The 115,343-nt window shown below is 30.1% G+C and carries 106 protein-coding genes and 3 tRNA genes (1 of these 109 running past the window's edge); 57 read left to right on the top strand and 52 right to left on the bottom strand.

Features of this window, described 5'->3' with window-relative positions; all coding sequences use genetic code 11:
- The 3 genes in view from lon to ABIN17_00535 are tightly spaced (at most 1 nt apart) and all read left to right on the top strand, a layout consistent with a single transcriptional unit that may run on beyond the window.
- A protein-coding gene (gene lon / locus ABIN17_00545) for an endopeptidase La (protein MEO0283549.1) crosses the window boundary here: on the top strand, positions 1-1,120 show its final stretch. The gene continues 1,232 nt to the left of window position 1, outside the view; the window shows 1,120 of its 2,352 coding nt (coding positions 1,233-2,352); its start codon lies beyond the left edge, outside the window; the stop codon is at positions 1,118-1,120.
- Complete coding sequence (gene hflX / locus ABIN17_00540; GenBank protein ID MEO0283548.1) at positions 1,117-2,208, top strand: GTPase HflX; 1,092 nt, start codon at positions 1,117-1,119, stop codon at positions 2,206-2,208. Before lon ends, hflX begins: the two co-directional genes overlap by 4 nt.
- 1 nt (position 2,209) lies before the next feature.
- Entirely contained in the window at positions 2,210-2,908 is a 699-nt protein-coding gene (locus ABIN17_00535; protein MEO0283547.1) for a hypothetical protein, read from the top strand.
- A 10-nt stretch (positions 2,909-2,918) separates the two neighbouring features.
- On the opposite strand, the gene cdaA is transcribed toward ABIN17_00535, so the two are convergent.
- From cdaA to hutI, 11 genes are read right to left on the bottom strand one after another with little or no spacing between them, the layout of a single operon-like run.
- Positions 2,919-3,677 carry a diadenylate cyclase CdaA gene (gene cdaA / locus ABIN17_00530; protein MEO0283546.1) on the bottom strand — a complete coding sequence of 253 codons (759 nt, stop codon included), beginning with the start codon at positions 3,675-3,677 and terminating at the stop codon, positions 2,919-2,921.
- 1 nt (position 3,678) lies between these two features.
- Positions 3,679-4,587, bottom strand: a complete 909-nt coding sequence (locus ABIN17_00525; GenBank protein ID MEO0283545.1) for a DUF6569 family protein — start codon at positions 4,585-4,587, stop codon at positions 3,679-3,681.
- A gap of 19 nt (positions 4,588-4,606) precedes the next feature.
- On the bottom strand, positions 4,607-5,044 hold the full coding sequence (locus ABIN17_00520) for a divergent PAP2 family protein (protein MEO0283544.1): 438 nt from the start codon (positions 5,042-5,044) through the stop codon (positions 4,607-4,609).
- Complete coding sequence (locus ABIN17_00515; GenBank protein ID MEO0283543.1) at positions 5,041-6,507, bottom strand: biotin carboxylase N-terminal domain-containing protein; 1,467 nt, start codon at positions 6,505-6,507, stop codon at positions 5,041-5,043. Before ABIN17_00515 ends, ABIN17_00520 begins: the two co-directional genes overlap by 4 nt.
- Positions 6,485-7,315 carry a PHP domain-containing protein gene (locus ABIN17_00510; GenBank protein ID MEO0283542.1) on the bottom strand — a complete coding sequence of 277 codons (831 nt, stop codon included), beginning with the start codon at positions 7,313-7,315 and terminating at the stop codon, positions 6,485-6,487. The genes ABIN17_00515 and ABIN17_00510 overlap by 23 nt, the downstream gene beginning before the upstream one ends.
- Positions 7,312-8,133, bottom strand: coding sequence for an AAA family ATPase (locus ABIN17_00505; GenBank protein ID MEO0283541.1), 822 nt, complete (start codon positions 8,131-8,133; stop codon positions 7,312-7,314). The genes ABIN17_00510 and ABIN17_00505 overlap by 4 nt, the downstream gene beginning before the upstream one ends.
- 41 nt (positions 8,134-8,174) lie before the next feature.
- Positions 8,175-10,103 (bottom strand): tetratricopeptide repeat protein, encoded by a 1,929-nt coding sequence (locus ABIN17_00500; GenBank protein ID MEO0283540.1) that lies wholly within the window; start codon positions 10,101-10,103, stop codon positions 8,175-8,177.
- Complete coding sequence (locus ABIN17_00495) at positions 10,100-10,909, bottom strand: AAA family ATPase (GenBank protein ID MEO0283539.1); 810 nt, start codon at positions 10,907-10,909, stop codon at positions 10,100-10,102. Before ABIN17_00495 ends, ABIN17_00500 begins: the two co-directional genes overlap by 4 nt.
- A gap of 12 nt (positions 10,910-10,921) precedes the next feature.
- Positions 10,922-12,430, bottom strand: coding sequence for a tetratricopeptide repeat protein (locus tag ABIN17_00490; protein ID MEO0283538.1), 1,509 nt, complete (start codon positions 12,428-12,430; stop codon positions 10,922-10,924).
- Positions 12,427-14,235: a glutamate formimidoyltransferase gene (ftcD, locus tag ABIN17_00485; GenBank protein ID MEO0283537.1), complete on the bottom strand. Its 1,809-nt coding sequence runs from the start codon at positions 14,233-14,235 to the stop codon at positions 12,427-12,429. The genes ABIN17_00490 and ftcD overlap by 4 nt, the downstream gene beginning before the upstream one ends.
- Positions 14,222-15,439 (bottom strand): imidazolonepropionase, encoded by a 1,218-nt coding sequence (gene hutI / locus ABIN17_00480; protein ID MEO0283536.1) that lies wholly within the window; start codon positions 15,437-15,439, stop codon positions 14,222-14,224. The genes ftcD and hutI overlap by 14 nt, the downstream gene beginning before the upstream one ends.
- Positions 15,440-15,541: 102 nt before the next feature.
- On the opposite strand from hutI, the gene ABIN17_00475 reads away from it, so the two are divergent.
- Genes ABIN17_00475 through ABIN17_00455 form a run of 5 tightly spaced genes read left to right on the top strand, consistent with a single transcriptional unit; the run spans position 15,542 to position 20,190 of the window.
- Positions 15,542-16,849 (top strand): UDP-glucose/GDP-mannose dehydrogenase family protein, encoded by a 1,308-nt coding sequence (locus ABIN17_00475; GenBank protein MEO0283535.1) that lies wholly within the window; start codon positions 15,542-15,544, stop codon positions 16,847-16,849.
- Entirely contained in the window at positions 16,837-17,784 is a 948-nt protein-coding gene (locus ABIN17_00470; GenBank protein MEO0283534.1) for a UDP-glucuronic acid decarboxylase family protein, read from the top strand. The genes ABIN17_00475 and ABIN17_00470 overlap by 13 nt, the downstream gene beginning before the upstream one ends.
- A complete protein-coding gene (locus tag ABIN17_00465; protein ID MEO0283533.1) occupies positions 17,771-18,478 on the top strand; it encodes a glycosyltransferase family 2 protein in 708 nt (235 codons plus the stop codon). The genes ABIN17_00470 and ABIN17_00465 overlap by 14 nt, the downstream gene beginning before the upstream one ends.
- Before the next feature lie 11 nt (positions 18,479-18,489).
- Complete coding sequence (locus ABIN17_00460; protein MEO0283532.1) at positions 18,490-19,149, top strand: hypothetical protein; 660 nt, start codon at positions 18,490-18,492, stop codon at positions 19,147-19,149.
- Positions 19,150-20,190, top strand: a complete 1,041-nt coding sequence (locus tag ABIN17_00455; protein ID MEO0283531.1) for a putative glycoside hydrolase — start codon at positions 19,150-19,152, stop codon at positions 20,188-20,190.
- Positions 20,191-20,244: 54 nt separating this feature from the next.
- Here ABIN17_00455 and ABIN17_00450 read toward each other — a convergent pair whose 3' ends face one another.
- The 3 genes from ABIN17_00450 to tgt are packed head-to-tail and all read right to left on the bottom strand — an operon-like array spanning position 20,245 to position 26,773.
- Positions 20,245-20,865, bottom strand: a complete 621-nt coding sequence (locus ABIN17_00450) for a hypothetical protein (GenBank protein MEO0283530.1) — start codon at positions 20,863-20,865, stop codon at positions 20,245-20,247.
- Positions 20,866-20,918: 53 nt separating this feature from the next.
- Positions 20,919-25,601: a T9SS type A sorting domain-containing protein gene (locus ABIN17_00445; protein MEO0283529.1), complete on the bottom strand. Its 4,683-nt coding sequence runs from the start codon at positions 25,599-25,601 to the stop codon at positions 20,919-20,921.
- A gap of 50 nt (positions 25,602-25,651) precedes the next feature.
- Positions 25,652-26,773: a tRNA guanosine(34) transglycosylase Tgt gene (tgt, locus tag ABIN17_00440; GenBank protein MEO0283528.1), complete on the bottom strand. Its 1,122-nt coding sequence runs from the start codon at positions 26,771-26,773 to the stop codon at positions 25,652-25,654.
- Positions 26,774-26,787: 14 nt separating this feature from the next.
- On the opposite strand from tgt, the gene ABIN17_00435 reads away from it, so the two are divergent.
- Entirely contained in the window at positions 26,788-27,795 is a 1,008-nt protein-coding gene (locus ABIN17_00435; GenBank protein MEO0283527.1) for a metal-dependent hydrolase, read from the top strand.
- Between the two features lie 3 nt (positions 27,796-27,798).
- Here the strand turns inward: ABIN17_00435 and rocD are convergent, their stop codons facing one another.
- Positions 27,799-29,049 (bottom strand): ornithine--oxo-acid transaminase, encoded by a 1,251-nt coding sequence (rocD, locus tag ABIN17_00430; GenBank protein ID MEO0283526.1) that lies wholly within the window; start codon positions 29,047-29,049, stop codon positions 27,799-27,801.
- An 84-nt stretch (positions 29,050-29,133) separates the two neighbouring features.
- Here rocD and ABIN17_00425 point away from each other — a divergent pair, with 84 nt between their 5' ends.
- The 7 genes from ABIN17_00425 to ABIN17_00395 are packed head-to-tail and all read left to right on the top strand — an operon-like array spanning position 29,134 to position 38,749.
- Entirely contained in the window at positions 29,134-32,805 is a 3,672-nt protein-coding gene (locus ABIN17_00425) for a GGDEF domain-containing protein (GenBank protein MEO0283525.1), read from the top strand.
- A complete protein-coding gene (locus ABIN17_00420; GenBank protein ID MEO0283524.1) occupies positions 32,781-33,197 on the top strand; it encodes an archease in 417 nt (138 codons plus the stop codon). The genes ABIN17_00425 and ABIN17_00420 overlap by 25 nt, the downstream gene beginning before the upstream one ends.
- A gap of 18 nt (positions 33,198-33,215) precedes the next feature.
- Positions 33,216-34,202, top strand: coding sequence for an AAA family ATPase (locus ABIN17_00415; protein ID MEO0283523.1), 987 nt, complete (start codon positions 33,216-33,218; stop codon positions 34,200-34,202).
- A complete protein-coding gene (locus tag ABIN17_00410; protein MEO0283522.1) occupies positions 34,195-35,436 on the top strand; it encodes a nodulation protein NfeD in 1,242 nt (413 codons plus the stop codon). The genes ABIN17_00415 and ABIN17_00410 overlap by 8 nt, the downstream gene beginning before the upstream one ends.
- A gap of 52 nt (positions 35,437-35,488) precedes the next feature.
- Positions 35,489-36,226 carry a slipin family protein gene (locus tag ABIN17_00405; protein ID MEO0283521.1) on the top strand — a complete coding sequence of 246 codons (738 nt, stop codon included), beginning with the start codon at positions 35,489-35,491 and terminating at the stop codon, positions 36,224-36,226.
- A 10-nt stretch (positions 36,227-36,236) separates the two neighbouring features.
- Complete coding sequence (locus ABIN17_00400; protein MEO0283520.1) at positions 36,237-37,370, top strand: hypothetical protein; 1,134 nt, start codon at positions 36,237-36,239, stop codon at positions 37,368-37,370.
- Positions 37,367-38,749 carry an amidohydrolase family protein gene (locus tag ABIN17_00395; GenBank protein MEO0283519.1) on the top strand — a complete coding sequence of 461 codons (1,383 nt, stop codon included), beginning with the start codon at positions 37,367-37,369 and terminating at the stop codon, positions 38,747-38,749. Before ABIN17_00400 ends, ABIN17_00395 begins: the two co-directional genes overlap by 4 nt.
- A gap of 4 nt (positions 38,750-38,753) precedes the next feature.
- Here the strand turns inward: ABIN17_00395 and ABIN17_00390 are convergent, their stop codons facing one another.
- Genes ABIN17_00390 through ABIN17_00370 form a run of 5 tightly spaced genes read right to left on the bottom strand, consistent with a single transcriptional unit; the run spans position 38,754 to position 44,080 of the window.
- Entirely contained in the window at positions 38,754-40,541 is a 1,788-nt protein-coding gene (locus ABIN17_00390; protein ID MEO0283518.1) for an ABC transporter ATP-binding protein, read from the bottom strand.
- Entirely contained in the window at positions 40,542-41,855 is a 1,314-nt protein-coding gene (locus ABIN17_00385; protein ID MEO0283517.1) for a sigma-54 dependent transcriptional regulator, read from the bottom strand. It lies immediately after the preceding gene.
- The gene (locus ABIN17_00380) at positions 41,852-42,862 is read right to left on the bottom strand and encodes a PfkB family carbohydrate kinase (protein MEO0283516.1); all 1,011 of its coding nucleotides are present in this window, start codon (positions 42,860-42,862) and stop codon (positions 41,852-41,854) included. Before ABIN17_00380 ends, ABIN17_00385 begins: the two co-directional genes overlap by 4 nt.
- Entirely contained in the window at positions 42,843-43,337 is a 495-nt protein-coding gene (locus ABIN17_00375) for an HIT domain-containing protein (GenBank protein MEO0283515.1), read from the bottom strand. Before ABIN17_00375 ends, ABIN17_00380 begins: the two co-directional genes overlap by 20 nt.
- Positions 43,334-44,080 carry a hypothetical protein gene (locus ABIN17_00370; GenBank protein ID MEO0283514.1) on the bottom strand — a complete coding sequence of 249 codons (747 nt, stop codon included), beginning with the start codon at positions 44,078-44,080 and terminating at the stop codon, positions 43,334-43,336. The genes ABIN17_00375 and ABIN17_00370 overlap by 4 nt, the downstream gene beginning before the upstream one ends.
- A gap of 121 nt (positions 44,081-44,201) precedes the next feature.
- On the opposite strand from ABIN17_00370, the gene ABIN17_00365 reads away from it, so the two are divergent.
- The 20 genes from ABIN17_00365 (at position 44,202) to ABIN17_00270 (ending at position 61,340) form a co-directional block, all read left to right on the top strand.
- On the top strand, positions 44,202-44,768 hold the full coding sequence (locus tag ABIN17_00365) for a LemA family protein (protein ID MEO0283513.1): 567 nt from the start codon (positions 44,202-44,204) through the stop codon (positions 44,766-44,768).
- A 5-nt stretch (positions 44,769-44,773) separates the two neighbouring features.
- Positions 44,774-45,757, top strand: coding sequence for a M48 family metallopeptidase (locus ABIN17_00360; protein ID MEO0283512.1), 984 nt, complete (start codon positions 44,774-44,776; stop codon positions 45,755-45,757).
- A 107-nt stretch (positions 45,758-45,864) separates the two neighbouring features.
- A complete protein-coding gene (gene hutU, locus ABIN17_00355) occupies positions 45,865-47,526 on the top strand; it encodes a urocanate hydratase (GenBank protein ID MEO0283511.1) in 1,662 nt (553 codons plus the stop codon).
- A complete protein-coding gene (locus tag ABIN17_00350; protein ID MEO0283510.1) occupies positions 47,523-48,281 on the top strand; it encodes a ParA family protein in 759 nt (252 codons plus the stop codon). The genes hutU and ABIN17_00350 overlap by 4 nt, the downstream gene beginning before the upstream one ends.
- Positions 48,241-49,035, top strand: a complete 795-nt coding sequence (locus ABIN17_00345; protein MEO0283509.1) for a ParB/RepB/Spo0J family partition protein — start codon at positions 48,241-48,243, stop codon at positions 49,033-49,035. The genes ABIN17_00350 and ABIN17_00345 overlap by 41 nt, the downstream gene beginning before the upstream one ends.
- Complete coding sequence (locus tag ABIN17_00340) at positions 49,032-50,027, top strand: M20/M25/M40 family metallo-hydrolase (GenBank protein MEO0283508.1); 996 nt, start codon at positions 49,032-49,034, stop codon at positions 50,025-50,027. Before ABIN17_00345 ends, ABIN17_00340 begins: the two co-directional genes overlap by 4 nt.
- Positions 50,024-50,890, top strand: a complete 867-nt coding sequence (locus ABIN17_00335; GenBank protein ID MEO0283507.1) for a hypothetical protein — start codon at positions 50,024-50,026, stop codon at positions 50,888-50,890. Before ABIN17_00340 ends, ABIN17_00335 begins: the two co-directional genes overlap by 4 nt.
- Before the next feature lies 1 nt (position 50,891).
- Positions 50,892-51,836: an acetyl-CoA carboxylase carboxyltransferase subunit alpha gene (locus ABIN17_00330; GenBank protein ID MEO0283506.1), complete on the top strand. Its 945-nt coding sequence runs from the start codon at positions 50,892-50,894 to the stop codon at positions 51,834-51,836.
- Position 51,837: 1 nt separating this feature from the next.
- Entirely contained in the window at positions 51,838-52,473 is a 636-nt protein-coding gene (locus ABIN17_00325; GenBank protein ID MEO0283505.1) for a DUF4388 domain-containing protein, read from the top strand.
- A 163-nt stretch (positions 52,474-52,636) separates the two neighbouring features.
- Positions 52,637-52,709, top strand: a tRNA-Lys gene (locus ABIN17_00320).
- A gap of 16 nt (positions 52,710-52,725) precedes the next feature.
- On the top strand, positions 52,726-53,034 hold the full coding sequence (cutA, locus tag ABIN17_00315) for a divalent-cation tolerance protein CutA (protein MEO0283504.1): 309 nt from the start codon (positions 52,726-52,728) through the stop codon (positions 53,032-53,034).
- Between the two features lie 30 nt (positions 53,035-53,064).
- Positions 53,065-54,777, top strand: a complete 1,713-nt coding sequence (locus ABIN17_00310; protein MEO0283503.1) for a hypothetical protein — start codon at positions 53,065-53,067, stop codon at positions 54,775-54,777.
- A 14-nt stretch (positions 54,778-54,791) separates the two neighbouring features.
- Positions 54,792-56,066, top strand: coding sequence for an Ig-like domain-containing protein (locus ABIN17_00305; protein MEO0283502.1), 1,275 nt, complete (start codon positions 54,792-54,794; stop codon positions 56,064-56,066).
- Positions 56,067-56,118: 52 nt separating this feature from the next.
- Positions 56,119-56,253: a 50S ribosomal protein L34 gene (gene rpmH / locus ABIN17_00300; protein MEO0283501.1), complete on the top strand. Its 135-nt coding sequence runs from the start codon at positions 56,119-56,121 to the stop codon at positions 56,251-56,253.
- The gene (gene rnpA, locus ABIN17_00295) at positions 56,235-56,561 is read left to right on the top strand and encodes a ribonuclease P protein component (protein ID MEO0283500.1); all 327 of its coding nucleotides are present in this window, start codon (positions 56,235-56,237) and stop codon (positions 56,559-56,561) included. The genes rpmH and rnpA overlap by 19 nt, the downstream gene beginning before the upstream one ends.
- The gene (yidD, locus tag ABIN17_00290; protein ID MEO0283499.1) at positions 56,558-56,791 is read left to right on the top strand and encodes a membrane protein insertion efficiency factor YidD; all 234 of its coding nucleotides are present in this window, start codon (positions 56,558-56,560) and stop codon (positions 56,789-56,791) included. Before rnpA ends, yidD begins: the two co-directional genes overlap by 4 nt.
- 26 nt (positions 56,792-56,817) lie before the next feature.
- Positions 56,818-58,188 carry a membrane protein insertase YidC gene (gene yidC, locus ABIN17_00285; GenBank protein MEO0283498.1) on the top strand — a complete coding sequence of 457 codons (1,371 nt, stop codon included), beginning with the start codon at positions 56,818-56,820 and terminating at the stop codon, positions 58,186-58,188.
- On the top strand, positions 58,185-58,778 hold the full coding sequence (locus ABIN17_00280) for a Jag N-terminal domain-containing protein (GenBank protein MEO0283497.1): 594 nt from the start codon (positions 58,185-58,187) through the stop codon (positions 58,776-58,778). The genes yidC and ABIN17_00280 overlap by 4 nt, the downstream gene beginning before the upstream one ends.
- Before the next feature lies 1 nt (position 58,779).
- Positions 58,780-60,144, top strand: a complete 1,365-nt coding sequence (mnmE, locus tag ABIN17_00275; GenBank protein MEO0283496.1) for a tRNA uridine-5-carboxymethylaminomethyl(34) synthesis GTPase MnmE — start codon at positions 58,780-58,782, stop codon at positions 60,142-60,144.
- A 38-nt stretch (positions 60,145-60,182) separates the two neighbouring features.
- Positions 60,183-61,340, top strand: coding sequence for an acyl-CoA dehydrogenase family protein (locus tag ABIN17_00270; protein ID MEO0283495.1), 1,158 nt, complete (start codon positions 60,183-60,185; stop codon positions 61,338-61,340).
- A 2-nt stretch (positions 61,341-61,342) separates the two neighbouring features.
- On the opposite strand, the gene ABIN17_00265 is transcribed toward ABIN17_00270, so the two are convergent.
- From ABIN17_00265 to ABIN17_00240, 6 genes are all read right to left on the bottom strand, one after another.
- The gene (locus tag ABIN17_00265; GenBank protein MEO0283494.1) at positions 61,343-62,122 is read right to left on the bottom strand and encodes an SDR family oxidoreductase; all 780 of its coding nucleotides are present in this window, start codon (positions 62,120-62,122) and stop codon (positions 61,343-61,345) included.
- A gap of 84 nt (positions 62,123-62,206) precedes the next feature.
- Positions 62,207-63,607, bottom strand: coding sequence for an Asp-tRNA(Asn)/Glu-tRNA(Gln) amidotransferase subunit GatB (gene gatB / locus ABIN17_00260; protein MEO0283493.1), 1,401 nt, complete (start codon positions 63,605-63,607; stop codon positions 62,207-62,209).
- Entirely contained in the window at positions 63,600-65,003 is a 1,404-nt protein-coding gene (gene gatA / locus ABIN17_00255; GenBank protein MEO0283492.1) for an Asp-tRNA(Asn)/Glu-tRNA(Gln) amidotransferase subunit GatA, read from the bottom strand. The genes gatB and gatA overlap by 8 nt, the downstream gene beginning before the upstream one ends.
- Positions 64,996-65,268, bottom strand: coding sequence for an Asp-tRNA(Asn)/Glu-tRNA(Gln) amidotransferase subunit GatC (locus tag ABIN17_00250; GenBank protein MEO0283491.1), 273 nt, complete (start codon positions 65,266-65,268; stop codon positions 64,996-64,998). The genes gatA and ABIN17_00250 overlap by 8 nt, the downstream gene beginning before the upstream one ends.
- Before the next feature lie 2 nt (positions 65,269-65,270).
- Positions 65,271-65,591, bottom strand: coding sequence for a thioredoxin (gene trxA, locus ABIN17_00245; GenBank protein ID MEO0283490.1), 321 nt, complete (start codon positions 65,589-65,591; stop codon positions 65,271-65,273).
- Between the two features lie 15 nt (positions 65,592-65,606).
- A tRNA-Met gene (locus tag ABIN17_00240) sits at positions 65,607-65,678 on the bottom strand.
- A gap of 93 nt (positions 65,679-65,771) precedes the next feature.
- Here ABIN17_00240 and ABIN17_00235 point away from each other — a divergent pair.
- Entirely contained in the window at positions 65,772-66,104 is a 333-nt protein-coding gene (locus ABIN17_00235) for a hypothetical protein (GenBank protein ID MEO0283489.1), read from the top strand.
- Between the two features lie 5 nt (positions 66,105-66,109).
- Here ABIN17_00235 and ABIN17_00230 read toward each other — a convergent pair whose 3' ends face one another.
- From ABIN17_00230 to ABIN17_00185, 10 genes are read right to left on the bottom strand one after another with little or no spacing between them, the layout of a single operon-like run.
- A complete protein-coding gene (locus ABIN17_00230; GenBank protein ID MEO0283488.1) occupies positions 66,110-68,077 on the bottom strand; it encodes an acetoacetate--CoA ligase in 1,968 nt (655 codons plus the stop codon).
- 5 nt (positions 68,078-68,082) lie between these two features.
- Entirely contained in the window at positions 68,083-69,147 is a 1,065-nt protein-coding gene (locus tag ABIN17_00225) for a site-2 protease family protein (GenBank protein ID MEO0283487.1), read from the bottom strand.
- Positions 69,131-69,997 carry a bifunctional 5,10-methylenetetrahydrofolate dehydrogenase/5,10-methenyltetrahydrofolate cyclohydrolase gene (locus ABIN17_00220; GenBank protein ID MEO0283486.1) on the bottom strand — a complete coding sequence of 289 codons (867 nt, stop codon included), beginning with the start codon at positions 69,995-69,997 and terminating at the stop codon, positions 69,131-69,133. The genes ABIN17_00225 and ABIN17_00220 overlap by 17 nt, the downstream gene beginning before the upstream one ends.
- A 19-nt stretch (positions 69,998-70,016) precedes the next feature.
- A complete protein-coding gene (locus ABIN17_00215; protein ID MEO0283485.1) occupies positions 70,017-70,202 on the bottom strand; it encodes a hypothetical protein in 186 nt (61 codons plus the stop codon).
- A gap of 32 nt (positions 70,203-70,234) precedes the next feature.
- On the bottom strand, positions 70,235-71,500 hold the full coding sequence (eno, locus tag ABIN17_00210; protein ID MEO0283484.1) for a phosphopyruvate hydratase: 1,266 nt from the start codon (positions 71,498-71,500) through the stop codon (positions 70,235-70,237).
- A 26-nt stretch (positions 71,501-71,526) separates the two neighbouring features.
- Positions 71,527-72,207: an ABC transporter ATP-binding protein gene (locus ABIN17_00205; protein ID MEO0283483.1), complete on the bottom strand. Its 681-nt coding sequence runs from the start codon at positions 72,205-72,207 to the stop codon at positions 71,527-71,529.
- Positions 72,204-73,379, bottom strand: a complete 1,176-nt coding sequence (locus ABIN17_00200; protein ID MEO0283482.1) for an efflux RND transporter periplasmic adaptor subunit — start codon at positions 73,377-73,379, stop codon at positions 72,204-72,206. The genes ABIN17_00205 and ABIN17_00200 overlap by 4 nt, the downstream gene beginning before the upstream one ends.
- The gene (locus tag ABIN17_00195; protein ID MEO0283481.1) at positions 73,376-74,635 is read right to left on the bottom strand and encodes a TolC family protein; all 1,260 of its coding nucleotides are present in this window, start codon (positions 74,633-74,635) and stop codon (positions 73,376-73,378) included. The genes ABIN17_00200 and ABIN17_00195 overlap by 4 nt, the downstream gene beginning before the upstream one ends.
- Before the next feature lie 9 nt (positions 74,636-74,644).
- On the bottom strand, positions 74,645-75,904 hold the full coding sequence (locus tag ABIN17_00190) for an ABC transporter permease (protein MEO0283480.1): 1,260 nt from the start codon (positions 75,902-75,904) through the stop codon (positions 74,645-74,647).
- A gap of 1 nt (position 75,905) precedes the next feature.
- Entirely contained in the window at positions 75,906-76,697 is a 792-nt protein-coding gene (locus ABIN17_00185; protein MEO0283479.1) for a ZIP family metal transporter, read from the bottom strand.
- A 317-nt stretch (positions 76,698-77,014) separates the two neighbouring features.
- Between ABIN17_00185 and ABIN17_00180 the strand changes: the two genes are divergently transcribed.
- The 7 genes from ABIN17_00180 to recO all read left to right on the top strand — a co-directional run bounded on the left by ABIN17_00180 (position 77,015) and on the right by recO (position 82,871).
- Positions 77,015-77,230 carry a hypothetical protein gene (locus ABIN17_00180; GenBank protein ID MEO0283478.1) on the top strand — a complete coding sequence of 72 codons (216 nt, stop codon included), beginning with the start codon at positions 77,015-77,017 and terminating at the stop codon, positions 77,228-77,230.
- A gap of 79 nt (positions 77,231-77,309) precedes the next feature.
- On the top strand, positions 77,310-78,086 hold the full coding sequence (locus tag ABIN17_00175; GenBank protein MEO0283477.1) for a GGDEF domain-containing protein: 777 nt from the start codon (positions 77,310-77,312) through the stop codon (positions 78,084-78,086).
- Positions 78,087-78,121: 35 nt separating this feature from the next.
- A tRNA-Ser gene (locus ABIN17_00170) sits at positions 78,122-78,213 on the top strand.
- Between the two features lie 12 nt (positions 78,214-78,225).
- Positions 78,226-79,713 carry a hypothetical protein gene (locus ABIN17_00165; GenBank protein MEO0283476.1) on the top strand — a complete coding sequence of 496 codons (1,488 nt, stop codon included), beginning with the start codon at positions 78,226-78,228 and terminating at the stop codon, positions 79,711-79,713.
- The gene (locus ABIN17_00160; GenBank protein MEO0283475.1) at positions 79,713-80,588 is read left to right on the top strand and encodes a polyprenyl synthetase family protein; all 876 of its coding nucleotides are present in this window, start codon (positions 79,713-79,715) and stop codon (positions 80,586-80,588) included. The genes ABIN17_00165 and ABIN17_00160 overlap by 1 nt, the downstream gene beginning before the upstream one ends.
- On the top strand, positions 80,558-82,120 hold the full coding sequence (locus tag ABIN17_00155) for a helix-hairpin-helix domain-containing protein (GenBank protein MEO0283474.1): 1,563 nt from the start codon (positions 80,558-80,560) through the stop codon (positions 82,118-82,120). Before ABIN17_00160 ends, ABIN17_00155 begins: the two co-directional genes overlap by 31 nt.
- Positions 82,116-82,871 carry a DNA repair protein RecO gene (recO, locus tag ABIN17_00150; GenBank protein MEO0283473.1) on the top strand — a complete coding sequence of 252 codons (756 nt, stop codon included), beginning with the start codon at positions 82,116-82,118 and terminating at the stop codon, positions 82,869-82,871. Before ABIN17_00155 ends, recO begins: the two co-directional genes overlap by 5 nt.
- On the opposite strand, the gene ABIN17_00145 is transcribed toward recO, so the two are convergent.
- Positions 82,868-83,836, bottom strand: coding sequence for a hypothetical protein (locus tag ABIN17_00145; protein MEO0283472.1), 969 nt, complete (start codon positions 83,834-83,836; stop codon positions 82,868-82,870). The genes recO and ABIN17_00145 overlap by 4 nt on opposite strands.
- Positions 83,837-83,883: 47 nt before the next feature.
- Here ABIN17_00145 and rsmD point away from each other — a divergent pair, with 47 nt between their 5' ends.
- Genes rsmD through dprA form a run of 5 tightly spaced genes read left to right on the top strand, consistent with a single transcriptional unit; the run spans position 83,884 to position 87,294 of the window.
- The gene (gene rsmD / locus ABIN17_00140; protein ID MEO0283471.1) at positions 83,884-84,444 is read left to right on the top strand and encodes a 16S rRNA (guanine(966)-N(2))-methyltransferase RsmD; all 561 of its coding nucleotides are present in this window, start codon (positions 83,884-83,886) and stop codon (positions 84,442-84,444) included.
- Complete coding sequence (gene coaD, locus ABIN17_00135; GenBank protein MEO0283470.1) at positions 84,401-84,898, top strand: pantetheine-phosphate adenylyltransferase; 498 nt, start codon at positions 84,401-84,403, stop codon at positions 84,896-84,898. Before rsmD ends, coaD begins: the two co-directional genes overlap by 44 nt.
- Positions 84,895-85,863 carry a GTPase ObgE gene (gene obgE / locus ABIN17_00130; GenBank protein MEO0283469.1) on the top strand — a complete coding sequence of 323 codons (969 nt, stop codon included), beginning with the start codon at positions 84,895-84,897 and terminating at the stop codon, positions 85,861-85,863. Before coaD ends, obgE begins: the two co-directional genes overlap by 4 nt.
- Entirely contained in the window at positions 85,856-86,308 is a 453-nt protein-coding gene (locus ABIN17_00125; GenBank protein ID MEO0283468.1) for a hypothetical protein, read from the top strand. Before obgE ends, ABIN17_00125 begins: the two co-directional genes overlap by 8 nt.
- A complete protein-coding gene (gene dprA, locus ABIN17_00120) occupies positions 86,308-87,294 on the top strand; it encodes a DNA-processing protein DprA (protein ID MEO0283467.1) in 987 nt (328 codons plus the stop codon). Before ABIN17_00125 ends, dprA begins: the two co-directional genes overlap by 1 nt.
- Before the next feature lie 5 nt (positions 87,295-87,299).
- Here the strand turns inward: dprA and ABIN17_00115 are convergent, their stop codons facing one another.
- Genes ABIN17_00115 through rsmI form a run of 10 tightly spaced genes read right to left on the bottom strand, consistent with a single transcriptional unit; the run spans position 87,300 to position 97,217 of the window.
- A complete protein-coding gene (locus ABIN17_00115) occupies positions 87,300-88,694 on the bottom strand; it encodes a serine/threonine-protein kinase (GenBank protein MEO0283466.1) in 1,395 nt (464 codons plus the stop codon).
- Positions 88,694-89,293, bottom strand: a complete 600-nt coding sequence (locus tag ABIN17_00110; GenBank protein MEO0283465.1) for a sugar transferase — start codon at positions 89,291-89,293, stop codon at positions 88,694-88,696. The genes ABIN17_00115 and ABIN17_00110 overlap by 1 nt, the downstream gene beginning before the upstream one ends.
- Complete coding sequence (locus ABIN17_00105) at positions 89,280-90,767, bottom strand: hypothetical protein (protein ID MEO0283464.1); 1,488 nt, start codon at positions 90,765-90,767, stop codon at positions 89,280-89,282. Before ABIN17_00105 ends, ABIN17_00110 begins: the two co-directional genes overlap by 14 nt.
- On the bottom strand, positions 90,764-92,338 hold the full coding sequence (locus tag ABIN17_00100) for an NAD(P)H-hydrate dehydratase (GenBank protein MEO0283463.1): 1,575 nt from the start codon (positions 92,336-92,338) through the stop codon (positions 90,764-90,766). The genes ABIN17_00105 and ABIN17_00100 overlap by 4 nt, the downstream gene beginning before the upstream one ends.
- A 31-nt stretch (positions 92,339-92,369) precedes the next feature.
- Complete coding sequence (locus ABIN17_00095) at positions 92,370-92,633, bottom strand: hypothetical protein (protein ID MEO0283462.1); 264 nt, start codon at positions 92,631-92,633, stop codon at positions 92,370-92,372.
- Positions 92,620-94,158: a S41 family peptidase gene (locus ABIN17_00090; GenBank protein MEO0283461.1), complete on the bottom strand. Its 1,539-nt coding sequence runs from the start codon at positions 94,156-94,158 to the stop codon at positions 92,620-92,622. Before ABIN17_00090 ends, ABIN17_00095 begins: the two co-directional genes overlap by 14 nt.
- Before the next feature lie 30 nt (positions 94,159-94,188).
- Positions 94,189-94,836 (bottom strand): dTMP kinase, encoded by a 648-nt coding sequence (gene tmk, locus ABIN17_00085; GenBank protein MEO0283460.1) that lies wholly within the window; start codon positions 94,834-94,836, stop codon positions 94,189-94,191.
- 1 nt (position 94,837) lies between these two features.
- On the bottom strand, positions 94,838-95,929 hold the full coding sequence (locus ABIN17_00080; GenBank protein ID MEO0283459.1) for an inositol-3-phosphate synthase: 1,092 nt from the start codon (positions 95,927-95,929) through the stop codon (positions 94,838-94,840).
- A gap of 38 nt (positions 95,930-95,967) precedes the next feature.
- On the bottom strand, positions 95,968-96,543 hold the full coding sequence (locus ABIN17_00075) for a CDP-alcohol phosphatidyltransferase family protein (GenBank protein ID MEO0283458.1): 576 nt from the start codon (positions 96,541-96,543) through the stop codon (positions 95,968-95,970).
- Positions 96,540-97,217 carry a 16S rRNA (cytidine(1402)-2'-O)-methyltransferase gene (rsmI, locus tag ABIN17_00070; protein MEO0283457.1) on the bottom strand — a complete coding sequence of 226 codons (678 nt, stop codon included), beginning with the start codon at positions 97,215-97,217 and terminating at the stop codon, positions 96,540-96,542. The genes ABIN17_00075 and rsmI overlap by 4 nt, the downstream gene beginning before the upstream one ends.
- Before the next feature lie 110 nt (positions 97,218-97,327).
- Here rsmI and speD point away from each other — a divergent pair, with 110 nt between their 5' ends.
- From speD to ABIN17_00035, 7 genes are read left to right on the top strand one after another with little or no spacing between them, the layout of a single operon-like run.
- Positions 97,328-98,113 carry an adenosylmethionine decarboxylase gene (gene speD, locus ABIN17_00065; GenBank protein MEO0283456.1) on the top strand — a complete coding sequence of 262 codons (786 nt, stop codon included), beginning with the start codon at positions 97,328-97,330 and terminating at the stop codon, positions 98,111-98,113.
- Positions 98,100-98,576 (top strand): TlpA disulfide reductase family protein, encoded by a 477-nt coding sequence (locus tag ABIN17_00060; GenBank protein ID MEO0283455.1) that lies wholly within the window; start codon positions 98,100-98,102, stop codon positions 98,574-98,576. Before speD ends, ABIN17_00060 begins: the two co-directional genes overlap by 14 nt.
- A 3-nt stretch (positions 98,577-98,579) precedes the next feature.
- Positions 98,580-99,515 carry a ribose-phosphate pyrophosphokinase gene (locus tag ABIN17_00055; protein ID MEO0283454.1) on the top strand — a complete coding sequence of 312 codons (936 nt, stop codon included), beginning with the start codon at positions 98,580-98,582 and terminating at the stop codon, positions 99,513-99,515.
- Between the two features lie 15 nt (positions 99,516-99,530).
- Entirely contained in the window at positions 99,531-100,178 is a 648-nt protein-coding gene (locus tag ABIN17_00050) for a 50S ribosomal protein L25 (GenBank protein ID MEO0283453.1), read from the top strand.
- Complete coding sequence (gene pth, locus ABIN17_00045; GenBank protein MEO0283452.1) at positions 100,175-100,777, top strand: aminoacyl-tRNA hydrolase; 603 nt, start codon at positions 100,175-100,177, stop codon at positions 100,775-100,777. Before ABIN17_00050 ends, pth begins: the two co-directional genes overlap by 4 nt.
- Complete coding sequence (locus ABIN17_00040) at positions 100,774-102,825, top strand: sodium-translocating pyrophosphatase (GenBank protein ID MEO0283451.1); 2,052 nt, start codon at positions 100,774-100,776, stop codon at positions 102,823-102,825. The genes pth and ABIN17_00040 overlap by 4 nt, the downstream gene beginning before the upstream one ends.
- On the top strand, positions 102,822-103,751 hold the full coding sequence (locus tag ABIN17_00035) for an aspartate carbamoyltransferase catalytic subunit (GenBank protein MEO0283450.1): 930 nt from the start codon (positions 102,822-102,824) through the stop codon (positions 103,749-103,751). Before ABIN17_00040 ends, ABIN17_00035 begins: the two co-directional genes overlap by 4 nt.
- Positions 103,752-103,771: 20 nt before the next feature.
- Here ABIN17_00035 and thiI read toward each other — a convergent pair whose 3' ends face one another.
- The 5 genes from thiI to ABIN17_00010 form a co-directional block, all read right to left on the bottom strand.
- On the bottom strand, positions 103,772-105,196 hold the full coding sequence (gene thiI, locus ABIN17_00030) for a tRNA uracil 4-sulfurtransferase ThiI (protein MEO0283449.1): 1,425 nt from the start codon (positions 105,194-105,196) through the stop codon (positions 103,772-103,774).
- The gene (locus ABIN17_00025; GenBank protein ID MEO0283448.1) at positions 105,196-106,182 is read right to left on the bottom strand and encodes a GTPase; all 987 of its coding nucleotides are present in this window, start codon (positions 106,180-106,182) and stop codon (positions 105,196-105,198) included. The genes thiI and ABIN17_00025 overlap by 1 nt, the downstream gene beginning before the upstream one ends.
- Positions 106,183-106,302: 120 nt before the next feature.
- Positions 106,303-108,120 (bottom strand): T9SS type A sorting domain-containing protein, encoded by a 1,818-nt coding sequence (locus tag ABIN17_00020; protein MEO0283447.1) that lies wholly within the window; start codon positions 108,118-108,120, stop codon positions 106,303-106,305.
- 69 nt (positions 108,121-108,189) lie between these two features.
- On the bottom strand, positions 108,190-112,305 hold the full coding sequence (locus ABIN17_00015; protein MEO0283446.1) for a M36 family metallopeptidase: 4,116 nt from the start codon (positions 112,303-112,305) through the stop codon (positions 108,190-108,192).
- 3 nt (positions 112,306-112,308) lie between these two features.
- Entirely contained in the window at positions 112,309-114,135 is a 1,827-nt protein-coding gene (locus ABIN17_00010; protein ID MEO0283445.1) for a hypothetical protein, read from the bottom strand.
- Between the two features lie 667 nt (positions 114,136-114,802).
- Between ABIN17_00010 and ABIN17_00005 the strand changes: the two genes are divergently transcribed.
- On the top strand, positions 114,803-115,343 hold a 541-nt coding region (locus ABIN17_00005; GenBank protein ID MEO0283444.1), incomplete at its 3' end, for an S-adenosylmethionine:tRNA ribosyltransferase-isomerase.

Below are 115,343 nucleotides of genomic sequence, written 5' to 3'. Positions count from 1 at the left end.
CTTTCTCTTAGATGAAATTGATAAAGTGGGAATGGACTACAGGGGTGATCCTTATGCTGCCCTTATGGAAGTTCTCGATCCAGATGTAAACAAACATTTTGTTGATCATTATCTTGAAGTTGAATTTGATTTATCAGAAGTACTCTTTATAACAACAGCAAACTCCTTATACAAAATTCCTCTTGCCTTAAGGGATAGAATGGAAATTATAAATTTACCCGGTTACTCTGAATTTGAAAAATTGATGATTGCCAAAAAACATCTTATTAAAAGAATACTTGAAGAAGTAAATTTAAATCCCAAGTATTTTTCCATAGAAGATAGTGCTATACTTGAAATAATCAGAAAATACACAAGAGAAGCTGGTGTGAGAGAATTAGAAAGAAAACTCTCCAAAGTAATAAGATATGCTGCTAAAAATTTTGTAGAGAAAGGTGAAGCTACCTCTGTGGATAAAAAAGACCTATCCAAAATTCTTGGACCTGCAATATATACAACAATTGAAAGTGAAAGAAAATTAAAACCAGGTGTAGCTTATGGACTTGCATGGACAGAGTATGGTGGAGATATAATGAGAATTGAAGTTTTACTTATGGAAGGAAAGGGAGAATTAACATTAACAGGGCAACTGGGGGATGTTCTAAAGGAATCAGTTTATGCTTCTGTCAGTTATTTAAGGTCAATGAGTAAAATTTACAATTTACCAAAAGATTTTCACAAGAAATATGATATTCATTTACACATACCTGAAGGAGCAATACCAAAGGATGGACCTTCAGCCGGGTTAGCAATTGTTCTTGCTATATTATCTGCACTTATTAAAAAAGAATTACCCTCTGATACAGCCTTTACAGGTGAAATCACTCTAACTGGTGAGGTTTTAAGAATAGGCGGACTTGAAGAAAAAATAAATGCTGCTAAAAGAGGTGGAATAAAAAGAATTCTTCTTCCTGAGGATTCAAAACCTGATGTTAAAAAAGCGAGAAGAGAATTAAAAGAAGGTATTGATTTTTGTTATATTAAAACTATAAATGAAGCAATCAATATAGTTTTTCCAGATTTAATTAAGAATAAAATAAAATCAGGAGAATTTTCCCATATTGTTTCCTTTAAATCTTGAAAGAAGAAAAAACAGTTTTAGTTGCAGTATTTAGTCCCAAGGAAAAGGAAACATCAAGTTATAAATTACAAGAGCTTGAAAGTCTTGTAAAATCAGCAGGAGCAATAATTACTTCCGAAGTTATACAATTTAGAGATAAAATTGATCCAGAATTTTATATTGGTAAAGGGAAATTAATGGAAATTAAAGAAAAAATTGAAAAAAATGGCGCTCTAAGTGTGATTTTTGGTTGTGATCTCTTACCAAGACAGACAAGAAATCTTGAAAATTTTCTAAAAATTAAAGTCATAGATAGAACAGAGTTAATAATGGATATTTTTGCAAAACATGCTAAGACAAGCGAATCAAAAATTCAGGTTGAACTGGCTCAACTTACATACAGATTAAGTAAATTAAGGGGAATGGGACAATGGCTTTCAAGACTTGGTGGTGGTATAGGTACAAGGGGACCAGGTGAAAAAATTCTTGAAGTGAAAAGAAGAAACATAATGCTTAGAATAAAATATTTAAAGGAAAAATTAAAAGATATTGAAAAACAAAGAAATGTTCAGAGCAAAAAAAGAAAAAATTTTTTTAAAATATGTTTAGTTGGTTATACCAATGCAGGTAAAACCTCAATCCTAAACTTAATTGCAAAGGAAAAAGCAGAAACAAGAGATGCACTCTTTGTTACTTTAGATGCGCTTACAAGGAAATTTTACATTGATAGTGTTCCTGTCATTATAAGTGATACAGTCGGTTTTATAGAAGATATACCTTTGAGCATTATTCATTCTTTTAAGTCAACACTCAAAGTAATAGAAGATGCAGATTTACTTTTACATGTTGTTGATATTTCGAATCCAAGGAAGGAAGAACATATAAAATCTGTAAATAAAATCCTTGAAGATATGAATGTCTTAAAAAAGGATACTATTTATGTATTCAACAAGTATGATTTATTTTTTGAAGAGGAAGAGAAAGTATATCTGAAGAATAAATATACTCCATGTGTTTTCATCTCGGCAAAAACAGGAGAAAATATAAATTTACTTCTTGACAAAATTAAATTTTATGCTTTAAAATTTAAAAGTAAAATTAAAATTTAAAATGGATGAAATTGTGTTAAAACCTTATATAAATATTGAAAAACTTGAAGAGATATTTAAAAGCAAAGATAAAGTTAAGTTTTTTTATGATGAAATAAGACCAAAACTTCAGGATCTTGTTACACCTATTTTAAACACAATTGAAGAAATTGTTGGGGTTGACATTTTCTGGCATTCAAAACTATCAGTTATACCTTCATTAAATGTTGAAGAGGCTAATTTTGTTGGATACGGTATAGAACCCAGGAAAAATGAAAGTTACCAGATAAATTCTGACTTATTAAAAATATTTTTAAGATTTGAAGTTCATTCACCTTTAGAATCAGGAGTATATTTTGGAATAAATGGTAAATATGAAAAATCAAGATTTGCCTTTCTTTTCCATCAATATCCAGAGGATGTTGTGTCCGTTATTCAGAATGCCTTTGTTTATGTTAAACTCTTAGATAAGCAGATTGATCTAACTTCCACTGAAAAAATTATAAATTTTCTTGATAAATACTTTACAGAAGCTGACGAGGTTGTTTTTTTTGGACCTGTTGAAGTTACAAGACCAAAGGAGGAAGTTAGTGCAGGAAGTATATTGAGATTTCTAACTTTATTTCCTATTTACCAATCTATGATTGAGTATTCCCTATCTAATGAATCAAATTTTAAAAATTACATAAAGAGAGTATTTAATTTTTTACTTTCACCTTAATTTCTTCTATCTATAACCTTCCCTTATAAAAGACTTCAAGATTTCTTTTTAAAGTATCTCTTGTAGCTCTTCTTATTAACTTTCCCTGGTAAGCAAAAGAAACCTCTCTTTTTTCTTCAGAAACAACAATTGCAAAACAATCACTTTGTTCCGTTATACCAATAGCAGCTCTGTGTCTTGTTCCAAGAGAAATATCTATAAGTGGTGAATCAGAAACTGGTAAGATACACCTTACAAATTTTATCCTATCATCCTTTATAACACATGCACCGTCATGCACAGGTGAAATTGGATTGAAAATAGCAAGAAACAAGGGTTCAGAAATTTTTGCATCTACAAATAAAGCCTTATCAGTATATTCGCTTAAAACCATCTTCCCCTCTATTACAATTATTGCACCATAGCCTTTATCTCTTAGAGAAAAACTAGCCTTAACAAGGATATTTATTATTTCCTCAATTTTTTCCTCCTTAATTTTTTCTCCTTTTAAAAGCGGCAAACGACCGAAACTTGTTAGGAGTCTTCTTATCTCTGGTTGGAATATTATTATAAAAGCAATTAAACCGATTGTTTTCAAACCATTAAAAAATAACTTTGTTCCAGCTAAATCAAATATGAAAGAAATAAAAGCAAGCAATAATAGAATAAAAACACCCAGAAACATAAAACCAGCCCTTGTACCCCTGAATAGTCTTATAATAAAATACGAGAAAAAGGACAAAATTAAAATATCTATAAGATCAAAGATTCTTATATTTAAAAAATCCAATTTATAATTTTATATCTGGGAAAACTGCCAAATGTAAAAAATCCTCTTCTTCTCTTTTCTTAAATCCCCTTACTATTAAACTCTCACCTTCACCCCTATATTCAAGACCCTTTCCAACTCCATTAAATTTTTTCATTTTTATTTTTATGACTTTCTCAATTATCTCTTTAACCTTATCCTTATTTATAAAATCAGTAGGACGGTCCCTTAAGAGTATTGCATCAAGAGCATAGCCTCTTAAAATTTTTATCTTAAACTTTTCAAAAATATAAGAAGAAATAAAAAGATCCATACATATAAATTTATCACCCGCAAAAGCAACTAAACCACTTACATTACTTAAATCAAGATTTTCTAAGTACCACTCAATCTGGGATTCATATCCTTTAAAAGCATCATGAATGGATAAAGTTCCGGAAGAAATCTTAAGAGAATTAAGAACATTTTTAACACTTTTCCACACTATACTCTGATCTGAATAATAGGTCTTATTCAAAGATAAGCTCTTATTTGTGGTTTTTAAAAGGATAGCCCTTAAGCTGGGATATAAAGCAACTCCTGAAGAGCTAAAACTTCTTTCACCTTCCCACCTTCTCTCTTCAACACAAGAAACAGGAACTTCTATTACAGTATTTGGTTCAGAAAAAAAGGCAGTATTAATTACCCTGTTTTGAAATGCACCTATTACTTCTTCTCCATCAATAGCAAAAACAGGGAAACTTCCGCTATTCTTAAAAATTATTCTATTCACAGAAGGCTCTTTTAGTTCCTCAAATTTCCCAAAACCTTCTTTATATGCCTCATCAATTGTTTTTATATTTTCTTTAAAATCTCCATTATCTTTTCTATATAAGGGGTACATTAGTAGATTTCTCTGAAATAAAGGTTCTCCAATTTCTATTTTTTTCATAATAAATTATAAAATAAAACTAAACAAAAATCAATCCCAAAAAAATACCAAGAATTGCTCCCACGATTACTTCAAAGGGAGTATGACCTAAAAGTTCTCTTAACCTTTCTTCTTTAATTTTACCTGTATGAGAAAATTCATCCATTATTTTATTTAAGATCTGTGCTTGTCTACCTGCAGCTCTTCTTAAACCAGCAGCATCATACATAACAATAAAAGTAAAAAAAGCAGTTACAGCAAATAAAGGTGATCTGAAACCTTCCCTAATTCCAACCATTGTGGTTAAAGCAAAGGTGGATGCTGTATGAGAAGAAGGCATACCACCTGTTTCTGTTAGCCATTTCCAGTTCCATCTTTTAAATTTAAATGAATAGAGAATTGATTTTATTATCTGTGCAATTAACCCTACAAGAAGAGTTTTTAGGAGTATATCATTTGAGATTACTTCTCTTATCATAATTCAAAATTATTATAAAAAAATCTAAAGTTTTTCCAAGGACTTATTGTGCTTTGTCTTTTTTCCTCTATTAAACTCCGTGTTTCAATAAGTGAAGATAACTCTTCTTCAAAAATAAAAGAAGTTAAATTTTCAGGTTTCCATCTCTCAAGTAAAAAGGTATCAAATTCTCCTTTTTCAAAAAATTCACTTGAAATAACATTCAAGCAGAATTCTTTTGTTGTTTTAATACCAGCAATAAACAGCTCATTAAGAGCTCTTTTCATCCTTTGAATTCCCTCTTTTTTATCCTTACCCCATACAATTATCTTCATTATTAAAGGATCATATTCTTCTGGAACATAAAAACCCTGGTATACCCCTGAATCAACTCTTACAAATGGACCTGAAGGATAAGTAAGCCACTTTATTTCTCCAGGTGAAGGAATAAAATTTTCATAAGGATCCTCAGCACATATACGAACTTCAAGAGAATAACCTTTTAAAGGATACGGTTTTTCAAGTTTAAGTTCTTCTCCCCTTGCAACCTTTAACTGAAGATAAACAAGATCAAGCATGCTTCTCATCTCAGTTACAGGATGCTCTACCTGCAATCTTGTATTCATCTCAATAAAGTAAAAATTTTTATTTTCATCAAAAATAAATTCGACTGTTCCAGCATTATAATAGTTACAAGCCTTAGCAATCTCTATTGCAGCTTCCTCAATATCCCTTCTTATTTTATCATCAATGAAAGATGAGGGACTTTCTTCAATAAGTTTCTGGTATCTTCTCTGTATAGAGCATTCTCTTTCACCAAGTGCATAGTAATTACCCTTTTTATCGGCTATTATCTGAACTTCAATATGTTTTGGTTTTTCAATAAATTTTTCAATATAAAGGGAACCTTCACCAAAAGCACTTTCTGCTTCTCTGTAAGCTAAATTAAATAGAGAAACAAATTCTTCCTTATTCCTTACAATCCTCATACCCTTTCCACCGCCACCTAAACTTGCTTTCAAAAATAATGGAAACCCAATTTTTTCTGCTATTTTCAATGCTTCTTCAGAATTCTCCAATTTACCTGAATAACCTGGAACAACAGGAACATAACACCTTTCCGCAATTTTCCTTGCAAGAGCCTTATCACCCATAAGCCTCATAGATTCTGGAGATGGTCCTACAAAATTTACACCCCTTTTTTCAACTTCAAGTGCAAAAAGATAATTCTCTGATAAAAAACCGTAACCCGGATGTAAAAACTGAGGTTTTTCTTTATCAATAATCCATAATATTTTATCAATATTTAAATATGTTTCATAACTTGATTTACCATTTAAAGGGTAAGAAAAATCCATAAAAAAGTTATGAAGTGAAAATTTATCAGGGTCAGAGTATATTCCTATCGGCGATATTCCCATTTCTCTTAAAGTTCTTGCTATTCTTACAGCTATTTCTCCTCTATTTGCTATGAGGCATTTCATTTTTAAATTTTTTAAGTTTTAGATAATATTCATAAGGACATGTTTTATTTGCAATTATATTTTTACCCTCATGGTTATCACCATGATAATCAGAACCACCTGTTATTAATAAGTTATTTTTAATTGCATATTCAAGATAATATTCCTCCTTTTCTTTATCATGATCCGGATAAAAAACTTCTACACCTTTCATTCCGAGTTTTTTTAGATAATCAAGATAATCATAATCAATATTTTCAACTCCAGGGTGAGCTATAACAGGAATTCCTCCTGATTTTATTGCAAGCTCTATTCCATCTTTCGGTGTTAACTTGAATTTCGGAACATAAGCTGGTCTATCCTTTCCAAGATAAAGTTCAAAAGCTTCATCAATAGAGGATACATAACCCTTTTTAACAAGAATTCGTGCTATATGAGGTCTTCCGAAAGATTGAATATTTTTTTCCTCAATTACTTCTTCAAGGTCAATTTTGATTCCCAGGTTTTTTAATTTTTCTATTATTTTTTTTATTCTATCAAATCTTACTCTTCTAATATTTATTAAAACTTTCTCAAGTTCTGACTCCGGTTCAGGAAAATAGATAAGTAAATGTATATCTCTCTCTCCATCACTTAAAGAAAGCTCAGTTCCAATTATAACTTCCAAATCTGTTTCTGGAATAAAATTTCTTACCTCTAATGTATCGTGATCACATATACCAAGAACTTTTACACCTTCTCTTTTTGCTTTCAAAATTAAGTCCTTAGGTGATAATTCTCCATCTGAAAAAATAGTGTGTGTATGCAAATCTATTTTAAAATTTTTCATAAACCAAGTTCCTTTACAACTTTGTTAAAAATCTCACTATTAATTAATTTTGTTTTTCTTAAAAAGCCCTCAAGGAGTGCATTGTCACAAATTGTATTAATAAGTCTTGGTTTACCCTTGGAATATTTATAAATTATTTCATAAACATCATCTGAAAAAATTTTATATTCAGCTCCAGCTAATTTCAATCTGTGGTTTATATATTCCTTCGTGGAATCAAAGTCAAGGGGCTTAAGATTAATTTTTAAAGCAACTCTCTCATAAAGTGGCATATCCATTTTAAGATTTTCTTCTAATTGTGGCAAACCAAAAAGTATAAAGTTTAAAAGACGTTTTCCTGGAATCTCAATATTTAAAAGACCCCTTATCTCTTCCATAATTTCTTTGTTTTTAAGCATATTGGCTTCATCAATTAATATAACAGGAATTTTAGAATTTTTGTACATTTCAATCAATTTTTTTAAAAGATTTGAAACAAGAGATACAGGATCATTATCATTAACCTGAATTTTTAAATTACTGGCAATTTTTTTTAAAAACCATATTTTACTGATATCAGAATGAACAATAACTATTAAAGAAGGTTCAAAGTTTTCATATTTTATAAGCTCACTCAAAAGTTTTCGAGCCAAAGTTGTTTTTCCAAGACCAATGTCACCTGTTACTGTAATCAAACCTCTATAGTTTTTTATACCATGAATAATTTTTAAAAGTGCCTCCCTATGTTGTGAAGAATTAAACCAGAAATTTTCATCAGGTGCTGCTGAAAAGGGTTCTTTTTTAAAGTTATAAAAATCAAGATAGGAAATACTTTGCATTTAAGATATTATAAATAAAAATCAGAAACTTTTACAATCTTTTATAAAAAAGAAATTTTATCCTCGTCCACTACTCTTCTTCTATTACTTTCAAGTTCTTCAATTTTATCTTTTAAACCCATTATTTCAGGGTCTTTTTCATAGGCTCTTTTATAATATGTTAAAGCATTGACAGAGTCTCCTAAGTTTTCATAGCATTCTCCAAGGTGATACTCAATTGAAATAACTCTTCTCTCCTCTAAATTTTTTTCCTGTAAAGCCCTTTCAAAATACTCTAATGCAATGTTAAATTTCCTTAACTCCATAAAAATTTCACCAAGAAGCTCAAGAGATTTTGCCCTTGTTTCTTCTGAATTTAAGGCTTCTTTAAGGTTTATTATAGCCTCTTCATAAAGCCCCATTTCCCTCATTGCAATACCAAGTTCCAGCTTGCCTTTATAATCTATTTCCTTTGAAAATTTATGAAGGGTTTCCCTCACTTCACTGAATATATCCTTTTTAATCTTTTTCTCATCCTCTTCCAATTCTTCAACAATCTGACTTTTTAGATCTATAAATTCTTCCTCCTTTTTTTTCTCCTCAAGAGTTTTTTTCTTTTCTATCTTAACAAATTCCATCTCAGGTGTTTTTGGTTCTTCCACTTTTATAGTTTTTTCCTTTTTTAAAGGGACCTCTTCTTTTCTTTTCTTTAATTTTTCCAAGGATTCAGGACTTATCATTGTTACATATTCAATAGCCTTTTTATTATCTGGCTCAATATCAAGGACCTTTAAAAACCACTTTAAAGCATCATCCTTTGCTCCTCTTTTGTATAAACACTCAGCCAGTGATAATATGCTATCAACAAGAAGGTCTTTATTTTTCAACATATGGGAAATTTTTACCATTTCTTTTCTTGCTTTTATTTCCTCCGGCCATTTACTCGCAATTTCCTTGAGTATATTATAAGCCTCTATCAATAAATTTTCCTGTAAATAAAGTTCAAAAGCTTTATAAAAAGTATCAAGAGCTCCTGTATAATCACCCATCATAAGAAGTGTTTCAGCAAGAGTTTTAACTTTTAAGGGATTTTTTATCTCACTTTCTGAAACCTCTTCTTCACTTACAGCAGCTTCTGACCCAAATTCCGTATCAGAAACTTCCTGACTAAATTCCTCTTCAACTTCTTTTTGAATTTCCTTCTCTATTTCTTTCATTTCGATCATTTCTTCTTTTTCAGCTTTTTCTTCTTTTTCTTCTTTTTCAGCTTCTTTTACCTGTTTAAGAGTTCTTGTTGCTTTAAGTCTATCACCTTTTAAGAGTTCATCCAATGTTACAAAAACACTTTCTTTTTTCTCTGATTCGCTATCCGAACTTATTCTCTCTTCAATTTCTTTTTCAGAAACACCGAGAGATAAGAGTTTATTTCTGATTTCTTTTTCTTTTTCCTTATTTCTGTTAAAAAAATAATACAAAAGCTCAAAATAAATTTCAATAGCCCTCTTGTTTTTTTTGAAATCAAGATAAAGTTCAGCAACTCTCTCTTTTAAGGCAAAATTCTCAGGTTGCCATTTTAAAAGAAGTTCATAATTTTCAAAACCTTTTTCATATTCACCATTCTTAAAAAGAAATTCAATATAAAATTCAAGAGTTTTACCAGCTTCTCCATAATCTCCTACATGATAATATGCCTCTGCTAATTTTCTATAGAGATCTTTTTTATCAGGATAAAGTTGAATTAATTTTTTCAATAAAGCTATAGTTCTTTTGTCATATATTCCTTGTTTTTCAAAAATTTCAAAAGATTTTAATAAAAATTCCCCTGCCTTTTTTTCCTGTTTGAATTTTATTAAAATTTGCCCTATTCTAAATAGAGTTTCTGGATCATTATTTTCATATTTCAAAACAGTTTGGTAAGTTTCTAAAGCTTTTTTGTAATCTCCTCTTAACTCATATTCCCTTGCTTTCTTCTTTAATTCTGAAATATTCATAATCCCATACCGGTAATCACCTTTTCAACATCATTTACCCCCACCCTGTTTTTACTCTTCATATAACATTCAAGCAAAGAGGCATCACATATAGCATTTATAACCCTCGGTATACCATTTGAAACTTCCCTTATTTTGTCCTTTGCCTCTTGTGTAAAAATTTCCTCTTCTCCTCCAGCCTTTTTTAGTCTGAAATTGATATAATCTATTACTTCTGAATCATCAAGCTTTTCAAGAGAAATCCAAATAGGTATTCTCTGGCTGAAATTAGGATCTTCTCTGAAATTTTTTATTATTTCTGAAAGACCTACAAAAACAAAGGAGATTGGTTTCTCATCTATAGTTTCTATTGAAAGAATATCTCTAAAGAAGTTCTTAAGTTCCGGTGATTTTATTTTATGAGCTTCGTCAAGCAAAAATATAAATTTTTTCCCTTTTTCAAAAGAATCTAAAATTGAAGATATAAATTCTTCTTTTAAGCTTGAAATATTTTCTGTATCATTTAAACCAAAAAATCTTGAAACTTTCTTTAAAAACCATTTTACATCTACTTCTTGATGAGCAAAGAGAACAAAAAGAGGGATATAGTTTTCATGTTGATAAAAATCAAGAAGTAATTTTCTTAAAATCATACTCTTCCCAGTACCCACTTCACCTGTTAATACACAACCTCCCCTGTTTTTTGTTATACAGTATTTAATTTTTTCAAGTGCTTCTCTATGTATTCTGGAAGGATAGAAAAGTTCAGGATCAGGAATCATTGTGAAAGGGTCTTTTTTAAAACCAAAAAATTCAAATAATTCCATTTTTTACCTCCTTCAAAGAATAATAAAATGTTCTTTAATTACCTTTTTTGATAATTTAACCTGCTCCATTTCTGGTATCTCTTTTTCCTCGTAAACTTCTCCAATTTCTTCTATTACAGCCTCTTTTTCTTCAACTTCAGGTGTCAATATCTCAGGAATCTCAATAGTTTTTTCATGAGCGGTTAATTCTTTCTCTTCTTCTAAAACAGACTCACTTACCAGAGCTTCTTCTGGTCTTTTTATTTCTAAATATTCCTTAACATCTAAAAAACCAGGGTCCTGCTCATAAATAGAACCAAAAATTTCAAGTGCCTCTTTTCTATTATTTAGATTGTATAAAGATAGTGCTTTAAAATACTTTATAAACTTAAGTATCTCCTCACTTTCTGTAGCTTCTATAAATTTATCAGATTTTGAAATTACTTCTTCATATTCTCCTGTTAGATACAAAGTATAAAGATAATAGGGAGCAAAGAGATCAACTGAAACACTATCTTCTATTTCTTTATAATCATTAATAACATCCTCATGCATATTCCACTCAGCCATTAGATTCAAAAAGGTGATATAATTTTCAAAACTATTTTCAGGGAGTAAAAATTCCTCATATATTTTAAGTAAAATTTCATGTGTGATTTCAGGAAGTTTCCCTGTTTCCACCTTTGTGCTCTCAAACTTATCTAAAAATTCCTCAACTTTTGTAAGCCTTTCCTCCTGAGGAGAAATTTCTTTTATCTTATTCAGCACTTCCCTTGCCTTTTCTATGTTAGATTCAGATTTCAAATAACCATAAATTGAACTGTAATATTCAAGAATTGCCTCCTCAAGAGAACCTATACTTTTCAAGAGGTCAGCAAGCTCAACTGTACCTGAAGGTTCTAATTTTTTTTCAGATAACCCTTCTATTTTAAGAATGTCCTCAAGCTCACTTAAAGAAGGTTTAGTCTCAACATAAATAAATTTTTTTATTAACTCTTTATAATTTCTTAACCTCTCATCAAAATCAATGTTTTCAAAAGCACTATTTAATAATTTTAAACCTTCATCATTTTTAAGATAAATATTAAGAACTCCTAAAAGAAAAGCCTGTGTGGGGGTATTGTTAAAAAGCTCTTTTATTATTCTTTCAAGATACTTTTTTGAATCATCAATTACTTCTTCTCTTAAGAGTTTATAAAGTGAATCCTTACATAACTTCAAAATACCAAGATAATATGCAGATATGAATATTCTTGAATTTAATTCATTAGTTTCACCCTGAATTCTTTTCAATTTCATCAAACTTAATAACCTCTTGAAATGATTTTTTTCCTTATTAGCCTTTTCAAGAGCAGAAATATAATAATTTTGAGCAGATTCTATTTCCTCTTTTTCAAATAGAATATCACCTTTAAAAAGAAGGAGATTAAAATTATCCTTATCTTCTTCTAATAATCTATCCAGAAGTCTTAAAGCTTTATCAAATTCACGGTTACTGTAATATTTGAATGCGAGGTTTTGAAATCGTTCATTTAAAATCATTCTTTACCTCCTTTTAATTTTTTTAAAATAATATTTTCAACTTTTTTAAACAAGGGTTCAAACTCCTCTATCATTTTTTCCATTTCTGCCCTGTATTTAATTTTAAACTCATTTTCTAAATTTTTCAAGTTAATTAATACATTAAACATAGCTCCTTTGAAAGAAGAATTAAACATCTCAAGCCCTGTCCCTAAATCTGAAATAACATTTTCATCAATAAATTCTATAATACCATCAATAAGTTTCAAAGCAAATAAAGATTTCTCTGCAACTTCAAAAGGAACATTTATTGTTTCAAGAAGAGTATTAAAAACTTCCTCTTTACTTTTACCACTTTTTAAACTATCCATATACTTCTGAAAACTTTCACTATCCTTATCCATTGCAAGGAGAAAATAATCCTTCAATTCCTGAAATTTTAAAGAGGTATTTGAAAGCAATTCAAAATTTTCTTCAGTTTTCAATTTAGAAATTGTAATATTTAAAGCCATACTGCAGAGGGATGAAGCAATAGCACCAGCCATAGCACTGGATGAACCTCCACCTGGAACAGGAGAAGTCCTTGAGAGTTCATCTGCAAAATCCCATATAGACATCTTTGGTAAATTTGATTCAAAGATAAGAGGTAATCCAAGAACTTTCTTTTCTATTTCAAAATCAGTTACATCCCTTAATCCCAAAGACTGGACTGCTGTTTCAAGAACATCTCTTACAGGAAGACCTTTTGAAACTTTCTGTCTCTCAAGATAAAATAGACCTGATTCATAAATAGCATTAAAAGGAACTAAACCAACCAATTCGCTTCCAGTAACAGATAGCCCTCTTTCCTCGGCGAGCTCCTTTACTTTTTCAAAAACATGATGCATATTTGTAACTTTATAATCAGTCAAATTTATACTTATCTGTGCTCTTTTATACTCGTCTATGTACCAGCCTATTGCTTTAACTTTTTTAAATAACCCCTTTTTCTTTACTGGTTTACCAATAATTTTTTTTATGTCAATTCCGTTCATCTTTAAAAGTTCATAGAGATCATAACCATGATTATCCTTCACATGATTATAAGTTTCTTCTAAAGTTTTCCCTATAAATTCACATTCACCGCAGGGATATTCATTTTCCTTATATCTAACAATATCGCCTTTAAAGTAAAAGGGAGAAATTTTACCTTTTCTTTTTGTTCTTCCTTTCTCTCTAATTTCAAAGGCAATATCTTCAGCATATCTTTTATCCCTTGTATTTAAATTAATGTTATAAGCAATAAGAAATTCTCTCACACCTATCACAGTGGCACCTGATTTGGGATTAAATTCCTGCGGGCCAAAATCAGGTTTCCATTCAGGTTTATAAATCTTTTCAGCTAATCCCTCATATTCACCTTCTCTTATATAGGAAAGATCCCTTCTTTCTGGTTTTTTAGCTGATTTTTCATATAAATAAACAGGAATTTTTAATTCTTCTCCAACCCTTTTTGCAACTTCTATAGCTATCTCATTACATTCTTCAAAGGTTACATTCCTAAGTGGAATAAAGGGACAGACATCTGTGGCACCTATTCTCGGATGGGCACCTTTATGTTTTCTCATATCAATGAGTTCTGCTGCTTTTTTTATAGCACTAAAGGCTGCTTCTTTAACTTTATCCGGTTCTCCAATAAAAGTAACAACTGTTCTATTTGTATCATATCCCATATCCACATCAAGAACCTTTATTCCTTCAACTTCTTTTATAGCATTAACTATTTCATCTATTATTTTTTTATTCCTTCCTTCAGAAAAATTAGGAACACACTCAATCAATTTCATTTATAAACTCCTTTCCATTTTTTATTACAAGCACAGGTTTTTTTACATTATAAAAATCATAAAATAAATAGGATAGTCTTTTTATATCAAAAACAACAAGGTCAGCATCTTTACCTATTTCAAGCGAACCTTTTCTATCATCCATTAATAAAGATTTTGCTGAATTTATAGTAATTGCCTTCATTGCTTCTTCAATTTTAAAACCCATTAAAAATATTGCAAGTCCAGCAACAAAAATCTGGGAAAAAGTAAAAGATGTTCCTGGATTATGGTCAGTTGCAAGAGAAACTGAAAGACCAAGATCAAGCATTTTTCTTCCCTTTGCAAAAGGTAATCGCATAAAAAAAGAGGTAGCAGGAAGTAACACACATGAAATCCTTTTATTTTTCATTTTCTTCAAAACATTTAAAGGAGTATATTCAAGATGATCACATGAAATAGCATCTATTTCTAAAGCAATTTCTCCTCCTCCTGAATTAGAGAGTTCATCTGCATGAATTCTTGGTAACATACCATATTTTTTTGCCTCAAGAAGTATTCTTTTTCCTTCTTCTTTTGTATAAACTCCTTTTTCAACAAAAACATCACAGAAGTCTGCATATTTTGAAGCCTCTTTAAGACCATAATTTAAAATCTCTTCAATATATTCTTCCTTACTTTTTTCTTTTGGTACTGCATGAGCAAAAAGCGCAGTAATTTTAATATCTAAGGGAAATTCCTTTTTCAGCTCATATAAAATTTCAAGGTGTTTAATTTCCTCTTCAACAGATAATCCATAACCTGTTTTTGCTTCAATTGTTAAAGTTCCATGTTCTAAAAATTTCCTTAACCTTTCCTTTACTATTTTTTTTAAACTCTCTTTACTTTTTTCCCTTGTTCTCTTAACAGTGTATAAAATTCCTCTTTCTTCCTTTAAAAGTTCAAGGTACTTCTTACCCAATAATCTCTCTTCAAACTCTAGAATTCTATCATCTGAGTAAACTGGATGGGTGTGAGGGTCAATAAATCCAGGTAAAATTATTTTACCTTTTAAATTATAAAACCTTGTTGAATCACCAATTTTATTTTTACCTTCTTTATAATCACCTATAAAACTAATTTTTCCTCCCTTTATTCCTATATCTTTTTTGTAATAAATATCAAAACTTTCATTGCATATATAAATAAATTCAGGTGAATGTAGATAAATATCAAATTTTTCCATTTCAAAGTTATAGTTTAAGAATTATAATGATTTTTTTGCAAGAAAATATAATATTATCTTAAACTTCATTTTTAAAATTAAATTTTAAAGGGAGAAAATTAAATGAACCTGGGTGTCATAGGTCTTGGACATGTTGGTCTTGTTACAGCAGTTTGTTTTGCTGAAAAAGGCTTTAGAGTATTTGGAATGGATAAGGATAGTAATAAAGTAAATGCTTTAAAAAATAAAAATTTACCCTTCTTTGAACCAGGTTTAAAAGAGTTGCTTAATAAAAACTTTAATAGACTTGAATTCACTGATAAGATAAATGTTATTCTGGAAAACTGTGAGGTTATATTTTTATGTGTTGGAACTCCTCCTCTTCCAGATGGAAAAGCAGATTTATCTCAGGTAGAAGATGCTTCAAGGGAAATTGCAAAAAATTTAGAAAGATTTACTCTTATTGTTGAAAAGAGTACGGTCCCAGTAAAAACTGCAGAATGGATTAAAAAAATTATGTCCCTTTATGTTAAGAAAAATGTTTCCTATGAAGTTGCTTCAAATCCTGAATTTTTAAGAGAAGGATCAGCAATCAAGGACTTTTTAGAGCCTGACAGAATTGTTGTTGGAGTTGAATCAGAAAAAGCTAAAAAAATTTTTGAAAAAATATATGAAAATTTTAATGCTCCAGTTATCTTTACAGATATTGAGACAGCCGAAATTATAAAACATGCTTCCAATGCTTTTCTTGCAACAAAAATATCCTTTATAAACATGATAGCAGATTTGTGTGAAAAAACTGGTGCTGATATTTTGAAAGTATCTGAGGCTATGGGACTGGATAAGAGAATAGGAAGAAAATTTTTAAATGCTGGAATAGGTTATGGTGGTTCATGTTTTCCTAAGGATGTAAAGGCTTTCTATAAAATAGGTGAAGAACTGGGCTTAGATTTTGAACTTTTAAAGTGTGTTGATAGAATAAATGAAAAAAGAATAGAAAAATTTATAGAAAAAATTAAAAAAGTTTTATGGATAATAAAGGATAAAACTTTTGCAATTTATGGACTTGCTTATAAGCCTGGGACAGATGATATTAGAGAAGCTCCAAGTATAAAGATAGTAAAAAAACTTTTAGAAGAAGGAGCCTACTTAAGAGTTTATGATCCTTATGCTATGGAAAATTTTAAAAGGGAATTCAAAAATAATGAGAGGATTTATTATTCAAAAGATTCTTACGACGCTGCAAAAAATGCAAACGCGATTTTAATATTAACAGAATGGGAAATTTTTAAAAATCTTGATTATAAAAAAATTAAAAAATTGATGGAAACACCAATTATTGTTGATGGGAGAAACTGTTTGGATATGGAAGAAATATGTAAACTTAACTATATCTATATCCCGATAGGGAGAAAGGGATGCGGATATTGATTACAGGGTGTGCAGGTTTTATAGGATCTCATCTATGCGAAAAATTTTTAGTTAAGGGTGATGAAGTAACAGGAATTGATAATTTTATTACAGGTAGTAAAAAAAATGTAGAAATTTTAAAAAAATATAAAAATTTTAAATTTTTAGAATTAGATGTATGTAATGAGTTAAAGATTAAAGAAAGGTTTGATATAATTTATCACATTGCTTCTCCAGCTTCACCGAAACACTACTATGAATTTCAACTTGAAACAATGCTTGTAAATTCAATAGGAACAAAGAATCTCCTTGACAAAGCAAAAATAGATAATTCAGTCTTTGTCTTTGCTTCCACCTCTGAAGTTTACGGAGACCCTCTAATTCATCCTCAAAGAGAAGATTATAATGGCAATGTAAACCCTGTTGGTGAAAGGAGTATGTATGATGAATCTAAAAGGTTTGGAGAAGCTTTATGTATGGTTTATTTTAGAAAATTCAATGTGGATGTGAGGATAGTAAGAATATTTAATACCTTCGGTCCAAGAATGAAAAAAGAAGATGGAAGAGTAATTCCTAATTTTATCATGCAAGCACTTAGAAATAAGCCCCTTACTATTTATGGTGATGGAAGTCAAACAAGAAGTTTTTGTTACATAGATGATATGGTGGAAGGTTTAATAAAAGTAGGGATTAAAGAAAATTTAAAAGGAGAGGTTATAAATCTCGGTAATCCTCATGAAATAAAAATTATTGAACTTTCTGAGATAATTGAGAAATTATTAAATAAAAATTTAAAGAAAAAATTTTTGCCTTTACCAAAGGATGACCCTAAAAGAAGATGTCCAGATATTGAAAAGGCAAAAAAACTTTTAGAATGGGAACCTAAAGTTAGTTTTAAAGAAGGTTTACTTAAAACTATTGAATATTTTAAAGAACATTTAAATGAAGGAATTTAAAAAACTTTCAATTGTTGTCCCTTGTTATAATGAAAAAAATTATATTGAGGGTGTTCTTAAAAAAATTAAAGAAGTAAAACTTTATGGAAATTTAGAAAAGGAAATTATTGTGGTCGATGATGGTTCAACAGATGGAACAAGAGAAATACTTAAAAAAATAAATGATCAGGAAATAAAAATTTTTTTTCAAGAAAAAAATATGGGAAAAGGAGCTGCTTTAAGAAGGGGATTTAAAGAAGCAAAAGGTGATATAATTGTTATTCATGATGCAGACTTTGAATATGACCCCGAAGAGTGGAATAAAATGTTACCTCTTATATTAGAAAATAAAGCAGATATTGTATATGGTTCAAGGTTTTATGGGGAACCTCACAGGGTTTTGTATTTTCACCATTATCTTGGAAATAAAATAATCTGTTTTTTAATTAACTTATTATGTGATATGAACTTTTCAGACATCGAAGTTTGCACAAAAATGTTCAGGCGTGAAGTTCTTGATGAAATTAATTTAAAAAGCAAGGATTTTGGGTTTGAAGTAGAATTTACAGTAAAAGTATCAAAACCTAAAAAATGGAGAATTTATGAAGTAGGAATAAAATATTTTGGTAGAACTTATGAAGAAGGTAAAAAAATAAACTGGAAGGATGGAATAAAAGCTATTTTTTATATATTTAAGTACAGATTTTTTAAATAGGAGGTTAAATTATGTGGATTTTTATTTTAATAGCACAAATAAACCTAACTATAAAAAATCCAAGTTTTGAGAACTGGATAGATACAACAACACCTGAGGATTGGAGTGTAAATCATCCTGTTGCTTTACCTGTTTATAAGGAAAGGAATATTGTTAATGAGGGAATTTATTCTATAAAAGTTGAAAGAAAAAGTAAAACAACAAATTATACTGATGCTTTAGAGCAATTTGTTCCTGTTGATTATCAAGGATTAAACTACAAAATAAAATTTTTTGTATTTGACAATGACCCTGATGTAAGAGGGAGAATTTACTGTACCTGGTGTGCTCAGGATTCAAGTTCACTAAATGATTACTTTTTTTCATCTTATTCAACAGATTCTCCTTTCTGGCAGGAGTTAATAGCTGAAGAGGTTGCTCCATCTGGTGCATTTTGGATTAAACTTACTTTAAGAATTTATCTTCAAACAGGTTCTACTGATTCACTTGGATTTATTTTTTACGATAACGGTATAGGACTTGAAATAAATGAAAAAACAAAAATATATTTCACTAAAAGTTACGAAAAAAAAGATAAAATTTTCTATGATATTTTAGGAAGAAGAAATGAAAAAGCAAGAATAATTTTCTTAAAAGGGAAAGAAAACAAAAAAGTATTAAAAATAAAATAATTGGTTGATTCTCTTTTTTTTGCTCTCTATTTAAATGCCTATTTAGCTTCAAAGAAACAAATTCTTGAAAAAACATTTGAATATGCAAAAGAGAACATAATAAATGGGATAGTTGTAGATGTTAAAGAATCAGGATACATTTTTTATGATACTAAAAATAAAATTGTTAAAGATTTTCACATTGTTAGACCACTTTTAAAAGACTTAAAAGAATATGTTAGAAAAATAGAAGAAAATAATTTAAAACCAATTGCAAGATTTGTATGTTTTGTTGAATATAGTTTAGCACAGGAAAAGCCAGATTGGTTTATACTGGATAAAAATACAGGAAAGCCATGGAAAGATAAACATGGTGCATATTGGTTAAATCCTTATAAAAAAGAAGTAAGAAATTATCTAATAAGCATTTTAAAAGAATTAAAAGAGTGCGGATTTAAGGAAATACACCTTGATTATGTTAGATTTCCCTCTGATGGTGATTTAGATTTAATTTTTTATGAAGGTATGGGAAAAATAAGTAAGGAAAAGATAATAGAAGATTTTTTAAAAGAAGTTAAAGATAGTTTAAAGGATGTTACATTAACAGCATGCACCTATGGATTCGTTTGCTTCTGGGGAAAGGTAAAAAGGGAAGGTCAGGATTTAGAGTTAATGGGTAAACATCTTGATAAATTTGCTTTTATGTTATACCCTTCCCATTTTGGGAAAAACTTTTTATTCATTGAAAGAAATAATGAAAATTTCTATGGTAGAGAATTTCTAATATATGCTCTTGCACCATTAAGGGCAAAGGGTATAATAAATACAAAAATTTCTGTTTATGTCCAGGCATTTGACTTAAGAGCTCCTTCTTTCGGAAAAGATTATATAAAGGCTCAATTAGAAGGAGCCTATCTTTCAGGTGTCAGAGAATTTTATTTTTGGAATGCAAGGGGAAGTTATGAAGAAGCAATAAAGGCAATAAAAGAATTTAAAGAAGAAATAAAAAAGAAAAATAAAATTTTAATTAAAAAAGAAAAAAAAGTGATAACTTTATATTAAAATTTTTCCTAACAGCATTTAAAAAATTTTATATTTTTTTAAAAAAGTTCTTTTTTAATCCTTATATTCAACAAGTTTTAATTCATAAAAACCTTCATCTTTTTTACCCATCCTTATATAAAGGGGTAAAGCTACATCTTCCGCCCATACTATAACCCATACTTCTTTTCCATTTTCTTTAACAATCATCTTCTTCCCTTTTTTACCAGCATAAGTTTCAGAACCTTTCACTTCTACTTCAGTTAAATTACCAGATTCATCCTTTTGTTTCCAGTAAGAACCTTCTTCAGTACTGATTCCAATTACTCCAAAATAATAAGCCCAAGCTGGAGAAAATAGAGCCACTGCAAGAGGTGCAAGATAAGGGTTAAAAATAGATTGAGATATTATTGCTCCAGCTATATCATCTTTATTTTCAACAGTAGTGGTAAATGAACCCTCACTTTCTCCATATTTACCTTCAATTTTAATTTTATATTTTTCTCCAGATTTTGAAATTTGTATAATTTCATATCCTGTTTTTGTTTCTTTATCTTCTACTCCCCTTACTTCGTATTTAAAAAATTCAGAACCTTTAAAACTATATGGAATCCATTCAGAAGTTTCAGTTTTAACCTTTGGTAAAGCTGGGTATGGTATCTGAGAAATAAAAAAAACCAAAAATATTTTTAACATTTTTTTATAAGGTTTAAAAAGGGATTCGAACCCTTTTAAAAAGAACTATATTTTTACTTAACAAAAATAAATTTCCTTATTTTTTCCTTTTCCTTTGTTTTAATTTTAACAAAGTAAGTACCCTGTCCTATTTTTTTACCTCTTTCATCAACTGCATTCCAGAGAACATAGTAAACACCAGGTTCTTTTTCCTCTTTTAAGAGTGTCTTTATCTTTCTTCCTGTAATATTATATACACTTATTTCAACCTCTGTTTTTGAAGGTATTCCGTAAACAAATTTAACATAATTATCCTTTGAAATAGAACTGAGAACATTAAAGAAGAACTTTTTGGGTATTTCCCTTACCTTTTCTAAAACTCCTGTGAATTGATAATAGCCTGTGTCAGGATCTCTACCAGGATTTTTCCACCAGGAAGAGTCACGGGAAAAGAGATAAAATTCAATAAGATTAACCCCTTGAGAAACAGGTATTGAATAATAATATTTTGTATTTTTAACACTGTCATGGGTTATGAAATTAAAGGAAGAACCATCAAATCTATATCCAAGGGAATCGTAAAGAAGGCCTGTCCAGTCAGTTATATCTGAAGAAACATAAAGAGTGTTATTCATTATATCAAAACTTGTATTCTGATATAAAGGTCCTTCAAAATCTACATTTATCTTAGCTTCATTGGAATATTCTGAAAAAGTATCGGGATTTACATAATTTGTTTTTACTACGTAGTAGTAAGTTGTGTTTGTATTCACATCTAAATCTGTAAAGAAAGTCTGTGTTGTAGTACCAATTGATGTATAAGGACCTCCAGGTGTCAAACTCCTCAAAATTTCAAAATTACCTATCCCAAGAAGCTGGTAATATAAATTAGGTTTTTTGAAAGTTTCTCTTCCTTCAATTAAATATTTCCTCAGCTGTGAAGTTAAAATTATATTTTTTTCATTATCAGAAAATAGTTCTTCTTCAACTTTGATATTTTTCTCTTTTATTCTTTTAACTGAAGACAAAATTTGCGGTGAATATGAAACAAAGGAGGAAATGACAAAATCATATGGGAAAATAAACCATCCTGAACCAGCATTATACTTATTCCTTGTTGTTCTTGATGTGTCATCTGAAACAATAAAAGGAGTATTAACACCTAACCATCTTATTCCCACATGAAAATCTCCTGAATTTATAACAATATTCTGTGAAGATAGATTAAAAATTTCAAAATTGGGATACAAATTTGTAATAATAACTGTGTCTGAGTAAATAACATTACCCGGGTTACCATAACCATCATCTTGCCAAACAATTAGTTCAGCAGTATCAGTAAATAAATAAAACATCATAGCAATTGCCTCTATTTTGCAAGGATGATATTGGGGCGTAAATCTTGTAGCAATCATACTTCCATCTGCAAATCCCCAAGCATAAGTAGGTATGCCATAGTAATAAATTTCTTCATAAGGAGCATTCCATTTGAGTTTTACATCATTCTGTCCTTGAATTCCATAAGCAATTAAATTTGATGAGGGAAGCGGATAAAGAACATAGAAAGAATAAGTTTGAGTTATTGCTGTATTGTTTGCGTAATCTTTTGCTTTTAAATAAAAATCAACAAGTTTCCCGGGTGATTGATCCGGTATCTGAAATGTAAAGGTGTCTCCAGAAATTGAAATGTGCCCTATTTGATAAACAATGTCATCCACGATATAATAAAGGGAATCATTAGCAATACCCGAAATATCCCTTATTATTGCTTTTACAGTAAATGGACCATGATAAGCATTTTGCGGAACCTTAATTAGAGAAATTGTTGGTCCCTCATTATCAGGAACAAAATTTATCGAAAAATTGTCAATATACCACCACCATTCATTATAAGCAACATAATGAAAGGCTATTTTTACATTGTCCATTCCATTTACATATGGAGTAATATCAAAATATTTGGTTCCAGAGTCATCCTGATTAGAATACATTGCAATTTTTATCCAGGTATTTCCTCCATCAGTGGATAACAAAACTCTTCCTGAATCAAGTCTTGAAGTTGTAAAATCATTATAATAATGCCAAAAAGAAAGGGTATATGTTCCATACTGTGAACAATTGAATCTCGGAGATATGAGCCAGTCATCACTCCATTCAACAGGAGAAAAGTATATTCTTGCTACAGTCCTTTGAGGATTTGTAGAGACATATCTGTGCCAGTCATTGTTGTTAAGAACCTGAGGTGATTCACTCCCCCCATCAACAATTACCCATCCACAGAAAGGAGGTTCACTTGAATTTAGCCAGTTCTCATCAAAATTCTTAGTATAAGGAGGAATATGATATAAAGGACATACTCTAAAAGTGATACTTGATACATCATTTGAAGAATTTTGATCACCTTGAAGTTTTGTTCCAACATAAAGAGTAATAATGCCTGTATCCTGTGGAACAAAAGGAACAGAAAATGTAAATGTATCTATTTCATTTAATTCAAGAGAACCTGTCCAGTCTTCCCAGACTGTATCTGTCCCTCCTGTTGTATAAAATAAAAGAGTGTTAGTTAATGTTGCAAGACCAAAATTTTTAAGAATAGCCTTAACACTCATACTGCTTCCATAAATAAAGGGCTTTGGAGGAGGAAAAACATAAGTAATTCCAGCATCATTAACAGGGGCAGTTGGGGTTGTTGCGAATATTCTTACAGAATCAATAAACATATTGTTACCATATCCACTCCTTGCAAGAAATGAAACATATAATGTTTTATTTGCTTGAAAATCTCCAATTTCAACATCATGCCTAACCCATGAAGCAGTAGGTGAATATCTTGCAAATCCAGCTACTCTCTGAAATGTGACAGCATCATAAGAATACTCAATAATTATTGAATCTGGATTTGTAGGATATCCAGGGTCATGATACATATAAAATCTCAATTTTATTTTTTTCGGTGTGCTTCCAACATTAAAAGGATGTGTAATAAGCCTTGCTTTTGAACCTGAAGAAGCATAGTAAGACCTGTATCCAGCCACTGCATATCCTTCAAAAACCGGAGCAGAAGGATATGTAGGTGATGTGATCCTTTCCCAGTTATAAGATCCTGTAACAATTAATCGTTGCCATGAAGTTGGTGGAACTGTTGAGTTTGAAGGTGGAAAAAGTGTTGAATTAAATCCAGAGGCAGATCTTGTAGAATCATTATATACCTCTAAATGTAAAGATGTTCTATCATTAACCGTATTCTGGTCTCCTGTCAAGTCTGTTTTTACATAGAGTGTATCCATTCCAAGAAAATTGATTGTTACAGGAATTTTAACAATATCAGTCCCGAAAGGAGGAAGTGTTCCTGTATATAAATAACTGCCTGTTAAGGGGTTTGTCTTGAAATTATAATTAATATAAAAGTTTGATTGAGAAGAATAACCTGCATTAAAAATTCCAACAATAATTGTATCAGGCTGATTTACTATGGCAGTATAGTTTTTCATTCTTATCCAGTATGTTCCTATATCATCAGAGTAAACTATCTGCTCACCCTCCACAAGAGAACCACCTCCACTTAGAACAAATTCCTGATTATAAGATCTATGTCTATTAACATCACCGACTGCAACACCATAATCAGCATAGCCTCCTCTTGTCTTTGGTAGAGCCCTTACCCAGCCTGATCCACCTGGACCAATCCAGAAAACTACAGGAACTCCTGTTGTAGCGCTTCCTGGAGTAATTATAAGTTCATTTCCATAGTTGTCAGTTATAACATCACCAAAAGCAATATCATTATCTGAAGTTCCCCATGTGCTTGTCCAAGCCCAAGCCCTTCCTCTCCATGAAGAACCAGTCCAGTTCCAAACAGAAACCTGGTATGTTGTTGAACTATGAACTACAGCAAACTCATTCCCTGGAAGAGATAAATCTATATCTCCTACTACAACATCCCATGAAGCAGCAGCAGTTCCAGTTATAGTTGAAACCTGCCAAGATGAACCATTCCAATATATCATCCATATATAAGAAGAACCTACTACATATATTTCATTACCAAAAAGATCAGGTCTTACATCACCAATTGCTACTCCTCTTGAAGGTGCTCCTGATAAGGGAATGGTGGTTATATCCCATGAGCTTCCTGTCCATATAACTCTTAATACATGAGGGGTAGTAGTTGAACTTACAGCTAAAACAATTTCATTTGCAATACCATCATTATCAGCATCCCCTATAACTATATCATATACAGCAGCAGAAGCATTAAAAGAATTAACAAGAACCCATGAGGAAGCAAGTGCATCCCATTCAAACCAGTAAACAGTATAAGGAGAAGCAGCGAGTCCTACAATTATATCAGTATATTCATCACCATCTATATTTCCCACTGCAACTGAATATGCACTACCACCTGAAGGGAACTGGTAAGGTGTTTCAATTCTGAATTTACCTTTTCCAAAACCTGTTTTTGAGGTATCAGTTGCAATCACAAGATACCTTGTTCCGCCAGACTGAACAGTGATAATTCTCAAAGTATCATCAGATTGACCTTTAAAATACCTCCCTATGGCAACCTCTCTTGTTAGATTGGCTGTATTTCCGCTCCATATTCTGTTTGTATCAAAAACTGGAGCAGGTAATTTAAAATCCTGTATATTTGGTTTTAGAATGAACAATTCAGGTTCAGCTATTTCTTTTGCCTGGACAGGAGAATTCAAAAGAAATAAGCTTACTACAATTAAGACACTTTTTATTTTTTTGTACATATAAAACCTCCTTTTTAAAAAAAAATTATAAAATACTTAAACAAAATAATTCAATCTGAGTTATAATTTTCAAAAAATTTTTTTTTAAATTCATAAAATCTATCCTCCTTTATGCTTTCTCTTATTTTTCTCATCAAATTTATGTAAAAATAGACAGAATGATAGGAAGCAAGGTAAAGTCCGAGATACTCTTCAGCATTAAAAAGATGTCTTATATAGGCTCTTGAAAAATTTCTGCAAACAAAACAATCACACTCTGGATCCAAAGGTCTATCATCATCTGAATAAATTGAATTTTTAATTCTTATTTTCCCTTCAGAAGTGAATACAAGACCTGTTCTTGCATTTCTTGTTGGAAGAACACAATCAAAAAGATCTATACCATTTTCAACGCAGAAAAAAATATCTTCGGGATAGCCAACCCCCATAATGTATCTTGGCTTTTCTTCAGGAAACATATCAATTATTTCTTTTATTACTTCTTCCCTAATTTCTTGTGGCTCCCCAACTGCAAGACCTCCAATAGCATAACCATCAAAATCAAATTCAAGAAGTTTCTCAATCCCCCTTTTTCTCAAATCAATGTATGTGGAACCTTGAGAAATTCCAAATATATAAGGTCTATTTAATAAATCCTTTGTCTTGTTTTTAAAATATTCTAAACTTTTTTCAGCCCATTTAAGCGTGAGATTCAATGATTTCTCAGCATAGGATTTTTCAGCAGGATAAGAAGGACATTCATCAAGAACCATTATAATATCTGAACCAAGTTTTAACTCAATATCAATTACTTTGTAAGGAGTAAAGAAAACCCTTTTACCATCAATATGAGATTTAAACTCAACTCCTTCTTCATTAATCCTTCTTAAATCCGATAAAGAAAAAACCTGAAAACCGCCAGAATCAGTTAAAATTGAACCATGAAAACCCATAAACTTATGAAGACCTCCAAATTTTTCAATCAAATCTTCACCAGGTCTTAAGTGAAGATGATATGTATTTGAAACTATTATTTCAACCCCTATTTCCTTTAAATCCCTTGGAGAAAGAGTTTTAACTGTTCCCTGCGAAGCAACTGGCATAAAATTTGGCAAATTAACTTCACCATGAATAGTTTTTAAAACCGAAACTCTTGCTTTGTTTTCTTTTGATTTCTTTATTATTTTAAACATTATAATTAAATTTTATGAAAGGAATAACCCATTTTACATTCGGACTTGCCCTATCCACCTTTTTCCCTGATCTTCTTAAATCAGCAGCAGATAGAGGTACTCTTGACCTTGTCTGGGGAGGGATAGGTGGATATTTACCTGATTTTTTAGATTTTAAAATATATAGATTTTTAGAAAAATGGGATTTTGAATTTGAGCCAGATCCTGAAGGAAAGGATCCAGAAGAAATTATAAACATTTTTGAAAAGGCATTAAAAAAAGCATGGGAAGAAAAAAGGGAAGTAAGAATAAAACTTCATACCCTTTTAATAGGCCCTGATTTATGGAGAAGATACGGAATAATTCTTGATGAGGAAAATAAAAGAATAACAGCCTATTATGGTCCAAAGGTAAATACATCACAGATCCCTGTGCCCTTAGAGCAGGAAGAAAGAAGAGAAAAATCAAAAGAATTTGAAATTCCATTTGAATATAAATATAGAGAAATAACCGTTGATATCTTTTCTGGACCCTCAATTGCTTTTATACCAGAAGAGGATAAAATAAAAATAGTATTTATACCCTGGCACAGGGAATGGACTCACGGGTTTTTACCAGCTACTCTTTTTTCTTTTTTACTCGGTTTCTTTTTATATCTTATTAAAAGCCCTTTTTACATTCAAAACTCCTTGATTTTTTTTATAGGATTTATGTCTCATGGATTTCTCGATCAATTGGGTTATATGGGAGTTAATTTTTTCTGGCCTTTAACAAAAAAAAGAATACCCGGTTTTGGTTTGGCAGAATCAATCAATCCCATGATAAATTTCATAACAATCTGGTTTTCTGTTTCTCTTATTATTTTTAACATTATAAGATTTACACCTTCAGAAAGTTATAGTGTAAACCCTTACATTTTCTTTTTAATTTCAGGAGTTTTAATTCCTTTTTCTCTTTTATTGTTATCAAAACTTTATGCTCAGAGAAAGGGTATAATCTTTAATGAAGAAGAGGAGGACGAAAACCCCTTTAAAAACTTTTAATTTTTAAAGTTCTTCCAAACCCTTTTTTAATCTTTCAATACCTTCATCAATTTCCTCATAGGTTATAGTAAGGGGAGGTGTTATTCTGACTGTCATTAGATGAGTTTCCTTTGTTATTATTCCATGTTTTAAAAGTATTTCAGCGAATTTTTTACCTGTTCCATATTCCTTATTTATTTCTACACCTATAAGAAGACCCTTTCCCCTTATTTCTTTTATTTTTTTGGAATCAATTTCCTTTAATTTTTTCATTAAATATTCTCCTTTTTCTCTTGCCTGATCCGGGAGTTTTTCCCTTTCCATTTCAAGAATTGATTCAATTCCAATCACACAGGCAAGAGGATTTCCCCCAAAAGTGCTTCCATGAGAACCAGGATCCATAAGAGATAGAATTTCTCTTTTTCCAGCAACTGCTGAAACAGGCATAATTCCACCCCCTATTGCTTTTCCAACTGTTATCAAATCAGGTTTTACACCTTCCCACATATAGGCAAAAGGCTTACCAGTTCTACCCATACCTGTTTGAATTTCATCAAGAATCATAAGTATATTTTCCTCATCGCACAATTTCCGAACATCTTTCAAAAAACCATCATAGGGCACATAAACTCCGCCTTCTGCCTGAATGGGTTCAAATAAAACTGCAACTGTATTTTTTGTAATTTTCTTTTTTAATTCTTTTAAATCACCAAATTTGACAATTTTAAATCCAGGGGTAAAAGGTCCAAAACCATCTCTATACTCTTCATTTGTTGAAAAACTTATTACTGTTATTGTTCTTCCATGAAAGTTTCTCTCCATTACTATTATCTCAGCCTTATCTTTGGGAACTTTCTTAATTCTATAACCCCATCTACGAGCTGTCTTAAGAGCAGTTTCAACTGCTTCAGCACCAGTATTCATAGGCAAAACCATCTCCATACCTGAATATTCAGCAAGAACCTTAGCAAATAGAACAAGCTCAGGATATATAACATGCCTGCCTGTTAAAGTGAGTCTTTCCATCTGTTTTTTAGCTCTTTCAATTATTCTTCTATTGAGATGCCCATGTGAGAGTGCTGAATAACAACCTATAAAATCAAGATACTCCTTTCCATCTATATCATAAACTCTTGAACCAGAGCCTCTTTTTATCCATACAGGAAAAGGTTTATAATTAGGGGCAAGATGATTTTCTTTAATATTTTCAAGCTCTTCCTTAGTAAGTGAATTTAAAAATAGCTCTATTTCAGTATTTAAAAGTTTTTGAATCATTTTAAAAAAAATTTTTTGATTTAAGGGATTGAACCTTTGAATTTATTAAGGAAAAACTTTAAAATTAATTATAAGGTAAAAAAAATGAATTTTGAAATATATATAGATGAACTAACAGAATTAAAAAACAGGAGATATCTCCTCGAAAAGGGGGAAGAAATTTTAAAAAATTGGAAAGAAGGAACTTTTATCATATTTGACCTTGACAATTTTAAAGAAATTAATGATAAATTTGGACATTTAAAAGGAGACGAGGTTCTAAAAGGTATATCAAAAATTTTATACGCGGTATTTGAGGGAGAAAATAATGAAGTTTTACGATATGCAGGTGATGAATTTATTATCATAACAAAAATAAAAGATAGAAGTACTATAGAAGAAAAAAGCAAGAAACTTTTGGAAACAATTAGAAATTACCCCTATGGAATAGATTATGGCTTAGGAAAAATTAATTTAGGGGCAAGTATGGGAATATCAAATTTTCCCGAAGACGGATTTTCCATTCAGGAATTATTTGAAAAATCTGATTCAGCCCTTTATTACTGTAAAAAGAGGGGAAAATTCCAATACAGATTTTATTCGGAAGTAGAAGAAGAAATAAAAAAGGAAAAGTTTCTTAAAGAAAAAGGAACTCCTGAAGAAATTGTTGATAGAGAGAAAGAAGTTGAAATGTTCAGGAATTTCATTAAGAAAAAAGAAAAACCTATACATTTAAAAGGTATTCATGGAATAGGAAAAACAAGATTAATTTCTTTTTTTATTAATGAACTTCTAAAAGAAGGTAAAAAATTTATAAATATAACATTTAAATTCGATCTTAAAGATGTTCCCTTCTCTTCCCTTTGTGAATACTATGGTAAAAGATTTGAAGATATTCCATTTATAATAAAAGAAAAAATTGAAAAAGGCGAGATTGATTTTATTATCCTTGACGATATTGACTATATTGATAAGTACTCAAAGGAACTTTTTAAAGTAATATCAAAGGATTTTCCCTCAATTCTTTCAGCTGGAACAGATTCTGTGGAATGGGGAAATATAGAAATAGAATTGCAACCCCTAACAAAGGAAGTGTTAATAGAATATATAAAAAAAATAATTCCTGAATTAGAATTACGAGAGGATTTTGTTGAATGGATATCTAAAATATCTAAAGGAGTACCCTATTTAATTGAAGAATGTATAAGGTATTCAATTTTTAATAACATTATTAGTGTAAAGGGTTCCAAATTTATTTTGAATGAATTACCACAAAAAAAACCTGAAAGCATAACTGAAATTTATTATGAAAAAATAAAATCTCTTGATAGAGAATTAAGAAATTTTATAGCATCTCTTTCGGCTCTTGGAAAATCTTTTAAAATAAATGTGGCTTCCAAGTATATAGGAATAAATCCAGGAAGATTCATAGATCTTGCAGACAAAGCAGTAAATCTTCATATTCTTGAACCCTCTGGCAGGGATTCCTATTCCTTTTTAAATGAAAATTTCAGATTGTTTATATATGAAAAACTATCAGATGATTCAAAAAGAAAGATGCATAAAAGGGTTATTGAAATATTTGAGAAAATAAAGGATATTCCCGAAGAAGTTTTAATTGGAACCTTAGCATTCCACTCAAAACTTGCAGGAGAAACAAAAGAAGCAATGGAAGCTTCACTTAAATTATCTCAGCTTGCTAAACGGCTTGAAGAAAGAGAAGATATTAAAAAACTCCTTGAAAGAAGAAAAACTTTAAAAATAAAAGAAATACCAACAGCACCTCCTCCTACTTCAAGTGACTTCCCTTTCATAACGGAAAATATAATCTCTCTTTTTGGTGCACTTGAATCCTATAGAATTTATCCTGAAAATTCAAAAATTGTTTTTGATAACATTTTAAAACTTAAAAATAATTTAAATAATCTTCTAAAAATAAGAAAATCTTTTACAATTTCAAACCATGAGGGGAATTTAATTGTTGACGGGGTTCTATTCCCGAACCAGAGGCTACTTGCAGCACAGAAAATAGTTGAACTTTTAAATGAATATGAAATTCAATCTATATCCTTTGTTTATGAAGTTGATGAAAAAGAACTAAAAACTTTACTTCAAATATTATCAAAAAGGTCATCTGAAGTAAAAAGCAAAGGAGGTATAGAAAATCTTGAAGAAATTGAAGAACTTAAAAATATATTTATAAATCAAAAAGTTTACATAGCCTTAGGAGAAGAGCTTGAAGCAATTAAAAAAATACCCCAGGATATAGATAAAAAAATAAAGGAAGTTCTGAATTTAATGAAAAATGTTCCTGATGGAAAGGAGTGGATTTATAAACTGAAAGATTTAATAAGAGAACTTAAAAGCGAAGATTTAAAAAATTTATTTTATGAAATACCTGAAGATGAAAAAATTTTAAAAGAATTTTCAAAGCTTGAAGCAAAAGAAGCACTGAAGGTAAGGGAAACACTTGAAAATGAACTTATAGATGCAGAAAAAATGGGTAAAGTTGAAGAAGCTATAAAAATAAAAAAAATTATAAAATATATTCCTGAAAAGGAGAAACTGTTAAGTGAAGAAAAAATAAAAATATTAAACTACGAGAAAGAAGACTTATTAAAAGATGAGGTACAAAAAATTTTAAAAGAGGTTTTTGAAAGTTTAAGTATTGATGAAAAAAGACAGATTTTAAAAAAAATAATAGAAAACCTTTCTGACCAAAGTGCTTTATTAAAAAGAAAAACACTTGAAATTATTGAAAAATATTTAGAATATGATAGTGATTACATTTTAAGAGAAATAACAAAATACATAAAAAAAGAAAAAGAAGAAGAAATTATAAAAAGTTATTTAAAAATATTTATAAATAAAATAGAAGAAAAAATTGAAAAAGGAGAATTTGAAGAAATTCAGGATTTTGCTGAAATTGTTACAAAGACTAATTTTCCAGAAGTAGAAGAAAGGCTTTTGAATAAATTAACTGATAAATATGTTAACTTGAAAAAAAGAGGGTTAAAGGATGAATTAATTAGAATTAGAGTTCTTTTCAGAATTATGGAAGGAATTTCAATACCCTATTTACTTGAAAAAGTTGAAAAAGAAACTCTTTTATCTGATCTTTTGAAAGAAATGTTTAAAGAGAAAATCAAAAGTTCCGAAGAATTCTTATACCAGGAATTAAAAAAAGAAATGCCTATTAAAACACTTGAAATATTTTTTGATACAGCTATTGAGGAAAATATTAAAATTGAATTAAACATTTTAAAAAGATTTCTTGAGCATAAATCAGATTTAATAAAACTAAAAGCTATAGAACTAATTATAATTGGATATAGGGATGAAGGAATTAAAATAATAGAAAATCTATTTGAAAAGGTAAATGAAACTCTTAAGAGAGAACTTATAAAGCTAATAGGAAAATACAATTTAGAACCCCTTGTAAAAATACTTATTAAATTTATAGAAAAAAAAGGTAAACTGCAACCTGAACCAGAACCAGCTATTGTTAGAGAAGTTATAAATTCCCTTTCAAATTTTAAAGAAAATTTTGAAATTGGAAATGCTTTTATTGAGGCTTTAAAACCAGAAAGCCCACTTTCGCCTAAAAAATCAAAACCACCAGAAATAAAAATACTTATAATAAGAGCATTAAAAAATTTTGAACCCTTACCTGAATGGATAGAGGTTATTGAGAAATTAACAAATGATCCAAATGTATCAGTTAAAAGTTCAGCCAAACTTTTATTACAGGAATGGAAGAAGAAATTAGAGAAATAGAACATACTGCTGATATAGGTTTTATAGTAAGAGCAAAAGATATTGAGTCTTTAATTAAAAAAATTTCCCTTATACTTTCAAATGTTATGGTTGATAAAGAAACTATCGAAATTAAAGAAACAAAAAATTTTGAAGTAAAAATTGAAGAAGAAGATTTTATTGTAATTGATGTTTTAAGAGAGCTTTTATATTTTTTTGATACAGAAGGTTTTATTTGGAGGGATGTAAAAGTAAATATTAAAGGAAATATTATATTACTTGAATTAAAGGGTGAAAAATTTGATAATAAAAAACACAAATTAAAGAAGGATGTAAAGGCAGTTACATATCATGATTATTATCTTGAGAAAAAGGAGAATTTTTACGAGACAAGATTTATTCTTGATATTTAATTTCTTTATAATAGATAGATGAAAGAAATTCTTGAAATAAAGGAAAAATTTATTAATGTAAAAAAGGAACTTGCAAAAAGTATAATTGGCCAGGAAGAAGTAATAGACAAAATTTTAATAACTTTAATTGCAAGGGGTCATGCTCTCATAGTTGGGGTTCCAGGACTTGCAAAAACGATGATAGTTAAAAATTTAGCCTCACTACTTGACCTTGATTTTAAAAGAGTTCAGTTTACACCTGACCTCATGCCCTCTGATATCACAGGAACAGAGATGATATATGAAAATCCTGAAACAAAGATAAGAGAATTTAAATTTGTAAAGGGTCCAATATTTACAAACTGTCTACTTGCTGATGAGATAAATAGAACACCACCCAAGACTCAATCTGCTCTTCTTGAAGCAATGCAGGAAAAAAGAGTTACTGTTGCAGGAACAACTTATAAACTGGAGGAGCCCTTTTTTGTTCTTGCAACACAGAACCCAATAGAACAGGAGGGAACTTATCCTCTTCCTGAAGCACAACTTGATAGATTTATGCTTGAGATAAGAATAAATTATCCATCTGAGGAAGAGGAAATAAAAATAGCAAAACTTGTAGAAAAGGAAGAAATAAAATATGAAAAGATACTTACAAAAAGAGAAATAATTGAAATTCAAAATATGGCTAAGAAAATTCCTGTTCCAGATTTTATATTGAAATATGCAGTAAGACTTGTAAGAGAAACAAGACCTGAAACAAGTGAAATAGATTTTGTAAAAAGGTATGTGAGATATGGTGCTGGACCAAGGGCTTCTCAATTTTTAATTATCGGTGCTAAAGCAAGAGCAATTTTAAAGGGAACCCCTTCTGTTGAAATAGAGGATATAAATTACCTTATTGAACCTGTTTTAAGACATAGAATAATTTTAAACTTTTATGCAGAAGCTGATAATATTAAAGTTGAGGATATAATCAATAAAATAAGAGAACATGTAAAGTGGGAAAAATATGTTAATGTTTAATCTTTTAATCTTTTCATTAATTTACCTTTCAAAATACGAAGGTATTATAAATCCACCGGGTGCTGAATTTGTTGTTAAAAGCATAGAGAAAGCAGAAAAAGAAGAAGCGGATATTTATATTTTACAACTTGATACTCCAGGTGGTCTTGACGAATCAATGAGAATAATAGTAAAGAAAATTTTTGATAGTAAAATTCCTGTATGTGTTTATGTTTTTCCATTAGGTGCAAGGGCTGCATCTGCTGGTGCTTTTATTACAGTAGCTGCACATATTGCAGCAATGTCACCTGGAACTAATATAGGTGCAGCCCATCCTGTTTCAATCCAAGGTCAAATGGATTCTATAATGGTAAAAAAGGTTGTAAATGATGCTGTTTCCTATATTAAAAGTATAGGCTCAAAAAGGAATAGGAATATAGAAATTCTTGAAAATATGGTTAAAAAATCACTCTCCCTTACATCAGAAGAAGCACTCAATAAAAAAGTAATAGATATTGTTGCGGAATCAATTGACTCTCTACTTAAAAAAATTGAGGGTTTTGAAGTGGAAATCGGTGGTTTAAAAAAGAAAATAGAATTAAAAGATAAAAAAATAAAAAAAATTGATATGGGGTTGAGGGAAAGAATTTTAATGATAATATCCAACCCAACTGTAGCCTATATACTTTTAATACTTGGTTTTTATGGACTTTTTTTTGAAATTACACACCCTGGAGCAATTTTCCCTGGTGTTATAGGAGCAATATGCCTTATTTTAGCCTTTTATTCCTTTCAGACCTTACCTGTTAATTATGCTGGTGTTCTTTTAATTCTTCTTTCAATGATTTTATTTTTACTTGAAATAAAGGTTCAATCCCACGGAATTTTAGGAGCAGGAGGTGTTTTATCCTTGTTGCTTGGTTCTCTTTTACTTTTTCAAACTGATATTCCCTTTTTAAAAATTTCAAAATTTGCAATAGTTACTGTTATAATAACAACACTCCTCTTTTTCTTCTTCGTTATTCTTAAAGCAGTTCAAGCTCAGAGGAAAAAAACTGTTACAGGGAAAGAGGGTATGATAGGTGAAAAGGGTAAAGCTAAAAGTAATATAATAAAGGGAAAGGAGGGATTAGTATTTATTCACGGTGAGATATGGAAAGCAATAGCAGAAGAGGATATTTTAAAAGATGAGGAAATAGTTGTTGTTGGATTTGATGGGCTAAAACTTATTGTTAAGCCATTAAAGAAAGAATAAAATAAATTTTAAAAATGGGTTCTATCCCCTCTTAAAAAATTTAAAGAAAATTATGATTTACATTTATATTTTAGTTTTAGTTCTTTTTCTTATTGCTTCAATGATAAGAATCTTAAGGGAATATGAAAGAGGAGTTATCTTCAGACTTGGAAAATTTCATGCTGTTAAAGGTCCAGGACTTATAATTTTAATTCCTGTGATTGATAAAATGGTGAAAGTTTCACTTAGAACAATTACCATGGATGTCCCCCCTCAGGATGTCATAACAAAGGATAATGTCTCTGTCAAAGTGAATGCAGTAGTTTATTTCAGGGTTGTTGAACCTGCAAAGGCAATAATTGAAGTTGAGGATTACCTTTATGCAACAAGCCAGTTAGCTCAAACTACTCTAAGAAGTGTGTGTGGTCAGGCAGAACTTGATGAACTACTCGCTGAAAGAGAAAAAATAAATTTAAGACTTCAACAAATAATTGATGAACATACAGATCCTTGGGGAATAAAAGTTTCAATGGTTGAAGTAAAACATATAGATTTACCTCAGGAAATGCAGAGAGCAATGGCAAGACAGGCTGAAGCTGAAAGGGAAAGAAGAGCAAAAATAATCTCTGCTGAAGGAGAATTCCAGGCTGCACAGAAACTTATAGATGCTGCAAGAAAAATAGAAGAAAGCCCTGTTGCAATTCAGCTCAGATTTTTGCAAACACTTACAGAAATAGCAACAGAAAAGGCATCAACAATTGTGCTTCCGATACCTCTTGACCTTTTAAAACCTTTTTTAAAGAAGGAATAATTTAGAAAATTTGTCTTCAAAAATCTTTTTTGTAGAAACTGAAAAACAGATTAAAAATTTCTTTTTTTTAACTGACATTAATTCTACCTTTGAGTTAAATCCCTTATTTGAAAAAATTATAAAATATTATAAACCAACTATTATTGTAAGAAAGGAACTTATTTTTAAATTAAAAAAATACACTCCCTATGTATATGATTCTATTGAAATAAAAGAAAATTCATTTGTTTTTGACGCCCTTTTTATACCTTTTAAAATAACTGATTTAAAAAAAGAAGCACTCCTTGAGAATAATGGAAAAATTGTAGGTGTATTTATAAAAAGTGGAATAATAAATGCACCTTTTGATTTTGAAAAATATAAAAATTTAGATGTAAAAAATGTGGAAGGACTATATATAGATAAATTCTATGAACTTCCCTATTTAATCCCTAAAATTGTTAAAATGGTTCTAAAATTTGATAAAGGTTTTAAAAAAATTAAAAAGAATTTCTATTTAAAAAAAGGAAAAATAAGGAAAGGAATTTTTATAGATACGGAAGAAGGTCCAATTATAATTGAGGAAATAAAAAATATATTACCACCTGTAACACTTAAAGGCCCCCTATATATCGGAAAAGATGTTCATCTAAATAGAAGTTTCATAAAAAATTCCTTTCTGAAGGATGTTTTAAGACTAGGAGGGGAAATTGATTCATCAATTTTTTATGGATTTTCAAATAAAGCTCATGAAGGATATGTTGGCCACTCTGTTATTGGAAAATGGGTTAATCTTGGTGCACTCACTACAACAAGTGATTTAAAAAATACATATTCTGAGATAAAAGTAAATATAAGAGAGGATGAGAAAATTAATACTAAAAAAATTAAACTTGGTTCTTTCATAGGTGACCATGTGCAAACAGGAATAGGCACTTTAATATCAACAGGAACAGTTATAATGCCATTCTGTAACCTTTACGGGGGTCTAAATTTTAAAGGGTTTATTAAACCCTTTACTTGGTGGGGAGATGATATAAAAGCAGAATATAATCTTGAAAAAGCAATCAAAGTTGCAAGTAAAATGATGGAAAGAAGAAATATTAAAATAGAGGAAGAATATATTGAACTTATAAAAAATATGTATAAAAAATATAAATCATGATATTAAAGGATAATTCAAAAGAGATTGTAATTGAGAAAAAATTTATAAAAAAGGTTATTGAAAAAGAAAAAATTGGAGATAAAGAAGAAAGACTAATAATACCAGGATTTATTGATACACATACCCATTTAATCCATGAAGGTCTCTCTTCTTTTTTTCCTAATTTATATGAAACTTCTTCCCTTGAGGAGGCAATTCAAAAGGTACTTGAATTCCATCATAGAGATTTGCCCTTTATTTTAGCACTCAACTTTGACGAATCAAAATGGAAAGAAAAAAAACTTCCAACAAAAAAAGAGCTTGATAAAATTTCAAAGGATAAACCCGTTATTTTCAGAAGAATATGCGGACATCTTGCAGTTACTAATACAAGAGGTCTTGAAAAATTTAAGAATTTTAAAGGAGTTGAAAAAGAAACAGGGATAATGAAGGAATTTGTGCCATTAAGGATTTTTTCCTTACTACCAATACCTGAAGAAATCTTTTTAAATTCCCTTGAAATAGCAATTGAAAAGGCAATTAGAAATGGAATAACTACGAGCCACGAAATGGTAGGAAGAAAAGGATTTTTTTATTTTCTTAAATTAAAGGAAAAAAATAAATTAAAAATCAGAATCAGGTATTACGCACCTTACAACTTAATTAAGGAAATTGAAAAAATAGGAATATTAAAGGGATTTGGAGACGATTATTTTAAATTCTGTGGAATTAAAATTTTTACAGATGGTTCCATAGGTTCAAAAAAAGCAAAGTTAAGTTTTAATTACAGGGGAGATAGAAAAAGTGGGCAGATGCTAATTTCAAAAAAAGAATTTCAAAAAATACTAAAAATATGTGAGGATAAAAACTTACAACTTGCAATCCATGCAATTGGTGATAGAGCTATAAAAAATGTTATCAATTGGAGTAAAGAAATCATAAAAAAAACAGATTTAAGACATAGAATAGAACATGCGGAAATGATTGATGAGAAAAGTTTAAATGAAATAAAAAAAATGGGATTTACACTTTCAATTCAACCCAACTTTATAAAGAACTGGCAGTTTGAAGGGGGAATGTATGAGGAAAAATTAGGTAAAGAATGGATTTATAAAATGAATCCTATAAAAACAATAATTGAAAAGAAAATAAAAGTTGGATTTGGTTCAGACTGTATGCCCCTTTCACCCCTTTACGGAATTGAGGGTGCTATTAACCATCCTTCTAAAAAAGAAAGAATTGATTTCTATGAGGCTTTAAAAATTTATACACAGGGTAGCGCCTTTTTATCATTCGATGAAAATTGTTTAGGAAAAATTAAAGAAAATTACTTTGCTGATATTGTTATTTTAAAGAACAAAAAAATTGAAAAAGTAATAATAGATGGGGAAGTTAAATAAATACTCAAACTTTTTCAAATTGAAGTCTGTATAGTTTTGAATAAAGTTCAGACCTTTTTAACAAATCATCATGTTTTCCCCTATCAATAATCCTTCCCTGATCCATTAAAATAATTTCATCTGCCTTTAAAACAGTTGATAATCTGTGAGCAATTACAAGACTTGTTCTTTCTTTGAAGAGATTATAAATGGCCTCTCTTACAAAATGTTCAGAACGAGCATCAAGCTGTGATGTAAATTCATCAAGAATTAAAATTTCAGGATTCTTAATAAAAACTCTCGCTATTGATATCCTCTGTTTTTCACCACCTGAAAGAGCTTTTCCAAGTTCTTTTATATCAGTATTTAAGCCCTGAGGTAATCTTGATGTCAATTCCTCCAAAGCAGCAAATTTTATTGCTCTTTCAAGGTCTTCTTCCTTAGCATCAGGATTCCCATAGAGTATGTTTTCTTTTACAGTTCCTGAAAATAACTTGGGTTCTTGACTAACAAAACCAATTTTACTCCTTAAAGAATCAAGGTCAAAATTTTTAAGGTTTATTCCATCTATGAAAATTTCACCCTCCTGAGGATCATAAAATCTTAATAAAAGGGATAAAAGAGTTGATTTCCCTGCTCCTGATGGTCCAACAAAAGCATAAACTTTACCCTTTTCAAGAAATAAATTTATATTTCTCAAAACCCACCTTTCTTTTTCATAAAAAAACGACACATTTTTAAATTCTATTCCTCTTTCTAACTTTTTAAATTGTATGGAGCCCCCTTTTTCTTCTTTTTCTTTCAGTATGTTGAAAGTTCTTTCAAGAGCTGTTATTCCCTGCTGCAAATTTGAATAAGAAAGTGTTAAACCTTTTAGAGGTTGAAGCATTGAAAGTGCCGAAGCTAAAAAAACAAAAAATTTATCAGGTGTTAAAAGGCTGTATCTAAAAATAAAAACGCCTCCGAGGTATAGCAAAAAAGAAGCCATTATTGCGCCAACAAATTCTGTTAGATGGGGAGTTAATATTGAAAGATTTTCATATTTTAAATGGGCTCTATAAAACTTATCAGTTTCATTTTTAAACTTTTCTATTTCATCTTTTTTTCTAACAAAAGACTTTACAATCTTTAAATTCATGAGAATTTCTTGAGCCCTTGAACCAATTTCACCCATTCTCTCCTGTGCCCTTTTTGCTCTTCTCCTTAAAACTTTTGAGGAAACCTGTATAAAAATAAAGGCAAAAGGCAAAATAATAAAGGAAATTAAAGTAAGTAAGGGAGAAGCCCAAAAGGCAACAATAAGGTAAACTAAAACATTCATAAACTCTCTTAAAAACTGAATTAATCCCTCTGATAAGGCATATCTAACAATGGTTAAATCATGAGTAAATCTTGAAACAAGGGAACCTGTTTTTTCTTTTGAAAAGTATAAAAGTGGTAAATTCAAAAACTTGGAAAAAAGTGCGTTTCTTAAATCTCTTGAAATTATCTCTTGAAACATAAATGACAAAAATTTTGATAAATATCCAAAAAGTGATTTAATCCCAAATATTATAATTAGAAAAAAACATAATCTCTTAATTGACTCAATTTTACTATCGGCAATAAGAAGCTTTTCAACTAAATATAAAAATCTATCTATAAAAAAACTCTGTGATTTTATTTCTCCACCAAATATTATATGTAAAAAGGGAGGAATCATTGTAAGGGAAATTCCATTTACAAGAGAAAATAAAATTGTTGTTAAAATTGTGAGAAATAAAATTATCAAGTGAGATTTAAAAAAATTAAACAATTTTATATAAATTTTCATCTAATTTTCCTCAAACTTTATCCCATATTTTTTTAATTTTTCCCTAAGAGTATTCCTGTGAACACCCAGCAATTCTGCAGCCTTACTCAATTTACCTTTTGTCATCTTCAAAACCTTTTCAATATGTCTCTTTTCTAATTCGTAAAGATTTAAAGTATCATAATCCTCTTCTTTTTCTATTTCAGGTATATATTCTATAACTTCACCCTGTCTTAACAAAACAAGCCTTTCTGCTAAATTTATAAGTTCTCTTACATTACCTGGAAAAGAATAATTCATAAATTTCCTTTTTATTTTATCAGAAAGAATTGGTTTTTTTAAATGATACTTTTCAGAAAATTTTTCAAGATAATATTCCATCAAAGGTAAAATCTCATCTTTTCTTTCCCTTAAAGGAGGTATATAAAAACTTATAACATTTATTCGGTAATATAAATCTTCCCTAAAGAGTTTTTCCCTCACCATTTTTTCAAGGTCTTTATTTGTTGCACAGATAATTCTTGTGTTAATATCTACTCTTTCAAGAGAACCGAGTCTTTCAATCTGTTTTTCCTGCAAAAATCTTAACAATTTTGCTTGAAGATTTAAAGGTAAATCACCGATTTCATCAAGAAATAAAGTCCCTTCATCTGCCAGTTCAAATTTTCCTTTTTTAGACTTTTCTGCACCTGTAAAAGCACCTTTTTCATACCCAAAAAGTTCTGCCTCAAGAAGTTCAGAAGGTATGGCAGTGCAAGATATTGCAACAAAATTTCCTTTTCTACCACTTTTTTTATGTATATATTTTGCAAGAACTTCCTTTCCAACTCCACTTTCCCCTCTTATTAAAATAGTAGCATCTGTTTCTGCTACTTTTTCAGCATCAATAAATATTTTTTTCACATTCTCATTGACAATGATAAATTCTTCCCCTTTAAATTTTTTGATCTCTTCTCTTAAATACTCTAACTCATCCTCAAGTTTTTCTCTTTCTTCAAGCTGTTTTAATATATTAATGAGTTTTTCTATATCAAGAGGCTTTGTTAAATAATCAAGAGCACCTTCTTTTAAAGCATTAACAGCTGACTCAATTGTTCCATGAGCAGTAATAATTAAAAATTTTCCTTCCCCTTCTTTTTTCATCTTTTTCATTAGTTCAATTCCATCTATTTCAGGCATTTTAAGGTCAAGTAAAATAGTTTTATAACCCCTTCTGAAAAAATAAAGGGCATTTGGAACATCCTTCACAAATTTAACCTTAAACCCCTTTTCTCTTAAAATTGATTCTAAATTTCTACCTTGAATCTCATCATCTTCTATAATTAAAATTTTCATCTTATTTTTTTCGTTCCTTCAAAAATCTCATCTGATTTTTTTTCAACCATTTCAATTAATTCTTCAGGGAATACAGCAGAAGCACCAAGTTTTGTAACTTCAATACCAGCAGCTATCGTTGATATTATGGCAGCCTCAAGTGGATTAGCCCCTGAAAGAAGGGAAAGTGTGTAAGATGCTATAACAGTATCACCAGCACCTGTAACATCATAAACTTCAACCTCAAGGGAAGGAATTTTATATATATTATTATCAAATTTTAAAATCATTCCTTTTTCACCAAGAGTTAAAAGTATTATTGGAATAGATAGTTTTCTTGAAAGTTTATCAATTTCTTTTACCATATCATTTTCATTTTTTAGTTCTCTTTTAGAAACAAATTCTAATTCTTTTCTGTTTGGTTTTAAGACTGTGATATTTTTGTAAAAATTAAAATTATGTTTTTTGGGATCACAGGTTAAAATTTTCCCTTTATTTCTTTTTTTTATTTCACTTATCAATTCCCTTGTAATTGTTCCTTTTTCATAATCTTCAAAAATAAAAGCAGAAAAATTATCATTTTCCAGAATTTTCTCAATTATTCTTTTCCTTTGAGAAACTTTTATAGGTTCAGTTATTTCCTCATCAATTCTAACTATCTGCTGATTTTGTCCTATCACTCTTGTTTTTCTTGTAGTGGGTCTTGAATTCACCTTAATAATTCCATCTTTTTTAATACCTTTTTCTTCCATTATATCAAGAAGAATTTTTGAAGAATAATCATCTCCAATAACACCAAAAAGTTCTGGTTCTCCCTTAAGAGCTTTTATATTCCATGCAACATTTGCAGCTCCTCCGAGATTATACTTTTTACTCTTTACAAGGACTACAGGAACAGGAGCTTCTGGTGAAATTCTATCGACATCACCAAAAATATATTCATCCAGAATTATATCACCTATTACTTTGATTTTTTTTCCTTTGAAATTTTTTATGATACTTATTAATCTATCCTTTATTTTCTTCATTAAAAAAAGGATAAAGAATTTTAAAGGTTCTCTCTATCTCTTCTGGAATTATCTTAGTTTCACCTATCACTGGCATAAAATTTGTATCTCCACCCCATCTTGGAACAACATGAAGATGAACATGACCTGGGTAGCCTGCACCTGCTATTTTCCCAATATTTATTCCTATATTAAAACCATGTGGTTTAATTGACTTTTTTAAAGCTTTTATTGAGAGTTTTAAAAAGTTAAAAATTTCCAGGCTTTCCTCATCCTTCAAATTTTCAATCTTACCTGTATGTCTGTAAGGAGCTATCATAAGGTGACCTGAATTGTAAGGAAATTTGTTAAGAATTATAAAACACTTTTTTCCCCTTTTTAAAATAAAATTTTCTTCGTCTCTTTTTTCTTTTGGTTTAATACAGAAAATACACCCTTTTTCTTTTTCAAGGGTTTTTATATATTGGATTCTCCAGGGTGCCCATAATTTTTTCATAATTTGTCCTTTTTAATGTAAATTATCCTTCCACAATAATGACAAACTCCTGTTTCCCCTTTTCTCATCATCTCATCAATAGTGAAAAATGGGATCTGAGAACTGCATCCTGAACAATAAAACTTTTTATCATTTCCCTCATCCTTTATCTCAACTTCACAAACAGCAGGATAACCCCTTCCACTTAAAATTCTCTCGTAAACTTCAAGGACTTTTTTATCAATCAATATTTTTTTTCTCAATCTTAAATCTTCAGCTTCTTCAATTTTCTTTGGAATTTCTGTTAATTCTTCTTCCAGTTTTCTTAAATTTTCCTTTTCTTTCTCAACTTCATTTTTTACTTTATTTTTAAAATCAATAAATAATTTTTTCTTCTGTTCCAATTTTTCTTCCCTTTGTAAAATTTCTTCTTCAAGCTCCATTTTTCTTCTTTTTGAAAATTCAATTTCACTCTGGAGAGCTCTATACTCTTCGTTAGTTTTAACTGAAAACAGATCCCTTTCAAATTTTTTAATATTTTCTTCTATATCCTCAAGATCAAGATATAAACCCTTAATTTCCTTTTCCATTATTTTTATTTCTTCTTCTTCTTTTTTAATCCTTCCCTCTATTTCAGATATTTCCTTTTTTTTCTTTTCAATTATAGAGGGTAATTTTTTTAACCTATCCTTATAGGAAAAAATAACCCTGTCAACTTCTTGTAAAACCAGAATTTTTTCCAAGGTTTCAATATCAAAACCCAATTTTTTCTCCTTTTTTAAAACTAGTTTAATATTTAATAATATTAAATTTTCCTTGAATTTTTCAAACCAGAGATTGTAAAATAAAAGAGGTTCTAACACTTTTTAAAAGGAGGTAAATAGAGTGTTTCCCTTTATAATTTTTTTAATAGTTTTAATATTTTTTGTTTTCTTCTTCATAGGAATTTATAACAACCTTGTAAAGCTTAAACTGAGAGTTCAAAATGCTTGGTCTCAAATTGATGTTCAATTAAAAAGAAGACACGACTTGATACCTAATCTTGTTAATGCTGTTAAAGGTTATATGAAGTATGAACAGGAAACCCTTCAGAAGGTTATAGAGGCAAGAGCAAAAGCTGTTTCAGCATCAGGAACAGGAGATATAAGAAAAATAGCGGAAGCAGAAGGAGAACTTGGGGGTGTTCTAACAAGACTTTTTGCACTTTTTGAAAATTATCCTGAATTAAAGGCAAATGAAAATGTTTTAAAACTCCAAGAAGAATTAACACATACAGAAAATAATATTGCCTTTGCAAGACAGCATTTTAATGATTCTGTTATGAGGTATAACACAGAAATTCAGGTTTTCCCCAATAATATAATTGCAGGAATTTTCAATTTTAAACCCTATGATTTCTTTGAAATTAAAGGAGAAGAAAAGGAGGCACCGAGAGTGAATCTTGAATTTTAATTAAAATGGGAAAAAGTTTTTATGATATACAGGAAAAAAACATAAGGAAAACTAAAATTTTAATATTTTTATTTATCTTCTTTGCTACTTTTTTTGGATTTCTAATAGATTTTTTTTATGCCGGTTTTCCTGATTATTCAAAAATTCCCTTTTTTACAATTTTTGCCTTTCTTTTATCTTCTATAAATTCCTATATTTCCTATAATTTTGGAGACAAAATCCTTTTAAAAACTATAGGAGTCAGAAAACTAAACTTAAATGATTTGAAGGAAAAAATGCTTTTAAATGTAGTGGAGGAAATGAAAATTGCCTCTGGACTTCCCATGCCAAAAGTCTACATTCTTGATACAGATATTCCTAATGCCTTTGCAACAGGAAAGAATCCTGAAAACTCCTCTATTGTAGTAACAAAAGGGTTACTTAATCTTCTTAACAGAGAAGAACTGCAAGGAGTAATAGGTCATGAAATGGCTCATATAAGAAACAGAGATATTCTTGTTATGACCGTAGCTGCCACACTTGTTGGTGTAATCCTTTTGTTATCTGATCTTGCAAATCGTTTTTTGAGATATCAATTTTTTACTGATAGTAGAACCTCAAAAAGAAGAGAAACCAGAAGTAGAATAGGTTTAAAGGGAGGGACAATTACTCTTATACTCCTTATTCTTCTTTTGATTCTTTCAATTCTTGGACCCTTATTTGCAAGGCTTGTATTTTTTTCTATATCAAGGTCAAGGGAATATTTAGCAGATGCGAGTTCTGCTGAACTAACAAGGAACCCTCTTTCTCTTGCGAAAGCCCTTGAAAAAATTGCCTCTTTACAAAACCCCTTTCAATGGAAAATGAAAGGAGTTTCCCATATGTGTATAGTTAATCCTTTAAAATCAAAATTTGGTGAAATGGAGAATTTTTTTGCTGACCTTATGTCAACTCACCCACCTATAGAGAAAAGAATAAAAGTTTTAAAAGAAATGGCAGGAGTGTTTTAATTAAAGAAATCATTATTAAATTTTCTTTATAATAATAAGGGAAGGGTCCAAAGCCCTTATTTAAAATTTGCCTTAAAATGAAGAAAAAAATAATTGAATTATTCAAAATGGAACCTGGAAAAATTAGAGCTCCAAGAGGAGATAAACTAAATGCAAAAGACTGGGTACAGGAAGCTGCTATAAGAATGCTTATGAACAATGTTGACCCGGAAGTTGCAGAAAATCCTGAAAAATTAATTGTTTATGGAGGAACAGGAAAAGCTGCAAGAAACTGGGAATCCTTTAATATGATTGTAAGGGAACTTTTAGAACTTGAAAATGATGAAACCCTTTTAATTCAATCAGGAAAACCGGTTGGAGTTTTTAAAACACATGAATGGGCTCCAAGAGTTTTAATTGCTAATTCCCTTCTTGTTCCAAAATGGGCAAGAGAGGATTATTTTGCAATGCTTGAAGCAAAAGGTTTAATAATGTTCGGTCAGATGACAGCAGGTTCCTGGATATATATAGGAACTCAGGGAATAATTCAGGGTACCTATGAAACATTTGCAGCCTGTGCAAGAAAACATTTTGGTTCTTCTCTAAGGGGGAAATTTGTTTTAACTGCTGGTATGGGTGGTATGTCGGGTGCTCAACCACTTGCAGTAACAATGAATGAGGGAGTTATTCTTGATGTAGAAGTTGAACCTAAGAAAATTGAAAGAAGGTTAAAACAGGGGTTCTGTGAATTTATGGTTTATAATCTTGATGAAGCCTTAAAACTTGTGGATGAAGCAATAAAGAAAAAAATTCCAAGGTCAATTGGACTTGTTGGGAATGCTTCAGACATTCATCCTGAACTTGTAAGAAGGGGAATAATCCCTGATGTGGTAACTGATCAGACTTCAGCACATGACCCATTAAATGGTTATGTTCCTGGAAGAATGACTTTAGAAGAAGCTCTTGAATTGAGAAGAAAGAATCCAGAGGAATATTTAAAAAGGTCTTATGAATCAATTGCAAGGCACATGGAAGCAATTCTTGAAATGCAAAAGCAAGGGGCAGTTGCCTTTGATTATGGAAACAACATAAGAGGAAGAGCAAAAGAGGCAGGAGTTGAGGATGCTTTTAAAGTTCCTGGTTTTGTTCTTGAATATATAAGACCATTATTCTGCGAAGGAAAGGGACCCTTTAGATGGGTTGCACTATCAGGTGACCCAGAAGATATATATTTGACAGATAGAGAGGTTCTTAAACTTTTTCCTGAAAATGAATCATTAAGAAGATGGATAAAATTAGCAGAGGAAAAAGTGCCTTTTCAGGGATTACCAGCAAGAATTTGCTGGCTTGGTTACGGTGAAAGGGATAAAGCTGGTCTTCTTTTTAACAAACTTGTCAGGGACGGAAAATTAAAAGCTCCTATAGTAATAGGAAGGGATCACCTTGATGCTGGTTCTGTTGCTTCACCCAATAGAGAAACAGAAGGAATGAAAGACGGTTCAGATGCTATTGCTGATTGGCCTGTTTTAAATGCACTTTTAAATACAGCTTCAGGTGCCTCATGGGTTTCCCTTCATCATGGAGGAGGAGTTGGAATAGGTTACTCTATTCATGCAGGACAGGTAATTGTTGCAGATGGTTCAAAACTTTCAGATCAAAAACTGGAGAGAGTTTTAACAAATGATCCAGGGTTGGGTATTGTAAGACATGCAGATGCAGGTTATGAAACAGCAATTAAAATAGCAAAGGAAAAGAAAATCAAAATACCAATGTTAAGGGAGGAAGAGTGAAAATAATATCACTGTGTAATCAGAAAGGAGGAGTTGGTAAGACAACTACATGTATAAATTTGGGAAGTGCTTTATCTATTTTAAAAAAGAAAGTTCTTTTAATAGATTTTGATATTCAGGCAAATTTAACAAGTGGACTTGGATTAAAAAATTTTAAAAAGGGAATATTTGAAATTTTAAATGAGGGGGGGAAAATTGAGGATATAATAATAGAAAGAAATAATCTCTTTATTCTTCCATCGACTGGTAAAAATAGTTTAATCTTTGAAAAAGAAAAAGCAAAAAGTTTCCATAAATCACTTAAATCTTTTGATTTTGATTATGTTTTCATAGATACACCTCCCTCACTTGGGGATCTATCTATATTTGCCTTATCAATAAGTGATAAAGTTATAATACCTGTTCAAAGTGAATATTTTGCTCTGGAAGGGCTTGTCTCCCTTCTAAGTACTATAAAATATGTAAAGGCAAATTATAACCCTCTTATTTCAGTAATGGGTTTTATTATAACAATGTATGATTCAAGACTTTTACTTTCAAAACATATTGAAAAAGAACTAAGAAACTCTTTCGGTGACAAAGTTTTTAAAACAGTAATACCAAGAAATGTGAGATTGGCAGAAGCTCCCTCTTTTGGGAAAACAATTTTTGAATATGATAGAAATTCAATAGGTGCAGAAAGCTATTTAAATTTTGCAAAGGAGGTGCTAAAACTTGAAAGAGAAAAGGAACCCCTTGGGTCGCACCTTGAATGAACTTCTTTCAAAGCGGGAAGAAATAATAAAAATCCCTATTATAAATATTAAAGAATCAAAATTTCAGATGAGAAGAAAAATAACACCTGAAACTCTAAAGGATCTTGTGGAGTCAATAAAGGAAAAGGGAATAATTGAACCAGTGATTGTAAGACCTATCAATGAGGGATATGAAATAATAGCAGGACACAGAAGATTTCTTGCTGCGAAAGAGGCAGGATTAATGGAAATTCCATGTATAGTTAAAGAAGTAAGTGATACTGAAGCAGCTGAAATTTCTATAATTGAAAACATACAAAGAGAAAATCTAAATCCCATTGAAGAGGCTATTGCAATTAAAAGACTAATTGATGATTTTAACTTAACTCATGAAGAAGTGGCAAAAAAAATTGGAAAATCAAGAGTATATGTAACTAACCTTTTAAGACTACTTAAACTTCCTTCTGTGATAAAGGAAAATATAGAAAAAGGAGAACTCTCAGAAGGACATGCAAGAGTCCTTTTGAGTTTAAAGGATGAAGAAGAGATGATAAAACTTGCAGAAGAAATAATAAGAAAAAAAATTCCAGTTAGAGAAATTGAAAAAAAATTAAGTAAAAAAATAAAAATAGATTTTTCAAAAGAAGAAGAGCTTTTAAGAAAAAAATGGGGAGTTGAGGTAAAAATTCATTATAAAGGAAAAAAAGGAAAAATTGAGTTTATATTTAAAGATGAAAAGGAGTTTGAATTTTTAATCGAAGAACTTTTGAAATGAAGGATATTAAAAATTTACTAAAGGAACTTACAAAATTTGATGCTCCAAGTGGTAGAGAAAGAGAACTTTCCTTATTTATAGAAAAATACCTTAAAGAAAATGGATTTATAACAGAAATTGATTATTTTGGAAATGTTGCAGGAAGACTTAAAAAGGAAAATGGTAAAAAGCTTCTATTAACAGCACATATTGACCAGATTCTGCTTTATGTAACTAAAATTGACAAAAACTATATCCTAATAGATACAAGGATGGCTGATAAAAAGATTTTAAAAGGTAAGGAAGTAATTCTAATTACAGAAAAAGGGAAATTTAAGGGAATAATTGGAATGACACCTCCTCATATAAAAGAAAAAGACAAAAAGGATTATCTATACATAGATTTGGGACTTTTGACTCCAGAAGAAACCGCTGTAAAACCTGGTGAACCTGTTTTGTTTTCATCAGAATTTAAAGAATTGAGTGAAAATATTTGTGCAGGAAGATCTTTTGATAATAGGGCTTCTGCAAGTGTTCTTCTTGATTTAGCCAGGGAATTAAAGGATATGAATTTTAAAGGAGAAATTATTTTGTATTTTTCTGTTCAGGAGGAAATAAGTGGATTGGGAGCCTCTCTGATTACAAAAAAATTTGAGCCACATGAAGCAATATGTCTGGATGTAACTTTTGCAAGAGCTAAATTGGATGAAGATACAGAGATTGAACTCAATAAAGGACCTGTAATAGCAAAAGGTCCTTTTATAACAGGAAAAATCTCTGAAAAACTTATAAAAATAGCTAAAAAAGAGGAAATTCCTTTTCAAATTGAAGTAATAGAAAGTTATACCGGGACTGATCTTGACAATTTCTTTGTAAGGGATGGTGGTGTTCCATCTGGTCTTGTTTCAATTCCTCTAAGATATATGCATTCACCAAATGAACTTCTTGATATAAGAGACCTTTTGAGAACAAAGAAACTTTTAATTTACTACATAAAGGAGGAACTTTCTTGATTTTAAAATTATTGCTATTCACATATATATCATCTTTCGGTTTCCAGCATTTATTCCTCCCCTACTCGCCTTACGAAGATATTATGTTAAAGGATGAGCCTTATTTTATTTTTGAAAAAAATTTTTTTGAATATAAAAGAAAAAATTTATTAGATTTTTTAGAAAGAAAATCCTACATTAATTTTAATTACCTTAAATGGATTGCAGGTTCTAAAATCAACAAAATCAGTATTTATTATGAAAGCTTGAAATTAATATTAACTTTTAAATTTTTTGACTACGGTAAGTTTGAATTTTATGAATTTCCCTCAAAAGAACCTCTTCTAACTTATAATCCTTTTGGTATATCTCTTGGATTTACTAAAAGTTTTTTCTTTTCAAAAAATTTTCCCTTTTTTATTTCCATTTTTTACAATGAGGAAAAATTTTTAAATAGTAATGCAGAAAATTTTACTCTGAATTTTAACTTATTTATAAATATTTTAAAAAATCCAAAAATTGAAATATCCTTAAATAATCTTGGAACAAAACCCTCTTACAGTGAAGAGTATATAAGGATTCCAACTTATTCTGATGTTAAAATTATTAATTATTCAAAAAAATTTGATTTAGAATTAAATATTACCTATAGAAAGGGTTTGTGGGGAAATAAAAACTTTTATAATGGATACCATATTTCTGTGGAAAAAGATTTAAAAAATTTTATAAAATTATTTTTAGGAATTGGTAAAAAGGATGATATTTCTAATTTTGGAACTGGATTTGAATTGAAAATAAAAAAATTTGTGAATTTTGTTTATTCCTATAGACCTTCAGATAAATTTGAAGATATAAATTCTTTTAGCTTAAAAATAAACTTTTGATATGCTTGAATTTGAAAAACCTGTATACGAACTTGAAGTAAAAATAAAGGAATTAAGGGAGCTCTCTAAATCAAGACCAGAACTTCTTGAAGAAATTGAAAGGTTAGAAAAAAAACTTAGTAAAGTAATGGAGAACGTTTACAGGAATTTAAGTCCATGGAATATAACTCAGATTGCAAGGCATCCTGAAAGACCACATTCTATTGATTATATTAAAAATGTATTTGAAGATTTTTTTGAAATACATGGTGATAGGGCTTTTTCAGATGATCCAGCAATAATTGCTGGTATAGGGAAACTTGAAAAATTTTCCTTTGTTATAGTTGGTGAAGAGAAAGGAAGAGATACAAGAGAAAAGATTAAAAGAAATTTTGGTATGCCAAATCCTGAAGGTTACAGAAAAGCAATAAGAGCTTTTAACCTTGCTGAAAAATTCAATATACCTGTAGTAACACTTGTTGATACACCCGGTGCTTACCCTGGAATAGGAGCAGAGGAAAGGGGGCAGGCATGGATTATTTCACAAAGTATTTATAAAATGATTGATCTTAATGTTCCAATAATAACCTTTATAATTGGTGAAGGAGGTTCAGGTGGTGCCCTTGCTATAGGAGTTGGAGACAGGGTTTATGCACTTAAATATTCCATTTATTCTGTTATTTCACCTGAAGGTTGTGCTGCAATTTTGTTTAGGGATTCTTCAAAAGCAGAAAAGGCAGCTAAGTATTTAAGGCTTACCTCACAAGATTTAAAAGAATTTGGTATTATAGATGATATAATTGATGAACCTCTTGGTGGGGCTCATAAGGATCCTCAATATGTTTATAGGATTGTAAGGCAAAAAATTTTAAAAGATGTTGAGGAAATGAAAAAAGAGACAATTTTGGAATTGAAAAATAAAAGAAGGGAAAAGTATCTTAAAATAGGAATATACAGAGAGGTTTAAAATGGCACTTGAAGGAACACTTGAAGATTTTGAATTAACAGATATTTTACAGATAATTCAAATGGGAAGGAAGGATGGAACTTTAATTATTGAACATCCTTCAGGTGAAAAGGCAAAAATTTTTATTGAGAATTCCATAGTAGTTCATGCAGAATGTGGAGGTGAAACCGATGACCTTGCTATAGCAAAAATTTTTGAATGGGATAAGGGTAAATTCAGATTTGAAATCGGACAGAAGACTGACAAAAAAACATTAAATATACCAATTCCAACAATGATAATGGAAGCTGCAAGAAAAATTGATGAATGGAACAGGATAAAAAAGGTTATACCTTCTCTTGAAACAGTTTTTGAACTTGAACCTAACCCAAATACAGATATTGAGGTGATTAATTTAAATGCCGATGAATGGAGGGTTCTTTCCCAAATTGATGGAAAAAGAAATATTAAAGAACTCGCAAATATTTTAAGAATGGGTGAAATTGAAACAGCAAAAATTCTATTCGGTTTAATAGGATTAGGTCTTGTAAGAATAAAAAAGATAGAAGAAAAAAAAGAAAAATTTGAAACAGAGAAAAAAGAAAAAGAAGAAGAGAAAAAGGACAAAGGTTTTTTTGGATTTTTCAGAAAAAAATAATTAGGAACTTGAAATTTTAATTTTTTTTTGATATTATAAATAATACCCCATGTAATAGGTTAAGGGTAGGAAAAGATGAGGACCCCATACCCCCTCCTGCCCCAGGGATTATTATCCCTGGGGTTTGTTTTTTTATAGGGTCTTTTTTTAAAATTTATTAAAAGCACCGCTAGCTCAACAGGCAGAGCATCGGATTCTTAATCCGAGGGTTCCGGGTTCGACTCCCGGGCGGTGCATAGAAGAAATCAAAAAATGTATATAATAGTTTTTTGTACAACTCAAGGAAAAGATAAAGCCTATGAAATTTCAAGAAAAATTATTGAAAATAAACTTGCAGCATGTGTTAATTATTTTAAAGTAAATTCCATTTTTGAATGGAAGGATAAAATTGAAGAGGAAGAAGAATACCTTCTTATCATAAAAACAAAAGAGGAAAAATTTAGGGAACTTGAAAATTTCATTAAAAAAAATCATCCCTATGAAGTTCCCGAAATTATTTATTTTAAAATTGAAAAAGGTAATGAAGATTACCTAAAATGGATAGATGATACTTTAAAATAGGTTCTAATCCTTATAAAAATTTTTAAATTTATGAAATTAAAATATATACCTTTTTTGCTCATATATGGAGTTCTCATATCTCAGGTTAACCCACCTTTTATAGGTGATAGATTTAGATCTTTTAGATATCTATCTACAGTGGGTCTTATAGAAGATGACCTTGATTTATTACTTGATCCAGGAAGATACTTTGAGGTTGAAAAAAATATATTATTCTCAGGACTCTCAAATATTGCTACAAATAATGATATGCCTTTTTCCGGTATTGATGGGGCATATTTTATGTTTGGTTTTAAAAATACCTTTAAACCTCTTGGAAATTTAGTCCCCTTATCTTTACTATACGCTCATCAAACATTAAAAACACCTCAACCAAATTTTTTAGGTGGAAGAGGTGAAACAGAAAATTTCATCTCTGAAAGATATGATACAGATGGTAATGGAAGTTTAGATTCTCTCCATACCGAAAAAATAATATCATCCTCATTTAGAGAAACAAAAGAGAACCCCTTTTTCCTCGGAGCTGCAAGGGAAATGGGCAATATGATAGGAGGACTATTTTTCTTTCACTCAAAATTTGGAGAATTTTTTGAGCCAGCGGGTCATCCAATTTTTAATCCCTTTGGTAATCTTTATTATCTTAGAGAAGAAAGAGATAATGTAAACGGAACACTTCTTGAAAGAGAGGAATGGACTGGTTTAGGGAAAAGAGATTCTACATTTCAGAATAATATGTTTGGTGCCGGTTTGTATATAAAAGAGTTAATATTAAACTCGGATCTTGGTTTACAGATTGGATATGGAATAAATAGTATAAAAATTATGGAAGATATTTATACAAGAGCTTATACAGATTTTAATCCTGGCGGGTCGCTTTCAAGAGAAGATAGAATTTACCAAACCTTTTTTAACCTTAATCCTTCTGGAAGTTCATATTTTATAAGATTTTTTACAAGAAGAATCGTAAACCAAAACTATGAATCAGAAGACAATTTGTACTTTACCTTTTTAAGTTCAGGAATTTCAAAAGGAAATACTCCTTTTAAGAGGCTTGAAGATATATATTTAAGAGAGGATATTGGTACAGGTACTTTAAGAGAAAATAGAATCACAAACGAAACAAATGGTTCAATAGAATATGAGGATAAAGGAAATCAAATTCTTTTAGGATACAGATTTAAAGGATTTATAGATACTGAAAAAAGAGTATTTTTCGCATTTGGCTTTTTCTTCACAAATTACATTTTTAACTCAACTTTAAGAACAGATTCAAATTTCCAGAATGTTAATACTTTTAATGATGGTGACAATGAGCTAAGTGACCCCGATGATTATATTACTACAATAGCTTTTTCAAGAAGTGATGAAGTAGAATTTTCTCTTTCAAGAAGGAGAGTGGAGTTACCGGTTGCCTGCGAAATGAAATTAAGTAAAAACATTTTATTCAGGCTCGGTGCAAATCCTTACTTTGTATTTACTGAAGATGAAAGAACTTTTACTCCCTTATATTCCTCTACAAGGGTAACAAGAACAGTAAGAGGAGATGGAACAGAGACTATAGTAGTTGATCCTCAACAGATAAGTACAGGAAGAAGAAATTTACAGAAGGGCAAAACATCAGGTGTTAACTTTGCTTATGGTCTTTCATATAAAATAGGAGAGACTTTTTCAATGGATTTAATGGGTTTTTCAAATTTAACAAATTTAGCAAGTTGGAAGGTCTCAGTAATATTTAAATTTTAAAAGGAGGTCCCAAAATGAAGAAATTTTTATATTTAAGCTTAATAGTGATTGTTAGTTTAAGTATATACTCATGTAAAAGAAAATCACTCTCAATTGAACCAGGTGAGCTTGGAAATGAGTTTATAAAAGAAAATACACTTCCAAGAGTACTCTCAGTAGAGACCTTTGATGGGGACAGAGTCCTTGAAGATTATGATACGACACTTGCTGATATACAGGATATAATTTTTATTTATTTTTCAGAACCAATGGATGAAAATTCCCTTTTATCATCTGTTCAGATAAAAGTAATTGGTGGAAGAGGAAATCAGGTTCCTTCAGGTTCATGGAAATATGAGAAAGAAAGTAATAGATTAATTTATAAACTTTCACCAAATGTAGGTTATGCTGATTCAACCAAGTATGAAGTAATTATTAGAAGCTCTGCAAAAGACCTCTCAGGAAATCCACTTGATGGAAATGAAAACGGAATTGCTGAAGGAAACCTTGATTATTATTACAGAACATTATGGACAAGGAGAGGAAATTTTGTTCCTGATCCTGATCACAATCCTCCCAGATTTATTAGCATTTTTCAAAATTTGATTTCACCGAATCCAGCTCTTCTCGGTGGATTGGTTCGAACAAGGGATAGTGTGCATGTAAGATTCTTTACAATAGATATAGATCAAAGTTCAGTTCAAGGTGCTTTTCATCTTTATGAATATGAAACAAATACAGAAATTCCTCTTGGAACACCTCGTTTCCAGGTAGATACCCCTGCATCAAGAACAAACATAATTTTTAAAGGTTTTACTCTTGATTACAGTAAAGTTTATAAACTTGTTATAAATACAAGTTTAAAAGATACAGCAGGTAATTCCCTTGATGGTAACAATAATGGTATTTCTGAAATAGATAGAATTGACAGGGTAGAAATATTATTTGCAACTTTCGCACCAGATAGTTCAAGAACTGATTTTCCATCTTTTGAAAATTATTCAAGGACCAATAATATAATAACCTTCTGGTTTGATGAACTTATGGATACAAGCACTATCAATTTTGGAACTATTAAGGTTTTTCGGAATTATCTTCAGGATGCAATTCCCTTTGGGATGAGAAAATTTCAAAATCATGATAATAAAAAGACGTATATTGAACTTACACTTTTATCCAATAAAAACGAGCCTGTATATTTATGGATAAGCAAAAATGTGAAGGATGCCGCTGGATTAAAACTTGACTCAAATGGCGATAATATAGGAGGAATTGAAGAAGTAGATAACAAGATTTTAAGCATACCTTAAATTAAAAACAAAACTTCTTTAGGGTTCAAAGCCCCTTTAAACCTTTCTAAAAATGAAGAGGACATATCAACCAAGTAGAATAAAAAGAAAAAGAAGACACGGTTTCAGAGCAAGAATGAAAACAAAAGGAGGAAGAAGAGTATTAAAAAGAAGAAGACAAAAAGGAAGATGGAGACTTTCGCCATAAATTTTAAACTTCCTGAGAGATTAAAAAAAGAGGAAATTAATGAAATTTTTCAAAAAGGTGAATTTAAAAAGGGAAAAATGCTATTAGTCTTTTATAGAAAGGGTAAAGGTAAAGTAGCTTTTACAGTAAAAAAAGAAAAATTAAAGGCTCATGATAGGAATAGAATTAAAAGACTCCTAAGAGAAGTTTTTAGAAGAAATAAATTACTATTTAAAGGATATGATGTTGTCATTATAGGTAAAAGTGAAATTCTTAATTCTAAATTTACGGAATTGGAAAAAGAAATAAAAGAAATATGGGAAAAATGAGAAATTTAATTATTCTTATTATAAAAACAGTGAGACTTTTTTCAAATTTATTTCCCCCTTCCTGTAGGTTTTATCCGACATGTAGTTATTATGCGGAAGAGGCAGTTAAAAAATATGGGATATTTAAAGGGCTTTTACTCTCTTTATGGAGAGTTTTGAGATGTAACCCCTTTTCAAAGGGTGGAATAAACTATCCTGAAGAGGATTTAAAAATAATATTCAGAAAATGAATAGAAATTTTACCTTGATATTATTTTTGTTATTATTTTTTATAATTTATAACATTTTGCTTTTAAAACTTTTACCGAAGGAAAAAAAAGAAGAGTTAAAAGAGAAAGTTACAAAAACTGAACTTAAATCTTTAAATTTAAAAGAGAGCGGAAGCTTCATTATTGAAAATGAGAATTTAAAAATTGTTTTTTCTGAAAAAGGTGGGATTATAAAGGAAATAATATTGAAAAAGTATAGAGACTTAATAAGCAAGGAGAATGTTAAAATAAATTTTTATAATTTTGTGTCACCTTTTGATTCTATTTTAGAAATTAAAGAAATTACAAGTAATAAAATATCATTTTCCTCACCAGATGGAAAAGTTTCAAAAGAATTTATCCTTGAAAAGGGTTATAAATTAAAATCTAAATTTATAAATACCAATTATTTTTTATTTTCAACATTACCATTAATTGATAAAGGGGATGAAAAAATTTATCATTATATTGAGTACAGTAAGGGAAAAGTTAAAAGACATAACTATAATAATTTCTTAAATATTGACTTTGCAGGAGAAAATACACTATGGATAGGTAGTGAAACCAAATATTTTGTGCAAGTCCTTATAAAACCTGAATATTACAAAAAAATAATAAAAGGAGAGGAATATAAGGAAGGGAAATTTTTTAAACTAATAAATGAAAACAGGGACTCATTTATTACATATATAGGACCAAAAGACTATTTTGTTTTGAAAAAAGAGGGATTTTTGCTTCATGAACTTTATCCCATGGGATTTTTTATTGTCAAACCTTTTACTATTTTCATACTCTATTCATTTAATTTTCTATATGACATTACTAAACATTTTAGCCTTGTAATTCTTATTTTCACCCTTTTGATGAAAATAATATTTATTCCCTTAACAATAAAATCACTTAGAGCAATGAAAAAAATGGAAGAGTTAAAGCCAAGAATGGATGCTCTAAAAAAAGCTTATAAAGATGATCCAAAGAAATTAAATGAAGAAATTTTAAAACTTTATAAAGAGATGGGAGTTAATCCCTTTTCAGGTTGTTTACCTTTACTCTTACAATTACCTGTATTCTGGGCTTTATATCAAGTTTTAACAAATGAAATTATGTTTAGAGGAAGTGAATTATTTTTATGGATAAAGGATTTATCCAGCAAGGATCCCTATTATGTGTTACCAGTTCTCATGGGTTTAACCTCTCTTTTACAGCAGATTATTCAACCATCTCAGGATAAAGATACAAAAAGAATTGGACTTTTTATGTCTGTTTTTATTACAATTATATTTTTAAACTTTCCTGCTGGACTTGTATATTACTGGTTATTATATAATATAATTGGTTTATTTGAAACAATGTTAATTAAAAAGAGGTTTAAAAAATGAAATATATTGAAATAAAAGCTGAATCGATTGAAAAGGCAATTGAAAAGGCACTTAATGAAACAGGTGCAAAAAGAGAGGATGTTAAAATTGAAATCTTAAATGAAAACCAAAACAATGTAAAAATCAGAGTATACCTTGAATGGGAAGAGTTTAAACTCATAGAAAATTTTTTAAATGGGTTACTTGATATACTAAAAGATAAAGGTAAAATAAACTTTGCCTTTCACCCTCCAAGAATACATGTAAATATTTCAACAAGAAGGTCTGATAATCTATTAATAGGTAAAAAGGGAGAAACTTTAAAGGCTCTTGAGCATATTCTTTATCAGATTTTTAGAAAAAAGTATAAGGATTTGAAAGTAAGGTTAGATATATCCGATTATAAAAGAAAAAGACATTCTTTTATAATTCATAAAGCTAAAGCTGTAGCAAAGTTAGTGAAAGAAATAAAAAGGGAAATAACTTTTGATCCCCTTACTGAAGAAGAAGAAAAATTAGTGAGAAGAGCTCTTAAGAAGGAAAAAGGTATAAGAATTTACACTGCTGGAAGGGGCGAGAGAAAAAATCTGATTATTGCCCCTTTAACCTAATTTGTTTAGATTAGAAGATACAATCTGCGCCATTTCTACCTCTGTATCCAAAAATTCAGCTATAAACATTATTAGAATTTCAGGAGAAAAAACTTTTGAAATTCTTTCCAAAATATTAAAACCTCCTCCACCCTATATTGAAAGAAAAATGTACCTTGGTAAAATTTATGAACCTGATACGAAAAAATTAATTGATAAAATTCAATGGGTTTATTATAAAAAACCAAAAAGCTACACAGGTGAGGATATGGCTGAGATTTTTACTCATGGTGGAATAATTATTCCTGAAATTATTCTGAAAATACTAATTAAATTAGGAGCAAGACTTGCTGAGCCAGGAGAATTTACAATGAGGGCGGTTTTAAACGGAAAAATGGATTTATTGCAGGCTCAGGCTATAAATCAGATAGTAAAATCAGAGAACTTAAAAGCCCTTGAGATATCCCTAAAAAGACTTGAAGGAGTTTTGAGAAAAAAATTTGAAAATTTATTCGAAGATATTAAAGAAATTTCAGCAGAAATTGAAGTAAATTTGAATTATCCAGAAGAAGACCTTCCCCCTTTCCGAAAAGAAAGTATTTTTAAAAAAATTGAAAAAATAGAAAAAAAGATAAAAAAATATTTAGAGGAATCTGAAAATTCAAAAAGGGTTTTTGAGGGTTTTAAAATTTCTATTTGTGGTGCACCAAACGTAGGAAAATCAACTCTATTTAATAAATTAATAAAAAAGGAAAGGGCTATAGTAAGTGAAATTCCTGGTACTACAAGGGATTATATTTCAGAAAATATAAGTATAAAGGGTATAAATTCTATCATTTACGATACAGCAGGTCTTAGATTAAAAACACCTTCAAAAATAGAAAAAATTGGAATAAAAAAAACAGAAAAAATTATTGAAGAATCTGATATAATTATATGGATTTTTGACAGTCAGAAAAAACCTCTTGAAAGGGAATTAAAAAAAATAAAAAAATTAAAGAAAGAAAAAAATTTTATTTTTGTGATTAACAAAATGGATAAAAAAATTAAATGGAACAAAAATATTTTAAAAGATTTAGGAGATGAAGTTTTTGAAATAAGTGCTTTAAAAGGTATTGGTTTAGAAAATTTAGTAAAAGAAATTGAAAAAAGGTTTGAAAAAGAATCTGGATCAGCAGAAATTTCTCTCACCCTATATGAAGAATCAAAATTAAAGGAAATTCTTTACGAAATTGAGAAAAGTAAAGAAACACTCAAAGAAGGAAGGGAAGAAATAACAGGTTTACATTTAAAAAATGCCCTTTCAAATTTAAATACACTTCTTGGAAAAGATATTGATAATGAAATCTTACAGAAAATTTTTTCTGACTTTTGTGTTGGAAAATAGAAAGGTTCAAATCCCTTTAAAAAAATTTTTTAAAAAAAATGTTATATCAATTATCTGAAGAAGAATTAATGATTAAACAAACTGCAAGAAAAATAGCAGAAGAAAAAATAATTCCCGTAAGGGATAAATATGATAAAAGTGGCGAATTCCCCTATGAAATAGTAAAAGTAATGGCTGAAACAGACCTTTTCAGGGTCTTTATCCCTCCTGAATATGATGGTTTGGGGATGGGAATTTTTGCTCTCTGTCTTGCAGTTGAGGAACTTTCCTGGGGATGTGCTGGAATTGCTCTTTCTCTTGCAGGAACCGCACTTGGAACTTTCCCAATTATTCTTTTTGGAAGTGAAAAACTCAAAAGAAAAGTTTTACCTGAAATTGCTAAAGGAAAAATTGCCTCCTTTTGTTTAACTGAACCAGAAGCAGGAAGTGATGCTTTAAGTATAAAAACAACAGCAATAAAAAAAGATGGGGGATATGTTATAAATGGAGTAAAACAGTTTATAACAAATGCACATGTTGCTGATTTTTATTCAGTATTTGCTTTAACTGATCCTAAAAGAGGACCAAGAGGAATGAGTGCTTTTCTTGTTGAAAAGGGGACAAAGGGGTTAAAACTTGGTAAAAAAGAAGATAAATTAGGAATAAGAGCTTCCCCAACAGGTGAAGTTATTTTTGAAGATGTTTTTGTTCCTGAAGAAAATTTGATTGGAAAAGAAGGACAGGGTCTTTTTGTTGCAACTCATACATTTTTATATACACGACCCGGTGTAGCAGCCCAGGCTATCGGAATTGCCCAGGCAGCTCTTGATGCAGCAGCAGAGTATTCAATGCAGAGAAAACAGTTCGGTCAGCCAATTTCCGGTTTTCAGGCAATACAACATAGATTAGCTGAGATGGCTATGAAAATAGAAGCAGCCCGTGCACTTACATACCAGGTCGCAAAAGCTATTGATAGAGGAGAAAAACCTGAAAAGGAATCTGCAATGGCAAAATGTTTCGCTTCCGATGTTGCAATGAGTGTAACTATTGAAGCAGTTCAAATTTTTGGCGGATACGGTTATATAAAAGAGTACCCTGTGGAAAAAATGATGAGGGATGCTAAAATAACACAGATTTATGAAGGCACAAATGAAATAATGAAAAATATAATTGCATCTGAACTTTTAAAAGAAGCAAGAAGAAAAATGAAGGTTTAAAATTAACCCGCTATAGCCTCTCCACCATCAACTCTTATCACATTTCCCGTTATCCACTGAGTTTCAGGTAATGAAAGTGCATAAATTGCTTTTGCAACATCGTCTGGTCTTGTGATTCTTCCAGAAGGATTAAAAGTTTGTGCAAATTTCAACATTCTCTCATGACCCGGAATTTTTCTTAAAGCTGGAGTATCAGTTATACCCGCTTGTATAGCATTCACGGTTATTCCAAATTTTGCAAGTTCAAAGGCAAGCTGCCTTATATGGGACTCAAGAAGGGCTTTTGAAGCAGAAACAGCACCATAACTTTCCCAGACCCTTTGAGAACCCATACTTGTCATAGCAAAAACCCTTGAACCTTTTCCAAGCAATCCTTTTTCAAAAAGATCAACAACCCACCAAACAAGAGAATTACCCATAACTTCAAGTGTCATTTCCATATCAGGAGGTTTTATCCTATTATGACCTATGTAAGGCTTCAAAGTTCCAAATGCAATTGAATGCAAAAAAATTCTTAAATATTTTCTTTCCTTTTTAAGAATTTTTTCTATCTCATGGATTACCTCTTTTCTCTTCTCATGGTCCGCAGCATTAACATTGAAAAATTTTACAAAAACACCCTTACTTTCAATCTCCTTAATTAATTTTTCAACTTCAGGCATTGTACTTTTTCTATCAAGATGAACACCAAAAATATTTATTCCCTTTTCTGCAAGATAAAGGGATGTTGCTTTTCCAAAACCACTTGATGAACCAAGAATTAAACCGTATTCTCCCTTCATAACATATTTATAAATTTATGGATTTGAACCAGTTTATAATTTTAATGAAATTTAAATTTATAAAGCAAATAAAAAAAATAAAAGTTAATTAAGAAGTCTCTTTTCTAATAATTCTTTAACCTCTTTTGGATTAGCCTTACCTTTCAATTTTTCCATAACCCTTCCTACAAGAAAAGAAATTGCTGAAACTTTTCCTGACTTTATCTTTTCCACAACATGGGCATTTTCCTCTATTACTTCTTTTATAACTTCTTCTATCTCAGATTTTCCTTTTATCTCTATTTTTTCTTCGATAAGTTTATTTAAAGGTAAATTATTTTGCATTGAAATCTTAATAATTTCCTGTCCAAGGTGTCTTGGGATTTCTCCCTTTAATATTTTATTTAAAAAATCTATAAACTCAGAGGTAGAAAAGGGTAAACTTTTTATATCCTCCACATTTTCCACATGTTGTAAAATTTCGGTTAAAATCCATCCTTTTACCTTTTTATAGGGAATTTTCTCTAATACTTTTAAAGTAAAATCAGCAAGAAAGGGTGAAGATGTTATAACTTCTATTTCTTTAAATTCTGCACCCTCTTCAATAAGTTTTTTATAAAAATAATCAGGAAGAGGGGGCAAATTTTCTTTTAGCCATTCTTCTTTTACCTTAAAAGGAGGAATATCAGGTTCTGGAAAATATCTATAATCTTCAACAAACTCCTTGCTTCTCATTAACCTTGTTTCTTTCTTTTCTTCATCCCACAATCTTGTTTCTCTTTCAATCTTTTCTCCTTTCAAAAGAAGATTTTTCTGTCTCTCTATTTCATAAAAAAGGGCATCTTTTATTGCACTTAAAGAATTTAAATTTTTTAGTTCAACCCTGTGATCAGAAATTTTTTCTTTTAAATTCACTGAAACATTGGTATCCACCCTGAACTCACCCTTTTCCATATTACAATCAGAAACATTTAAATACATTAAAATTTTTCTCAAAGACTTTAAAAAGTTAATAACCACAAAGGGTGAATCAAAAACTGGAGGTGTAACAATTTCAAGAAGCGGGATTCCACATCTATTGAAATCAAGATAGACTTTTCCCTCAATATGAAAGGATTTTGCAGTTTCCTCTTCAAGATTAATCCTTTCAATGGAAAAATATTTGATTTCTTTATCCAAAAGTACAGGAACTTCTCCTCCTATACCTGTTGAGATTCCATATTGAGTTATTTGATATCCCTTTGGAAGATCTGGATAAAAATAATTTTTTCTTGAGAAATATAAAAAATCCGGAATTTTGCAGTTTAAAGCGCGGGATACTAATATAGCATAGTATATTGCTTTTTTATTTGGGGAAGGAAGAATACCAGGCTGCCCAGTACATATAGGACAAATATTTTTATTAGGTTCTGAATCAACATCTACTTTGCAAGGACAAAACATTTTACTTTCTGTTTTTAATTGAACATGAATTTCAAGTCCTATTTTGATCACAAAATCATCCATTTAAGATATTCTCTATTTTTTTTAAAAGTTCAAAAAATAAGTATTCATCAAAAAACTTTCCTACAAACTGAAAACCAACTGGAAGCCCTGATTTTGAAAATCTGTAAGGGAAAGCAATAGCAGGAAGACCTGAAAGATTGATAGATACAGTAAAAATATCTGAAAGATACATTTTTATAGGGTCCTTCAGTTTTTCTCCTTTTTTAAAGGGAAGAGTTGGTGATACTGGCATAAGTAAAAGTTCAAAATTTTCAAAATTTTTCATAAATTCTTTTAGAATTTTTGTTCTTATCTTCTGAGCCTTTAAATAATATTCCTCATAATAACCGCTTCTCAAAACAAATGTTCCAAGCAAAATTCTTCTTTTTACCTCCTCTCCAAATCCTTCTGTTCTTGTTTTTTCATACATTTCCCATAAATTTTTACTTTCTGATTTATGACCATATAAAACCCCATCATATCTTGCAAGATTTGATGATGCTTCTGCACAGGCTATTATATAATAAACAGGAATCGCATACTGGAAGGTTTCCATTTTAAATTCTTTAACTATCGCTATTTTTTCCTTTTCAAGAATTTTTATAAACTCATCAAGGTGAATCTTAATTTCCTCTTCAACATCTTCTGAGAAAGAGTCTTTTAAAACTCCTATTTTTAAGGGAAATTTTAAAACCCTTTTTTCCTCAGGTAAATTAAAACTTGTTTTATCCCTCTCATCTTTTCCTTTTATCACATTAAAAATTATTTCAAGGTCCTCAATATTTTTAGAAAAAGGTCCTATTTGATCAAGAGAGGAAGCAAAAGCAATAAGTCCATATCTTGATACTGCTCCATAAGTGGGTTTTAAACCATAAACACCACAGAAGGAAGCTGGCAATCTGATTGAACCTCCTGTATCAGAACCAAGAGAAAGAATAGATTCATTATTAGCAACTGAAATTGCTGAGCCACCGGAAGAACCACCAGGAACTCTCTCTTTATCAAAAGGATTGCTTGCAGGTCCAAAAAAGGAGTATTCATTTGAAGAACCCATAGCAAATTCATCCATATTGGTTTTACCAATTATAATGGCATTTTCCTTTTTTATTCTTTCTATACATGTGGCATCATAAGGAGCAATGTAATTTTCAAGCATACGAGAAGCACATGTGCATTTTAATCCTTTAACAAGAATGTTGTCCTTTACTGAAATGGGAATACCAAAAAGTTTTCCCTCAATTTTACCCTCCTTTACTTTTTTATCAAGTATTTCTATCTCCTCAAAGATATTTTCATTTAAAGTTATAAAGGAATTAAATTCATTTTTCTTAGCTTTTTCAAAATATTCTTTTACTATTTCAGAGGGTAATAATTTTTTATTCTGATAAAGGGAAATAATCTCCTTAACCTTACTCAATGGGGCTTTCTGTGACAAAAAAGTTCCCTTTTTTAAGAGGTGAGTTTTTAAATAAAAGTTCTCTATCTTTAAAATCTGAAACTTTATCTTCTCTCAAATCTGTTTGCAAATGTTCAAGGTAAAAAAATGGTTTTTCTTCTTTTAAATCAAGCTCATCAATTTTTTTAAAAAATTCTAAAATCTTTATAAAATGTTCAAGATATTTTTCTTTTTTTTGAAGTCTTGCCAGTTCTAAAATTCTTTCAACTTCTTTTTCTAAATTCAATTTTAAAGAAGATCTTTAATTCTTTCTTCTATTGTGCTTTTAGGAACAGCTCCTATGATTCTATCTACAACTTCTCCATTTTTAACAAAAAGCAGTGTTGGAATACTCATAACATAGAATTTTGAAGGAGTTTCAGAGTTATCATCCACATTAATTTTATAAAAATTAACCCTGTCCTTATATTCAGAATATAATTCTTCCATTGAGGGCTCAATCATTTTACATGGATGGCACCACTCAGCCCAGAAGTCAACAACACAGGGTTTAGTTGATTTTAAAACTTTTTCTTCAAAATCCTTATCTGTGATTTCAGGAATAGCCATGAAGAAACAATGAAATTGCGGGGGCAGGATTTGAACCTGCGACCTTGGGGTTATGAGCCCCACGAGCTACCACTGCTCCACCCCGCGATGATTTATTATTATATCATAAAAAACTTTCATTTTCAATATCGATTCTAACCTTTTTTTAAATTAGCCTTTTAAATTCTCTTAAAATATAAAATGATAAACTTTTTATTTTTCAATTTACTAATTTCTGCCAATCAGGAGTCTTTAAGGACAAAAAGAGGTGATTATTTTTTCTCTCAAGACAAATTTAAACACTTTTACTTTAATTTATTATTAACAAACTTTTTATACTTTGAATCATATTATTCTTTGAAGCTGGAAAAAGAAAAAGCATTATACATTTCTACTTCAATACCCCTCACAGCCTCAATAGGAAAAGAAATATGGGATAAGAAGAAAAAAAAACTTTTCAGTTTCAAAGATCTAATCTGGGATATAATGGGGATAGCTCTTTCAATATATATCATCTATCCTGGATTTAAATAGTTACTTTAAATTTCTTTGCTTATTTTTTCAAAAAATTTAAGAGAAGAAGGGTTTATTATTGAATCTTTATTTGTAATTTTAATTCCATTCAAAATATTTTTAACTGCAATTTCAACTTTTTTCATATTAAAGGTATAGGGAATATCGGGCGCCTCAATTATCTTAAAGGGAACATGTCTTGGTGAAGCCTTTTCTTTAAGTTCCCTCTTTATCCTTTCAATCAATTCCTGATTCAAAGAATAACCTTTTTTTAATTTTACAAATAAAATCAATCTTTCCTCATCACCATATTTTTTGGAAACAGCAAGACTATCCTCTATTTCTTTTATCTCTTGTACCACATTATAAATCTCTGAAGTTCCTATCTTTACTCCCTGAATTTTTAAAGTAGAATCTGATCTTCCCAGAAATGTTAAACCCTGTGTCTCTGAATGTAATATAACATAATCACCGTGTCTCCAGACATTTTTATTTTTAAAAAATTCAAAGTAGGTTTCTCTATATTTTTTGAAATCCTTATCACCCCAGAAATATAAGGGCATAGATGGAGAAGGAGCCTCACATACAAGTTCTCCAACTTTATCATAGATAGGTTCACCTTTTTCATCGTAAACACTCACCTTCATACCAAGTGCCCTTGCCTGCAGCTCACCTGCATGAACTTTTAAAGTAGGGCTTCCAGCAGCAAAACAACCGTTTATATCCGTTCCACCTGAAATTGAATTTAACCATAAATCATCTTTTATATTTTCATAAACATATATAAATCCTTCTTCAGACAGGGGTGACCCGGTCTGTGATATTTCTCTTAATGTTTTTAAATTGTACTTTCCCTTTGCCCTAAAGTTATTATTTTTTAGATGATTGATATAAGAAGCACTTAAACCAAAAATCGTTATTCTCTCTTCCTCAATAAGCTCAAACATCCTTCCCTCATCAGGGTAAAGGGGATTTCCATCATAAAGAACAATTTTTGAACCAACAAATAAAGAACTCATTAACCAGTTCCACATCATCCAGGAAGGACTTGTTATATATGTTATAACATCACTTCTTTTTAAATCTGTATGTAAAATTAATTCCTTTAAATGGTTTATTAAGACACCCATTCCACTCTGCACAATACATTTAGGTTTTCCTGTTGTTCCAGAAGAAAACATTATAAAAAGAGGATGTTCATAGGAAACCTGAATAAATTCTATATCCTTAAACTTTTCATCCTTAATAAAATCATGAAAATAAATTGCATTTTTGATAAAGGAAATATCCTTCTTTTTATCTTTGTAATTTACAACAATAACTTTTTCAACAGAAGGTAAATAATTTAAAATCTCCTTGATTCTTTCAAGATTATCATACTTTTTTCCCTTATAAATATAAGAATCAACAGTGAATAAAATCTTCGGTTCAATTTGAGAAAATCTATCAATAACACCTTTAATACCAACTTCTGTTCCACAGGAAGACCAAACTGCTCCAAGGGATGAAGAGGCAAGTAAAAAAAGTGGAGTTTCGTATATATTCGGCATATAGGCAGCTACTCTATCTCCTTCTCTTAATCCTATCTTTTTTAAAGCAGAATTTAAAAGGGAAGTAAGTTCATAGAGTTTTTTATAAGAAATCTCCTTCCTTTCGCCATTTTCTCTAATTTCTACAAAACAAATTTTTTCATCCTTAAACCTTAATAAATTTTCAGCATAATTAAATTTAGCACCCAAAAACCATTTTGCACCAGGGAAATTTTTTAAATCATCAACAATATAAGAAAATTTTTGGGAATAAATTATAGAAACATAATCCCATAAAAACTCCCAGAATTTTTCTATGTTTTGAACTGAAAAATCATAAAGAGAAAAATAATCTTTAAAATTTAAATTTTCCCTTCTATTCACATACTCAATAAATTTTTTAATATTGGAATTTTCAATAATTTCTTTATCAGGTTCCCACAATACCCTGCGGTTTTTTTTCATCTTTTCTAAATTCTTAAACTGAAAGGAACAGGGTGAAAGGTTAATATAAAAACAGCAATACAGATAATTCCTATTATCTTATCTTTTCTTTCAAGGGGTGTTATATTATCTATAGGTGGTGGATGTCTTAGCCCGAATAAAACAAGCAAAAATCCCCAGAAAAACCAGCCAGGCCAGAAAAATCCCATTAAAATTAAAAAGGGAAAGAGAAAAAATTGAATAATTTGAAACTTTTCTCCAACTAAAGCATAGATTATATGACCACCGTCAAGCTGTGAAAAGGGTAAGAGGTTCATTGCTGTTACAAAAAAACCGATCCATCCAGCAAAGGCAACAGGATGAAGTAAAACATTTGCATCAGGTGGAATATCTTTTCTTATTATGGAGAAAAGAAACTTAAATAAAAGGGGATCACCAAGAAATAAACCTCCTTCCCCTCTTCCTGTAACTACTTTTGAATTGAGTATACCCCAGATAGTAAAGGGAATTGAAACTATTATTCCTGCTAATGGACCTGCAGCTCCTATTCTTAAAAGAGTTTTTTTATCAGGAATTGTTGATTTCATTTTTATAAAAGCACCAAAAGTTCCCACAAGGGGATGGGGAACAGGTATAAAATAAGGAAGAGTTGCTTCAACTCCATATTTTCTGCTTGTTAAAAAATGACCCATTTCATGGGATAAAAGAATTGAAAGAAGTGCAAAGGAAAAAGGGAAACCGTATAAAAGGGATTTTGGAAATTCCTTCAAAAATTTTTCAAAATCAGCAAGATAATGCATTGAACCAGCAAACATTGTTGTTATTACTGTTAATAAAAATAAAATAAGAGGCACAACAAAATCCTTTGTCTTTAATTTGTATTCAGGATGAACTTCAAGAGCATAATAAATTCCCTTTAATTTATAAATAGAAGGAACATAATTTATTTCCTTTAATCTCTCTTTCAGATAAAATAATCCTTCCCTTACATCAGGTGTGATAAAATAACCTATATAAACAGTTTTTCCCTTCTTAATGTAAGAATCGTGAATTACAAAAATCTCTTCTACCCTTTTAGTGATATCGTCCATTTTTAGTTAAGAGTTCTGCACTTTTACAGGTATTTGCAAGTAAGCCAGCAACTGTCATCGGTCCTACACCCCCGGGAACAGGTGTTATATAATCAACAATATCCTTTACCTCTTCAAAATCTACATCACCTATCCACAAATCCCCTTCCTTATGAATACCCACATCTATAACAACCTGTCCCTCTCTAACAAAATCTTTCTTAATTAATCTTTTAACACCTGCTGCAACTATCAAAATATCTGCTTCCTGTGTTATTTTACTCAAATTCTCAGTCTTTGAATGACAGACTGTAACTGTTGCATCTCTTCCTTTGAGTAATAAAGAGAGAGCCATTGGTTTTCCGACAATGTTACTTCTTCCAACAATTACAACATGTTTTCCTGTAACAGATATTTTATAATAATCAAGAATTTTTAAAATTCCATAAGGTGTTGCAGGAATAAATATAGGATTCCCTCTAACAAGTTTTCCAAGATTATAGGGAGTAAAACCATCAACATCTTTTTCAGGTGGTATAAACTCAGCGATTTCTTCAGGGTCAAGATGGTTTGGCAGAGGAAGTTGAACTATTATACCGTGAATATTTTTGTCTTCCCCTTTTGTTTTAATTTCCTCTTTTAATTTTTCTTTAGATATATCACCTGGAAAATGTATTATTTCACACTTTATGTCAATCTTCTCAGCAGTTTGTTTTTTATTTTTTACATACAAAAGAGAAGCCGGGTTATCTCCGATAAGAAAAACATTTAAAAAAGGTATTACCTCCTTTTCTTTAAGTTCAAGAACCTTTTTATGAATTTCTTTTCTCCATTCAGAGGAAACAAGTTTTCCATCCAATATTTTAGCCATAATCCCCTCCCTTTTCATATTAAAAGTATTTTTTTAATCTTTTACCAAGATCTGATTTTAAAAATTTAATTCTTTCCTTATAAAGTATCTGTTTTGCTAATATAAAATTTTTCCTTTCCTCTACTTTTTTAATTTCATTATTAAGGGAAATGTATTTTAAAACTCCGTAATTATCAAATATTAAAAAATATAATAGTAGAAACATTAAAAGGATAAAAGATATAAAATTTCTGTTTTTCACAGAGTTAACTTTTTTCCCCAGAAAATTCCCTTATACTCACTTTCAATTTCAAGCAATCTATTATATTTACAGGTCCTTTCCCCTCTTGCAACTGCACCTGTCTTTATAAAAAGAGAACTGGTACCAACTGATAAATCTGATATAAAAGTATCTTCAGTTTCACCTGATCTATGAGAAATAACAGTGTTATAATTATTTGACTTAGCCATATTTATAACATCAAGCGTTTCTGTCAAAGTTCCTATCTGATTTAATTTTATTAGAATGGCATTTGCTATGTTTTCTTTTATTCCTTTTGAAAATCTTTTTTCATTTGTTACAAAGATATCATCACCAACTATCATTATTTTATCCTTAAATTCAGAGGTAAAAATTTTCCATGCTTCCCAATCTTCTTCTGCAAGAGGGTCTTCAATTGAAAAAATAGGATAATTCTTTATTATATCTGAATAAAACTTCATTAACTCATCAAAGTTGAGCCTCTTACCTTCAATACGATAGGTTCCTTCCTCCTTATTCCACAACTCAGTAGCCGCAACATCCAATGCAAGATAAATTTCTTTCCCTGGTTTATATCCAGCCCTTTCTATTGCTTTAAGAATAAAATCAAGTGCCTTCTTTGTATTTTCTATAAAAGGTGCAAAACCACCCTCATCTCCCACTGAAGTTTGTAAACCATTCTCTTTAAGTAAGATTTTCAAAGTGTGATAAACTTCAGAACCTGCTCTTAATGCATCTTTAAATGTAGAAAATCCAATCGGAACTACCATAAACTCCTGGATATCAATTGGATTATCTGCATGAACACCACCGTTTATAAAATTCATCATAGGTATAGGTAGAAAATTGGCATTTACGCCACCAATGTACCTAAAAAGAGGAACACCTGCTACATGAGCTGCTGCCCTTGCAACAGCAAGAGAAACACCAAGAATAGCATTTGCCCCGAGTCTTGATTTATTTTCTGTTCCATCAAGATTTATCATAAGCTCATCAATTTTTCTCTGTTCAAAAACCTCCATATCCTTTATTCTTGGAGCAATCTCATTTTCAACAGAACTTATGGCTTTTAAAACACCTTTTCCAAGAAACCTTTTTTTATCACCATCCCTTAATTCAAGTGCCTCAAAAGTTCCTGTTGAAGCCCCTGATGGAACAAAAGCAGAACCTTTAGCACCATTTTCAAGGATACATACAACTTTTAGGGTAGGATTACCCCTTGAATCAAGAACCTCATAGGCTTTTAAATCCTTTATTTTCATAATAAATTGTAAGAATTAAAAATAGATTATTGCAATTCTTCTCTTTCTATTTTACCATCTCTTAAATAGATAATTCTTCTTGCTCTCTTTGATACAAAAGGGTCATGGGTTACTACAATTACTGTTTTACCTTTTTCATTTAACCTGTCAAAAATATCTAAAATTTCATTCCCAGACTTTGTATCAAGATTGCCTGTTGGTTCATCAGCAAGTAAAATTTCTGCTCCTCCCACAAGTGCTCTTGCTATTGCTACCCTTTGCATTTCTCCCCCTGAAAGTTCATGAGGCCTGTGATTCCTTCTTTCATAAAGTCCTACTTCTTTTAAATAATATTCAGCAAGCTCCCTTCTTTTCGTTTTTGGAAGACCCATATATATTAAAGGTAACTCAACATTCTCTATTGCAGTTATTCTCGGAATAAGATGAAAAGATTGAAAAACAAAACCCACTTCCCTGTTTCTTATTTCAGCAAGTTCATCCTCTGAATAATTTGATATGTCCTTACTTTTAAAAATATATTTACCTTCAGTAGGTCTATCAAGAAATCCAATTATATGTAAAAGAGTGCTTTTTCCAGAACCTGATGGACCCATAATTGCAATATACTCTTCTCTTTCAACTCTAAGTGTTATGCCATCTAAAGCATTAATAAAAGTTTTCCCCATAATATAAATTCTCTTAATATCCAAAAGTTCAATTAAAATCATTTTGTCTTTGACTTTTTCTTTTCTTTTTCTGATTTAATTTTTACTTTTTCACCATCCTTAAGTTTTTTTAGAATATCTTCAGGTCCTGTTATTACTGTATCGGAAACACTAAGTCCCTTTACAATTTCAATTCTTGTGAGCCCTTTTATACCTGTTTTAACATATTGCTTTTTTGTTTTTGAGTTTTTAATAAGGAAAACAAAAGTTTTGGGCTCTCTGTTTTCTGATTCAATCTTTTCAGCTTTTTCTCTACCAAGAGCAGAATAAGGGAGTGTAATTGCACTATCCTTTTCTGCTGTTATAATCTCACAGGAAGCACTCATACCTGGAATAAGAAAATCATTTTTTTCTAACATATCAATTTCTACTTGAAATTTTGGAGTCTCGGTAGTTCTATTTAAATTAGAACTAAAAGAAGAACTAACAAATCCAAAAGCTCTTGCAACTTCACCTCTAAAAATTGTGTCGGGAAATGCATCTACTTTTATGTTTACCCTCTGCCCTCTTTTTATTTTTGGAATCTCTGTCTCATCAATTTCACATTTTACTATCATTTTGCTCCTATCAGCAATTATCATTATAACAGATGCTGGATTATTAACTGTCCCTGCAATAACGATTTCTCCCTCCTTTTTATAAACCTCAATAACCTCTCCATCAATAGGAGACCTTATATAACATTTTGATAACCTGTTTTCTATTTCTTTTAAACTAAAACTATCTTCTTTTACCTTAAAGGAAATTGCCTTAAGATTTGCTTCAGCATTTTCAAATTCTTTCTGTGAAATTAAATTTTTTTCATATAAATTTTTTTCTCTCTCAAAATTAATTCTTGCCATTTTTAACTTATACAAATCCTCCTCTAACATTAATTTTATTTTTTCTCTTTGAGTTTCATATTCAGATGGATCAATAATACATAGAAGATCACCTACTTTAACAAAATCTCCTTTCTTAAAAAAAATTTTTTTTATTTTCCCTATAACTTCAGAACTGATTTCCACCTGTTTGTAAGCTTCAATAGTTCCGTAAGTTTTAACACTTTCTGATATAAAACCCTTTTTTACCACTTCAATTTCAACAAATTTTTCTTTTTTTCCAGTTTTTAAATTGAGAAAAATTAAAATTATGAGTAAAAGAATTATTCCGGATATTATTAAGATTTTCTTCATTTTATTTCTCCTTCTTTATAGGTTAAATTTCCTGTTAAATAAAGATAAAAGGATACAGAAAGTTTATAGTTATAAAGAGAATTAATATAATCAACTTCAGAATTTTTTAAATTCTCTTCAGCCTGTCTTAATTCAATTGAGGATAACTTTCCCAGTTTAAAACTCTCTTCTGCATACTTATATCCGATCTCAGAGTTTTTAAGTTTTTCTTTTGCTATATCAAGTGCTTTTTTTGAAATTTCTATTTCTCTTTTTGACTTTTCATAATTAATTTTAGATAAAAGATAAATTCTCTTAAAGTTTTCATTTTCAAAATCCTTTCTGATTTTATTTCTTAAAATATTAAAGGGATAATCCCAGAATCTTAAAGAAAAGGTAACATAGAGACCTTTTGAGCTTTCAGGATTTCTAAAAAGGAAATTTAGGGATGAATCAGAAAAGGAATAGTAATAAGAAAGATAAACCTCTGGCATAAAAGAAAAAACACTGTAAATAAAATTTAAGTTCTGTGCCTTTTTTACCTGTTTCTCAGATTCAACAGGATAAAAAAGATTTTTCTCTTTTTCCTCAAATTTTAGAGTTTCTATCTCAATATCTAAGGGAATGTAAAGAAAATCTTTTTCCTCACCGATTATGTAGTTAAAATTGTAAAGGGCGTCATAAAAATTTTTTTCAGCCTGACTTTTATTTAAATAGGCATCATCAACCTGAATTTTTATATTCATAAAATCTAAATAAGAAATTAACCCATTTTTATATTTTTCTTCAGCAAGTTTATAATTTTCTTCAGCTCTTTCAATACTCTTTTGAACTGCTTTTAAGATATTTCTTGTTCTTAAAACATTAAAGTATTTTGATTCAAGTTCATAAATAAATTTCATTTTATATTCGGTTAAATATAATCTGCCTCTTTCTTTTTCAAAGTATGAATTTAAAGAACCTGTAATATTTGAAGGAGAAAAAATAGGTATATTTATTGATGTGGTAAAAGTATAACCTTTACTAACTGAGTAAAAAATGGGGGTTGGGACTCCTGGAATAAATGTTTTTATTCCCCTTCTTGTATCTGAATAACTACCCTGAGCACTAATTGTTGGAAAATTGTCAAAAATTGAATTCATAAAATCAACATTTCTTAAAAGATCACTCTTTTCTTCCATTTTTATTTCAGGATTTTTTTTAAAGGCAAGTTTAATAAATTCATCAAGATTTATTTTAACTGAATCAATTTTTAGTAAAAGTAAAATTAAAATCATAATTTCCTCCTATTCAAATCTTAAACATTCAATGGGGTCCTTTTTTGCTGCCTGTGAAGCAGGATAAATTCCAAAGAATATTCCAACAACCATAGAAAATAAAAGAGCAATAAATATACTCCAAGGGGGAATCCTTGAAGGTAAAGGAGTTAAAATATCAACCAGTTTTCCTATTAAGGCACCGAGAAAAAGACCTAAAAAACCTCCAATTGAAGTTAACAAAATAGCTTCAAGCAAAAACTGATATAAAATATCTTTTCTTTTTGCCCCAACTGCCATTCTGATACCTATTTCCTTTGTTCTTTCAGAAACTGAAACAAGCATTATGTTCATTATTCCAATTCCACCAACAAGTAAGGCTAAAGAAGCAATACCTATCATTGCTGCAAATATACCTCCTGTTATTGACCTATAAATTTGAAGAAGCATTTCCTGCGTATTTAAAGAAAAATTATCCTCATCCGTGAAAAATAGTGCTCTTCTTTTTCTTAAAAACTTCCTCAATTCTTCCATTGCTTCCTTTAATTCATAATTCTTTTTTATTTTCACCTGAATAACAGGACTTATAAAAACTTCCTGCCAGTCAAATACTGGCTTTCCCTTTAATTCTTTACCTTTTGAAAAGGGCAATATAATAATTCTATCAAGTGATTGTCCAAAAATTTCTCCTCTTTTTTTTAAAACTCCAATAATTAAAAAATTCTTATTCCCTATTTTTATTTCTTTACCCAGGGGATCTTCTTCCTCAAATAGAGTTTCTTCTATATATTTTCCAATTATACATACATTTCTTTTAAAAAATTCATCATCTTCATTTAATTTTCTTCCACTTTCAATTTTATAACCTGATACTTCAAAGTAAGAAGGAGTTACTGCTATTACATCTAAATCTTCAAGTTTCTTATTTTTATATTTTGCTTCTTTTAAATTAAATAAATCAAGGGAAATGGAAGCATTTTCAACAAAATCAAGTTCTTTGATATCCTTTAAATCATCCTCTGTAAAATCAGGAAATTCTTTAAATTTTTTCCACCATTCTCTTTCTGCTGACCCCACAAAAACCTTCCATTTATATTTTTGAATATAAATAACATCTGAACCAACAGCTCCGAATTCTTTATAAACATAACCGTTTATTCCCTCAATAATTGACATCATTGATATAACAGTTCCAACACCTATTATAATTCCAAGAGTTGTTAATACAGATCTTAATTTATGGGTTTTTATACCATAAAGTGAAATCTGAAATAGATCAGAAATTTTCATATTATTTAAGGGTCACATCCAGAAAAAGCATTATAACAAGACCGAGAATGGTTCCAAAAGTTGCTAATCTTTCATGACCTTTTCTGTGGGTTTCTGGCACAATTTCATCACTAATAACATAAATCATGGCACCAGCTGCAAAACCCATGGCATAAGGCAAAATAGGTTTTGCAATACTGATAAGCCAAGCTCCAAAAATTGCAAGAGGAATCTCAACCAAACCCGACCTTATTCCTGTTATTGCTGCATAAAACCTTTTACCAAATCCAGCTTCAAGTGCAGAAACCGAAACTGAAAAACCTTCTGGAATATTCTGAATTCCAATGGCAAGCATCAAAATAATAGCATCCTTTATATTACCTGAACCAAAACCAATTCCAACAGCAAGACCCTCTGGCATATTATGAATTGTTATGGCAATTATAAAAAGCCATATACCCTTTAACCTTTCAGTTTTAACTCCTTCTTTTCCTAATACAGGATGTATATGAGGTATAATATGGTCACCTAAATCAAGAATAAAAGAACCAAACAATATTCCAATAAGAACAGGAATAATTCCACCCTTCTCAATCCCAGGTAAAATCAAACTTGTAAAACTTGCTGCAAGCATAACACCTGCAGCAAATCCAAGAAGAGTATCAATTAATTTCTGAGAGGGTTTGGTAAAGAAAAAAATTAAAAGAGCACCTAACAAATTTAAAAGGGAAATAACTAAACCACCAAGAAGTCCGAGAATTACTTTATTTCCCCCCAATGATAAATCTAAAAATATTTTTTCAATCAATTCCATATTATAGAAAGTTATAATTATAAGATAAGTCATCATTAAAGAAAAATATTTTTCAGAGATTATTTCGAAGTTTTTATGAAAGAAAACAGATTTAACAAAATTAAAAAATGGTCTTTTTAGTCTGGCAGGAGTTTTAACTTATTTTGCTTGGAGTAATGGCAGATGTATGAGGAAATGATAAGTAAACAAAACGAAATGCTAAGTAAACAGAATGAAATTTTAAATAAACATACTGAAATACTAAACAAGCAGACAGAAACATTAAATAAGCAATCAGAAACTATGAATAGACAAAAATTCTAAACAGGCAATCAAAAATGTTAGAAAAAATAAGTGAGATGCTTTATAAGATGGATGAAACTTTAAAGCTTATGGGAAAAAATGCAGAGGAAAGACATAAGGAGGTAGAGGAAAAATTTAAAGGGATGAAAGAAAGTTTAGGAATTATTTTTAAGTCCTTAAAAAAGCATTTTTTAAATTATTCGTTAAAAAAAATTCCTAAATTATTAATCAAGAAAATCTATCTTCCCTAAAATAAAATCAGAAAAATATCTTTAAAATTTTGAAAATCACTCAATCTTATTTTTATTATTTTAAAAAAGGAAATTTTTTATGCCAATTTACATAAAATTCCTTATTATAATTTTATTCCCGGTTTTTTTGTTTTTTTCTAAAAATTCTAATTTATTTTATCTTATTCTCACTCTTTTTACACTTTTTTTAATTTATACATTTCTTATTGATTTTTATTACAAGAAATATATTTACGAGTTCATTGTTTATATAATTAATAACAAAAAGCTTCCCCCAAAAATAAAAAGAATAAAAGGAATTTTTGAAGGAATTGAAGAACTATTAATAATGTTATACGATGAAATTTCTCTAAAAAATTATGAATTAAGAGAAGCAGCTTTCAGAGACCCACTCACAAAATTTTATAACCTTCTATATCTTGAAGAACATCTTAAAGATATCTTAAGCACTTTTAGAGGGGACGATATACCAGTTTTTATGATTGATATAGATTATTTTAAAAAAATAAATGATAATTTTGGTCACATTCAGGGAGACCATTATTTAAGAGAATTTTCAAATGAAATTAGAAATTTGTTAAAAGAATCAAAAAATATTATTTTCAGATACGGGGGTGATGAATTTGTTATCATTTTTGATGAACCCTTTGAAAAAGCAAAAGAGGTAATGGAAAACTTAAGAAAATATTTTGAAAATAAAGAATTTTTTATAGAGGGTAAAAAAGTAAAAACTACTTTAAGTATCGGTGGAGAAAGGTTTAACTGGGAAGAAATAAAAGATATTGAAAACATATTAAAAAAACTTGACATTAAATTATACAAGGCAAAAGAAAAAAGGAATACCCTTTATATTTGAAAAGAAATTTAAATTTATAGTATTTTTAATAAAAAGGAGAGGTGCCCGAGCCTGGTCGAAGGGGCACGACTGGAAATCGTGCAGGCCCCCAAAAGGGGTCTCGCGGGTTCAAATCCCGCCCTCTCCGTTATTTTTTTAAATGAATTTTTTACATATTTTTATTTTCCTTCAAACTTCTTTAAATTTTTATTATAGAACTCCTCTAAATTCCCTTTATTTTCTACATAGAGGATTTTTGGATGTATCTCAAGGAGAAGGTATTATAGGAGAAAACATGAATCCTGCCTCTTTACACTTTGGATCAAAAAATGAACTTGTTATATTTGGAAGCACTGGATTTAAAACAGAAATAGACTTTAATATTCCTCTTGGAATTGATTCCATAGGAGGAACTGAAATTCAAAAATATGAAATACCCTTAAAACTTACAGCAGAGGATAAAGGAGGATTTGATTTTTTAGGAGCAAAAACAAAAGTTGGTTTAATAGACTTAGGAATTTCCTACTATAATGAAGAGATATATGGAGCGAATCTTGATTTAAATTATTTAAATAACATTTCCTTAGATTTAAAAATAAAAGATTTTTTATCAAAAGAAGACCATCCTGATATACCAAAAAATGTAACAATACCTGTAAATGTTAAACTAAACGGTAGCGGAAACCTTATTTTTAATGGTAATGGTGCTCTAAAAAGTCAACTTTCACCTTTTAATATAGGTGCATCCATTGGATTTGGAATTATTGGCTTGGGAGCAGGAATTAATATTAAAAGATACTCAGGAAAAGCTGATCTTAACTATGATATAAAGGGAAATTTTCAAAGTATAACTTTAAGAATTGATTCAACCTTTAATGATAATCTGGGAAGACCATGGAATGTAAATATAAGTATAAATGGACCCTTTAAGGACAGAATTTTCAATGATAAAATAACTGGTGATTTTTCAGGAACACAATTTGGAGTTGTTCTCGGTGCAAAATTAAAGATTCCTTTAATAACAGCAGGATTCTCCTTTAATTATAACTTTCCCTTCACCCTTTCTGGTGGAATTCAAGGACTCTATTCTTACATTGACGGAATAAGCAAATATCTGATTGATATAAATAACATAACTGTTGATACTATAAACAGAACAATAACAGGGCAAGTAAATATTGATTCGGTAGAGTTTTTTTATAATAACCGTGAACATGAAATTTTATGGAAATCACTTAAATTTCCAGGACTTTTAGGGCTTAATGTAGGAGCAAATATAAACCTTTTAATTATAAATTTAAACCTTGCAGGTGGAATAGATTTAACACAGGGAAGATATGCCTTTGGTAAAGCCTACTTCATGGTATCTTCAGGCTTTGGAGCAGGTCCCTTTCACATAAATTATGGAAGTGTTTTCTCATGGAGATATTTAAAATATGAGGATTTTTACCTATTTACACCTCCAAATGTTACATTTGGTTTAGGCGGTAACTTGGATCTCCCCTTCTTCTCACTATACCTTGGTGCAAGAACAACACCTTTCTTAGGAGTGCTTTCAGGTATACAGAAAATAGGTGGAGAAGGGAAAAGATTTGTAAATCCATTAAAAACTTTTGCCTTTAATTTTGGACTTAAAATTAAAATTTAATGGAAAATTTTTTAAAAGAGTATGAAATAAGGAAAAAAAAGATTGAAGAAAATCTATTAAAATTCCTTTCCTTAGAAAATGTTACTTCACCTTTGAAAGAGGCAATGCAACACCTTATCCTTGCAGGTGGAAAAAGAATAAGACCTATATTAACCTACGAAACTTATAGAATATGCGGTGGAAAAGAAGATGATGAAATAATGCCTCCTGCATGTGCAATTGAAATTGTTCATACATTTACATTAATACACGATGATTTACCCTGTATTGATAATGACGATTTAAGAAGAGGGGTTCCAACTGTCCATAAAGTCTATGGTGAGGACATTGCAGTTTTAGCAGGTGATGCCCTTTTTATCTACGGAATAGAAGTTTTTTTAAAATCAAAATCAGAACCTCTTAAATTGTTAAGAGCTTTAGATTCTTTTGTAAAAGCACTTGGTCCAAAAGGAGTAATTGAAGGAGAGGTTCTTGACATAAAAGGAGAAAAAATGGAACCAGATGTAGATTATCTTAAAAAAATCCATTTAGAAAAAACAGCAAAATTTTTTTCATCATGTCTTGAAATAGGAGCAATTTTAGCAAATGCTAAAAAAGAAGAAGTAGAAAAATTTAAAGAAATAGGCTTAGAAATGGGAATGGCTTTTCAGATACAAGATGATATTCTTGATTTAACAGGAGATAAAGAAAAAGTGGGTAAAAAGGTTAAAAAGGATATAAATAAAATGACCTATGTGAAGGTTTTCGGGCTTGAAAAATCTATTGAAATTGCAAAATCTCATATTGATAGGGCAAAATTTATTCTGGATAATTTGTCCTATGATACAAGTTTTTTAAAAAATTTATGCGATTTTATAATAAAAAGAACCTTTTAATAATTTTAATCATTTTTACCTCAATTTTTGCACAAGATATTGAAGAAGAAGAATTAAATGAAACTCTTATTGAAGAAATATATCAAAAAGAATTTATAAAATTAAAAATAAATAAGGCTGAATACAATGAAATTTTAGACATACCAGGAATATCAAAGGATTTAGCAAAAAAAATTATAGAAGAGAGAAAAAATGGTTTTTTTATTGATTTTAATGACTTTAAACACAGATTAAATTTATCCCCAGAGTATGATTACCTTGAAAATTATTTTGACTTTAATGTTTTTATTTTTAACTTTTATCAGGAAACAAAGGGAACCTATAACGATAAATACGGAGAAAATAAATTCTATAGAAATGTAAAGGGAAAAATAAAAGGACTTTACTCTATTTTTGATTTTGGGTTTACTCATTATAATTTCAGTGATATTGATAAATTTTATGGTGAGCTAAAATATAAGGGATTAAGTATCATATTAGGGGATTATATTTTTGAATTCGGTAAAGGACTCCTGTTTGGAAAATATTATGCTTTTTCCCCTGAATTATTTTACTTGCCATCAAATTTAAAAAGACTTAGACCCCTTATTTCATATTCAAGAGATATAGGAATAAGGGGAGTTGCTTTTTCCTATAAAAATTTTGATACAGGTTTTGGTTATGAAAAAGATACCTTCTATACCTTTTTTATATCCTTTCCTTTTGAAAGATTACAGATTTTCCCTCTTGTCGGTTTTCTGAAAGACTTAAAAGAAAATAAAAATTTACCCTTTTTTTCTTTAACAGGCTCAATATTTGGCTCTTTATACCTTTTTTATGAAATTGGATTCATTAATAAAAAAGTATTTTTTTATTCAGGAATAAGAAAAACATATGATTTTTCAAGACTGTTTGTATTTATTTATTCTCTTCCCAAAAACCATATAAACTATTTTAATACAAAATTTGACTGGAAAAGAGAAGGTAGAGATGAGTATGGAGCAGGAGTAAGATGGGAAGGAAAATTCAAAAGAATTCTTTTAAAATTTGATGAAAGAATTTTTTTAAAATCTGAAAAGAAAGGCGGGTATGAAAGTTATATAAGAGGATCACTAAAACTAACTAAACCTTTTTCCTATTTTTTTGAAATAAAAGATAGAAAAACAAGTATTCATAGACTCCGATTTAAAAATGAATTAAATCATAAAACAAAAGAGTTTGAAATAAGTTATAAACTTAATTTTGAATGGGATAATTACCTTCTGACATCACCGGGTATACTCGGCGGAATTGAATTTCAAAAGGGCATATTTTTCATCGGAATTTACAGTTTTAACATTAATGATTACGATAAAAGGATATATGTGTATGAAGCAGAACCACCATCTTCCTTTTATTTAGAACCGCTATATGGAAATGGAAGTAGATTATATTTAGGATTAAGGATCAAATCAGAAATGTTATATATCTTAGCGAAGTACAGTGAAAATATTTCAGATAGAGTATTACCTGATAGAAGGGTAATTTTTATTATTACTTTAAAAAGCTATTAAAGAAGTCCTTTTTATAAAAAGGGAAAAGGGGGTAGTTCTAAGAACTATAAATTTTAAAGAAAGTTCTTTAATTTTTAAATTTTTTTCTGAAAAATCTGGAGGAGTTAAGATAATAGCCTTTGGCGTAAAAAGGACTACTAATCCCTATAAGGGAATCATATCAGCAGGAAATTTAATTGAAGTAATCTATCATAAAAAGGAAACTTCAGAGTTTGGCAAAATGAGAGAAGTAAAGCTTTTATGGAAACCTGAAAAAATTTTTACTGATTACAAAAAATTTCTAATCTCTTACTTTTTACTTGAAAAAATTGAAAAGTATATAGGAGAAAATTTAAGATTTTCTTCAATATACGATTTTACTTTTTCTTTTTTAAAAGAACTAAATTCCTTAGGGGAGGTTAATAAAAATGTTCTTTTATCTTTACTTATGAAGTTTCTAAGTATATCAGGTATTGGACCAGAACTACAAAATTGCATAAAATGTAAAAGAAAATTAGAAGACGGCTTTTTTATTACAAGTGAAGGAGGGATGTTTTGTTTTAATTGTGCAAAAGAATTTGAGGAAAAAATCTATATTGATAAAAAAAATTTAGCCTATTTAAAATTTTTACTAAAGGAAAATACAGAAAAATGTAAAAATTTAAAAGCTCTTAATGAGGAATTGATTTTGAATATAATAAATAGTTTCTACAAATTTTATATTGGAGAGGATTTTTTAAAAAATTTATCCAAGATACTAAAAGAACTTTAAGGACCCATTATCTGCTTCATTTTCTGCCTTATAATATCAAGCCTCTTTTTAAGCTCTTCCTGTTCTGTTTTTTCCCTCATAAGTCTTTTCCTTACCTCTTCTTCCTCATTCTTTAATTTTTCAATTTCCTCCTCAAGAATTCTCTTTTTTTCTTCAAGTTCTTTAACAATCTTACCCACATCAGTCTCTTCGAGCTCTTTCTTTTTTTCTCTTAATTTCTCATCCAAAGAACTTATTTCAACCTGAAGTTCCTTTTTTCTTTCCTCAAGTTTTGCTATTGATATTTTTGTTTCCTCTTCTGTCCTTTTTAGGTTCTCAAAAGTTAAATATTTTCTTTCCCTTGCCTCATAGTTTTTTATTTTTTTATCAATTGGAGAAAATATTAAAATCTGTGAAAGCAGAAAGATAACTAAAGCTGAGATAAAAAATATTCCAAATAAAAAAATTGGCGAATCTCTTCGTCCCTGAACTTGAAATATATCCTTTATAATAATATAACTTAAACCTATAACTAAGTTACCTACAGTTTTTTCTGTGTTTGCTGCTTCAAGTTTTATAGGAATTCTTAAATAAATTAAATTTGAATTTTGATTAATATAAAGACTTACATTCTTTTCAAGATTAACCTCCTGACCTAAAACATCCCTTATTCCTTTGCCCTCTTCCCCTGGTTTTGAAGATACAAGAAAATTCCCATTAATATCAGTTACAGCCACATATTCAATTCCAGAAATCTTTCTTAATTCAGAAACAATTCTACCAATTGTTTCTTTTTCCTCAAGGAGAACAGGGTCCACAAGATATTTTGCAAAAACTGAAAAAACTTCACCATAATTCTTTTCAAGGAAAAATTCAAGATTCTTTGTATCAAATTTACTTTCACTTTTATAAAAATTTTGGGAAATAAAAAGCGGGATCCCTGTAATTAAAAGCAGAATAAATAAAATTAATTTAAATTTTCCCATAATAATATTTTATGGAAATAAAAGAAAATTGTCAAGTAAAATTTTTTATGAAAAAACTTACAAAATTTATAATGTCAAAAATAAAAATCAAAGCCGGGTTCTTAAAAGGAAAAAATATATATGTCCCGGATTTCATAAGACCCACACAGGATAAAGTTAAAAAGGGAATATTTGACATACTTGAAAATAAAGTTATTAACTCTATTTTTCTTGATCTTTTTGCAGGTTCTGGAAATATAGGAATTGAAGCAATTTCAAGAGGTGCGAAATTCTGTTATTTTGTTGAAAAATCTCAAAAATGTATTGAAGTTATTAAAAAAAACATAAGGGATCTAAAAATAGAAGATAAAACTAAAATAATAAAAATTGATGCTGAAAAATTTGTTAAAAAAAGTGAAGAAAAATTTAATGTAATTTTCGCAGATCCGCCTTATAATTATAAAATAAAAAGAGAATTCATAATTAATACTCTTAACATTCTAAAGGAAGGATTATTAATATTAGAAATAAGTAAAAGAAACAAATTAAATGAGATAAATGATTTAATTAAAAGGGAGGTTAATTATGGCGAAACAAAAATTCTATTCTTTGGCAATTTATCCGGGTAGTTTTGATCCGCTTACCTTAGGACATGTGGATCTTATAAAAAGAGCTTTATATATTTTTGACAAATTAATAATAGCTGTGGGAACACCTTCATACAAAAAATTACTTCTTGATTCTGAGGAGAGAATTGAACTTATAAAAAAAGTTTTTAATAAGGAAAAAAGAGTTTGTGTTGAAAAACTTGAAGGACTTTTAGTTGATTTTGCAAGCAAAAAGAAAGCTAAAGTTATAATAAGGGGGTTAAGAGCAGTTTCGGACTTTGAATATGAATTTCAGATGGCCTGGATGAATAGAAAATTGAATCCTGATATTGAAATTATATTTATGATGCCCTCTGAAAAATATGCATATTTATCATCAACAATGGTAAGAGAAATTGCACTTTTAAAAGGTGAACTAAAAGGTCTTGTTCCAAAGCTTGTTGAAGACTACATAAAGAAAAAATTTTATAAATGAAAAAAGATCATTTTGTTGATTATGTAAAAATAAAAGTAAAAGGGGGCGATGGGGGAAATGGATGTATAAGTTTCAGAAGAGAAAAATATGTTCCAAAAGGGGGACCTGATGGTGGAGACGGAGGCAGAGGCGGTAATGTTTACATTGAAGGTGATGAAAATTTGATGACTTTGCTTGATTATAAATATAAAAGGTTTTACAAAGCAGAAGACGGTGAAGATGGAAAAGGTAAAAAAATGCATGGTAAAAATGGTGAGGATATAATTCTTAGAGTTCCATTAGGAACAATTATTATAGATGCAAAGAAAAATAAAATAATAGGTGAAGTAATTAAAGACAAAGAAAGAATTCTTGTAGCAAAAGGAGGAAAGGGAGGAAGAGGGAATGCACATTTTAGAACTCCAACAAACAGAGCCCCAAGAATATGTGAAAAAGGAAAAAAAGGAGAGGAAAAGGAAATAATTTTAGAACTTAAAACCTTATCGGATGTATCAATAATAGGACTTCCTAACAGTGGAAAAACAACTCTTTTAAACAGATTAACAGGAACAGATGCAAAAACAGCTCCCTATCCCTTTACAACTTTAACTCCCAATATTGGTGTCCAGAGAGACAATAAATTCAGGAGATATACAATATGTGATGTTCCCGGAATAATTGAGGGGGCAAGTAAAGGTAAAGGGCTTGGTTTAAAATTTTTAAGGCATATTGAAAGGTCAAAAATACTTGTTTTTCTAATTGATGGAACAACTGATGACCCAAAAAAAGATTACAATATTCTTTTACAGGAACTTAAAAACTATAACCCTTTACTTCTTGAAAAAAAGAGAATACTTCTCATAAATAAAAAAGATATAGTAGGTTTTAAAAACCCCTTTAAGGAAGAAGCACTTGAAATTTCTGCTTTAACCGGTGAGGGAGTTCAAAAATTAAAAGAAAAACTGGAGGAGCTTTTAAATGAATGAAATTTTTAAAATTTTAGAAGAAATTAATAAACTGGAAGAAAAAAGGGAACCAGAAAAAATTTTTGAATACCTATCCTATCCAAGTTTTCTTGTTAGAGAAAGAGCTGCTATGGCAATTGCAAGAACAGGCAGACACTTAAGGGAAAAAGTGCTACATATTCTCTTAAAAGGATACTGGTTTGAAAAGGGGGCCTCTTTAATTATACTTGGGGAATGGGCAAATGAAAATGATATAAATATATTTATAAACTTTTTAAATGATAAAAACAGTTACATAATGGAAAAAGCAGCTATTTCACTTTATAAAATGCTGAAAAAATTACCTTCTCTTCCCCAGAATTTTGACCCAAATATATTAAAAAGACTTTACCAAATTTTAATTTCGCTTCAAAAAACAGAATATGCTGAAGATTTAAAGAAAACTTTTAAAGAATTTTTTAATTAATGGAAAAAGAAAAAATTATAGCAATTTCCTTAAAGGAAAAAAATATTACTCTTGAAAAGTTTTTAAAAGAAGATTTTAAAATTGAAAAAGAATTTTTAAAAAAAGCAAAGGAAATAATAAAAGATTGTGAGAGCTCAGGTATAAAAATATTAACAATATTTGATAATCAATACCCAGAAGAATTAAAGAGATGTCCTCTTCCTCCTCTTGTTATTTATATGAAAGGGAAAATTAGCACCCTTAAAAAAAGAAAAATAGGAATAATAGGAACAAGAAAACCCACAAAATATGGTAGAGAAGTTGCTCTTGAGTTTTCCAAAAAATTATCTGAAAAAGGAGTTGTGATTGTAAGTGGAGGAGCAAGAGGAATTGATACAATAGCCCATCTCGGAGCAATTGAAGTAGGAGGAGAAACAATATGTATCTTTGGTTCAGGTCTTAATGTTTTCTATCCACCTGAAAATATAAAAATATTCAAAAAAATAGAGGAAAAGGGAATTTTAATTTCTGAGTATCCTCCATATACAAAACCCTTTGCCTATAATTTTCCAATGCGGAATAGAATAATAGCTGCTTTATCTGAAGCATTACTTGTTGTTGAAGCAGGAGAAAAATCAGGAACATTTATAACAGTAAAATGGGCACTTGATATGGGTAAGGATATTTTTGCAATACCTGGAGAAATTTACTCTCCCAAAAGTAGAGGACCAAACTTTCTCATAAAACAAGGTGCAACTCTTGTAACAGATCCTTCAGAAATTCTTGAATATCTTGGAATTGAAGAAAAATCAGAAAAAGAAGAAATAAAACTTGAAGGTAAAGAAAAGAAAATTTTTGAATTTATTAAAGAGAATGGAAGAAAAAGTATAGACGAAATAAGGGAAAAAATAAAAATTGAAACTGGAGAACTGATTTCCATTTTAATTAATCTTGAAATAAAAGGAATTATAAGAAATGAGGGAAGTGGTTTTTATTCAATAAAATAAATTTTTTAAGGCATATATATCCAGATAACATCCTTTTTTAAACTAGATAAATACTCTTTAATTGTATCTTTTTTACCTTTAATTTCAAAGAGATAAGGGATACCGGGTTTTATTTTATAATCAATAGAATCAGAACCTACTAAGTTTTTATTTACAAATATCTTTCCCTTTCCCCTGAAGTGAAAACTTGTGCTATCTCCCTCCTTAAAAGGAATTTCAATTACTTTTTTTTCTCTTAATTTTAAATAAAAAATTCCCCTGTAAAGGTAAAAGGGAGCTAAAACTTTTATTTCCACTTTTCCAGGAGGAACACTTCCTTTAAAGGGAAGCAAAACCAATTCATTATTAATTTTACATATTTTTACATCAAAGGTAGATTTTATTTCAAGATAAGGGTAAAAGAATTTTTTATAAAAATAAAAAGAAGAAATTAAAAAAATCAAAAATAAACCCGTAAATAAGGGTATCAAAATTTTCGTGAGTCCTTTTTCCTTTTTCTCCTCTTTTTTTTTCTTTAATCCTTTAAGTGTTTTTGTTTCAAAAATTTTTATTTTTTCTTCTATGTAATCCCTTATAATTTTATCTCCCTCTAAAATTTTTCTTTCACCAACTATTTTCAAAATATCCTTTTTAAATTCTGAGGCACTTTTATATCTCTTTTCAGGATTTTTATAAAGACTTTTTTTTAAAATTTTTTTAATATTATTTTTAACCCCTTTAAAAATTTTTCTTGAAAAATCTGGATTTTCCCTTTCTATTTTAATTAAAATCTGCGTTGTATCTTTTCCTGTAAAAGCTTTTTTTCCTGTAATCATCTCATAAAGAGTACATCCAAGAGAAAATATATCTGATGAAGGATATAATTTCTCTCCCTTTACCTGCTCAGGGGACATATAAAAGGGTGTCCCAATTACAACACCTGGTTGAGTAATTTCCGGAGAATCCTTTGCCTTAGCTATTCCAAAATCTGTTAATTTAACAAAACCTTCTTTTGAAATCAATATATTTGAGGGTTTTATATCCCTGTGAATTATGCCTTTTTTATGAATGTAATCAAGAACTTCAAGAACCTTATAAGTTATAATTAAGGCAACTTCAGGGTCAATTTTTTCACTTATTTCTATTAACTTTGAAAGATCATAACCATCAACCCATTCATATACTACTATTATTTTATTATCCTTTTCAAAAATTTCATAAATTTTAACAGCATAAGGATGATCAATTGAGGCACATGTTTTTGCTTCTTCATTAAATCTTAAAACTAAATCTTCAGGAAAATCTTTTGAAATTAACTTTATAAGACAATATCTATTTAAAGATTTGTTATATACTTTATAGACCTCTGTAAAATTATCTTTTTTTAACTCTGATACAATTTCATATTTCCCAATTTTCATTAATAAGCACCATCTTTACTAATTATTGCACCAAAGGTTTTTAAGAGTATTATTAAGTCACCTCTCAAAGTTTTTTGCTTTATATAATTCTTATCTATCTCAACTCTCTCTTTAAAAGTTAATTTATTCCTCCCACTAACCTGCCAAGGACCTGTTAAACCTGGTTTTAAGTTAAATATTATCTCATCCTCAGATTCAAACCTTTCAACTTCTTCAGCCATGTAAGGTCTTGGCCCAACAAAACTCATTTCACCTTTAAGTATGTTAAAAAGCTGCGGAAGTTCATCAAAACTAAAACTTCTAAGCCATTTTCCGAATTTTGTTATTCTTGGATCCTTATTTTTAAGTTTTCTATATATTTCCCATTCCCTTTTAGCTTCTGGATTTTTCTCAAAAAATTCTTTAAGTCTTTTTTCTCCATCAATATACATTGTCCTGAATTTATAAATATTAAATTTTTTCTTATTTTTTCCTATCCTTTCCTGAACAAAAATAGGCTTACCTTTACTTTCTAACATTATTATCAAAGAAATAATTGCAAAAACCGGCAAAAGAATAATAATTAGGAAAAGGGCAATAATTCTTTCAATTTTCTCCATAATCCTTTAATTTATAAACATAAATACCCCTATCCGTACCAACAAAGAGAGTATCCTTTTTGCTATTAAAGGTAAAAACAGTTCTTTTTGTAATTGAACTTTCATCAAAAAAGTGGTCCCATCTATTTTTTTCAATATCATATACCCAAAAACCATTTTTATAAGTACCTAAAAAAATTAACTTCTCAAAAATAAAAATTGAATTTTGAACATAGTGATTAGAAGGGTTAAAGGGAACTGGTGGAGGATAAAAAAATTTAAAAGAATCTTTTGATTCTAAAAATTTTAAAAATCCTTTTTCACTCATCACCCATATGTTTCTTTCTTTATCTTTTTTTATATCAATAATTTTACCATCAAGAAGTAATTTTTTGTCAAGAACTCTAAAACTTTCATCCTTATCTTTTTTTATAGCAAAAAGTCCATTCAAGGTCCCAATATATAAAAAATTTTTTGTTATCTCAAGTGTAAATATTTTTTCATTTTTTAAAACATTACTAAAATTTATTCCTTCAATATCTGATATAAAAAGACCTTTTTCTGTAGCAATAAATAAAGAAGGACCATCAACTAAAATTTTGTAAATAGGAATACCTGTATAAACATTTTTTGTTTTAAATTCATTATCCTTATAGATTACAATTTTTCCATCAGAAGCGAGAATTATAATATCCTTATAAGAAACTCCACTATAAAAAGTCTCCACATTTAAACCAAAGTAAAATTTTGAAAATCTTTTCCATTCAGAGCCTTTTCTCAAAATAATCCCCTTTCTATCATAAAAATCCCCAGTTCCGGCAAAAATAATTCCATTATTTTCTAATATTTCTATAACTCTTACCTCACTAAAGCTCGTTCCCGCACCAAGTTTGGAAACATTTCTCCAGAAATCTTTATCATAGACATAAACCCCTTCTCCTTTTGTGCAAGCATAATAATAATCATTATCCTCACATATAATTTCAAAATTAACTTTTTCTCCATCTTCAGTAAAAATATAAAAAGGTGCAAGAAATGAAATTTCATTAGAATTAAAATTCTTTACACTTCTTAATCCCCACCAGAAAATTGAATTTTCATCTTTATCTGTTTCTATCATTGAATATTTATCAAATCTTTTGATAGTATTATTGAATTCTATTTTTATAGTTGATGGTGTTAGAGAAAAAGAGGTTGCATTTGGGAAAAAACCCTTTTTTATATAATATTGGGGTGATCCAATATAAAAAGAAATAAATTCTCCATCATTAAAAAGAACATAGATTTCTCCTGTAAAAGGATCTGGAAATGCAAAACGAGGGGATTTTTCAAGAATTATTCCCTTTTTAAACTTAAAGCTATATTTATCAAAAATTCCTATCCCCTCTTTGGAAGTTACATATATAAACCTGTCATCACTTGCAACAAAAATTGGGTTTAAAAGGGAAGGAATTTCATTTATTTTATAAAGTAAGCAAAATAATAGAATTATCAAATAAGTGGTAGTATTTTTCTTGTTAAACCTATTCTTTCTTCCTCAAATTTGAAATTAAAGGCAGAAGGAATCTCTTCCAGTATATCACCAGCTAAAAGGGAGTAAATACCTTTTTTCAAGGCAGCAATATCACCAGCGAGAGAATGTAAAAATACACCCAATTTTGCTGCTCTTTCTGGAGGTAAACCCTGCGCCCATAATCCAGCTATTAAACCTGTTAAAACATCACCTGAACCACCTGTTGCCATTCCAGGATTTCCAAGTGGACAGATAAAAGTTCCGTAAGTTGATGAAATTATCGTGGGAGCACCTTTCAAAACGACAACTATATCATAAAGAATTGAAAGATTTTCAGCCACCTCTATCCTTTTTTTATCCACTTCTTCAGGACTTTTATCTCCAATAAATAAACTCATTTCACCTGGATGTGGGGTTATAATTGTGGCTTCTTTTCTTTCCTTTAAAATTTCCTTATTATCTTTTAATAAAACAATACCGTCTGCATCAATTAAAACTTTTTTATCTTTTATTTTTTCAAGAAATTCAATTACAAAATTTTTTGTATCTTCACTTCTTAAAATTCCTGGACCAAAAGCGACAACATCAATTTTTTCAAGATAATCAAGAATTGGACTTAAAGACTTTGTAAAAAGTCTTCCATTCTTTGATGGTAAAGGAATTTTAACTGCTTCAATTAAATTTGACTCAATTGAAGGGTATATATCTTCAGGAAAAGCAGCAAAAACAAGTCCTGCACCTGCATAATAAGCTGCTTTTGAAGCAAGATAAACTGCTCCCCCATACCCTTTGGAACCACCCAAAATTAAAACCCTTCCGCATTTACCCTTATGAACATTCTTTTCTCTTTTAGGAAGAAATGGATAAACATCTTCTTGATATATAACCCTTCTTTTTATTTCTTCAGAGAAAAACTTAGGGATACAGATATCCGCAAGATAAAGTTCACCTGTTTTTTCTCTACCAGGATAAAGAAAATGACCGAGTTTTGGAAAGGCAAAGGTAACTGTAAAATCAGCTTCTGGAACAATATGCTCTGCATCACCTGTTTCACCATCTACACCTGATGGTATATCAACTGCCACAAATTTTCCTCTTCTCTCTTTTAAAAGCCCGAAGAGCAATTTAATCTCCTTGGGCAATTCTCCTTTAAAGCCTGTTCCAAATAAAGCATCTACCACAACATCAGATGATAAAAGATCAAATTTGAGTTCAGGGTCATTTAGATTTATAACTTTAATCCTAGCTTTTAGGAGTTCAAGAAGACGAAAATGGTATAAAGAATCCCCTTTTAATTCCTCTGGGTTACCTAAAAGATAAATACTTACATCTTTTCCCCTGTTCAAAAAATACCTTGCAATTACAAAACCATCGCCCCCATTATTACCCTTACCACATAGAACAGTAATTTTGTCACAACTTGGGATTTTATTTAGTATCAAATCAAATACAGATCTTCCAGCATTCTCCATTAAAATTTTACCCTCCAGCCCAAATTCGTGAGTGGTTCTATTATCAATTTTTTTCATTTCTTCGGGTGTTACCACAAACATGGTTGCCTCCTTTATAAAAATTTATAAAAATTTAAATGGGTTTTTGCAAGGGGTTTGCCATCCAAATTTCTTTACATCTAACACATAATACAAATTTCTTTTTTTCATAAACACTCTCTAAAAGTTCATCTTCAGTGTATAGCTCAGTATCCTTTAAAATTTCCTCCATACTCTCATTTGTTTCTCTTATAACTCCATCAAAACCAGCTTTACATATTATTTCAATTTCATAAAAATCTCCACCTTCTTCTATTACCTTTCCACATTTTTCACATATATTTTTACTTTTCCACATATTTGAAAACATCTTCCTTTTTATTTACCTTTTTAAAAATATTCAAAGCTTTATTAACCCATTCATCATTCCTCAAAAATCTCTCATATCTACCTTTTTCACCACCCCATACCTCACCAAGATTAATATCAAGATAGTAATAGATTGTTTCTTTCTCCTTTTCAAGTTCACCAAAATCTATATCTTTATCCTTTTCCTTCACATAATTCAAAAATGTTTCAACCTCTTCTTTCCCAATTTCTCTTATACCTTTATTTTTAAGATTTAAAGCATAATCAAAAAATCTCCTTTTCTGTAAAAGCTTTGTAATCTCTTTTGAAATTTTCTGGGGCTTTATAACAATATCAGGGATAACACCATAACCTCCAAATATTTTTCTTTTCATTTTTAACGTGTAAAAAGTTTCCCCTCCATTTTTCTTCATCTCTCTAACTTCCTCTCCAGTTGTGTCTCTTATATCAAATCTGTGTATTGATCTACCTGAAGGTAAATAATAAAGACTTGTTGTTAACTTTACACGATAACCTTCATCAAGGGGAAATATTCTCTGCACAGAACCCTTTCCAAAAGTTGTATCTCCTATAATAAGTGCTCTATCCCAGTCTTGAAGAGCACCTGAAACTATTTCAGAAGCAGAAGCAGCACCCCTATCAACAAAAACAATAAGTGGAATTTCCTCAGTGAAAGGATCTTCATTTATAGCTTTAAACATCTGTTCAAGACTCTTATTCCTCCCCTTTGTGGATACAATCTCACTTCCTTTTGGTAAAAAAAGGTCTGCAACTTCAACCGCAGCATCAAGGAGGCCTCCCGGATTTCCTCTTAAATCAAGAATTAGCTTTTTAGCGCCCTGTTTTTTAAGTTCATCAATAGCTCTACTTATTTCTTCCCTTGAAGTATTTGAAAACTCATTTAATTTTATATACCCTGTTTCGTTATCAACTTTAGAGTAATAAGGAACAGCATTTATTTTTATTATTTCTCTTACAAGTTCAAAATCAAAAGCTTCCTCAATAAAAGGTCTTTTTATTTTTATCTTAACCTTTGTACCCGGCTCCCCTCTTAAATATCTTACAGCCTTCTGTAAAGACCATCCCTTGGTTGACTTTCCGTCTACCTCTATTATCTGATCTCCTGCTTGAATTCCAGCTCTTGAGGCTGGTGTGCCTTCAAGTGGTGAAATCACAGTTAAAATTCCATCTTTTATTCCAATCTGAATCCCGATTCCTCCGAACCTTCCTGTGGAATGAATATTCATCTCCTCCCACTCTTCAGGTGTCATTAAATCAGAATATGGGTCAAGTTGATGGAGTAAATAATCCATGGATTTTTCAAGAAGAGGAGCAAGATTTTCATCAGCTTGATATTTCTCATCAAAGTATCTCTCCTGGATAAGAGATATAATTTTTGAAAAATTTCGAAGCTCAGTGGTTAAGGAAGGCTTTCTTTCTACCTCTCCTCGCGTTCCTTTTAGAAAAAATAAAGGCAAGGTTATTAAAATTAAAGAACTTATAATTTTTTTCATTTTTTCCTCCTTTTCAATTTTAATTTTAAGCTATAAACTCTTAATAAGTGAAATAAACTTTCCCTTATCCTTTAATCTTTCTATTACTTTTAAAAAAGCCTTTTTAATTATTTCATCCTCCTTTTCATTTCCGTCTAAAATAATTACCCTCTTTTTTGCTCTTTTTGCAATATCAAGGTATCCTTTTCTCACCTTTTTATGAAATTCCATACTCTCTCTTTCAATTCTATCTTTACCTTTAAGTCTCTTTAAGCTTATTTCAGGATCTATATCTATTAAAAAAGTAACATTAGGCTTTAAACCTGAAGTTGCAATTTTATTGAATCTTTTAATAAGTCTTATATTAAGCGATCTTCCATAACCCTGATAGGCAATTGTAGAATCATCAAATCTATCACTAATTACAATTTTACCCTCCCTTAATGCAGGTATTATTTTTTTTTCAACATGTTCCTTCCTTGATGCCAGAAAAAGAAAAAGTTCTGTCCAGGGAGATATTTCCTCTGAATGTAAAAGAATTTCCCTTATTTTTTCACCTACCTCTGTTCCACCTGGCTCCCATGTGAGTAAAACCGGGAAACCTTTGCTTTTTAATTCTTCAAAAAGTCCTCTTGCAAGGGTTGTTTTACCACTACCTTCAATTCCTTCTACTGTAATAAAAAATCCCCACTTACCCAACTTATCTATTTTTCTTCTTTTTTGTATATTTTTTTATCCATTCTTCCAGTTTCTTTTTAGCCTGAAAATCAGGAATCTGTTTTGGTGGGGACTTCATAAAGTAAGCAGAAGGCTCAATAAGAGCACCTTTAAGACCATTATCAAGTCCAAGCTTTGCACATCTTACAGCATCAACAATTACTCCTGCTGAATTAGGAGAATCCCAGACTTCAAGCTTTAATTCTATATTTAAAGGAACATCACCAAAGGTTCTTCCTTCAAGCCTCATATATGCCCATTTTCTATCCTTTAACCAGGCAACATAATCAGAAGGTCCAATATACACATTTTCTTCACCGATATCATAGGGTAAAAGGGAAGTAACAGCGCCTGTTTTTGATTTCTTTTTTGATTCAAGTCTTTCCCTTTCAAGCATGTTAAGAAAATCTGTATTTCCACCTACATTTAACTGACTTGTTCTTTCAAGTTTAACTCCTCTATCTATAAATAACTGAACCAGTGTCCTGTGAACAATAGTTGCACCAACCTGAGATTTTACATCATCACCTATTACAGGAAGACCTGCCTCTTCAAATCTTCTCTGCCAGTAAGGTTCCCTTGCTATAAAAACAGGAATCCCATTTACAAAAGCACATCCTGCTTTTAATACCTGCTCTACATACCATTTTGTTGCTTCTTCACTTCCAACAGGAAGAAAATTAACCACCACATCAGTTTTAGTTTCTCTCAATAATCTAACAATATCAGCAGTTTCTCCTGGTGCTTTCTCAATAATTTGTGAAAGATATTTTCCTAGTCCATCGTGAGTCATTCCTCTAACAACTGGTACATTTAATTTGGGAACATCACAGAATTTATATGTATTATTGGGATATGTATAAATTGCTTCTGCTAAATCTTTTCCAACCTTGTTTTTATCAATATCAATGCCAAGGGTAAATTCAATATCCCCTATATGATATCCACCGAGAACCACATGCATAATGCCGGGTATAAAATCATCTTCCTTTGAATTTTTATAATAATAAACACCCTGAACAAAGGATGAAGCACAGTTTCCAACTCCTATTATAGCAACCCTTACTTTACCCATAATTAACTCCTTATTAATTAATAAAGGGGTTTGAACCCTTACTTTTCTTCCATAATTTTATAAGCATACAAAATCCTTCTTAAAAAAGTTAATACAACCAAAATTAAAAATAATATTAAAAGATAAATAAATACTTTTTTTCCTGTTAAAGAAGAAAATGCAATAAAAGCAATTCTTTCCTCCCTTTCCATTGGACCTACTCTTATTGAATAAAAAAGACCTTCAGCTCTTGCTCTTGTATAAGAAATTAAAAAAGAAAATAAAAAGGAAAAAAAAAGGATAAATACTTTCGTTATTTCTTCTCTGTAAAAGTATATAAGGGAAGAAAAAATTATACCCTCCTGAATTCTATCTGTCACTGAATCAATAAAAGCACCAAATTTAGTAGTAGAATCATTATATCTTGCGAGAGCTCCATCTAATGTATCAAATAGGGAAAATATTATTAATAAAATACCTGCCAAAAGGAAATTACCTTTTATATAGAAAAAAGCAGGAATTAGAGAAAAAATTAATCCTGAAAAAGTTAAGTGAATTGGTTTAATTCCTAATTTATTCATTAAATAAAGTAAAGGAATTATTGATTTTTCAAAAATAATTTTTAATTTTTTCATTCTTTTTTCCCTTCTATTACAAGGGTAAATTCTCCCTTTTTATTTTTAGCCCATACAAGAGCTTTCTCAATTGTTCCATAAATATACTCCTCAAATTTTTTTGTCATTTCCCTTATTAAAAAAACTTTCTTATTAACTCCTAAAATTTCTTTTAATTCTTGCAGAATTTTATCTATATTGTGAGGTGATAAATAGAAAACAGTTGTTCTTTTTTCGTCTTTTAGGGAAGAAAATAATTTTTTTCTTTTAGATTCCTTTTTTGGTGGAAATCCAAGAAACAAAAAATTATCACCGTCCATACCTGAAACTGATAAGGAAGAGGTTAGGGCTGATGGTCCAGGAATAGGTGAAACTTTTATATTTTCTTCATGACATCTTCTTAAAAGATATGCTCCTGGGTCGCAGATACCTGGTGTTCCACTTTCTGAAACAAGGGAAATTTTTTTTCCCTCTTTTAACATATTTATAATAAATTCTGTCCTTTTTTTTTCCTTACCTTTAAATAATGCAAAGAGTTTTTTCTTAATACCGTATTTATTAAGTAAAATAAGAGTTTTCCGTGTATCTTCACATACAATTAAATCTGAATTCTTTAACACCTTTATAGCTCTAAAGGTAATGTCTTCAAGATTTCCGATAGGTGTTGCCACAACAAATAATTCTCCTTCGTTCATCCTTTATTATAAAAAAATGAAGAAAGATATTTAAATTTGAAATTTAATTTTTTTTTACTTATTATTAATATACTCAAAATGGTTCAAATCCAAATAATTTATTAAAAAGAATGAAGCCGGTTGGAGAACACTATATAGTAGAAGCTTCAGGTTGTGACCCACAGATAATTGGGAATGTGGAAAAAATGCAGGAAATTTTAGTTAATGCAGCCCATAAAGCAAATGTCAAAATATGGGCTGTATCCTTTCACAGATTCCCTCCTCAGGGTGTATCTGGTGTTATTGTAATTTCAGAGTCCCACATTTCTGTTCATACATGGCCTGAATATGGTTATGTTGCTCTTGATATATATACCTGTGGTGAACATTCAAACCCTGAGGAAGCTGTTAACTTTGCTCTTCAGGAATTTAAAGCAGAAAATGTTCATATAAGTGAAATAACAAGAGGACTTGAAGAGGGAGACAGAATTTTTTTTCATTCAATAATTACATGGGAAGAGGAACTTACGCATTATAGAAAAAAACTTAAACAGGAGAGTTTTTTAAAAATGGTAAAAAATTTAATTTCTGAAAATGAAAAAAATAAAATTGAAAAAATCTTAAACCTTTTAGGAGAGACATTTGAAGAATATTCCTTTATAGGTATTTACAAAAAGGACAAATTATTATATTCAGTTAATAAAAAGAACAAAAAAGATAAAAAAGATAAAAAAAATCCAAGTATTCATTCTGAAATTCAATTTCCTCTTTATAGAAACAGCCAAGAATTAGGCAAGTTAGTGATTAGAACAAGCTCAAAAGATGGTTTTAAAGAAGAAGATGAATTTTTTTTAAAAAAGGTTTCTCTTTTGATTGAAGAAAATTTAGATGGAGGTAAACAAAATGAAAAAAATTAGCCTTATATTTTTATTGTTTTCTTTCTCATGTTCTCGAACAGCAGAAAACAGGGTCCCATCTTTTACTTTAAAAACCCTTGATGGAGAAAATTTCAATATTAATGACTATATAGGAAAAAAGGTTATCATAATTGATTTCTGGGCAACCTGGTGTCCTCCCTGCAGGGCAGAAATTCCTGGATTTGTAAGATTATATAGTAAGTACAAAGAAAAGGGAGTTCTAATAGTTGGAATATCTCTTGATAGGGGAGGAAATGCAGAGGAACTTGTAAAAAATTTTGCAAAAGAATTTGGGATAAATTATCCTCTAATGATGGGAACAGAGGAAGTTGCCAAAAAATTTGGAGGTATTTTTGCGATACCCACTACATTTATAATTAATAAAAAAGGAGAAATAATTGAAAAAATAGTTGGTTACAGAGATGAAAGTTTTTTTGAAAAAAAGATTATAGAAAATTTATAGATAATGGATAAACTAAAAATTCTAAGTGGTAATGCTTCATCTGAGTTAAGTGAAAAAATCTGTAAGAACTTGGGTATTGAAAAAACTGATGTTGAAGTTTCCAGATTCTCTGATGGTGAGATAAGAGTTCAAATTAAAGAAAATATAAGGGGGTGCGATGTATTTATAGTCCAGTCCACACACCCACCTTCTGATAACCTGATGGAACTCCTTCTTTTAATTGATGCAGCAGTTAGAGCATCAGCAAAAAGAATTACAGCAGTTATTCCTTACTTTGGTTATGCAAGACAGGACAGGAAAGATGCACCAAGAGTTCCTATTTCTGCAAAGCTTGTAGCAAATTTAATTCAAACTGCAGGAGCAAATAGGGTTTTAACATGTGATTTACATTCTGATCAGATTCAGGGATTTTTTGATATCCCAGTTGATAATCTTTATGCTTTACCGGTTTTCAGGGATTTTTTAGGAATTTTACCCAGTGATAAATTCATGGTTATATCACCTGATGTAGGGGGGACAAACAGAGCAAGGGCTTTTGCAAAAAGACTCGGAAATTTACCACTTGCGCTTGTTGATAAGAGGAGACCAGCACCAAATGTGGCAGAAGTGATAAACATAATTGGAGAAGTAAAAGATAAAAATTTGCTTATAGTGGATGACCTTATAGATACAGGAAGAACTGTTGCAAATGGAGCTCTCATTTTAAAGGAAAAAGGTGCAAAGAGTATATGGGTGTGTGCAACTCATGGGCTTTTTTCAGGGAATAGTAAAGAAGTTCTTGATTCATCCCCTATTGAAAAAGTGATTGTAACAAACACAATACCCATATCACCTCATAAAAGATTTAAAAAACTTGAAATACTTGATATTTCCAATTTACTCGCTGAGGCTATTAAAAGAATTCATGAAGAAGTTTCTATAAGTGAACTTTTCGTATAAAAAGGAGGAGGAAAAATGAAAAAAATTAAATTAAAAGCACAATTAAGAGAAAAAACAGGTACAAGGGAATCAAGAAGGTTAAGAAAAAGAGAATTCATAACTGTTGAACTGTATGGTGCAAAAGAGGAAAATGTTCATCTTGTAATAGAAAGAAAAAACTTTGAAAAAATCTGGCGTGAAATTCATGGAGAAACTGTAATTTTTGAAATTGAATTTGACAATAAGAAAGTAAATTCTGTCATTAAAGAAATACAGAGAGATGTTCTTTACGGTTATCCAATTCATATTGATTTTCAGGTTTTACATGAAAAAGAAGAAATTACTGTTCCTGTTCCTGTTATTCTAAAAGGAGAAGCAAAGGGAGTTAAACTTGGCGGAATACTTGAACACTTTATTCACCAGTTGCATGTGAAAACAGTTCCATCCAAAATTCCAGGACATATTGAAATTGATATATCTGATTTAAACATAGGTGAAAGTATTCATGTTAAGGATATAAAACTTGAGAAAGGAATAAAAATTTTAGAAAGCCCTGAAGATACAATCTGTACAATAGCCCATCCAAAGGGAATAGAAATTACAGTTCAAGAACCAATTCTCCCTGAGATAAGTGAAGAAAAAGAAAGTGAGAAAAAAATTGAAGAAAAGAAGAAAGAGGAGTGATAAAATTTTTTTTATTCGGACTTGGGAATCCTGGTAAAAAATATATAAATACAAGACATAACGTTGGATACAGGTTTATAAGTTATTTTTTTAGAGACAATAATTTTAAACCTGGTAAAGGCAATTTTTTTTATGCTGAAAATCCACCCTTTATTGGTATCTTACCATCTCTTTACATGAATGAGAATGGAAAAATTATTTTAGAATTAAAAGAAATTTTTAATATTAATCTTTTCAATTTAATTTTATTTCTTGATGATTTAAATTTACCCTTTGGAGTCCTTAGATTCAGAATTAAAGGTTCTGATGGTGGGCATAAGGGATTAAAATCCTGTATATACTATGCAGAAACCGAAGAAATAAAGAGGTTGAGAATAGGTATAGGTTTTAATTATAATATTGAGGCAGAAAAATATGTTTTGGAAGATTTTAAAGAGGAAGAATTTAATATTTTAGTTAATAAGGTTTTTCCATATATAGAAGAGGGAATTTATAAATTTTTAAAGGATGGTGATATTAACAAGTTTGAAAATTATATAAACAATTATTCAAGGAAAGAAAGGGTTCAAACCCCCTACAAAGAGGAAAAGGAAAAATGAGCCTTATATTTTCATCCATTCTCGTAGGTATAATTGCAGTTATTTATTCTCTTTTAATGGCAAGATATGTTCTTTCCCATTCGCCAGGTACAGAAGAAATGGTAAAAATTTCTGATGCAGTGCATGAAGGAGCAATGGCTTTCTTAAAAAGAGAATTTAAAACAATTTTTTGGTTTATTCTATTTGTAGTTTTATTAATACTTATAGGTCTTTCCTATAATGGGATTAACTATTCAATTGCTACTGGTATTGCTTATGTATTAGGAGCAACCTTATCACTCCTTTCTGCTTATTTTGGTATGAATATTTCCACAAGAGCAAATGCAAGGACTGCAGAAGGTGCTAAGAAGAGTTTCAATGAAGCTTTAAAAATAGCATTTTTCGGTGGTTCTGTTATGGGAATGACTGTTGTGGGTCTTGGTATTCTTGGACTTACGAGTTTATTTTTTATATACACAAATATTTTTAAAAATGTTCCAGAAAATATAAAATATGTGGTTTCCCTTCTAACAGGATTTTCAATGGGAGCCTCTTCTGTGGCTCTATTTGCAAGGGTGGGAGGAGGAATATACACAAAAGCTGCTGATGTAGGTGCTGACCTTGTTGGAAAAGTTGAAGCAGGAATTCCTGAAGATGACCCGAGAAATGCTGCAGTGATTGCAGACAATGTAGGTGATAATGTGGGTGATTGTGCTGGAATGGGTGCTGACCTTTATGAATCCTTTGTTGGAGCAATTCTTTCAGGTATGGTTATAGCAGCAGTAAATTACGATTTAAAAGGTATCTTTCTTTCTTCATTTCTTGCAGCCCTTGGCATAATAGCTTCTATTTTAGGTGTTTTTGTAATAAGAGGGGCAAAAGAAAATGCTTCTCGTGCTTTACTTAAAGCAACTTTTGTATCAGCGATCTTATTTGCAATTTTTTCACTTTTGGTAACAATATTCTATTATGGAAATATCAAAATATACTATGCAATTTTATCAGGTCTTATTGTAGGTGTTGCTATTGGATATTTAACTGAATATTACACAATAAAAGAAAGTATCTTAAAAGAAATAGCCGAAGCATCTACAAAGGGAGTAGCAACCAACATTCTTACAGGGATTGCAACAGGAATGATGAGCACAGTCGTTCCTGTGATACTCATTGGACTTGCAATTGTTGTATCTTATTTATCAGCTGGATTTTTTGGGATAGCTCTTGCAGGAATTGGAATGCTATCAATTGCAGGTATGACTGTTTCAGTTGATGCGTATGGACCAATAGCTGATAATGCTGGAGGAATTGCAGAAATGGCTCATCTTGGTGAAAATATAAGAAAAATTACAGATTCCCTTGATGCTGCTGGAAATACAACTGCGGCAATAGGTAAGGGATTCGCAATAGGTTCTGCGGCTCTCACAGCTCTTGCATTATTTGCTGCTTACTCACAAACGGTAAAGTCAATAACAGGAGAACTTTTAAACTTAAATATTCTTGATGCAAGAGTGGTTGCAGGGCTTTTTATAGGTGGTGTTATCCCATTTTTCTTCTCAGCTTCTGCTATAAAAGCTGTTGGAAGAACTGCAGGACTTGTTGTTGAGGAGGTTAGAAGACAGTTTAGAGAAATACCAGGTTTAATGGAAGGTAAAGCAAAACCAGAATATGCAAGATGTGTTGATATAACAACACAGGGAGCATTGAAAAGTATGATAGTTCCTGGTTTTGTTGCTTTTATATCACCTCTCATTTTAGGAATTTTTTTTGGTAAGGAAGCTCTTGGAGGACTTTTAGCTGGTTCCCTTGTAACAGGTGTTCCTCTTGCACTTTTTATGGCAAATGCAGGAGGTGCTTGGGATAATTCAAAAAAATACATAGAGGCAGGAAACTTTGGTGGAAAAGGTTCAAAAGCTCATAAAGCATCTGTTGAAGGTGATACGGTAGGGGATCCATTTAAGGACACAGCAGGACCTTCCTTAAACATTCTTTTAAAACTCATGGCAATTGTATCACTTGTTTTTGCTCCGCTTATAATCACCCTGAACTCAAGAATTGGAATTTTAAAGTGAAGAGAAAAGATCTTTTAAGTCTTAAAGATCTTGATAAAAAAGAGATTGAAACAATTTTAGATTTAGGAGAAAAATTTCTTGAAATTTTAAAAAGACCCATACCCAAGGTTCCAACATTAAGGGGAAAAACAATAACAACTTTATTTTTTGAACCATCCACCAGAACAAGGCTTTCATTTGAAATAGCAGCAAAAAGACTTTCTGCTGATGTAATAAACTTTTCAGCCAGTACTTCTGCGCTCTTAAAAGGTGAATCCACTCTTGATACTTTAAAAAACATTCTTGCTATGAAAGTTGATATGTTCATTGTGAGACATTCTTCAAGTGGTGCACCTTTTTTCCTTGCAAGAAATACAACAGCAAGTGTTATCAATGCAGGTGACGGAACTCACGAACACCCTACACAGGGACTACTTGATATTTTTACAATGAGAAAACATAAAGGTGACTTAAAAGGCAAAAAGGTTCTTATAATTGGTGATATACTTCATTCAAGGGTAGCAAGGTCAAATATTTTTGGTCTTTTAAAACTTGGTGCTGAAGTCTATCTTGCAGGTCCAAAACCTCTTGTTCCTGATGAATTTGAAATTTTAGGAGCAAAAATTATAAAAAATATTGATAAACATCTTGGAGAAATGGATGTAATAATGGGCTTAAGAGTTCAGAAGGAAAGAGGTGGAGCAAATTATTTGCCTTCTTTTGAAGACTATAGAAGGTCATACGGAATAACAATTGAAAGATTAAAACTTTTAAAAGAAGATTCAATAATAATGCATCCAGGCCCTGTAAATTGGGGAGTAGAAATGGATTATGAAGTCCTTAAGGATAAAAGATGTGTAATACTGGAACAGGTAACAAATGGAGTTGCTGTTAGAATGGCAGTTCTCTTTTATTTACTCGGACACGGAGAACTGGAAGAAAAATAAGTGTAAAAGTCTAACAGACTTTACATATTAGACATATAAAGTTGATTATATTTTAATATTCCACCTCTAAAAGCATAAGCTTTTATACCTTTTCTTCTCAGTCTCAAAGCAACTTCCTGAGAAAATAAACCGTGATTACAAAAGAAAATATAAACTTTTTCCCTTTCAAATTCATAATTATCTATTTTGTTTAAAGGAATTTTTAAATCTGCCTCAAAAGGAATTCCAATTTTTCCTGAATTGTCCCTTATATCAACCTTAATAGAACCCGCTAAAACTTTATCTATTTCTATATCTTCTTCCTCTATAATAAATGGTTCCCTGAGAGTTATTTTACTTTTTACTACAACATCTATAAATTTAGGTTCAAGAAAAATTTCTAAATCTATTACCTTTTGTAGTTCAAATTTTGTAACAGGTTTATATGGAACAATGGCACAATATTCCTTTACCTTTTCAGAAATTTCATAAGTTCCAATTTTCTTTGAAATATTTATTATTTCTTCTTTGTTAAAACCTATAAGAGGTCTTAGACACATAACATCTTTTAAAATACTATCAATAACATAAAGCGATTCAAGAGTCTGCGAAGAAACTTGTCCCAAAGACTCACCTGTTACTATTGCCTTAATTCCCTTTTCTTTTGCTACTTTTTCAGCAATTTCAAACATTTTTCTTTTTAGCACTATTCCCCAGTAAGAAGATGGAATAACTTCCCTTATATTTTCCACAACAGGTCTCAAATCACATATAAAAAGCTCGGGATTTATTCCAAAAAGAAAATTTTTCCAGAAATAATTTATTAGTCTTGTTACCTCTTTTAAATGGGAAAAACCACCGAGATTAAAAAATAAAAAGGATAAATCTGCACCTCTTTTTGCCATTAAATAAGCCGCCACAATAGAATCAAAACCACCTGAAACGAGACACAAAACTTTTCCTTGAGTTCCAAGTGGAAAGCCATCTTTTCCTTCAACTTCTTTTTCAACAATAAAAGCATCGTTATTTTCAATTTCCAATTTAACCCATATATCTGGATTATCAAGATTTACCTTACCTCCTATTTCAACAAGCTCTTTTCCTATTTCCCTTTCTGCCTCAAGGGAATTAAAATTATGGACTCCTTTTCTCTTAACCCTTACTCCAAAGGTTTTATTTTTAACTTTTTCGGCAAAAATTTTCTTAACTTTTTTCTTTAAATCCTTCAAATCCTTGAATTTTATTTTTTCTGCTAAAATTATCTTCCTTATGCCGAAAATTCTTTCAAAAAAATCCTTATACCCTTCAGCTTCTATAACTATTTTATCCCATTTCAAAAAAATTTTTCCTTCAAAATTTTCTTTTTTAAAAGCATCCTCTATATTTTTCCTCAAAATATTAATAAATCTTTTTCTTATTCTTTTAGTTTTAGTAAAAAGCTCGGAAAATTTAAGAAGAATAATCATTAAATATGAAATTCCACAATATCTTTATCTTTAAGTATATAATTTCTTTCCACCCTCTGACCAGGAAATTTTGAAGAACCCCACACCCTCGCATATTTCAAATTTTTGGCAAAATCCTTATGTAACTCCTCTGCAGCATCCATTACTGAACTACCTTCTTCAAGTATCATTGGATCTTTCATATCAGGCTCTTTTCCTGGTTCCTTTGTATAAATTCTTATTATTTTCAATGATTTAAAAATTTCTCTTTTTAAATCCTCTAAACCAAAACCAGTCAAAGATGAAAAGGGTAAAATTACTTCTTTTGGAAAACTTTCTTTCAAAATTTTAAATCTCTCCCCTCCTCCTTCTGTATCAATTTTATTAACTACAAAAAAGCCTCTTTTTTTAATAATTCCCTCAAAAGAGTATTCATCTTTCTCTGAAAATTCAATTTTAATCTCATTGAGAATTTCTTTTAACTCTAAAAAATCATCAATAAGGTCATCCTTTGAACCATCAAGAACAGCCATAATAGAATCAGCATTTCTTACAATCTCTCTCTGCCACCATTGATACTTTGAGATCAAAAAGGGTGGTAAATCTACAATCTGTATTTGAATATCCTCATAAGGCATCATTCCAACTACAGGTAAAACTGTTGTAAAAGGATAAGGTGCTATTTCTGGATTTGCATTTGTTAAGAATTTAAGAATTGAGGATTTTCCAGAGTTTGGTTTCCCAAATAAAACAACTTGTCCTGCTCCTTCTTTTTCAGGGAAAAGAAAAGAAGGTGCGCCTCTTTTTCTCCTTTGTTTTTCCTCTTCTATTTCTTTCTTAATCTGGGATATTCTTCTTTTGATATCAGCCTGCAGTTTATCAGTTCCTTTGTGTTTTGGCAGAGTTGCCCACATTTCTTTCAAAGCTAAGAGCTTTTCTTCAAGGGTCTTTGCTTCCCTATATTTTTTTTCTGCAGCAAGATATTCAGGAGTTAAATTCGCAGGCATTAAATAATTTAAAGGAAAAAATTTATTAATTTCAATATTTATATTGAATTTCCCTGGTCCAATAAGATTTCAAGAAGTGCTTTCCACAACTTCTCAAAACCTTTTTAAAAAATTAAATTACTATTTTATCCTCAAAATCTTTTTTATTTTCTTTTCATTATTGTATTCAGCCTTTATAAAATAAATACCTTTTGAAAGTTCAGGAATAGAAACACTGTGAAATCCTTTATCAAAAACCTTTTTTAAATCAAACCTTTTTCTACCACTTATATCATAGATACATATTTTAACAAATCCTTTTTCTGGAACAATAAGTAAAAATGAATTTTCTTTCAGCAATGTCGGAAAGCTGACATCAAACTGCATTTTGTTCTCCACATCAATATCCTGCGGACCTCCCTCCCCTTCCTTCCATACATAAACTTTCAATGCACCAAGAACTGCTTTTCCATCACGCCCCTGTCTTTTAACCTTTATTCTCAATAAATCAGTCACAGCTCTCTCAGGAATCCTTTTCTCAAAAACAGAATACTCATTTGCCTCAATATGCCAGACTCCAAGAGGTATATTATTAACATAAATTTTTTCATCTACTTCCCTACCAGAATAACCTTCAAACCTTATCTTAAACTTACCCTCTAAAACAAGTGGAATTTCATATATAAGCGAATCCCCATAATCAACATTCTTATAATACTCCGGCCCAAAAGAAATATAACCTTCCCTGTAAACATTTGTTATATCAGGCGTTTTATTTCCAAAATCAAGGGAAATAATCGGAGGCTCCTCTTGAAGCTCAACCTTTATATAATAAATCCTATACAAAGAATCACCCGCATAAAAAACAAAATGAAGATATTTACCATCTGATAAAAATTGCGGTGAAAGAATAGAATAATAGGAAAAAAGAATATTCTCATCAAAAGGTGCTACATTTTCACCATACACAAGATAATTCAATGAACCTTCATTCTTCACAAATGTTATATAATTTTTATCAATAAAAGGTTGAAATAAATTAAAAGCTTCTAATGAATAAACTTCCTTTGGATTTGAAAGAACATTAAATCCCTGAAATGTATACCTTGATAAAACCTTTGAACCTTCCCCTTCCCTGTTTTTAACATAAACAAGATTAATAAATGAATTTGATTTTGTAATATATGGATCAAAATAAATAGCTTTGCCAGGCTCTTTTAATGTAATAAGGTGCTTAATTGTATCTGGTGAAAGACAATAATACCTTAATATATCATTTGCTCCCTCCCATAAAAGATGAATTCTATTTGAATAATCAACAGTTAAAGATGGCGATATTAAAAGAGGAACAATGGAATCATAGAAGGTTTTAGGATGAACCCTGAGAGTCTCCCTCGGAGGCCAGGTGGTATCTCCCTTAATCCCTTTTAAGGTATTTACAAAATGAGTGAAAAATATATTAAAACTATGGAGGTTCCTTAAATCAAATTTTCCAAGCATTAAAAGATTTCCTCCCCATATTCTTATATCAGTTAAATAATATCCTGGAGGAGGATGATGAGTAGGTCCCCATTTTGTCTCCCATGTTAAATATCCTGTGTTATTAAAAATCTCAAAACAAGGAGCACCAATACCCCAATAATATGTTCCCTCATTTTTAAAAATTGTTAAAGGATTTTCCCACTTATTACCATTAAATTTAGAAAATCTCAATTCCTCAAGAAATGTTGTATCATTATAAGAAAAGATGCAGTATAGATTTTTAAACTCATCCTGTGAAATTGCAGGATTTTTACCTTTCCCTATGAATAATTTCTGATTTTTATTCAAAATATAATCGTATACAGAATCATTCTTAGAATAAAGAAAATAAATATTTCCAAACCCATCCTTTAAAATTCTCCTTGCATTATTTGGTGGAATATTATTAAGGTCTATTTTTTGAGAAATTTCCCTCATATCAACATCATAAAAATAGGTAGAGAATTTCTTATAAACAACCTTACTTTTATTTCTTGTATTAACAAATCAAATATTCACCTTTTCAATTAACCCTCCCCTCCAAATAACACCATGAAATCCTTTCTCCTTCCCATAAGCAGAGATAACCCTTACTCCATATCCAATTCCTGATGATCCTTTAAAAAATCTTAATAAGTAACCTCTTCCATTAAAATCCTCACAGAAAATATAAGTATTTATTCCCCCTAAATAAACATAATCCATCTTCTTCTGAGGTATATAAGTAACATCTTCCCAATACCAATATTCATTCAGTAAATACACTTTAATCCCATTACTAGTATTTGTAAAAAGTAATAAATTATCTCCTAACACACTTAAAGCAGGATCATCCTCCTGCGGAACAAAACTTTCAACAATAACCCATACTCCCCTATTTTTTCTTTTATAATGTTTAACTATCCTATTCTCCTCCCTCTTTTCCTGAACCACAAGATGTAATGTATCCTTATAAAAAACAAACGAACCCCTGTTTGAAATATAAATGTTTTGAAATATATCTATAAATTCCTTTGCAGAAGAAAATGAAGAAGGTGTTAAATAATAAAATTTTGAGTAATATAAGGAATCAATAGGAGTCCCCTGGGGATTTATCATTTTCCCATATATAATATGGACTGTATCATTTTTCATTAAAACAGATGGTTCCATAACTCTCGCATCTTTTGTAAGGTGGATTGTGTCCAATTTACTTGAATACCATGAATTTCCAATTTTATGAAAATACCATAAGCGTGATCTATTTCCAAAATAAACTTCATCTTCAACAAAAACTATGATAGGTTTTCCATCTGAGGATAAAACTATTGATACATCTTTAATTTCACGATTAAGGGTTCTATCTCTTTTAAAAATTCTCTGAATATTCCATGAAAGCCCTTCATCATTACTGAAACCATGAATAACAAAAAGTGAATCCCCTTTATCATACTTATATGCCATATGAAGTGTCCCATTATTTGCCCTCTGTATGTTATGACTGTAATAATCACCTGTTGTTCCACTAAATATTGGAGAAGTTGTTACTGTATCACAGAGAATAGAAGTATTTTTTGATCCATAAACCCCATAAACCTTATATTCATAATCTTTAAAAGGTGAAACATTATCAAAAAATACTTCATTTTCATTAATATCTAAATCACCAGGAATTTCAAATGTATATTCAGTCCCACTTATAATCTCTTTTCTTTTTATTAAAAATTTATCCTCACATTTAGAATTATCCATAAAACTTACCTTTACATTGTTCCATGGATAAGAAGTTTCAAGTGTTAAATTTGAAGGGTCAGGAATTCTTGGAGAAACACTAACTGTATTTGAATAATCAGAATAAATATCACCTTTTTTACATCTTACACGGAAGTAGTAATTATGATAGTATTCTCCCAATAGTGTGTCTTTTCTTCTATTCGGAGGAAGTAAGATAGATTGCCAGTCCATATTATCCATTTTATATTCAAGAATATAACTATCCTCATATTGAGAGTTATCATTCCAGGAAATAATTATTTTTACATTCGAACAGATATCAATCTCTACAATTGCCGCACTAATTCCGGTGGGAGTAGCAGGTTTCAAAACAAAATCATAATCCGAAATGTCATAAGCTTTTATACCATTTGTATCAGTTAAGATTGCTTTTATTCTCCCATTACGGGTAGGTGATTGGGTAACATTCCACCTTAGAGAATCCCTAATATAAGTAGGAGAAGGGTAATAATATTTTTCAACTGGCAAATCTGTCCATGTTTGACCACCATCATGAGAAAACTCTGCATCCGCAATTTTTATTCCATTCTGTGCTTCTCCAATGAATTTGATATAATATGTTTTTCCCTCTTCAATTGATATATAAGGATTATTTGGCCAGATGAGTTGAACCTGAGGAGGAATCACAATCCAGAAGGTTCCATCACTTTCATCTTTTTTTATCAATACATTTCTAATATTATAAGCCTCTATCTTTATTTTCCCTTGTTTTGTTTGGATATTTGGAACAACCCAGGTATAACTTCCTGTATTCTGAATATTTCCGTTAATCTGTGTATAGTTTGCACCACCATTTACTGAATAATAAAGCTTCACATAACTTATCACATTATTCGGGTCAGAATTATTCCATGTAATTTGAACATTACTGCCAACAAACAATATTTCACCGCCATTGGGATAAGTTATATTAGTTGGAGGTTGAGGAACAATTGTGAATGGATTGTTACTCATATCCTCAGCTAATACATTATCTGCCTTATCCTTGAGAACAACTTTAATTTTAACAATATTAGGACTACTTATATTAGGAACAAGCCAATCGTAATAAGTTTGAGTTGGATTAAATATTTCAGTTATAAAATAATAGTTATTATTATAGTAATAGTATAATTCAATAGAATTAGTAAGACCATCAAAATCCTCAATATACCACTTAATTCTCTCTATCGAACCCTGAACAAAAGTTTCTCCTCCATTTGGAAATGTTACTGTAACTGTTGGTGGTCTTAAGATCCCTCTATTATAAAAAACATTTCTTATAAAGTTCATATGTTCTCCCCAATATAGCCAATAATCTGCATCCAAAACTTTCTTTGCAGCATCTTTAAAATCTGAACCACTCCAGAGATTCCATAAACTATACATTACAATTCGATCTGTTATTCCGCTACCATATTGCTCAAAGATTTTCCACAAACAGGCAGACCATATTTCACCATCCTTATGAGGCTCATACACCATATCCTCAGGATAATGTTTTGTGCTATTAAGCACTCTCCCTTGCCAGAATTCGTTATGACCATCCCAGTTAAAAACCCAATCCTTTTGATAAAAATTAATTTGTGCTGAATAACTCCCTGCCATATAATCACTGTATCCTTCTGAAAGTGCCCCTGCTTCAGAATAATAGTAATTAAATCCACCCATCGCACGCTCCTCAATAGCATGACCATATTCATGAATAATTACATCAGCATCCTCTGCATCATCTACACCACCTTCCCCAAAATAAATTGCATCAAGACTTTCATCATACCGGGAATTATCACTATAAGTTCCATGAGGATCAACATAAATAGTATCGAGATGATAATAAAACCCCAAGGATTGCAAATACCTCTGAAAATTGTCAATATGATAATAAACCATCACTGCTTCGAATGCCTGATCATATCTGTTATAGAAAAATGTCCCATCATTAGAAGAATAAATGGGGTCATCATATCCACCTAAATTTTTGATACGAACATAAGGACCTTTGAGGTAATAGGTATTATCATCTTTATATATATCCTTCAATGTTATTAAAAATCTCTGCGCATCAAGAGAAGAATTTGTATTATCATTATTATCCACAAAATCACCACCATAATTGGTGTGCGCTGATGTGATAGGGTCAGGATTAAATATGTATCCTGAACCATTTGCATAGACAAATTTATCTCCAAGAAGAATTATCTCACCATTCTTAGCATCAACAAAAGCCTCCCAGCCACCAAGGGGGAAATCAGTGTGAATTTCAACTCTATACACAAGCTTTTGACCTTTATAAGGGAAAATCATTAATTCAGCAACAGGACCATAAGTTATCTCTCCCTGAATCTGCAAAAAGTTTATCACTGTTTGAATTGCAGACTCCTTTGAAATATTTATAGATAAATCTAAATCTTCCTTTATAACACGATATCCAGAAAAAGCAGAACGTATTTTACCATTTTTCTCTACAATTACATGAAGACCACCCTCATATACTGGTATTCCTTTGTAAGTTTGTAAAAAATCAACTCTATATATATCTTTCATAAACTCTTCCACCTTTAAAAGCTTTATATCAGATAAATCACTTTTAAGACCAAATTCACGGATATGCTTAAGTAAAAAGTTTTTAGCTATATCTTCTGGTGAACCGGGAGCCACTGATTCATCTATCATATCCCATGATCTAAGTCTTCCGTCACTATAAAAACTTTTGTTTCCAAAATGACTCACTTCTTCCTTTTCAAGTTTAAACTGCCTTAATTTTTCCACAAGCCATTGTGGACGGTCAGGTGCCCTTTTCCCGTATAAGGGAAAAGAAAGATATACGACAATGAACCACTTCACTATACATCCAATTTTTCCTTTCATATTTCACCTCCTTATTTTAAAAAATTTTTTAACTTCCTTATTTTTACCTCTTAAAAAAATAAAATAAACACCATCTGAAGAAATATTTAATGGTAAAAAATGCTCACCCTTTTCTAAATAACCTTTATATAGATCTAATACTTTCCTCCCTGTTATATCAAAAATTTTTAAATATATGTCTTGCCTCTCAGGCAAAGAAAGATAAGCATAAATGTTCCCTTCTTTATAATATGGATAAAATTTATAAATATATGTTGTTTCCGGTAAAATCGTATCTGCTTTATAACAATAAATATATCCATGATGGGCAGCAAAAAAATAATTTTTATAAATAACAGGATATCCCCAGGCTGGCCATGGAGACCTTGCATCAGGAAGCAAAACTGTATCAAATACCTCTCCATTTAAACTATTAAAACCATATATGTAATCACAATTTGCTACCCAACCTGTATTTTTAATAGTAAAAACAGGACCTACTGCTCCACCGCCATTTGTATCTTTTGGTGCTAAATAAAATTCAAGCCTTTTTTGAGCTGTCTTTGAATCAAAAGAAAAAACCACTGTAATTATTGTATCACCTGACCATTTATACCAACAAAACCATATCTCATTATTATATCCTGATATTGGCGTATTATAAGGATACTCCATATATTTATCTATCTCAAGAGAACCTGTAAATATATTAAATCCAAGGAGTTTGAATCCAAAAAATGACCATAATCTATTATCATATATTGATGTGCGCTCTGATGATTTATTGGGTAAAATGTATTTCCATATCAAATCCCCTGTTAATGCATCACGACAGAGTGCCTTTGTTTGAACAGTATCAGGGTCATGAACCCTTTTTTCCATTATCCCATAAATTTTCCCATCAAAATAAGAAGGCACCTTAGAACCTACAAGTTTTTTGCCCCATAAAAGTTTTCCTTTTAAAGTATAAGCAAATGTTGCTTCATAACCAATCGGCTCAACCCACCCACGGGCAGGAGCATATACAATTGTATCAACAACAATGGGTTGAGCTCCCACAGTCGTTATCGGTTTTGACCATTTTTCATTTCCTGTAAAAGGATCAAGAGCAAAAAATGTTGGTAAACTCTCTGGTGGAATACCAATAGAAGTTCCTGCAAATAGAATTGAATCATTTGGGTCTAATGCACAATTCCATACATTACTTGTTAAATATTTCTCCCAGATAATTTTTCCTGTTTCAATATCCTTTGCCATTATCTTATTCCATTCAGGGGCACCTTTACCTGTAAAAAAAATTCCATGAGAAACGCAGGGGGTAATCTCGGTTGTCCAAGACCCCTCTCCTCCCCATTTATGTGACCATTTAAATTCAAATGGCTTATATAAAGGGAATGGATAATAATTTGTATGCTGAACATCATACTTCCAGTATCTCCAGGCATATTTATCGGGTCCTTTATAACTTTTTATAAGTGAAGGATTTATAAAATGACCTTCATCTATCTTTATTAACCCTTCTTCCTCATTTTCTTTTTTATTTGAAAAATCTTTAACCTCTAAATCCTTACCAGAAATAAAATATTCCTCATATCTATCATCAAAAAATAAAAGAAACTTTAAATTGCCTTCTTTTCTCCATTTATTTTTTGTAAACCATATAAATTCATCTTTTAATTCTTTATAAGGATACTGGTTTTTATGAACTGCAACAATATAATTTTTACCTTTATATTCATAAACAATCATTATCTTTGAAACCCCTTTCTCTAAATAATAATCCATTTTTACTTTTGTTGAATCAGGAGATAAAAAAGCCTTTATGTAAAAATTGAAAATTATTATCATCATATATTTAATTATACAGAATTGAAAAAAAAAGTCAAGAGGTTGTAGAATACCATAAAAATATTGAAATTTTCTGGCTCAATAAGATTACAAGAAGTGCCTTCTACAAAATATTCCTGTATATTCCTCTTTAAATCTTTCAACATAGGCATTTTTTTATAAAATCCTTTGCATTTTCACCTCAATTTTCCTATCTATCATTATTTTTTAAACTTTTTTTCTTTTTCATATTTTAATCTTAAAGCGAATTTTTGCGCACCCTAAAGAGTGCGGCTACCATAAAATTATAAAACCTTTGTTTTTTGGAAAATTAAGGGTGAAGATAATATGAGGCATAATAGAAACAATATCCTAAAAAACTTGTTACTTTATACCTTAAAAGGTGTAGCTTTCCATCTAAAGATTTTATAAAAATGGTAGGCGCAGGCTTTAGCCTGCGAATTTTTACCTTTTCCCATTATCTAATATCTCTTTAAAATTTTTCAGAGCTTGTAGAATACCATAACTTTTTAGACTTTTACATAAGTTTTGTTTAAAGATTTATGAAGTTCATATTGAATTTTTTCTCTTGAATATTTTTTTTCTTATCAATGTCTTTGATTTAGGAATTAACTCTTTAAATTTCAGGAATTTGAAATAAATAAAAATTAAAACTATAATAGATAACTTTATGATAAAAATAAATGGAAAAAATATTGCCCTTTTTCCTTCAAAACCCAGAGATTCCTGCAATTTGATGGTTTTAAATCTGGAGGAAAAAAAAATTATACACTCAAAATTTTATAATCTTCATAAATTTTTAAAAAAAGGAGACCTCATAATAGTAAATAATACTAAAGTAATACCCGCAAAAATTTTTGGAAGAAAAAATACAGGTGGAAAAGTAGAAGCACTTTTTGTTAAAAAAATTGATGAAAAAAGATTTTATTCCCTTTTAAAAGGAAAAAATGTTAAAAATTTTTATGTGGGAGAATTTAGATTAAAAGTTATTGGGAAAAACAAATTTTATATTATTGAAATAGAAAATGGAAATATTGATAAACTTTTAAAAAAATATGGAAAAATGCCTTTACCTCCATATATTAAAAGAAAACCTTTAAAAAAAGATGAATTCTATTATAACTCAATATTTGCAAAAAAAGAAGGCTCAATAGCAGCTCCCACTGCTTCCTTACATTTTACTGAAAGACTTATAAAAAAATTAAAAAAAG

The sequence above is a fragment of the candidate division WOR-3 bacterium genome (assembly GCA_039803925.1).
GTDB lineage: Bacteria > Hydrothermota > Hydrothermia > Hydrothermales > JAJRUZ01 > JBCNVI01.
The sequence above is the reverse complement of the archived record's forward strand: the minus strand, read 5'-3'. Positions and strand labels throughout refer to the sequence as shown.

Bases quoted from the DNA above. Each gene is read 5' to 3' on its own strand.
- ABIN17_00385 (MEO0283517.1), bottom strand. From the start codon at position 41,855: ATGAAAATTTTAATTATAGAAGATGATGAGATTCAAGGTAGAAATTTA.
- ABIN17_00205 (MEO0283483.1), bottom strand. From the start codon at position 72,207: ATGATTTTAATTGAACTTTTGGATATTAAGAGAATTTATATTATGGGG.
- ABIN17_00125 (MEO0283468.1), top strand. From the start codon at position 85,856: ATGAATGAAATTTTTAAAATTTTAGAAGAAATTAATAAACTGGAAGAA.
- ABIN17_00080 (MEO0283459.1), bottom strand. From the start codon at position 95,929: ATGGGTAAAGTAAGGGTTGCTATAATAGGAGTTGGAAACTGTGCTTCA.
- cutA (MEO0283504.1), top strand. From the start codon at position 52,726: ATGTATATAATAGTTTTTTGTACAACTCAAGGAAAAGATAAAGCCTAT.
- ABIN17_00535 (MEO0283547.1), top strand. From the start codon at position 2,210: ATGGATGAAATTGTGTTAAAACCTTATATAAATATTGAAAAACTTGAA.
- ABIN17_00495 (MEO0283539.1), bottom strand. From the start codon at position 10,909: ATGGAATTATTTGAATTTTTTGGTTTTAAAAAAGACCCTTTCACAATG.
- ABIN17_00225 (MEO0283487.1), bottom strand. From the start codon at position 69,147: ATGGACGATATCACTAAAAGGGTAGAAGAGATTTTTGTAATTCACGAT.
- ABIN17_00265 (MEO0283494.1), bottom strand. From the start codon at position 62,122: ATGAAGGGAGAATACGGTTTAATTCTTGGTTCATCAAGTGGTTTTGGA.
- speD (MEO0283456.1), top strand. From the start codon at position 97,328: ATGAAGCCGGTTGGAGAACACTATATAGTAGAAGCTTCAGGTTGTGAC.
- ABIN17_00515 (MEO0283543.1), bottom strand. From the start codon at position 6,507: ATGAAATGCCTCATAGCAAATAGAGGAGAAATAGCTGTAAGAATAGCA.
- ABIN17_00435 (MEO0283527.1), top strand. From the start codon at position 26,788: ATGAAAGGAATAACCCATTTTACATTCGGACTTGCCCTATCCACCTTT.
- ftcD (MEO0283537.1), bottom strand. From the start codon at position 14,235: ATGAAATTGATTGAGTGTGTTCCTAATTTTTCTGAAGGAAGGAATAAA.
- coaD (MEO0283470.1), top strand. From the start codon at position 84,401: ATGGCGAAACAAAAATTCTATTCTTTGGCAATTTATCCGGGTAGTTTT.
- ABIN17_00520 (MEO0283544.1), bottom strand. From the start codon at position 5,044: ATGATAAGAGAAGTAATCTCAAATGATATACTCCTAAAAACTCTTCTT.
- ABIN17_00420 (MEO0283524.1), top strand. From the start codon at position 32,781: ATGGAAGAAGAAATTAGAGAAATAGAACATACTGCTGATATAGGTTTT.
- ABIN17_00220 (MEO0283486.1), bottom strand. From the start codon at position 69,997: ATGGCTAAAATATTGGATGGAAAACTTGTTTCCTCTGAATGGAGAAAA.
- ABIN17_00110 (MEO0283465.1), bottom strand. From the start codon at position 89,293: ATGGAGAAAATTGAAAGAATTATTGCCCTTTTCCTAATTATTATTCTT.
- ABIN17_00375 (MEO0283515.1), bottom strand. From the start codon at position 43,337: ATGAAAAAATTATGGGCACCCTGGAGAATCCAATATATAAAAACCCTT.
- ABIN17_00415 (MEO0283523.1), top strand. From the start codon at position 33,216: ATGAAAGAAATTCTTGAAATAAAGGAAAAATTTATTAATGTAAAAAAG.
- dprA (MEO0283467.1), top strand. From the start codon at position 86,308: ATGGAAAAAGAAAAAATTATAGCAATTTCCTTAAAGGAAAAAAATATT.
- ABIN17_00445 (MEO0283529.1), bottom strand. From the start codon at position 25,601: ATGTACAAAAAAATAAAAAGTGTCTTAATTGTAGTAAGCTTATTTCTT.
- ABIN17_00280 (MEO0283497.1), top strand. From the start codon at position 58,185: ATGAAATATATTGAAATAAAAGCTGAATCGATTGAAAAGGCAATTGAA.
- ABIN17_00180 (MEO0283478.1), top strand. From the start codon at position 77,015: ATGTTAGAAAAAATAAGTGAGATGCTTTATAAGATGGATGAAACTTTA.
- ABIN17_00380 (MEO0283516.1), bottom strand. From the start codon at position 42,862: ATGAAGAAAATAAAGGATAGATTAATAAGTATCATAAAAAATTTCAAA.
- ABIN17_00040 (MEO0283451.1), top strand. From the start codon at position 100,774: ATGAGCCTTATATTTTCATCCATTCTCGTAGGTATAATTGCAGTTATT.
- ABIN17_00165 (MEO0283476.1), top strand. From the start codon at position 78,226: ATGAATTTTTTACATATTTTTATTTTCCTTCAAACTTCTTTAAATTTT.
- ABIN17_00200 (MEO0283482.1), bottom strand. From the start codon at position 73,379: ATGAAGAAAATCTTAATAATATCCGGAATAATTCTTTTACTCATAATT.
- ABIN17_00340 (MEO0283508.1), top strand. From the start codon at position 49,032: ATGAAGGATATTAAAAATTTACTAAAGGAACTTACAAAATTTGATGCT.
- ABIN17_00505 (MEO0283541.1), bottom strand. From the start codon at position 8,133: ATGCAAAGTATTTCCTATCTTGATTTTTATAACTTTAAAAAAGAACCC.
- ABIN17_00390 (MEO0283518.1), bottom strand. From the start codon at position 40,541: ATGAAAATTTATATAAAATTGTTTAATTTTTTTAAATCTCACTTGATA.
- ABIN17_00015 (MEO0283446.1), bottom strand. From the start codon at position 112,305: ATGAAAGGAAAAATTGGATGTATAGTGAAGTGGTTCATTGTCGTATAT.
- rpmH (MEO0283501.1), top strand. From the start codon at position 56,119: ATGAAGAGGACATATCAACCAAGTAGAATAAAAAGAAAAAGAAGACAC.
- ABIN17_00075 (MEO0283458.1), bottom strand. From the start codon at position 96,543: ATGAAAAAATTAAAAATTATTTTTGAAAAATCAATAATTCCTTTACTT.
- ABIN17_00425 (MEO0283525.1), top strand. From the start codon at position 29,134: ATGAATTTTGAAATATATATAGATGAACTAACAGAATTAAAAAACAGG.
- ABIN17_00095 (MEO0283462.1), bottom strand. From the start codon at position 92,633: ATGTGGAAAAGTAAAAATATATGTGAAAAATGTGGAAAGGTAATAGAA.
- ABIN17_00475 (MEO0283535.1), top strand. From the start codon at position 15,542: ATGAACCTGGGTGTCATAGGTCTTGGACATGTTGGTCTTGTTACAGCA.
- ABIN17_00175 (MEO0283477.1), top strand. From the start codon at position 77,310: ATGCCAATTTACATAAAATTCCTTATTATAATTTTATTCCCGGTTTTT.
- ABIN17_00160 (MEO0283475.1), top strand. From the start codon at position 79,713: ATGGAAAATTTTTTAAAAGAGTATGAAATAAGGAAAAAAAAGATTGAA.
- ABIN17_00465 (MEO0283533.1), top strand. From the start codon at position 17,771: ATGAAGGAATTTAAAAAACTTTCAATTGTTGTCCCTTGTTATAATGAA.
- thiI (MEO0283449.1), bottom strand. From the start codon at position 105,196: ATGATTATTCTTCTTAAATTTTCCGAGCTTTTTACTAAAACTAAAAGA.
- ABIN17_00050 (MEO0283453.1), top strand. From the start codon at position 99,531: ATGAAAAAAATTAAATTAAAAGCACAATTAAGAGAAAAAACAGGTACA.
- ABIN17_00450 (MEO0283530.1), bottom strand. From the start codon at position 20,865: ATGTTAAAAATATTTTTGGTTTTTTTTATTTCTCAGATACCATACCCA.
- ABIN17_00090 (MEO0283461.1), bottom strand. From the start codon at position 94,158: ATGAAAAAAATTATAAGTTCTTTAATTTTAATAACCTTGCCTTTATTT.
- ABIN17_00190 (MEO0283480.1), bottom strand. From the start codon at position 75,904: ATGAAAATTTCTGATCTATTTCAGATTTCACTTTATGGTATAAAAACC.
- ABIN17_00410 (MEO0283522.1), top strand. From the start codon at position 34,195: ATGTTTAATCTTTTAATCTTTTCATTAATTTACCTTTCAAAATACGAA.
- rnpA (MEO0283500.1), top strand. From the start codon at position 56,235: ATGGAGACTTTCGCCATAAATTTTAAACTTCCTGAGAGATTAAAAAAA.
- ABIN17_00060 (MEO0283455.1), top strand. From the start codon at position 98,100: ATGAAAAAAATTAGCCTTATATTTTTATTGTTTTCTTTCTCATGTTCT.
- ABIN17_00230 (MEO0283488.1), bottom strand. From the start codon at position 68,077: ATGAAAAAAAACCGCAGGGTATTGTGGGAACCTGATAAAGAAATTATT.
- ABIN17_00055 (MEO0283454.1), top strand. From the start codon at position 98,580: ATGGATAAACTAAAAATTCTAAGTGGTAATGCTTCATCTGAGTTAAGT.
- ABIN17_00145 (MEO0283472.1), bottom strand. From the start codon at position 83,836: ATGGGAAAATTTAAATTAATTTTATTTATTCTGCTTTTAATTACAGGG.
- rsmD (MEO0283471.1), top strand. From the start codon at position 83,884: ATGAAAAAACTTACAAAATTTATAATGTCAAAAATAAAAATCAAAGCC.
- ABIN17_00195 (MEO0283481.1), bottom strand. From the start codon at position 74,635: ATGATTTTAATTTTACTTTTACTAAAAATTGATTCAGTTAAAATAAAT.
- ABIN17_00470 (MEO0283534.1), top strand. From the start codon at position 16,837: ATGCGGATATTGATTACAGGGTGTGCAGGTTTTATAGGATCTCATCTA.
- gatB (MEO0283493.1), bottom strand. From the start codon at position 63,607: ATGGATGATTTTGTGATCAAAATAGGACTTGAAATTCATGTTCAATTA.
- ABIN17_00395 (MEO0283519.1), top strand. From the start codon at position 37,367: ATGATATTAAAGGATAATTCAAAAGAGATTGTAATTGAGAAAAAATTT.
- ABIN17_00020 (MEO0283447.1), bottom strand. From the start codon at position 108,120: ATGAGGGAAATTTCTCAAAAAATAGACCTTAATAATATTCCACCAAAT.
- ABIN17_00490 (MEO0283538.1), bottom strand. From the start codon at position 12,430: ATGATTTTAAATGAACGATTTCAAAACCTCGCATTCAAATATTACAGT.
- ABIN17_00460 (MEO0283532.1), top strand. From the start codon at position 18,490: ATGTGGATTTTTATTTTAATAGCACAAATAAACCTAACTATAAAAAAT.
- ABIN17_00500 (MEO0283540.1), bottom strand. From the start codon at position 10,103: ATGAATATTTCAGAATTAAAGAAGAAAGCAAGGGAATATGAGTTAAGA.
- ABIN17_00215 (MEO0283485.1), bottom strand. From the start codon at position 70,202: ATGTTTCTACTATTATATTTTTTAATATTTGATAATTACGGAGTTTTA.
- ABIN17_00360 (MEO0283512.1), top strand. From the start codon at position 44,774: ATGGGAAAAAGTTTTTATGATATACAGGAAAAAAACATAAGGAAAACT.
- hutI (MEO0283536.1), bottom strand. From the start codon at position 15,439: ATGGAAAAATTTGATATTTATCTACATTCACCTGAATTTATTTATATA.
- ABIN17_00310 (MEO0283503.1), top strand. From the start codon at position 53,065: ATGAAATTAAAATATATACCTTTTTTGCTCATATATGGAGTTCTCATA.
- ABIN17_00115 (MEO0283466.1), bottom strand. From the start codon at position 88,694: ATGAAAATTGGGAAATATGAAATTGTATCAGAGTTAAAAAAAGATAAT.
- ABIN17_00155 (MEO0283474.1), top strand. From the start codon at position 80,558: ATGCGATTTTATAATAAAAAGAACCTTTTAATAATTTTAATCATTTTT.
- ABIN17_00325 (MEO0283505.1), top strand. From the start codon at position 51,838: ATGGCACTTGAAGGAACACTTGAAGATTTTGAATTAACAGATATTTTA.
- rocD (MEO0283526.1), bottom strand. From the start codon at position 29,049: ATGATTCAAAAACTTTTAAATACTGAAATAGAGCTATTTTTAAATTCA.
- ABIN17_00405 (MEO0283521.1), top strand. From the start codon at position 35,489: ATGATTTACATTTATATTTTAGTTTTAGTTCTTTTTCTTATTGCTTCA.
- obgE (MEO0283469.1), top strand. From the start codon at position 84,895: ATGAAAAAAGATCATTTTGTTGATTATGTAAAAATAAAAGTAAAAGGG.
- ABIN17_00100 (MEO0283463.1), bottom strand. From the start codon at position 92,338: ATGTTTGTGGTAACACCCGAAGAAATGAAAAAAATTGATAATAGAACC.
- ABIN17_00270 (MEO0283495.1), top strand. From the start codon at position 60,183: ATGTTATATCAATTATCTGAAGAAGAATTAATGATTAAACAAACTGCA.
- ABIN17_00330 (MEO0283506.1), top strand. From the start codon at position 50,892: ATGCTTGAATTTGAAAAACCTGTATACGAACTTGAAGTAAAAATAAAG.
- trxA (MEO0283490.1), bottom strand. From the start codon at position 65,591: ATGGCTATTCCTGAAATCACAGATAAGGATTTTGAAGAAAAAGTTTTA.
- ABIN17_00025 (MEO0283448.1), bottom strand. From the start codon at position 106,182: ATGCCTGCGAATTTAACTCCTGAATATCTTGCTGCAGAAAAAAAATAT.
- ABIN17_00525 (MEO0283545.1), bottom strand. From the start codon at position 4,587: ATGAAAAAAATAGAAATTGGAGAACCTTTATTTCAGAGAAATCTACTA.
- yidD (MEO0283499.1), top strand. From the start codon at position 56,558: ATGAGAAATTTAATTATTCTTATTATAAAAACAGTGAGACTTTTTTCA.
- ABIN17_00185 (MEO0283479.1), bottom strand. From the start codon at position 76,697: ATGGAATTGATTGAAAAAATATTTTTAGATTTATCATTGGGGGGAAAT.
- ABIN17_00235 (MEO0283489.1), top strand. From the start codon at position 65,772: ATGATAAACTTTTTATTTTTCAATTTACTAATTTCTGCCAATCAGGAG.
- ABIN17_00510 (MEO0283542.1), bottom strand. From the start codon at position 7,315: ATGAAAAATTTTAAAATAGATTTGCATACACACACTATTTTTTCAGAT.
- ABIN17_00010 (MEO0283445.1), bottom strand. From the start codon at position 114,135: ATGATGATAATAATTTTCAATTTTTACATAAAGGCTTTTTTATCTCCT.
- hutU (MEO0283511.1), top strand. From the start codon at position 45,865: ATGGAACCTGGAAAAATTAGAGCTCCAAGAGGAGATAAACTAAATGCA.
- eno (MEO0283484.1), bottom strand. From the start codon at position 71,500: ATGAAAATAAAGGATTTAAAAGCCTATGAGGTTCTTGATTCAAGGGGT.
- ABIN17_00305 (MEO0283502.1), top strand. From the start codon at position 54,792: ATGAAGAAATTTTTATATTTAAGCTTAATAGTGATTGTTAGTTTAAGT.
- rsmI (MEO0283457.1), bottom strand. From the start codon at position 97,217: ATGAACGAAGGAGAATTATTTGTTGTGGCAACACCTATCGGAAATCTT.
- tgt (MEO0283528.1), bottom strand. From the start codon at position 26,773: ATGTTTAAAATAATAAAGAAATCAAAAGAAAACAAAGCAAGAGTTTCG.